The sequence below is a fragment of the Camelimonas lactis genome, assembly GCF_004342915.1.
GTDB lineage: Bacteria > Pseudomonadota > Alphaproteobacteria > Rhizobiales > Beijerinckiaceae > Camelimonas > Camelimonas lactis.
In genome coordinates this window covers 1-108199 of the sequence record NZ_SLWL01000009.1, presented here as the reverse complement: position 1 = coordinate 108199, position 108199 = coordinate 1, and the positions used below count along the sequence as shown (strand labels likewise).

The window sequence follows — 108199 nt, the reverse complement described above, 5'->3', positions numbered from 1 at the left end:
GAGCGCCGCGGCGACCACGCCGGCCAGAATGGCGGCGACGATCAGTGAAGGGAAGCCGGGCAGCAGGCGCAGGCGCGCATAAACCCGGTCGACCGATTCCTGGCTGGCCAGGACGCCAGTGACGCCGGTGTTGTGCTCGATGCGATCTTCCATGCGCAGGATCTGCGCCTCGGAGCGGGCCAGCTTCTCCTCGATGCGGGCGAGCTTGTCCTCAAGCCGGGCCAGCTGGTCGGCGGAAGGTGAAGCGGCGGCGTCGCCGGCGGCTTGCGCCGAAGCTTCCGGCTTCGATGCGGCCGCGGCCGAAACGGGGAAGGACGGAGCTTCCGGTTCGACGCGGCTGGAGGAGCTGGCGCTCATGGGGTGTCTCCTGGGTTCCTTGCGGCGGCGGATCAGACCACGCCAGCTGAGGCGTTCGCCAGCGGAGCGGATCGCCCGGCGCATGGCAACGCGTCAATTCAAAAGATAGCGCCCTCGCAGGGCGGGCCGACCGTCCAGCTGGTCCGGCCGTATCGGCCTGGCGGGCCTGGCCAGGGCGCCCGGTTGACCAGGCTGGGCTGGCTGGCTGGCTTCCTGGCGATCCCGTCGCTACCCCACGCCGGACCCTTCGCGCAGAAACCCCACGCCCCCGAAACATGTCTGGCGCGACCGGAGGGTCGCGCCAGATTGACTGCAGCGTCAGATCAGCTTCGCCATGGCGACAGCGGTGTCCGACATGCGGTTGGAGAAGCCCCACTCGTTGTCGTACCAGGACATCACGCGCACGAGGTTGCCTTCCAGCACCTTGGTCTGGTCGAGGTGGAAGATCGACGAGGCCGGATGGTGATTGAAGTCGATGGAGACGTTCGGCTCGTCGGTATAGGCCAGCACGCCCTTCAGGGCGCCGTTGGCGGCGGCCTTGATGGCCTCGTTGATCTCGGCGACCGAGGTGGCCTTCTTCGCGATGAACTTGAAGTCGACGACCGAGACGTTCGGGGTCGGCACGCGCACCGAGGTGCCGTCCAGCTTGCCGTTCAGCTCCGGCAGCACCAGGCCGACGGCCTTGGCGGCGCCGGTGGAGGTCGGGATCATCGACAGGGCCGCCGCGCGGGCGCGGTACAGGTCCTTGTGCATCTGGTCCAGCGACGGCTGGTCGTTGGTGTAGGCGTGGATCGTGGTCATGAAGCCCTTCTCGATGCCGACGAGGTCATGGAGGACCTTGGCGACAGGAGCGAGGCAGTTGGTGGTGCACGAGGCGTTCGAAACGACGATGTGGTCCTTCGTCAGCTTGTCATGGTTGACGCCGTAAACCACGGTGAGGTCGGCGCCGTCAGCCGGGGCCGAAACCAGCACGCGCTTGGCGCCAGCCTTCAGGTGCGCCGAAGCCTTGTCCTTCGAGGTGAAGATGCCGGTGCACTCGAAGGCAATGTCGACGTTGAGGGCGGCGTGCGGCAGCTCGGCCGGATCGCGCACGGCGGTGACCTTGATGGCCTTGCCGTTGATGACGATGTTGTCGCCGTCAACCTTCACGTCGGCGGGGAAGCGGCCGTGCACCGAGTCATAGCGCAGCAGGTGGGCGTTGGTCTCGACCGGGCCCAGGTCGTTGATGGCCACGACCTCAACGTCAGTGCGGCCGGACTCGACGATGGCGCGCAGCACGTTGCGGCCAATGCGTCCGAACCCGTTGATGGCAACCCGAACCGTCATCTTGAAACTCCTCGTCCTCTGGGCGCTCCGGAGCCCTGCTCCGGGCGGATCGGCGCGACACCCGGCGCAAGCCGCCGGAGCATCGCCATGTCATTATGATTTTTATACATTTCCCCGCATCGGCATGCCGGGAAATGCCCTCGCCTGCGCGGCGCCCCGGGGCGCATCACGACATATCTCGCCTGAACGGTCGCCGGCCAATGCCCCCAAAAGGCGGCGCCGGAAGCAGTACGGCCGCAAAGCGGCCGTACTGGGCAGATCAGGCGTTGCGGCGCTTCAACACGGCGTCCACGACGGCTTCAGCGGTGACGCCGAAGTTTTTGTAGACCTCCTTGTAAGGCGCGCTGGCGCCGAAGCTGGACATGCCGACGAAGCCGCCGTTCTCGCCGATGACGGCGTCCCAGCCGAAGCGCACGCCGGCCTCCACCGCCACGCGCACCGGCGCGTCGCCGATCACCGCCTTGCGCACGTCCTCGGGCTGCTCAAGGAAAACGTCGAGCGAGGGCACGGACACGACGCGGGCGGCGACGCCCTGGGCCTTGAGCTGCTCGCGGGCGGCCAGCGCCAGCTCCACTTCCGATCCGGAGGCGAAGATGGTGGCCTCGGCCTTGCCGCCGTCGGCCGGAGCCAGCTCATAGGCGCCGGCTGCGGAGAGGTTCTCCTGCACGTGGTCGTGACGCACCTGCGGCAGGTTCTGGCGCGACAGGGCCAGCAGGGTCGGGCCGCTGGTGCGGTTGATGGCGATTTGCCAGGCTTCCGCCGTTTCGACCGTATCCGCCGGGCGGAACACGGCCAGGTTCGGCATGGCGCGCAGGGAAGCCAGGTGCTCCACCGGCTGGTGGGTCGGACCGTCCTCGCCGAGGCCGATCGAGTCATGGGTCATGACGTAAATCGCCGGAATGCCGGAAAGGGCGGCGATGCGGATCGACGGACGGCAGTAGTCCGTGAAGACGAAGAAGGTGGCGCCGGCCGGGCGGAAGCCGCCGTGCAGGGCCATGCCGTTCATGGCCGCGGCCATGCCGTGCTCGCGGATGCCATAATGGATATAGCGGCCGGCGAAATCGCCGGGGCTGATTTCCTTCAGGTTCTTCGTCTTGGTGTTGTTGGACGGCGTCAGGTCGGCCGAGCCGAGGATCAGCTCGGGAACCGCGACCGTGATGGCGTCAAGCGCGATCTCGCTGGCCTTGCGGGTGGCGACGGTCTGCGGATTGGCGATGAGGTTACGCTTCAGGCCGTCGATGGCGGTGTCGAAGCCGGCCGGGACGATGTGGTTGACGCGACGCTCGAACTCGGCGCGGCGCGCCTCCGGCTGGGCGGCGAAGCGGGCGGTCCAGGCCTGGTGCACGGCGTTGTTGCGGGCGCCGGCGGCGCGCCAGGCGTTCAGGATGTCGTCCGGAACCTCGAAGGGGCCGTATTCCCAGCCGAGCTGCGCCTTGGCGGCGGCCAGCTCCGTTGCGCCCAGCGGCTCGCCGTGGGCCTTGGAGGTGCCGGCGCGGTTCGGCGAGCCAAAACCGATCACCGTGCGGCAGGCGATCAGGGTCGGGCGGTCGGACTTCTGCGCCTGGTCGATGGCGGCGGCGATCGCCTCCGGGTCATGGCCGTCGATGCGCATGGCGTTCCAGCCCGCCGCCTCGAAGCGCTTCACCTGGTCGACGGAATCGGCCAGCGACAGCGGACCATCGATGGAGATGCCGTTGTCGTCGTGGAAAACGATCAGCTTCGACAGCCTGAGGTGGCCGGCGAGGGCGATCGCCTCCTGGCTGACGCCCTCCATCAGGTCGCCGTCCGAGGCCAGCACATAGGTATGGTGGCTGACGAGGTCGTCGCCGTATTCGGCGGCCAGCATGCGCTCGGCCAGCGCCATGCCGACGGAGGTGGCGATGCCCTGACCGAGGGGGCCGGTCGTGGTCTCGACGCCGGCGGTGATGAAGTTCTCCGGGTGGCCCGGGGTCGTCGAATGCAGCTGGCGGAATTTCTTGATGTCGTCGAGCGAGACGCTGTCGTATCCGGTCAGATACAGCAGCGCGTACAGCAGCATCGAGCCATGGCCAGCGGACAGCACGAACCGGTCGCGGTCCGACCAGTTCGGGGCTTTCGGATCAAATTTCAGGTAGCGCGTGAACAGCACCGTGGCGATGTCGGCGGCGCCCATGGGCAGACCGGGGTGGCCGGAGTTCGCCTTGTCGACGGCGTCCATGGCAAGCGCGCGGATCGCGTTTGCGAGGCGGCGGTGTTCAACGGAATGGGTCATCTGGACGTCCGGTTGCGGCTGGATCTGGCTGGACGCGCCGCCTGCGGGAGACCGTACAGGACGCGCGCGGGCTAGATAGCACCTGCTGGACGCGAGTCAATGTAAGGGCTGGCCAATCACCCGCGACGCAGGCGCTCGCGCCTCATGGCGCTGGGACGCTTCATGGCGCAAAGACATGGCGAAATGCTGGCGGGGCCGCCCGCCTGGCCAAATCTTGCCTGGCCGGGAGGGTTTTGGCGCGCGGCGCGCGCATGCCTTTTGCATCCGCACCGGCTCAGGGGATATAAACGGGCGGCAGGCGAAGCAAAGCGCGGAGACCATGAATCTCAACGAGGCCCTGAAACGACTGGACGCGGCGCTGACGGCGCTGGAGGCGGCGGCGGCCCGCCGCGCCGAGGCGGACCGGCGCACCATCGACATTGAGACCGAACTGTCGCTGATGCAGGACGACAGGGCGCGGCTGGCCGTTGATCTGGACGGGGCCATGGCGCGGCTGGCCCGTCTGCAGGCCGCCGCCTCGGAGGTGGAGGAGCGGGTGGAGCGGGCGATCGGCGTGGTGACCGCGGTGCTGGCCGCCGATGAACACGGGGAGGCCTGACCATGGCGCAACTCAATGTTTCCATCGCCGGCAAGATCTATCGCATGGCCTGCGCCGACGGCGAGGAGGATCATCTCGCCGGGCTCGCCGCGGAATTCGACCGGCGCGTCAGCGACATGCAGCAGGCGTTTGGCCAGATCGGCGACCTGCGCCTGCATGTGATGGCGGCGCTGACCGTGCTTGACGAGTTGCAGGAGGTCCGCAAGCGGCTTTCCGAACATGATGCGGAAATGCGCGCCGTGCGCTCGGCGCTGGCGGGCGGCGACCAGCGGATCGCCGACGCGGAAGGCCAGGCGGCGGCGGCGCTGATCCGTGTCAGCGAGCGAATCGAAAGCCTGGCGCGGGATCTCAACCCCATGTCGGTTTCCGGCGGCGCCGTCGCCGCGACGCCGGCTTTCGCGGTGACGCCGCCTGGCGATTGAGGCCGGCGCCCCCGCCAGGCGTCCCCCCAGGCCATTGGACGCTGGGCCATGGCGTCGCAGCCGGCAGAATTGTGGGCGCCGGCGGGGCTGCGCTCTGGAAAAAACGCCGGGCGCGGCCTATTTTGCTGATGCGGGGCTGTGAGGCCCGACAGGAGCATTTCCCCGGGGCCTTAACGATCCCAAGGGAGCTGTACCTGCCCAGGTCCGTGGACCTGGGCATACGGCGCCCACCTACTTTGTAGGTTTCCCGGGATCGCACTCCATCGGCCATTGTGGCTCCGCACTTTCAATTCGCCCTTTCCGCGCAATTCGCCTTTTCCGCGCGGCCGTTCCAGCCGGCGGTGACCGCAGGCCCATGACCCAGCCGTCAGCAAATCCCGCGGCGCCCCAGGAGGCCGCCCTTACGTCGGCCACGCGCACGTCGGCCGCGAGCACGTCCGCCGACAGCACGCCCAAGGCCCTGCTGCGCGGGCGGGCGCGGGCGATCCGCGACGCCGTCGCCCCGGCTGAACGCGACGCGGCCTCGCGGGCCATCGCGGCGCGCTTCATGACCCATGTGGGTGATTTCCATATCGGCGGCGTCGTTTCCGCCTACTGGCCGATTCGCAGTGAAATCGATCCGCTGCCGCTGTTGCAGGCGCTGGCCGCCGCCGGTTTCGCCACCAGCCTGCCGGTTGTCGCCCATCCCACCCTGATTTTCCGGCTCTGGCGCCCGGGCGATCCGCTCGTTGACGCCGGCTTTGGCACGCGCGGCCCCGGCGCGGAAGCGCCGGAATGCTCGCCGTCGCTGGCGCTGGTTCCCTGCCTGGCGTTTGACCGGAGCGGCGGCCGGCTGGGCTATGGCGCCGGCCATTTCGACCGGGCGCTGGAGCGGCTGCGCGCCGCCGGTCCGGTCCAGGCGGTCGCCCTGGCCTTTGCCGCCCAGGAGGTCGCCAGCGCCTTCAGCGAGGCGCACGACCAGCCGCTGGACGCCATTGTCACCGAACGCGAGCTGATCCGGCCGTCGCGGGCCTGATCCCGCCCCGGCCGGTTCCGCCATGTGACGCGATCCACGGGGCGCCGCCGCCGCCGGCTTTCCTGAAGGGGCGCGCGTGTTATGGAATGAAGCACGGGAGCATGTTGCGCTTCCATGGTGCAGCGGTTTTGCGTCTGGCGTCGCCGCCGCGACTTCAGGCCAGACGCAACCGGATTGTGGAGGCGTCATGCGTTTGCTGTTTTTGGGCGATGTCTGCGGCCGGGCGGGCCGGCAGGTGGTGGCGGAGCGTCTGCCGGGGCTGCGCTCGCGCTGGTCGCTGGACTGCGTGGTGGTCAACGGCGAAAATTCCGCCGGCGGCTTTGGCATCACCGAGGCGATCTGTGACGGGCTGCTCGACGCGGGCGCCGACGTGGTGACCCTGGGCAACCACGCTTTCGACAACCGTGAGGCGCTGGTGTTCGCCGAGCGGCAGCCGCGCATGGTGCGCCCGGCCAATTTTCCGCCCGGAACGCCAGGGCGCGGCGCCACCATGATCGAGACCGGCTCCGGTCACCGGGTCATGGTGATGAATTTGATGGGCCGGATTTTCATGGAGGCGCTGGACGATCCGTTCGCGGCAGCGGAGCGGGAGCTGGCGTCCTGCCCGCTGGGCGAGGCCTGCGACGCCATCGTCATTGACTTCCACGCCGAGGCGACCAGCGAGAAACAGGCGTTTGGCTATTTCGTCGACGGTCGCGCCACCCTGGTGGTCGGCACCCACACCCACACGCCCACCGCCGATCATCGCATCCTGGCGGGCGGCACCGCCTATCTGTCGGACGCCGGCATGTGCGGCGACTATGACAGCGTCATCGGCATGCAGAAGGAAGAGCCTGTGCGTCGCTTCCTGCAAAAAACGCCCGGCAGCCGTTTCGAGCCGGCCGAGGGCGAGGCGACCCTGTGCGGCCTTGCCGTGGAAACCGATGACCGCACCGGCCTGGCGATCCGCGTCGCCCCGGTGCGGCTGGGACCGCATCTGGAAGAAGCAGTTCCGGCGTTCTGGGAGCGGTGACGCCAGAACAGACCGGGCCAGAAGGGCCCGGCTGGCTGGCGTATTGATTGCAGGCGAAGCGCACGTCGCTTCGCCTGAAGCTTTTCAGCGTCCGTCGCGATCGGGCGCGCGCGCCGCCTCGAACAGGAACCAGGTGCGGCGTTCGGCGGTGTCGATGAAGTTTTCCAGCAGGCTGGTGGTGGCGCAGTCGTCATGCTCGTCGGCCACCGCATGGGCCTTGCGCAGCGAGCGCGTCAGCGTCTTGTTGTCGTTGACCAGTTCGCGCAGCATGTCTTCAGGAGCGACATATTCGGCGTCGTTGTCCTTGATGGTGGACAGGCGGGCGATGTGGCCGATGGAGCGCAGGGTGGTTCCGCCGATCTTGCGGGCGCGCTCGGCCAGTTCGTCGGTGCTGGCGTAAATCTGCTCCGACTGCTCGTCGAGCATCAGGTGATAGTCGCGGAAATGCGCGCCACTCATGTGCCAGTGGAAATTCTTCGTTTTCAGGTAAAGCGCGAAAGTGTCGGCCAGCGCCACCTTCAGCGCGTCGCTGATGGCCAGCACGGCCTCCGGGGAAAAGTCCGACGGCGTATCGAGGCGGTTGGAGCCAGCGTCACGATCAGGCAGGGCGGGCTGGGCCCTGGCGGCGCCTCGGGCCGGGGCTTTGCTTCCTGCCCTGGAGCCGGACTTTGCTTCGGTGCGCGTGGTTGCGTTTCTGGCCATGACGCGTCCTTCTCCTTCTTCCTGTGATGGCGGCGCCCCGCATGTCCCGGGCGCCCACGCCGCGCGGACCGGGGGAGGCGCTTCCTCCACCAGCGCTGGCGCGATCAGGCTGACATACAAAAGAACCTGCGCCGCCAGTTGTTCCATGCTCCGGCGATCACATTCACGCGTTTCGCCTCGGCGCCTGCCGGCGCCGCAAGCGGCCGGTCGCGGCGTCGGATGCAGGATGGAGGCGGCATGACGCTTTTCATCAGGCGTCGCCTGGTCTTATAAGGGCGGCATCAGGCGCGCCGCTTCCGGCGACAGCGCCAATGCATGGTCGTGGGGTCGCCGCCGGGTTTGCGGCGACATGGCGCTCTCCAGGGGGCGGCGTCCGGTCAAGGGACCGGATTATCGCTCCACACCCTGACGTGACGCGTCATTCCTGACGCAGGCGGCGACCACGTCGCCGGAGAACGCACTGGCGTGAAAACGGCCGGACCGCCGGCCGGCGGTCCGCGCCCACGTTTGTTTTTGAGGACGTTTGGTCAGGCCTGGCGGCGCCCGCCGCGCCTGGCGATGATGCTGACAGATGGGCGCCGGCTGCGCCGGGCCCCGGAAGGGATGACGAGGTCACATGGCCGGACATTCGCAGTTCAAGAACATCATGCACCGCAAGGGCAAGGCGGATGCGGCGCGCTCCAAGCTGTTCTCCAAGCTGGCGCGTGAAATCACCGTTTCCGCCAAGCTCGGCATGCCGGATCCGGCGATGAACCCGCGCCTGCGCGCCGCGGTTCTGGCCGCCCGGGCCGAGAACATGCCCAAGGACAATATCGAGCGCGCCATCAAGAAGGCGCAGGGCGGCGATTCCGAAAACTATGAAGAGATCCGCTACGAGGGTTACGCCCCGGGCGGCGTCGCCGTCATTGTCGAGGCGCTGACCGACAACCGCAACCGCACCGCCTCCGACGTGCGCTCGATCTTCACCAAGGCTGGAGGCAGCCTGGCCGAAACCGGCGCCGTGTCGTTCATGTTCGATCGCGTTGGCGTCATCGAGTTCGACGCCAGGGTTGGCGACGCCGACGCGGTGCTCGAAGCCGCCATCGAGGCCGGCGCCGACGACGTGTCGTCCTCCGACGACGGCCACGAGATCATCACCTCGCAGGAGAGCCTGCATGAGGTGGCGAAGGCGCTGGAGGCGAGCTTCGGCGACGCCCGCAAGGCGGCGCTGACCTGGCGGCCGCAGAACACCGTCGCGGTGGACGACGAGGCCGGCGAGAAAATCCTCCGGCTCATTGACAACCTCGACGGCCATGACGACGTGCAGAACGTTTATGGCAATTTCGAACTGTCCGACGCGCTGATGGCGAAGATTTCCGGCGAGGACTGACCGGTTCGCCGGGCATCGCGGCGACATGGAAGGGCGGTCCGTTCAGGACCGCCCTTTTTTGCGGGCGTTGACTGGATGTTCATAGTTTGTTCGGTCTAAATACAGCATGACGTCCACACCGATTCGCATACTGGGCATTGACCCAGGCCTGCGCCGCACCGGCTGGGGCGTCATTGCCTCGGTCGGCACGCGGCTGAGCTTCGTCGCCTGTGGCTGCGTGCGCTCCACCGACAGCGCGGAACTGGCCCTGCGGCTGCGCGAACTGCACGATGGTCTTGCCGACGTGCTGGCGACGTGGGAGCCGGACGAGGTGGCGGTGGAGGAGACGTTCGTGAACAAGGATCCCCAGTCGACTCTCAAACTTGGCCAGGCCCGCGGCGTCGCCCTGCTGGCGCCGGCGCTGTATGGCGCGCCGGTGTCGGAATATTCGGCCAACAAGGTCAAGAAAACGGTGGTGGGCGTTGGCCACGCCGAGAAGCGGCAGGTCGAGGCCATGGTGCGGGTGCTGTTGCCGAAGGCGACGCCAGAGACCGCCGACGCCGCCGACGCGCTGGCGGTGGCGATCACCCACGCACAGCACCGGGGCGCGGCGCAGCGCGTCGCGCGCTTCGCCCTGCTGGCCGGGAGCGGGCGATGATCGGCAAGCTGAAGGGCATCGTCGACAGTTTCGGCGAGGATCACGTCATCCTCGACGTGCAGGGCGTCGGCTATGTGGCGCATTGTTCCGCCCGCACCTTGCAGACCATGCCGCGGGTCGGAGAGGCGGCGACCCTCTCCATTGAGACCCATGTGCGCGAGGACATGATCCGCCTCTATGGTTTCCGCTCCGATCAGGAGCGCGAGTGGTTCCGCCTGCTGCAGAACGTGCAGGGCGTCGGCGCCCGGGTGGCGCTCGGCGTGCTCTCGGTGCTGGAGCCGGCGGCGCTGACCACGGCGGTGGCCATGGGCGACAGGGCGGCGGTGGGTCGGGCCCCCGGCGTCGGGCCCAAGCTGGCGGCGCGCATCGTCGCGGAGCTGAAGGACAAGGCGCCGGTGTTTGGCCATGTGGACATGGGCGCGGCGCGCCTGGCGGGCAATGTGGCGGAGGGCGCCGCCCCCGGCGCGGCGGCGGACGCGGTTTCGGCGCTGGTCAATCTGGGTTATGCCCAGCCCCAGGCGGCGATCGCCGTGGCGGCGGCCATGCGCGAAGCCGGCGAGGACGCGGAGGCGCGCACGCTGATCCGCCTTGGCCTGAAGCAACTGGCGCAGGGCGCCTGACTGGCTTTATCCAGCAGGGGCGACGGGCTGTTTGACGCAACGCATTTTCCGGATGCAAGCGGAGGCGGTCCGCCCGGAAATGCGCAGGCCCGGTGGCGGCCGTGAAGTGGAAAAGCGATGAGTGGAACGGGCGGCAGGAGCGGCAGGGGCGCGCCACGCGGGCCAGGGGCTCCCAGGGGCAGGGGCGCGCCAGGTAAAGGCGCCGCGCGTGACGCCGACCTCCAGGACGCGCCAGACCGTCTTGTCTCGGCCGAGGCGCGCGATGAGGACGGCGAGGGCTCGATCCGGCCGCTGGCGCTGGAGGAGTTCATCGGCCAGGCCCAGGCCCGGGCCAATCTCGACGTGTTCATTCGCGCCGCCCGCGCCCGCAATGACGCGCTGGACCACGTGCTGTTCGTCGGCCCGCCGGGCCTTGGCAAGACCACGCTCGCCCAGATCGTCGCCCGCGAGCTGGGGGTCAATTTCCGCTCCACCTCCGGCCCGGTGATCGCCCGCGCCGGTGATCTGGCGGCGCAGCTGACCAATCTCGAAGAGCGCGACGTGCTGTTCATCGACGAGATCCACCGGCTCAACCCGGCGGTGGAGGAAATTCTCTATCCGGCGATGGAGGACTACCAGCTCGACCTGATCATTGGCGAGGGGCCGTCGGCGCGCTCGGTGAAGATCGACCTGCCAAAGTTCACCCTGGTCGGCGCCACGACGCGGCAGGGCCTGCTGACCACGCCGCTGCGCGACCGCTTCGGCATTCCGATCCGGTTGCAGTTCTACACGGTGGCGGAGCTGGAGCTGATCGTGAAGCGCGGCGCCCGGGTGATCGGCGTCGGCATGAGCGACGACGGCGCCAACGAGATCGCCCGCCGCGCCCGGGGCACGCCGCGCATCGCCGGGCGCTTGCTGCGGCGGGTGCGGGATTTCGCCGTGGTGGGCGGCGCGGACCAGGTGACGCGCGAAATCGCCGACCGGGCGCTCAGCCTGCTCGACGTCGACTCCATCGGCCTGGACCTGATGGATCGCAAGTATCTGCGGATGATCGCCCTGTCATTCGGCGGCGGACCGGTGGGCGTCGAGACCATCGCCGCCGCCCTGTCGGAGCCGCGCGACGCCATTGAGGAAATCATCGAGCCTTATCTGATCCAGCAGGGCTTCGTGCAGCGCACCCCGCGTGGTCGCCTGTTGACGCCGCATGCTTTCCGGCATCTGGGGCTTGCGGAGCCGGCCCCCGGCGCCGCCCAATACGCGCTGTTTCGTGACCAATCGGAAGAAGAGGCGTGAACCGATGAATTCGGCGGCGGAAAACAGCGGGCTGGAGCCGGCGAGCGGGGTGGTTGTTGATGGCCGGCACCTGCTGACGGTGCGGGTTTACTACGAGGACACCGATTTTTCCGGCATCGTCTATCACGCCAACTATCTCAGGTTCCTGGAGCGCGGCCGCACCGAATCACTGCGCGCCATCGGCGCCAACCAGTCGGTGATGCTGGCGGCGGGCGGCCTGTTCTTCGCCGTGCGCCGCATGACCATCGACTGGAAGCTGCCGGCGCTGATGGACGACGTGCTGACCATCGAAACCCGCACCCGCGAGATGCGCGGCGCCTCGATGATCATCGACCAGCGCATCCTGCGCGACGGGGTCGAGATCCTCACCGCCGAGGTGCGCGTCGCCGCCATCGTCGGCGGCAAGCCGGCGCGAATTCCGGATGAAATCCGCACGCTGCTTGGCGGCGATTGACGCCGCCGTATCCGGCCAGCCATGGCGCCGCTTGCCGGTGATATGCCGGGGCGGGCCCCGCCAGAAGATCAGAAAATTTGTCGCGGCGGCTGGCGGGCTCGCGCGGCCGTCCGTTGCGACGACCGCGCCGGCTTGCGGAAACGATGAAACGCGTTATGAGATTTCCCGGCAGACGCCGGAGACAGGCGGTCGGGGCGCGCCCTGACCGACGGTTCTCCAGAGCGTCGGTAAGGGAGAGAAATCGTGACGCGTTATTTGACCCGCGCGCTGGTCGCGGCGGCCCTGGCTTGTGCGCCGGCTTTCGCCATCGCCGCTGAAAAGAAATACGACCAGGGGGCCAGTGATACGGAAATCCGCCTCGGCCAGACCATGCCCTACAGCGGTCCCCTGTCCGCTCATGGCATCCAGGGCCGCACCGAGGTCGCCTATTTCCGCAAGCTCAATGAAGAGCAGGGCGGCATTAACGGCCGCAAGGTCAATCTGATCTCGCTGGACGATTCGTTCTCGCCGCCAAAGACGGTGGAGCAGACCCGCAAGCTCGTGGAGCAGGAGGGCGTGCTCGCCCTGTTCGGCTCCAGCGGCACCGCCGCCCAGTCGGCCGTGCAGAAATACCTCAACAGCAAGAAGATTCCGCAGCTGCTGGTCTCGACCGGCGCCAACAAGTGGAACCAGCCGAAGGCGTTCCCGTGGAGCACGCCGGCTTTCTTCCTCTATGGCACGGAAGGCGAGGTGTTCGGCCGCTACGTCGCCAAGACGAAGCCAGAGGGCAAGATCGCCATCCTTTACCAGAACGATGACTTCGGGAAGGACTATGTCGCCGGATTCAAGAAGGGCCTCGGCGACAAGGCGAAAAACATCATCAAGGAAGTGACCTACGAGCTGACCGATCCGACCATGGACAGTCAGGTGCTGGCGGCGAAGAATTCCGGCGCCGATGTGTTCTTCAACGTCAGCCTCGGCAAGGCGACGCCGCAGATCTTCAAGAAGGTGCACGAGCTGAACTGGCAGCCGATGCATCTGGTGGTCAGCCCGTCGACCGGTCGGGTTTTCCTTGAGGCCGCCGGTCTGGACACGGTGCAGGGAATCATCGGCGCCACCGCCTACAAGCAGATGACCAGCCCGCGCTGGGCCAACGACCCTGATGTCATCGCCTACAAGGCGTTCCTGGCGAAGTATCTGCCGAACGAGGACAAGACCAACGAGATCGGCTTCGTCACCTATTCCTTCGCCCACGTCATGGCGCATATCCTGCGCGAGGCCGGCGACAATCTGACCCGCGAGAACATCCTGCGGATCGCCACCAACCTGAAGAACGTGCACGGACCGGCGCTGCTGCCGGGCAGCACGTATAACACCACGCCGCAGGACTACGTGCCGTTCAAGCGGCTGGAGCTGCAGCAGTTCAAGGGCAACGACTGGGTCGTCCTGGAAGAGATGACCGCCGAATAAGTTGCATGCGCCGGCCTGCCGGCCGTTCCGCCGCGAAGCCTGCCCCCACGCCGGGGCAGGCTTTTTGCTGTTTCCGCCCCCAACAGGACCGCCCGTTCAGCCTGTCTTAACCATGTCCGGATTTGATGGCGCCAACATCGCCACAGCCGGCGCCCGGTTCCGCCCTGTCATGGCAACTCCCATATGTGGCCAAGCTTTCGACAGAATCCGGGGAGAGGACACAGGGTGGATAAAGCGCCGTGAAGCAACCGGCGCCGCAACCGGACAGGTCAGGCGCCCGCCACCGGAGCCGGCCGATGGAGGGCTCCACTGCTGGCGCGCCCCTGGCCGGACGGCCTTTTGCCTGTCTGGTTGATGTGACGCCTTTTCTTCTTCGCGGAATGCAGCGGCATCCCCGCGCGGAGCATGTTTCAGGCCGGAAGGAAGATTAATGAACCCCGTCGACGTAGCTCAGGTCGCCGCGCCGGTAACGGAAGTGTCGCTCTGGCACATGTTCTGGCAGGCTCACTTCGTGGTCAAGCTGGTGATGCTGGGGCTGGCCGGCGCATCGGTCTGGTGCTGGGCGATCATCATCGACAAGGCGCTGCTGTTCCGTCGCACCCGCGCGGACATGAACGCCTTCGAGGATAATTTCTGGTCTGGCCAGTCGCTTGAGGAGCTGTATCGCGCCGAAGCGCACGGGACGCCGACCGGCATGGCCGCGGTGTTCGTCGCCGCCATGCGCGAGTGGAAGCGTTCATTCGAGGGGGCCGGACGCTCCATCGCCTCGCTGCCGCAGCGCATCGACAAGGTGATGGACGTGTCGATCCAGCGCGAGATGGAGCGGCTGGAATCGCGGCTGCTGGTGCTCGCCACCATTGGCTCGTCGGCGCCGTTCATCGGCCTGTTCGGCACGGTATGGGGCATCATGACCTCGTTCCGCTCCATCGCCGCTTCCAAGAACACCTCGCTCGCCGTGGTGGCGCCGGGCATCGCCGAGGCGCTGTTCGCCACCGCCATCGGCCTGATCGCCGCCATTCCGGCGGTGATCGCCTACAATCGCTACCAGGCGGAGGCGGCGCGGGCGCAGACGCGCCTGGAGGGCTTCGCCGACGAGTTCTCATCCATCCTGTCGCGGCAGATCGACGAGCGGCACGCGGCCTGACCGCGACCGCCGGAAGGAGACAGGCATGGGTATGGGCATGGCTGGCGGAACGGGCGGCGCGCGGCGCCGGCGCGGGGCGCGCAAAAGCGCCGGGTTCGCCGACATCAACATGACGCCATTCATCGACGTGGTGCTGGTGCTGCTGATCGTCTTCATGGTCGCCGCGCCAATGATGGCGACCGGCGTGCCGCTGGATCTGCCGCAAAGCTCCGCCGCGCCGCTCAACATGGAGCAGAAGCCGGTAACGGTGTCGGTGGACGACCAGGGCCGCATCTACATTGAGGACCGGCAGCTGTCCGACGACACGCTGGTTCCGGCCCTGCGCGAGGCGGCGAAGGCTGGCCCGGAAGAGCGCATCTATCTGCGCGGCTCGAAAAAGGTGGATTACGGCCGCATCGCCCAGGTGATGGGGCTGATCACCGCCGGCGGTTTCAAGAAGGTCGCCCTCGTCACCGAGCCGGATCAGAAGGGCTGAGCGGACCGAAATGAAATTCCGTTGGTCCAGACAGGAACCAGGACTGCTGCTTTCGGCGCTCGGCCACGCCGGCCTGCTGGTCGCGGCGCTGATCGCGCTCGCCTCCGCGCCGCGTTTCGAGGAGCAGATGGAGGCGGTGCCTGTCGAGGTGATTACGGACAGCCAGTTGCGCGCCATGACGCGCGGCGAGAAGACCTCGAAGGAGGTTTCGGAAAAGCCGACGCTGCGCGCCGAGAAACAGGCGGAGGTGCGGGACGTGAAGCCGGATTCGGCCACGGACCGTCAGGACGCGCCCGCCCCGCCGTCGCGGCCGCGCGATCTGGCGCAGGCGCAGGAGAACACGCCGCCGCCCGCCGCCGCCGCGAAACCGGAACCCAGGCCGGAACCCAGGCCGGAACCGAAGCCCGAACCTAAACCGGAACCGAAGCCGGAGCCGGCGCCGCTGCCGCCGCAGCGTCCCGAGCCGACGCCCGAACCCAAACCAGAGCCGCAACCCGAGCCGAAACCTGAACCCCGGCCTGAACCAAAGCCTGAACCAAAGCCCAGGCCCGAACCGAAGCCTGAACCGAAGCCGAAACCCGAGCCAAAGCCACGGCCTGAACCGAAGCCGGAGGCGCCGGCGCGCCGTGATCTGGCGAAGCTGATCGAGGACAGCAAGCCGACGCCAAAGCCGGCCGGGAAGCCCGCGCAAAAACCGGCCGCCAAACCGGCGCCGGAGGGGGAGAGCTTCAACCCGACGGATATCCGCAAGCTGCTGGCCAGTCGCAACGCCAACCAGCGTTCCGCTTCCACCGGGCCGGAGCTGAACCAGCGTTCGACGGCGGGCACGCAAACCGGAACCGGGCCGAAGCTGTCGATGTCGCAGCGGGATGCGCTGGGGGCCATGCTGAAGGAGCAGCTGGCCAGATGCTGGTCGCCGCCGATGGGCTCCAACCCGGATCTGAAGCCGGATGTGCGCGTGGTGCTGGGACCGGACGGCGCGGTGATTGGCCAGCCGATGGTGGCGAACAGTTCGTCCGACCCGGGCTTCCGCGCCATGGCGGACAGCGCCGTGCGCGCCGTGCGCATGTGCGCGCCGTTCCGGGTGCCGCAGCAGTTCGCGCCATTTTACAATGACTGGCGCAATTTCAGGATCGTCTTCGACGCCCGGGAGTTTCTGGGATGAGATCTGGAGCAACGACGCCCGGCCGGAAGATTGCGCCCGACATGGTTTTGCCATCTGCGCCAGGCAAAACTTCGCTGGCATGGGAGCCGGCGTGGTTTATGGATCTGATGTTTTTGCATGCGGCGGTCACGCCCATGACGGAAATTCGGCTTCGTTGCGCCGGGCGGCAAGAATTGCCGCAAGAACTACACACGCCCGAAAATGACCACCTCAATGAACGCCGGAAGCACCATGGCCACTGATCATCTGTTTCACCGCGTCGCCAGGTCCGCAGGCCTCATCCTGCCGTCAGCCGGCGCCGGGGAGGGCCTTGTTGATCCTGGCCGGCGCGCCCTGCTCCGGGGCGGCGTCGCCGCCGGCGGCCTTGCGGCTGTGAGCGCCGTCACCACCTGGGCGCAGCCGGCGCGGGCTGAAATCTCCATCACCCTCGACAGGGCCAATTTCCAGCCGTTGCCTATCGCCATCGCCGATTTTGGCGGCGATCCGGACCTCGGCGCGCGCATTGCCGGCGTCGTCGCCGCCGACCTGAAGCGTTGCGGTTATTTCGCGCCGCTCGATCGCGGCGCCTTCCCGCCAGGGCCAATCGAGTTCGACGCGGTGCCGGCGTTCCAGGCCTGGCAGGCCATCAACGCCCAGGCGCTGGCCACCGGGCGCGTCAGCCGCGACGGCGGCCGGTTGCGCACGGCCTATCGCCTGTGGGACGTCAGCGCCGGCCAGCAGATGACCGGCCAGCAGTTCGTGACCGACGCCAACAACTGGCGCCGGGTCGGCCACATCATCGCCGACTCGATCCTGTCGCGGCTAACCGGCCTCAAGGGCATGTTCGACGCCCGCATCGTTTATGTGGACGAGAGCGGCCCGCGCGACCAGCGCCGCAAGCGCCTCGCCATCATGGACACCGACGGCGCCAACATGCGCTTCCTGACGCGCGGCGAGGAAAGCGTGGTGACGCCGCGCTTCGCGCCCAATTCGGCCGAAGTCACCTACATGTCCCAGGCGCGGGGTTCGCAGCCGCGCGTCCAGGTGCTGAACATCGACACCGGGCAGCGCCAGATGGTCGGCAATTTCCCCGACATGACCTCAAGCCCGCGCTTTTCGCCCAATGGCCAGAGCATCGTGCTGAGCCTGCAGCAGGGCGGCAACGCCAATATCTATCTGATGAACCTGGGCTCGCGCACCACCACGCGCCTGACCAGCGCCAGCGCCATCGACACCTCGCCGTCGTTCTCGCCGGACGGCGCCCGCATCGCCTTTGAGAGCGACCGCGGCGGCGGCCAGCAGATTTACGTGATGTCGGGCTCTGGCGGCGACGCCCAGCGCATTTCTTTCGGCGAGGGGCGCTACAGCCAGCCGGTGTGGTCGCCGCGCGGCGATTTCATCGCCTTCACCCGGCAGAAGGCGGGCATGTTCGCCATTGGCGTCATGAAGCCGGATGGCTCTGGCGAACGCATCCTGACGGAAGGCTTCCACAACGAGGGGCCGACCTGGGCGCCCAACGGCCAGTTTCTGATGTTCTTCCGCGACCCGGGCGGCGAGGGCGGCAGCAAGCTGTACATGACGGACATCACCGGCCGCGTGGAGGCGCCGATCCGCACCTCCGGCTTCGCGTCGGACCCGGGCTGGTCGCAGGTTCTTTCCGAAATGCGGTGAACCGCAGGCCGCGTGATCGACGATTAATCGGAATTTTACCACATCGCTGGCTTTTTGAGCGCTTGTATGACAGCGCGCGGCTGGCGCGGACATGTCGAGGCGAAAGCTTCCAGGAAGGATTGATGATGTCGGCAGCAGTTATCGGCAAGGCGGACAGGCGGATGGGCCGCCGCGCGGCGTTCGCGGTCGTGGCGATGGTTGCGGCGCTCTCCCTCGGCGCCTGCGCCAAGAACAACCAGGACGGCGTCAACGGCGGCGCTGGCGGGGCGGGCAGCCGTTACGGCATGGGCGGCGCCGGCACGCCGGGCAGCGCCCAGGACTTCGTGGTCAACGTGGGCGACCGTGTATTCTTTGAGGTCGACAGCACTTCGCTGACGCCGCAGGCCGTCGCCACCCTCGATCGCCAGGCAGCCTGGCTGGCGCGCTATCCGCATTACACCTTTGTCGTCGAGGGTCACGCCGACGAGCGCGGCACGCGCGAATACAACTACTCGCTTGGCGCCCGCCGCGCCCAGTCGGTGCGGGACTATCTGGCGTCGCGCGGCGTTGCTTCCTCGCGCATGCGCACCATCTCCTACGGCAAGGAACGCCCCGTCGCGGTCTGCAACGACATCTCGTGCTGGTCGCAGAACCGCCGCAGCGTGATCGTGCTGGACGGCGCCGGCTCCTGAGCGGCGTAAACCGCGCCGCTGCTTCTTTCGGGAAGGGGCGGCGGCGGCGCTGCATCCAGGTCGCCATTCCTTTCCGCAGGACAGCGAAACGACAGGCCGACATGACGTTGCAATTGCCAAAGTTAGCCGCTTTTTCACGGGTAACCGCGCTCTTCGGCGGGCTTGCCCTGGCGGCGGGGCTCGCCGTGCTGCCCGCGCCGGCGGCGCGGGCCCAGGACGCCGCCGACATTGTGGTGCGCATGGGCCAGCTGGAGGAGCAGGTGCGGACCATGTCGGGCCGCATCGAGCAGCTCCAGTTTGAAAACCGCCGGCTCAACGAACAGCTGCGCAAGTTCCAGCAGGACGTGGAGTTCCGTCTGCAGGAAAAATCTGGCGGCGGCGGCGCTTCGCCCGCGCCGTCGACATCGCCAGGACGTGAGCGGCGCGGCGACGCCGGCGCCGGCGTCTCCCCCGGCGGCTCGTCGCAGGTCGCCGGCCAGACCGGGGCGGCAGGCGCCGGCGGCGACGCTTTCGAGAATGCCCGCGGCCAGTTCCAGCAGCGCCAGTATGCGGCGGCGGAAATGGGCTTCCGCCAGTTCCTGCAGGCCAACCCCCGCGACCGGCGCGCGCCGGAGGCCATCTACTGGCTGGGCGAAAGTTATTTCCAGCGCCAGCAGTACAGCGAGGCGGCCGAGCAGTTCCTGAAGATCTCGACCGAATACGCCAAATCGGCCCGTGGCCCGGATGCGCTGGTCAAGCTCGGCATGTCGCTGTCGCGGCTCAACGCCAAACAGGAAGCCTGCGCCACTTTGGCTGAGGTGCTGCGCAAATATCCCAATGCCTCGGTGGACGTGCGCTCGGCCGTGGAGCGCGAACGCCGCCGTACGAAATGCTGAGGCTTCGATGAGGCGCGCCGGTCCATCGGAGGAGGCAGGCTCCCCGCAGGAGGAGGAAATCCGGCGACAGGCCGCTGGCCCGGATGGCCGACGCGTCTCCGACGACGCCCCCGTAACCGCCGGCGAGGCGGATTTTTTGTTTTCCGGCCTTGCGACCGCCGCCGGTCTGCTGCTGGCGGTTTCCGGCGGCCCCGATTCCCTGGCGCTGCTGTATCTGGCGGCGCGCTGGCGGGCGGAGGGGCTGGCCCGCGGGGAGCAGCGTCCGCCGCTCGCCGTCGCCGTCGTTGATCACCGCCTGCGCCCTGAAGCGGCCGGTGAAGCCCGCATGGTGATGGCGCGGGCGCGGGCGGTGGGGGCGCCAGGCGAGATCCTGATCTGGGAGGGCGACAAGCCGGTGAGCGGCGTGCAGGAGGCGGCGCGGACCGCGCGCTATGCGCTGCTGTTGGCCGAGGCCCGGCGCAGGGGCGCCTCGCATGTGCTGACGGCCCATCACGCCGACGATCTGGCGGAAACCGTTCTGATGCGCCTGTGCGCCGGCTCCGGCGTCGCTGGCCTCGCCGGCATCGCGCCCCTGGCGCAGCGGGAGGGCCTGTGGTTGGCGCGGCCCCTGCTATCCCTGCCAAAAAGCCGCCTGGTCGCAGTTTGCGCCGCCGCCGGGTGGGACTGGGCGGTCGATCCTGGCAACCGCGATCCACGCAAGGGGCGGGGCAGGCTGCGCCGCCTCGCCGGCGAACTGGCGGCGCTCGGGCTCAGCCGGGAGCGGCTGTTGCGCCTCGCCGCCCGCGCCGCCCGCGCTGACGCAGCGCTGGAGCATATGGTGGACCGCGCCCTGGCCGACGCCGGCGCGCTGGGTAGCGCTGGGGGCTTCAGCGTCGACATGCGCCGGCTGGGGGAACAACCGGCCGAGATCGCGGTGCGGGGGCTGGGGCGGCTGATGAGCGGCGCGCGCGGCGCCGGTGATGCGCCGCTGCGTCTGGAGCGTCTGGAGCGGGCGACGGAGCGGCTGGTCGCCGCCGCCGGCGCCGGCCGCCCTGAAACGCTGACATTGGGCGGACTGGCGTTGCGGCTTGATCGCCATGGCGTCTGCCGCGGCGCGGCGGAGCCACCCCGGAAACAACGCGCCGGCGCCTGATGGTCACCGCCTGGAATTCCGCGCGGCGATCACCCGCCCGGGCTGGCCGCCAGGTTGTCAGAGCGGTCGCCGGCCTGCGGCATAACCGCCGCGCCTGCCCCAAACAGGGCGCTTTTCGCAGGTAGAAGGCGCGCAGCCTCCATTCAGCCTCCGCTTCCCGCGGGCTCCGTTGATGGCGCGACCTTGGCAACAGGTCGCTTCAAGCCTAAATATGGGGCTGGTTGAGATCCTTATGGCGCGCGGCAGCCCGCTGGACCAGGACATATAATTCAAGATGAACCCCAATTTCAGGAACTTCGCCCTCTGGGTCATCATTTTTCTGCTGGTGCTGGCGCTGGTTTCCCTGTTCCAGAGCCCCGGCCAGCGCGGCGGTTCGTCTGATATTCCTTACTCGCAACTGCTGCAGGACGCCGATAATGGCCGCGTCACCAGCGTGTTGATCTCCGGGCAGGAAATCACCGGCGCCTACACGGACGGGCGCACGTTCAAGACGTATGCGCCGTTCGATCCCGGCCTCGTCACCAAGTTGCAGCAGAAGAACGTGACGATTTCCGCGCGTCCGCCGCAGTCGGACACGCCGTGGTTCATCGCGTTGCTGATCAACTGGCTGCCGATCCTCGTCTTCATTGGCGCGTGGATATTCCTGTCGCGCCAGATGCAGAGCGGGGCGGGGCGCGCCATGGGCTTCGGCAAGTCCAAGGCCAAGTTGCTGACGGAGGCGCATGGCCGCGTCACCTTCGAGGACGTGGCCGGCGTCGAGGAGGCCAAGGACGATTTGCAGGAGATCGTGGAATTCCTGCGCGATCCGCAGAAGTTCCAGCGCCTCGGCGGCCGTATTCCGCGCGGCGTGCTCCTGGTCGGCCCGCCCGGCACCGGCAAGACGCTGATCGCCCGCGCCGTCGCCGGCGAGGCCAATGTGCCGTTTTTCACCATCTCCGGCTCGGACTTCGTTGAAATGTTCGTGGGCGTCGGCGCCAGCCGGGTGCGCGACATGTTCGAACAGGCCAAGAAGAACTCGCCGTGCATCATCTTCATCGACGAGATCGACGCGGTCGGCCGCCATCGCGGCGCCGGGCTTGGCGGCGGCAATGACGAGCGCGAGCAGACCCTGAACCAGCTGCTGGTGGAGATGGACGGTTTTGAGGCCAACGAAGGCGTCATCATCATCGCCGCCACCAACCGTCCCGACGTGCTGGATCCGGCGCTGCTGCGCCCTGGCCGCTTCGACCGCCAGATCGTCGTGCCGAACCCGGATGTGGTTGGCCGCGAGCGCATCCTGCGCGTGCACGTGCGCAAGGTGCCGCTGGCGCCGGACGTGGACCTGCGCACCATGGCGCGGGGCACCCCGGGTTTTTCCGGCGCCGATCTGATGAATCTGGTCAATGAGGCGGCGCTGCTGGCGGCGCGGCGCGGCAAGCGCATTGTCACCATGCAGGAGTTCGAGGACGCCAAGGACAAGGTGATGATGGGCGCCGAGCGTCGCACCCTGGTGATGACCGAGGACGAAAAACGCCTGACCGCCTATCACGAGGCCGGCCACGCCATCGTCGCCCTCAACGTCCCCGCCACCGACCCGGTGCACAAGGCCACCATCATTCCGCGCGGCCGGGCGCTGGGCATGGTGATGCAGCTGCCGGAGCGCGACAAGCTCTCCATGAGCTACGAGCAGATGACCTCGCGCCTCGCCATCATGATGGGCGGTCGCGTCGCCGAGGAGCTGATCTTCGGCCCGGCCAAGGTTACCTCTGGCGCCGCGTCCGACATCCAGCAGGCGACCAAGCTGGCGCGGGCCATGGTCACCCAGTGGGGCTTCTCGGACGAGCTCGGCGCCGTGATGTACGGCGACGAGGGCGGCGAGGTGTTTCTCGGTTACTCCATGGGCAAGCAGCAGACCCTGTCCGAGGCGACGGCGCAGAAGATCGACGCGGAAATCCGCCGCCTGGTGGAGGAAGGTCTGTCCGAAGCCCGCCGCATCCTCACCGAGCGTCACGACGATCTGGAGGCGCTGGCCCGCGGGCTGCTGGAGTATGAGACCCTGTCGGGCGAGGAAATTCGCGGCCTGCTGGGCGGCAGGCCGCCGGTGCGCGACGCGGGCAACGAGCCGCCGCCCAGCCGCGGCGCCCTGGTGCCGTCCGCTGGCCGGCATACGCCGCGCGGCGGCTCCGACGCTGGCCTGGAGCCACAGCCTCAGGCCTGACGTCCCCAGGATCCGGCGGAAGAACATCTGACCGCCCTATCTGCAAGCATCGCCCCGGCCCCCCTGGACCGGGGCGATTTTCGTCAACCAGAAGTTGCTCCTGGTAGCGTTACCGGCCGCCGGCCGGGCGGCGGTGGCCGGTAACATCATGTTATGAATAGTGAATACCTAAAGCCCTTCCGTTGCTTGACGCAACAGGCGTTCACGGCGCACATGGAATAGTTGGGGCGGCGGATGATTTGGGACGGGACCCGGGCTCGCCCCGGGCTCCTGTTTTCGCAAGAGGGCTTCCGCAAGAGGGGCTGCCGCATGGGGAGCGTCCGCGTCCGGGAGCTTCTGGCGCGGGCGAAGCGCCCGCCGGAACAGTTTGGTCGCAGTGACGTGAAGCATCATCGCTTTTTCCGGAAACTGCCTGAGGCACAGGACATATGACAAGAAGCTACTTCGGCACGGATGGTATTCGCGGTCGCGCCAACACCGTCATCACGCCAGAGCTGGCGTTGAAGGTCGGGCAGGCCGCGGGTCTGGTGTTCCGCCGCGGCGATCACCGCAACAGGGTGATCATTGGCAAGGACACCCGGCTGTCGGGCTACATGATCGAAACCGCGATGATCGCCGGTTTCACCTCCGTCGGCATCGACGTCCTGCAACTGGGGCCGATGCCGACGCCGGCCGTGGCCATGCTGACGCGCTCCATGCGCTGCGACATGGGCGTGATGATCTCGGCCTCGCACAATCCTTACGAAGACAACGGCATCAAGCTGTTCGGGCCGGACGGCTACAAGCTGTCCGACGAGGTCGAGCGGCAGATTGAGGAACTGATCGACGGCGATCTGGCGCTGCGTCTGGCCAGCGCCTCCGATCTTGGCCGGGCGAAGCGCATTGACAGCGTTCATGCCCGTTACGTCGAATTCGCCAAGCGCACCTTGCCGCGCGACGTGGATTTCGACGGCATGCGCGTGGTGGTCGACTGCGCCAACGGCGCCGGTTATCGGGTGGCGCCGGAAGCACTGTGGGAGCTGGGCGCGGAGGTTATCTCTCTCGGCGTCGAGCCAGACGGCACCAATATCAACCGGGATGTGGGCTCCACCTCGCCGGAAGCGCTGATCCGCAAGGTGCACGAGGTGCGGGCTGACGTGGGCATCGCCCTCGACGGCGATGCTGACCGGGTGATCATTGTCGACGAGAAGGGCCAGGTGGTCGACGGCGATCAGCTGATGGCGGTGATCGGCCGCAGCTGGCAGGAGGCCGAACTGCTGAGCAAGCCGGCGATCGTCGCCACCATCATGTCCAATCTCGGCCTGGAAAAGTATCTTTCTGGCATTGGCCTTGGCCTGGAGCGCACGGCGGTCGGCGACCGCTATGTGCTCGAGCATATGCGTCGCAATGGCTACAATGTCGGCGGCGAGCAGTCGGGCCACATCATCCTGTCGGATTACGCCACCACCGGCGACGGCCTGCTGTCGGCGTTGCAGATCCTTTCCGTGGTTCAGCGGGCCGGCCGGCCGGTCAGCGAGGTCTGCCGGGCGTTCGAGCCGTTCCCCCAGGTGCTGAAGAACTACCGGTATGCGCGCGGCGCGGCTCCTTCCGCCGAGAGCGTTGACGCCATCGTCGACGCGGCGCGCGACCGGCTCGGCAAGAATGGCCGCCTGGTGGTGCGCCCCTCGGGCACCGAGCCGGTGATCCGCGTGATGGGCGAGGGCGACAATCTGGATGTGGTCACCCAGGTTGTGGACGACGTCATCGCCGAGATCGGCAAGATCGGCCGGGCGGCGGCCTGACGTTTTCGATGTCCGGGACAGGTTTGACGCAGGCGATCCGCACGGGTCGCCTGCGTTGTTTTTTTCAACCATATGGCCTGACAGATTTTCCAGACGCGAGGCGGCGTCCCCCTTGCCGGCACGTTGTCCTGGCGCGCCTGCGACCTTGCCGGGCGCGCCCGCGGTCTGCCCGGCGGCCGGACGGTCCTGTGGCCAAAATTCATTAACCATCTTCGTTAAGGTTAAGCGCGCGTTAACGGTTGGCTGCGAATTTGGCGCCAGGGCAGGGACGGCCGCGCAGCGAATCGCGGCGGCGCCTCGCCCACATCGAACTGGAATGTCGCGCCCGCGCGGCGCCGGAAGCTGGCTCCCGGCAGGCGCAACATTCTCCGGCACGTCCGCAGCCCGTGACGATGCGCGACGCGACAGGAATGCCTGACCATGCTCACTTCGGCGCTCACCCTGGGGTTCAACTGGCGGGCTTCGCGCCGCGCGCGCAGCCTGGCTTTTGGCCTCGCCGCCGGGTGCCTCGTCAGCGCGGCGCCGGCGGTTGCGGCGGACCTGCTGCCGGAGCTGCCGTCGATCGAGCCTGAGAAGCCGCTGGCCGCTGGCGGCGGCTGGTATCTGCGCGGCGACGTGGGCGTGGGGCTGGGCCTGCGCGGCGCCCGCAACGCGATTCCGCTGGCCTACGCCGCGCCCGGCGGCGTGACGCCGGTTGACGCGGCCATCGCCCGCGCCCGCATCGACCATGGCTGGTCGGCCGGCGGCGGCGTCGGCTACCGCGTCGGGCCTTCCCTCCGCGTTGATGTGACGGCCACGGCCCTGTCCGGCGTGCGGCTGCACGGCGTCGGCGTTGACAGCGCCTTTGCTGCCGGCGCCAGCCAGTCGGTGGGCTATTACAGCGCCGGAACCCGCTCGAACGTCGCCCTGGCCAACGTCTATTGGGACATCCTGAACTGGAACGGCCTGACGCCTTACGTTGGTGCGGGCGCGGGCGTGGCCTGGAACCGCGTCTACAGGGTCGGCCGCTTCGAGCAGGCGCAGCCGCTGGCCCCGGCGACGGAGATGCTCACCGCCCGCGACGGCTCGCACGCCAGCGCCGCCTTCGCGCTCTACGCGGGCGTTGCCTATGAGATCGCGCCGGGCGTCTCTGCCGATCTCGGCTACCGCTACATGCGGCTCGGCAACGCCAACAGCGGCCGCGCCGTCTGCGATGACGGCTTCGCCTGCGTCGCCGCGACGCCGCTACGCGTCAAGACGCTGGAGAGCCATGAGGTCACCCTTGGCGTGCGTTGGGAGCTGGGGGCGCTGTAACGTTGGCGCCCCGCGCGAAAAGCGGGATACGTTCACGGGAGCGGCGCGTCGTCAGCTTCTGACCGCGCTTCCGCCGGCGCCACGCCGGAAGTTTCGCGTCCTGTTCCTTCGCGTTTTGGTCCTTCGGCGTTTTGGCCCTTCGGCCTTCTGAAACCGCGATCTCATGGCGTGACGCCGCGTCGCAGCGGTCGCGCCCGTTGTAGCGCGAAAAACCAAATGGCAGTGCGCGAAAGATCAAATGGCAGCAAAGTGCGTTTTGAACCGCTGCTAAAGCGGCGTTGAAATCAGCACCTCGCTCACCCGCTTTGAGCCCCGGCCGCCGCCGGCCGTGTAGGAGAGCTCCACCGTCTCCACGGCCGCCCAGGCGAACAGCTCCCGCACCTCTGGCACGTCGTTGAGCGACAACAGGAAGCGCCCCTTGATGCCCTGGAGGACAGCGCTGAGCTTGCTGAACTGCTCCCGGCCGAACAGGTCCCGACCGTAGTAGTGCTCTGTGCCCCAATATGGCGGGTCCACATAAAACAATGTGTCCGGCCGGTCCCAGCGCGTGATGAACGCCTGCCATGGCAGGCACTCGATCCAGACGCCGGCGAGGCGCTCATGCACCGCCTCCAGCAGCGGCTCCAACCTGCGGATGTCGAAGCGCGCCGGCCCATAGGGATCGATGCCAAAGGTCCGGCCCGCCACCTTGCCGCCGAAGGACAGGCGCTGCAGGTAGAGGAACCGGGCGGAGCGCTCCAGATCGGTTAACGTATCCGGATCCTGATCACGAAGCCTCTCCCATTCGGTGCGGCTGGACAGCTGCCAGCGCAGCATGTCGAGAAAGGCCTGGTAGTGGCGCTGTAGAATGCGGAACAGCGTAGCCACATCGCGCGATGCGTCGTTGATGGCCTCGACCCTGGGCCGAAGGTCCCGGCGCAGGAACACGCCGCCCATGCCAACGAATGGCTCGGCGTAGCGGGCATGCTCGATCCCCGAAATCCGCTCAATGATCGTCCGGGCCAGCTGCCGCTTGCCGCCGATATAGCCCGCAACAGGGCTGATGGGACGCACTGCATCCATGGATTATTAACCCGCATCGGGTCACTTGCCCGTGCGGCCGCAAGGCCGTCGTGGCAGGCGACGATAACCCCTCATTTCGTAGGGCGGTCCGCGACGCCAATCTCAGGCCGCCGGAGCCTTGGGCTCCCCTGTCACGTCACCACGTCAGAACGGACCATAAGGGCTCGATGCGCCCGACGACCCGCTGTCCTGCTGCTGGCTTGCTCCCTTCTTTTTTGCCTTCTGCGGCTGTTTGTTTTTCTCCGACGATCCGTCCTCCTTGGCCTTGATCTCGATCTTGGTCCGGAAGCCGTTGTCGTCGAAGGTGTGCTCGACGGCCTCGGCCCGCCAGTTGCCTGCCACGCCGGTGCGGAAGCTGGAGCCCGCAGTCACATCAGCTTCGGCCTGCGCGTCCGGCCGGCCGAGCGCCAGCTCGAAATGTCCATCGCCTGTGTTTCGGGTCAGTCGCCGCGCCTCGGCCAGCGCGCCCTTTTCGGCCTGTTCCTTGCTGGGGAAGGGATCGCGAATCGTGAACTCTGGCCCCTCCATTCCGGTGTTGGCGGAGGTTATCTGGCGCTTGCCGGTGTCCTGGTCGATGTAGGCGCCCCGCACCTTGCCGTATTGCGGCCGACCCTTCGGCTCGATCCGCCACCGGTTGCAATCGCTTTTCTCGATCTGGATCGGAGGAAGGTTTTTGCCGGACGCGGCCTTCGCTTCGCCGCGCGGGGCCATCACCAGCTTGTCGCCCATCGGCTTGACCACGGCGCCGTACTGATCGGCCAGGGTAGTCAGGAAATCGATCTCCGACGCATCAACGCGCGCCCGGTATGGCACCTTGATATTGCGCAGCTGCTCGGAAACGCGGGCCTGCATGCCATTACGCTGGGCGATCGCGTCGACAATATCGCCGACCGTCTTGCCCTCGAAGGCCTCGCGGCCCTTGCCTTTGAGCTTGCGCTTGAGATCCGCGGCTGAAGCCTGCAGCACAATGATCTCCGGCTCGTCGGCGCCACCCTGGATGGAGATGGTCTGGAGCTCATAGGAGCCCATCAACGTGAGGCCGGTCTCTTTAAAGCCGCCCCACACCTCGATCAGCGCTTTCTCGCGTGGCAACTCGATCGCGTTGTCCGCATCATCGAGCGTGATGGTCAGAGAATCGGATTTCTGGCCGGCCTCGTCCCTGATCTTGAGGTCAATCAGACGGCCGTAGAAGCCGCCTGCGACCTCCTTGCCGTCGACGGTCACCTTGAGGATGGGCGTGAAACCACGCTGGTTGAGATCGAAAGCCCAGGCCATCAGTCCCATAGCCTCACGACCGGTCGCACCTGCTGCTCGACCGCGCCCACGTCCGGAATGTCGATCTCCGTCCCCAGCGGCAAGACCAGGGGCAGGTCAGCAAGGCCGCGATTGGAATCCAGCACCATCTCGACAATGCCGGTCATATCGTCTGGCCGGCTGAGCGCCTCCCAGATCGCCAGATCGAGCGCCATGCCATCCCTCTCGATCCGAATACGCATCAGAACAGGCCTCCTGGCATCTCATCGCCGAAGGCCCCGAGCTTGACGTCGAACGAGACGACGCGGCCGATGCCGGTGACGTCGATCCATTTATGGTCTGCGCCGACCTCCAGAATCACCACGGTCCCGAACACACTGGCTGCGAAGTCGCCGGCGGCGCGGCCGAGCAACTGCACGGGCTGGCCAGCGGCCTGGGTGCGCTTGAGCGCCAGATAGTCGTCGTGACCGCCCCACTCATGGTGGAAATAGAGGCCCTCGACCTCAAACTCGTGCTCGCCCATGCCGGTGAACTGACGGACCGGTCCCTTGCCGAAGCGGTTGGCGGCGGGCCAGTTGGCCACGGTGCGCTCACGAATCCTCTGCAGGGACAGCGGCAGGCTGGCGAAGACATGCGGGCCGATAGCAAGGATCGGAACCATCATTCCACCCCATCGTGCAGCGCGCCACCGATCCGGCCAGCTCCGCCGCCGGCCGCGGCGCCCCGAACCTGGGCGGCAATGCCGGCTGCGGCTGCTATAGCCTGCGCCCCACCGCTACGGATCCCAGCAGCCAGGCTGGCCATGATCTGGATGCCCGCGTTGCTGAGGTCGACGCCCGCGAAGGCGCCCTGCAGCTCGCCGCCAACGGCCGAGGCGGCGCCCGTGGCGGCCGCTCCACCGCTGCGGATCCCGGCGCCAAGCTTTTCCATCATCGTCATTCCGGCTGGGCCAAGATCGACGTCCAGATCTGACCGCAGGGCGCTGGCCCAATTGGCGCCGGAACCAGCAACTCCCTTGCCGCGAACGGATCTGGAGCCGGTCGAGGCAAGCCCACCACCGTTAAGTCCGAACGCCGTCAGACCGGACGAGCCAATGGCGCCGTCGCCGCCCTCGCCAACAGGAGCGCCCCACGCGCCTCCAAAACCCCAGCGCTGCACCGCAGCGAGCTGGGGAGCCAAATGCCGGCGAAGCTGATGTTCCGATGCCGCGATCTTGCGGCGCGTGTCCGTAGCGTCGGCCGCAAAGCCAGAAGCGTCCTCGGGCCGCTCCGCCGTCTCCGCAAGCCGCCCTTGCCGGGCAAGCCGCTCCCGCAGTCGCCTTTGCTCATCTTGGAGGCTCACCACGCGCGGATCGTCAGCGATGGTGGTTGGCTCGGCCTCAAGTGCGCCCATGCGACCGCGCTGGCCGCGCAGCATAGCCAGCCGGTCGCGTTGCGCACGATACATCGGGCTCGATCCGGTCGGATCACCAAGCGCCAGAGATCTGGCGACGCCCTCAATCTCCTTGTCCAGCTTGAGGCGGCCGAGGTTGCGCGCCCGCAGGCGCACCAGGTCGATTTTGCTGTTGTCGCCGAGATCGGCTGCAATTGCCTGCTCGCGTTTGCGGGCTTCGGCCCCAATCTGTCGCTGGACACGCTCTGAAGCTGCCTGACCAACCTGGTTGGCTCCGCTCTCGTCGTCCGCCATCGCCGCCCTTTGCGCGGGCGTCAGAGCCTGCCCTTCCGCTTGGCGTTTGGCGGCATCATCAAGCAGGGCGCCGCGTTTCATGATGGCGTCGAGCTTGTCCATAGCCTCGACGACCTTGTTCACGCCCGCATTGATCCCGGGGAGCATCCACCGCCCGAGATTGTCGCCAATTTTGCTGGTCAGCGCCTCAAGCCGTTTCAGGTGGTTATCTGTGGTCTCCAACTCGATGTTGAGCGATTTGCCCATCGAGCCCTGCCATTTGGATCTGTCGCCGAGAATCCCAAGATACTTTTGGATTTCAGGCATGGCCTGCACCATGCGTGCAAATTCGTCCCACCATCCTTGGCCGAAGATGAGCGTTGCCGCCCCAGCCTGATCCTTCGCTGCCTGAAAACGGGCGATGAAGTCGTGCAGCGTCTTCTTCGCGTCCTTTTTCATGCCTTGCTCGACCTGATCACCTGTGAGTCCGAGAAGTTTGAAACCCTCTTCCATGGCGTCCGTGCCGGCGGTGTTGGCGACACGCAGCTTGGACATCATCGCCGCATAGCCGCGCGCAGCGATCTCAGGCTGGATCCCCGCCGAGTTCATGCCGGCCAGGAAGGCCAGCGATGTGTCCATATCCAGACCAGAAATCTCACCGGATGCGCCCGCTCGCTGGTACATTTCGACGAGGTCGCTCTCCTTGGAGGCACCGGCGTCCGCGATCGCGTTGACCTTGTCCCCGAACTCTTCGAGTTGGGTCATCGTCAGGTTCTGCCCGGCGCGAATTTTGGCCATCGTGTTGCCGGTATCGCCGGCGGTCATGTCCCAGGCGACGGAGGCCTTGGTGTTGAGCTCAATCGCCTTGGACAGGTCCTCATAGGCAACGCCGGCCGCGCCGAGCTCGGCGACCAGGTTTGCGACTTCGGTCCGGCTCTTGCCAAACCGTATGGCGGCCTTGTTGATCCACTCCTCGATCTGCTCGAAGGAGCCGCCGTCAGGTAAATCGACCTTGCGTTTGACGTCAGCCATGGCCGCTTCAAACGAAATCGATTTGCCGACAGTATTGCGACTTACAGCCTTGACGCCTTGCCACCCCATGTACGCGCCGAACATAGGCGCGAGACCGCGACCAGCTGCCATCAGCGCAGCGCCGGAGGCCCCCTCCGGCGCCATCGCTGAAGCGCTGGATGCTGGCGCGCGCTGACGCCCGCGCGCGCCGGTGGCCGTCCCGCCAGAGGACAGGACGGCGCGGCGAGCCTGTTTCCGGTCAAGCCGTTCCATGATCTGTCGGCCGTGCGTGCGGAGCCGAGCCTCGCGGGCAAAGCTCGCACCGGGCGTCGCGCGCAGCTCGGTATTCAGGCGTTTGGCCGTTCGGCGCGCATGTTCCAGCTGGCGGGTGGTTTTTGCGACACCGCTATCGCGGCCAATCTGACGTTCGCGATGGCCAGCAATCGCCAGTTCCTTTGCCGCCTTGCGGGCGGCAGGCGTGAGCCGCTCCAGATCTTTGCGGAGCTTGTCAGGGCCTGCGCCGGCGCTGCCTTTCAGCGCCTTGGCGGCGTCCTTGACGCCTTTCAGGTCTTTTCGAGCCTTGTCCGCGCCCTTGCCGGTGTTGGCAATCAGGTCGAGGATCATTTTGACGCGCATGTTGCTCACGGCAGATCCTCAAGCACGATGGCGGCCTGTTCGTGCCGGCGCACGATCTCGTTGATCGACCAGCCCAGCACCACGTCGAGCGGCCGGCCGAACGCCTTGGCAACTTCGCTGGCGAGGCGGGGGATCGCCCGCAGGCCGCGCTTCAGAGGACGGCGGGCACCGGCGCCTGATCCGGGTCGGTATCCCAGTCGGTTCCATCGGCGGCGAGCAGAGACGAAGGTAAAAAAGGGCGGAGCCGCGTGCTCACCTCCTCGGCGTCATCAGCCGACAGCGCCTCCAGCACCGCCGGATGAACGCCGGCGGCACGCGCCCTGGCGCGCTGGGGCAAGGTGGCGTCGTCGCCATCCTCCATGATGAGTGTGACCACGTCCTCGCCGGTCAGGCGACGGATCGAAATCCGGTCGAGCAGCTTGCCGTCGACCATGAGCGGGTGCGCCAGCGGCACAACCGCGCCCCACTGCGCCGGGTTGGCCGGCCTGATCTCCGGCGCATCCGGATAGCCCTGCGGTGCGGCCGCCTCGCGACGGACCACGCCCAGCTGGTCGGGCGCGCCATCGTATGGCCTGACCGGGGTCATGTCGGGATCGTTGCTCATCCGCTGATCCCCAGCATCTGGTTGATCCGCGAGCGCTGGCCGGCGGCGTCGAACCACCCGCCCTGTTCAATGTTGAACCGGAGGACCTCCCGATTGCCGATCTGGAGCACGTATTTACTCACCGAGTGGATCGTGTACTCGACGCCGGTCAGGCCGGAGCCGCTGTGGCTGGCCATATCGGCGTTGAGGCGCCCATACATGGTCGCGACCACCTGGCGCAGTCGGTCCGCTTCCGTAGTGGCGTACTCGTTGACCAACGCGCCGTAAGCCGTGAACTTCCGGCGCACGCCCATGGGCGTCACAAACAGGCCCATGACTTCCGGCTGCAGGCCCGCCAGGGTGTACGGCACTTCGATCTCGGCCCGGTTGGTGGGCACCTTGATCGCGCCATTGCCCGCCGCCGGCGTGAAGGTTTCGCCTTCTTCGCTGAGCCCGGCGACGAGCTTGATTTCCTGCAGCGACAGGTGGGTGTTCAGGGTCTGGCCGCTGTCACCCTCGGCATAGAGGTTGACGCCGCGCAGGACGAGAAATTCCAGCGCCATAAGGGGCTCCTGTCAGGCTGCGATGTACTGACGATCGAGGGCGGTGAGGATGCCGTCACGCACCACGGCGTAGTAGGCGACGTTGCGGCGCGCCCCGAACTGCAGGTCCTGCAGCGGGGCGGCCGGCTCGCGGTCGTATTCGATGCGGAGCACGCCGGACGCCATGGAGAGGTCGGTGTTGAGGTCCACCTCGAACCACGCCCGGAAACCAAGCAACATGCCCTTTGCGACGGCCTCGTCCCCGAACTGGTCGAGGCTCTGCATGATGGCCACGCCGAGCGGAACGCTGAGATTTTTGTCCAGCGCCCACTTGTCGAAGGCCTTGATCACCGCGTCGTCGATGTAGTCTTCGGTGCGGACCACATTGATGAAGCGCTGCAGCGGGTCGGCGGCGCAGGTCTCGTTGCCCCACAGGATGTTGCCGGCCCGCAGGGTGGCGATGTGCAGGTTGTTGAGGTACTGCGCCTCGCTGTCCGGTTCCCCGGTGAAATAGCTGATCGGCCGCGACGGACCCGTGATGCCGCCCATCGTCTGGTTCGACGGACTTTCGTGCGGCCCGCCCACTTCTTTGTCGCGGCGAACGAACAGCCCGGCAACCCGGCCGGAAGCTGGCTGAACGACGGTCCCGGACGAGGTGAAAATCTTCACGGCCGGGTGGAAAAGATAGGCGCGCGGGTCGTCAGCAAAGTCGGACGCATACTCTTCGGCGGCCTCTTTGCTCGCGGCCGGCGTGTTGAAGACCTTGATGGCGCGCAGCCGCCGGGCGATGCCGTCGAGCTCTGCGGCAACCGGATTCTTGGCGTCGGCGAGGCGCTGGCTGTCGTAGCCGGGGCAGATGAAAATGCCGCCTGACGTGGGGGAGGTCTTGAACGCGTGCACGCCGCTGTTGTCGGCGCCAGAGCCGACGATGTTGGCGATCGTGCCCTCAAGCTTCTCGGCCTCGGTTTGGCCGGCGCCTTCTGCGACCCGCACCAGTTCAACCTCCGCGACGACGCCCTGATCTTCGATGGCGTCGAACACCTCGGCGACATTGCCGCCCACGCCCAGCGCGGCGCGCATCTCGGTGTCGTTGGAAAACATGGTGATGCGGGTGTCGATCGGGAATTTGGCCTCATCGGCGGCCGGGGCAACGACAACGGCCCGCACGGTCGACCAGTCGCTGGCCGAGATCGGGCGCGGCTCTTCGCCAGCACGAAAGACGCGCGTCCCGTGGAAAGGCACTGTGGTCGGCATTGCTGATCCCGCTTGACTGTCTGCACTTGCCGACGACAATTGCGGGTGAGCCGAACGAAAAAGCCCCTGACGCGCGTCAGGGGCTTTGCTGTTTCAAGAAGCGTTGACGGGCTCTTAAAGCAGCGCCGCATCCCTGAAAAACTGATCTATATCGTCAGCCGTTGCCGGACGCGGATCGCCGCCTGGGACCGGCACTGGCTGCCCTGTCATCATGAGCACCAGAAGCGGGTCGGCCCGGCTGTAGGTGTTCTTCGCAAATGCTGCCCGGGCGAAACTCTGATCCGGCTCCGCCATGGCTCCCAGCATGTTTTCGACCATCGCCGGGGGCGTACCTGACTGCGCCATCGCAACCATGTCCTCCGGACCGATCAGCCCCATCTGGCACATACGCATGGCGCACTGCTGGCGAGAGATATCTGCGATAGCTGGTGGTGCAGGAGGCGGCGGGGGCGTGAAGGAGCCCGTGGCTGGATCGAAGGTGTGCCCGAGGAACCCGGCGTAGTTCGCAATGTCTTGGGTCGGGGAGACACCGGGGACCTCCACTTCGTAGACGCGCTGTCCAACGGGAGGCGAGAAGCCGTCAGGCCCGAAGCCGACACAGCGGACCACGCTATCGGCGTCCACGCTCAAGATCAGGGAGCCAACCGTCCTGGCTGGGATGCCGGCATACCAATCTTCCCCGTTCTCGTTTCGATGGAAGATGGCTCCCTTGGCGCTCATCTCTCTGTATAATTCCGACGCATCACTGCTTGGGATGTATTTTTCAAAAATTCCGATGTATTTTGTCATGTGCCGAAGTTCCACCAATTTCCGTTATTGTAGTACTGAAGCTGAGCGTATCGAAGGGTGTTAATCCCCCATACTCCGGGTAACATTTGTCCACTGACTAGAACAGCAACGACAAGCTGAGCGTTTCCTGCGACGCCTCCGTGCCATCCGGGGCCGCCGATACCCTGTTCAGCGTAGGACACGAAACGGCACTGGCTAACCCTCGCTCTGAGTTGCGCATTAAGGTCGCCGACTCCCCCGGAAGTGATGATGTTTCCGTCAGGGGTGAACGTATGCGTCCACTGACCGCTGTCGGTGTTAATCATCGTGAGCCGCCCGTTGCTTTCGAGCGAAATGTGTTTCCGGTAGGTTCCGGGGTAGAGCCATTCGTATCGCGGGTTCGTCCCGTAGGTCCTGTAGAGGCCTGAGGTTTCCACGTTGCCGCTAAAGGATGCGCCGGAGAGTTGGGCGTATCTTTCATCGTGATAGTGGACGCTGGGAGGGTACGAGCCGGGCTTGCCGGTGATCGTCCCCCAATCCTGAGTGTGATCGGTCGCGGCGGCGTCAATGGCTGTCCGTGCCGCCGCCGCATTGGCGGCCGTCATCAGCGCAATGCCCGTTGCCGTGGAAATCGCGGTGCGCAGCGCAGATGCCGTAATCGCGCCCGTGAGACCCGCCACAGACAGCACCGCATCCGTGGGCGTGAGCAGCTCAGTCCATGAGGCCAGCAGCGCCGGGTTGGCCCCCGAGCAGACGAAAGACCGGTTGAGGTCAGTCCGGACAGCGATGTCACCCTTCTGGACGGCCAGGCCCAGCATCGCCGCCTGCGACGCCACCACGTAGGTGTCGGTGATGGCGATCGACGGCAGGCGCGCCGGGTCGATCGTGCCGGCCTTGATGTCGTCGGCCGACACCACGCCGGGAACCCATTTGCTGCCGTTCCAGCGCAGGTACTGGCCGACCGTGATGATGCTGACGTCAACGTCCGACAGCGCGGCCAGGGCGTGGACGTGGTCGTACGCCGCCTTCTGGGCGAGTACGTCGGTCAGCCCGGTGATCTCAGAAATCTGGTGGGCGTGACCAAGGAGCGAGCGGTCGCCGATATCGTCGTTGGCGGTCTTGATCAGCTGGTCAAAGGCAGTGATCGCCTGCGCCAGGCGGATCACGTCCTCCGACAGCCAGTTTTCCGCATTCGGCAACGGAATGTCATAGTTGAGCGTGCGGTTGTCGACGACTGCAGCCATCTCAGACCCCTCAGATAGACGCGGCCCGCAGGCGGGCGACAGATGGACGTGCGGCGGGGCCGCCGGTGAGCGTCAGACGGATGCGGCCCTGCGCGGCGGTGTGGGCGGCGCGGCGATACAGGGCGTCGGACCAGCCCCCGCCCAGCACCTCGCCGCCATCAGGATCGAGCGGGGACCAGACGCCGGCGCCGTTGTCGACCTCGACGGTCAGGGACGAGCCAGCTGGCAATAGTGTGGACATGACGCCGCGCACCTGGACAGGGTTGCCCATCGCGAACAGACGGGAGACGTAGTCGCCAGATGCGCGGATGCGGCCGCCAATGATGGCGGTGCCGGGATACAGCACCGGCGAAATCCGTTCGTTTCCCGTGAGCACCGCCCGCAACTTGACGTGCTCAGTGACGTATTCTCGGGCTTCCCACGTCTGGCCGGGCGCGAGCGGGATAACGTCGCCGTTGGCGCGCACCAGCTCGTAGCGGCAACCGGCGTCGGCTGTCGGGATCTCGATCGCTCCACGCACCAGCAGATCCGACACCTGGTCGAGGTCACCCTCCCACAGATCAATTGTCCTGCTGGTCGCGGTGAACTTCGCCGCCAGCAGTTCGAACCACGGATCTGCATCCTGGTGCACTGTCCATGTCTGACGGTTGGCCGACGAGAACAGAACGCCGACGGTATACGGCTGGGAGGCGACGCGCTGCTGGGTCGCGGCGTCGACCTCGCCAAGACGGGCGATGGATATGGCGTGCTCGGAATCGGTCGTCAGCGCCACCCAGCAATACTCACGGCCTGCCGCCACAAATACTGGCGCGGCGAACCAGGCAGTGATGACGTCGCCCGGCGCAACGCCGATCATCGAGACGAGCGTATCCGCCAACACCACGTTGGTCGGCCAGCCGTTCTCAACGGTCGCCAATTGAATGCGGACCGGCTTGTTCGGATCCCCGACCGCATCGGCCTTGAGCCGGACGCCAACCAGGCAGCGCGCCTCAACAAGCGTGAAACTGCAGGCGAGCGGGTCGATCCCGAACGGGAACGGAGCGACCACAGGCTGCGTCACGTTGATGACCTCGGTGATGTTGTTGATCACCGTGGTGTTGTTGATGACGTTGATGACCGGGATCGGCGCAGCCTGCGCCACCAGGGTGACGCGACGCATCACCGTGGTGTCGATGATGCCTTCGCCGACATAGATTGCCTCCGCGTAGCTGTCAGCCATGCCTTCAGCCCGCACCAGCCGGCGGCCCACCGGCATGCCGGCCGGGATCTGGTACGTCACGACGATGCGGCCGTTGGCGTCGGCCGTCTGCACACCCGGCGGCTTTATGTCGACGCCGTCCATGGTCAGCGTCTTGAGGTTTTCGCCTGCCGCGAAGCCGTCAATGGTGGCGGTGACGTTGATCTGGCGCATGACCTGCGCCGCCGTCTGGTTGCGAGAGGCCACCTCATCAAAGCCGGTGGAGCCCGGAGGCTGGTTGGGCGCCGCGCTAAACTCCATGGTCACCGGCGACGTCCACTGGGTGACGCTCTCGGTCCAGTAGTCGGTCGGCGGCTCCAGGCGCAGCGCGCCGGGCATGATCGCGTAGTTGTCGTACGGGTTGATCCGCATGGCCGAGGTGGCCTTGTCCTGGCGGATCACGACTTCCGGCGTCCACGGCAGGGTTTCGGTTGCGCTGCCGGCCCGCGCCACCAGCACGCTGTCGATCGCCAGCATCAGCACACCGCGATTGATCGCGGCCGTCTGCGGCTCGCCCTGGTCCCGATAGAAATCGTCCACGAACATGTCGGTGAAGATGCCGCGCGTGGCGACGCCGGCGCGGCTCTGGATATCGCGCTGGGCTTCGGACCGGTCGAAGGTATCGATGACGTCGAGCAGCTTGTTGGCAATGCGGTTCAGCATGTCCTGGCTGAGGGAGCGCGTGCCGTTGCTCCTGACGGTCGGCGTCGACACCCAGTTATTGGTGATTTCAGCCAGCTTGAGCAGCGTCGCCGGCGGCTGGGGCGCGAGGCCGCCCTGGCGGGCCGGAATGCCCTTGACGTAGACAGGCCGCCCCGATGCGTCGAGACACAGGATATCGATGCGCGGCATCTTGCTGGTGTAGGAGACCAGCGCCGCCCGGCCATTGACGCCGCCGGCCACCTTGACCGTGCTCGCGGTGACCTCGGTCGGCGCGACGAGGGCGTTGTAGAGATAGGTGACGCTGTAGGTTGACGATCCCACTGGCTCCGCGCCGGCTGGCGACCAGGAGACACTGTCGGCGACCAGCAGATAGTCCGTGCCGGCGACATAGGTGGTCGCGCCCTGTTTGACGCTCTCGATCTCGACCACGGCGGCATGCGGCAGGGCATCGGCGCCGCCAGCGATGACGCCCCGCGTCACCGTGGCGGTGGCCCGTCTCACCAGCACAACCTGTCCCACGGCGGCGATCGGCGGGCGCGACACGGTGATAATGGCCTCGCCGCCATCTGGCCCGCCGAACACATGCGGCTCGGCGGTGATGGCCTCCAGATCCGGTGTCTCCGGCTCGGTATGCCGGATCCCCGCCTCGCGGATGCGCTTATGCCCCTGGATGTTGGCGGTGCCGGCTGCGATCGAAAACGCCTGACCAGCCCCGGTATTGCCCAGCGCCAGCACCTGACAGCCGTCGACGATGTAGTTGCCGTTCACGTCGCGATCGTAGAGCGCGATGGTGTTGAGGACGCCGGACAGCGCCGGCGGCGGCGTCTGGTCGATCACCGCACCATGCAGAACGGTGTAGACCGGATAATATTCCCCCGGCTGACCGTCACCAGGCAGCGCCCAAGCGATATGTTCCACTTCGCGGGCGGAGCCGATTTCACCCTCGGCCTCTGTGCCCGGGTGCAGGCCGAGAAGGGACGGATCATCGGCGGCCGTCACGATGTCCCGCACCAGCCGCACGCCGACCGTGATTTCGCCAGCCAGCGCCACATCCACAAACGTTGCTGCAGCGACGTCCCGCACGTCGCCGGCGACATAGATGCGACCGGCCGCCAAGGCGAGGTCGCCGCGCATCGGCTCCACCAGCACCGGCGGATCTCCGGCAACGGCGAGTGTGATCTGGATGTCAGCGCCCGACAGCCGGTCGCCATCCTTGGCGACCATGTTGCCAACACGCTGGGTGCGCTGGCGCTGGATGGCGTGAGCGTCGTTGTGATCCGTGGCCTGGGCAAACTCGCCCTCGGCAAACACCACGGCCGTGTCGCTGGGCCGCGCCGCCGCCCGGCTGTATGCCCCGGGGATGCCTGACGGATGCTCGTAAGCCATGCTCAACCTCAGAAACGCAGGATGGCGCAGACGCGCTCACGCACGGTCCGGCCAAAGGGGATATTGACGGGCTGTGAGCCAACCTCCGGCGCGGCGGCGATGGCGCCGGCCGGGAGCCAGGGCGCGCCGGGCTTGTGCGGAGCAAGCGGAGTGGCAGCGAGAACGAAAGCGACAGTGGCGGCGGTCTGCCCGTCGCCGTCGCCGAAGTCGGTCATGGCCTCGACATAGATCTGGGTCGCCTGCGACGCCTGCAGGGCGTAGGGCGTGCCGCCAATCCGGTATGGGCCGGTCATTGCCGGCGCCACGGCATGCCGGGCGCGCAGGCGGCGATAGCCGATGATGTCGCCGGCGGCGTCCCGAAACACGGCCCAGCCCGGCGCGGCGTCCATCTGGGGACGCAGCGCATCAAGCATGGCGACCGATCGGGCGACGATGGCGCTGGACGTCCACGGCACATCGCCCCACGGCACGTCGCTCCACGTCAGCGGCTCATCGTCGACCGGCGCCAGCCAGACGCCCAGCGCCTGCAGTTCCGCGTCGGTCAGGGTGTGATCCGATTCATAGCGCCGGCCGAACGACCACTTGGCCTGGCCGCCGATACGGACCCCGGAGTGGCTGCTGTAGCGGCTCTGCGACCAGCGGTGGCGGCTGTATTCCATCGCGCGGACGTCGTAGCCGGAAAACCCGCGCCACATCACGGAGCGCAACGGCAGCGATAGCTGGGTGATGCCTTCGATCGCCGGCAGATCTGCCTCGCTATCCCGCACGCGCGTGAGCGCCAGATGGTTCCAGTTCCAGTGCGCCCGGTACCACGGGAAATGCTCGATGGCGGCCGCGTATCCGACCCAGCCAAGGCCCATGGCGACTGCCGCGGGCGTGCCCCGCAGACGCTGCCAGCGCGGCCCCTGCTCGATCAGGTCATAGAGGTTGGGGACGTAAGGCGTGAGCTCGCTAAGGCCGTAATCCAGCACCAGCCACGGCAACAGCGACGGCGGCTGGTTGATCAGCTTGACGCCGCGCAGGCGCGTAATCGCATCTTCAAGGGGCTGTTTATCGGGCCTTAAAGCCTGCTCAAGCGCCAGGTCGATCGGCGTGGAAATCTCGGGCGGAAGGAGGCTGTGCATCAGCGCCTCCGACCAGCGATCTCGATCTGGATCTGGCCCAGCGAGATCGCCTGTTCCTCGGGAGCTTCGATGTCGGCGGCCGGGGTGATCACCTCGACCGAATGCAGGCCGCCCAAGGCCATCAGGCGACCGTTGATCCACGAGCGGGTCAGGTCAAATCCGAGGCCAGTCTCGCGATCCCAGGCGTTGCGCAGCAGGGTTGCCGCTGCGTCGCCGATGGCGGCCGAGGTGTCGGGCAGCAGCCACAGGCGGGCGTGGATATCGCGCACCGTGAAGACGGCCGGGATGACCTCAATGGTGTCATTGACCATGATCACGTCGGGGGCATGCACGGCCTCGTGCACCAGCTGCAACAACGCCGCGTCGGCGACGCCGCCATTATCGGCGGCATAGACCGCGATGCGGATCAGCGGGCTCAAACCAACCCGCCACACAATGGCGTCGGCAACGCGCAGCGATGTCGCCAGGACCACCGACTTGTAGCGGGGCGCGGTGCCGCCGGTGGAGCGCCCCTGAATGGCGAGGATGATCCGCCAGCGGAAGCGATCGTCACCCTCGCCAGGCAAGCGCACGCTGTCATAAAACGCCGCCTGATGATCGAGGTCACTGCCCCTGGCGAACAGGATGAGGTTGGCGCGATATGTGTCGTTGATCCGCGCTCGCAGCCGGGTTTCCCGCGCCGCGTACGACTCGGAGAGGTAACGAAGCGGCTCGGCCTCATGGGTGATGATCCCGCGCAGATTTACGCCATTGGCGTCGGCGCGCGCGATAGCGTCGGCCGCGATCTCGGCGAGGATTGCTTCGGCGTCGAGCTCCTCGATCGTCTGGGGCGGCGGCAATGTCGAAATGTCGAAGCCAGCGATGCTCATGTCGCAACCACCCTGACGCCGCTGTTATTGTCATTGGCGCCCAGGGCGAGAGATTTCGCCTCGGAAACCGAATAATCGCCCAGGTGGCCGCGCGGGAAGAACAGGCCGCTCATCTCGAAAACGAACACGCCATCGGCCCCGCCGCGCGTCAGCTGGATCGTCTGCAGGCGGAAGCCCGGCTCCCAGCGGCGCAGCGCCTCGGCAATGGCCGCATAGGTCTGCATGATCGTCATCGGCGTGGCGTTGCGATCCTGCAGCTCGGGGACAAGCGAGCCAAAGTGCCGGCGCATGACGCGCCAGCCCACGCGGGTCAGCAGGATCACCTCAATGCACTGGACGCAGTGGTCCCAGCCGGTGATCCGCCCGCCCGTATGTCTGTTCATCCCCACCCGCATGACATCAGGCCCCGGCGGGGGCGTCCGGCTCGATGACGCCGGCAGCCAGCTCGTGTTTGGCCTCGTCTGCGGTCAGGTGCAGCACATAGCCGACGCGGGGCTTCGGGAGGTCGTCCTCTCCCTTGTCGGTCGGGATTTTCTGACCGGCGACCCAGAAGCCCGCCTTGTCGGTGACCTTGTAGGGTTTGCGTTCGATTGCGGACATAGTTGCTCCTCACTTCTTCGGCGGGTCGGTATTCGCGCCGCCGCGCATGACGCCGGGGTGGACATGGGTCGAACCGACGTCGACATCGTTGTTTTTCAGGGCTCCGGTGTTTTCGAGATTGCCGGTGATGGTGACGTTGGCCGTGATTTTGAGCGTGCCGGCGAGCAGCTCGGCGACATCGCCGACAACGCGGAGCTTCAGGGGGCCGATCGTGTGGACCTCGCCGTCTTCCTCCGCCTTGCCTGGCGATGGGTGCTCTTTCACCGGCCCCCAGGGAAGGATCCGCGAATGCTCGCCGAGCTCGCCCCCTGGGGAGATGACAACAACCGGCTCGCCCTGGCCCAGCTTGCGAAAGGTGGATGTGCCGCCGCCTTTCTGTCCGGACGGCGTGGCCTGCGACAGCAATGGCGAGCGGAAGGGCTGGCCATCCGCGCCCTGATCGTCGAAGAGCACGCGGCCCTTGCTGCCTTCCGTCTTGTCGACGGTGCCCGTCAGGAACATCGTCGCCACCTTGCGCTCCAGGGCGGCGACAAGCTTGCGCAGCTCGCGGACCTCGTCCCACAGGTTCATGGCTGGCTCCCGACCGGATATGCGACACCGTTGATGATCACGGTGTGGGGCTGGCCGCTGGAGGGGTTGAGGGCAACGGCGGCGGCCGCCGCCGGGCGCGGCTGGTAAACGTCATGCAGACGCCATTTCGCCTCCTGGAGGGCGATCGCCATTCCGCGGTCATTGGACTGCTCAGACATGGCCACCAGGGCGTCGCCGGGATCGACGTCGCTGATCTGCCCCAGGCTTACATTCGGGTTGAGCATCAGCGCCGTCGAGCAAAGGTCGATCAGCCGCAGCGCAGCCAGGTCGGCAGACGAAAACTCCGGATTGGCCCGGCCTTCGCGGCGGGCGACGACGATGATGCCGACAGACACGTCAAAGCCGATGCGGCCATCGGCGCCGCGCACCGGCTTGGCGCGCAGAAGACAGACGCGCGCGGTCGGCGCCCGCGTCGAATCCTTGAGCAGGTCGCTGAGGTCGTAGCGGTCGAGTTCGGCGCGGACCTCCGTGAATACCCGGGCGCCCTGATCGGAGAGCGCCCGCAGGACGCCGGCGACGGCGGTGAGCAGTTCTGCGACCCGGCTCATCCGAACAGCCTCCGGATGTAGCCAACGGCCGCGTCCACCAGCTCGGCGCGGTCAGAGCCGCTGAGGCCGAGGTAAGGGCGCGCCGGCATGGTTACCTTGCGGACGAACACGGGCTTGCCGCCGACGGTGAACGCCAGGCGTCTCGCGGATTTCGGCGTGATGACGCCGCCCTGCTGGTGGATGCGCGCATAGATCAGGCCGGAACCGACGATCGCCTGCATTCCGGAGACGGTGTAGTCGATCGACCGCGCCAGTGCGCCGCTGCGATGCAGGATCGGCGTGCGACCTTCGAGGTTCGGCTTCCAGGCCGATCCGTCCGGCGCCGGGCCGCCGGACGTGAGCCGGTCGACGGTCTGCTCGCGGATGAGGCGCGCCAGCGACTCCAGCAACGTGCCGGTCTGCAGCGGATTGAGCCGCGACAGCGCCGCCTCGACGCTGTCGATGCCGACGACGTTGACGTGGATGGTGACGCCGCTCATAGCAGGCCTCCGCCCGGCGGGTAGCGCCGATCCTCGACGAAAAATGCAGCGCCGGAAGCGGACTGGATGCTGCCGCTCCCGTCGCCGTTCGCCGGATAGCCCTCAAGCTCCTCGATGTCGGCCTTGCCTGCCGCGACGTCTTTCAGAAAATCCAGCCGCAGTTTCGCGCGCTTCTCGATCTCCTCGGACATGCGATCGGCGGCCGGCGCCAGCTGCCAGCAGGCGATGTCGATGGCGCACTGCTGGACGATGCCGGGGATGACGGGCAGCGGGACGAGGTAGCGCTTGCGCAGATAGGGATTGATCATCGCTTCGGCGGCGGCGATGGCGCGCGCGATGGCGACGTCCGCGTCGACGTCCAGGGGCAGCAGCGTCTCGACATGGCGCGCGCCGTAGATCTGCTCGATGTCTGATCTGGTGGCGTAAGGCACGGCGCGCGCTCCTGAATGGGATGGGCTTGTCCAGGACGGCGCCGCCGGAGCCGCGCCGCCCTAACCGGCCGAAGCCGGGGCCCCTTCGCTGGGGGTTATTCGGTGCCGATGGGCGGCCCTACACGCAGATGCGGGTCGGCCTGCAGGCTCTTCAGCGTGGCGTCCGGATCCGCGCCGAGCTCGGCGCGGGAAACGTTGACCGCCTCCGGTCCGAACTGCATGCCGGCGCGCCAGCGGGGACCGTTCGGCGCAGCGACGCTGCACACCGGTGCGGGTTCCGGATAGCGCGCCAGCTCCCGCAGCTCCGGAACCGTGAAGGAGACGTCGGATAGCAGGTGACGATGGCTGTCGAGAAACAGAGTGGCGCCCGTCAGCTGGGGGCGCCCGGAACCTTCATCCTCCGCCGCATCGTCGCCAGCATCCTGCGGGCCTTCGCTCGCGGCCGGGCCCACCACAGCAGTTTCGCCGCCAGCTGCCGCAACGGCTTCCTGGCTTACGGCTTCTCCGGCTGGACTGGAGCCGGTTTCGGTGGTTGACGCTTCACCGGCCGTTGCGGTGGATTCATCCGGCGCTGCCACCGGCGCGTCAGCCGGCGCTTTGGTTTTTGCGTCATTGCGGGGGGCTTTCGCGGCCATGGGATTCTCCGGTTGCAGCCCGGGCGCGAGCCCGGGCGTGTCAGGTCAGGCGGCGTGACAGGCCGGCGTCAGATCAGCCAGGGGGCGACGACGAGTTCCACGCGGCCGTAGTCCAGATTGGATTCGCCGCCAGCGAGGTTGGCCTTCTTGACGATGGCTTCGCCCGCCGCACGGTTGCTCGGGCCAACCAGCAAGACATCCGGCGTGATAGCCAGTGGCGCGCCGTAGTCCCGCCTCAAAGATGTCATGGCCGTGAACGCTGCGCCGAAGTTCGCCGCATCAAGCGCCGCCTTTGAGCCAAACGCCGTTTGCCAGAAGCCAAAACCGCCCGTGTTCCGTGCGTCGGCGCCGTAGATGAACTCCTTGCGCATGAACACATTCGGATCATCAGGGTTGTCGAGCGCATCGAACCTTGGGGCCTTGCGGTCCTGGAAGATGAACGGCTTGAGGCTCTTTGTGGTGTCGAGCAGGAACCACGGGTTTCCGGCGCCAGCCTGCATGTTCGACACGGTGGTCATCGTGCCGTCAGCCGCGATCACCGGATGGTCGGTGTCGAAGAAAAACTGGCCGTCGAAGCAGTTTGTGGTGAAGCCCTTCGGGATCAGGCCGAAGATCAGTTCGTCGGGCTGACGCCCGGCCGCATCGCCCAGCATGCCCATCAGCGGGGCGAAGACGCCGTATTTGTCGTCTTCGATTGCGTTGCGGCCAACAACGACCGTGTCTTCCCAGTCCTCGTTGATGAGGCGATAGGCGTCCGTTTTGACGTTGTTCAGCTGCCGCTCACCGACCCACTTGCGCATGCCCGGGATCTGGTTGAGCCAGGGATACAGTTCGTCGGACGTGGTGGAGGGCACGCGGGTGGCAAAGCGCTGCCACATGGGCGCAACAGCCCCGAGGCCTGCCGCAAAGTTCGCCTGGAACCCCGTCGTCAGGATCCGCAGATTGCTCGATGTGATGTCCATGTCGGGATCCTTGCTGCGCGTCAGACGATCTCGACCCAGACGCCGGTGACGTCCACATCGAGCACCTTGCCGGCGCGAGAACGGGTGTCGGCGGCGTGGGTTTTGGCCACCGTCGCGTCATCGACGATGTAGCAATCGTCAAGGATGCTGCTCTGATCGACAGCATCAGCGCCATGATTGCTGAAGCGGAACGCGCCACGCTTTACAGTCACGCTGACAGCGCCATCGGCGCCGCCGGTGTTGTCGATGCTGGCCTCGGCCCGGCCGGCAGCTTTCAGCGTCGCGGACAGCGCGCCAGGAACTGCAAAGCCGGCCGCGTTGAGCGCGACCAGTGCGCCCGCGTGGATCTTCGCGCCGGCGGCGACACGCAGCACCAGCAGATCGCGGCCGCGCTCAATGGTGTCTCGGGGGGCGTTCAACGGCATTTAAATGCCTCCTGATCAGGCCGCGCTGGCGCCGCGCGCCGCGAGGTAGGCCTCTACGGAAAGGCCCATGTTGCGGGCAACGGCGCGCTCGGCGTCGGTGAGCTGGCCGCCGAGCTGCGCCGGATCCGGATCGCCCGCCTGGCCTTCGCCGCTGGTCTTGGGCGCGATCACCGGCATGGCCTCAATTGCGGCCTTGGTGGCGTCGTAACTGGCGCTTGCGAGCGCCAGATACTGTTCCCGCGCCGCCGGGACGAGGCGGCCATCCTTGATGGCTCCATCAACCAGCGCCGTGCAGCGCGCCGTCAGCGCATCCGCGTCGCGTTGGGCAATGTCCGCCTGCGCAGCGCCCAGCGCGGCGACCGTCTGGTCATGCTGCGCCTTGGGGACATACTGGGTCAGGTCGACACGCTGGGCGGAGATGGCGGCTAGGGCCTCGGCTTCGGTTGCAGTCGGCGCGAGGCCAAGCGCTGCCAGCAGCGCAAGTGCATTCATGGTTTGCTCCGGGGGTTGGGTGGATGCCAGCGCCGGCATGCCCAGCGCCGGGGACTTGACCAGGGATGCGCCCTTGATCTGCCGCGCTCCGACACCGTCAGGATCGAGCCAGATGGTCGGAGAGATGTAGCGGTAGTGCCTGGCGCGCAGAGCCGAGGCTCCGTCATCGCCCCACTCGATCTTGCCAAACAGGCCTTCAGGTCGCGCCGCGAGCTCAATGATCCACGCCCGGGCCGGTCTGGAGCCAAGCGTCTGAACGTATTCGCCCTCATGCTCGAAATCGATCGACAGGCGTTTGACGACGTCACCCTGCCAGGCGTTGACCAGGCGCTCGGGATCAAAGGCAAAGGCGCGTCCATCGCGCGTGTTGACCCGGCCGCGCGGCGTCAGCTGTATCCACTCGGGCAGCACCGCCTCACCGTCGCCGGCGGCGGCAAGCGCAACCTCAAACGCCACGGCGCCCATGGAGACGCCGGACGAAGAGAGGCAGGCAATGATGGGGCGGGATTTGCTCATGGCCACACCATGCCTGGGCCCATAAACGCAAAAGCCCCTGACGCGTGTCAGGGGCATTTCAGTGAGGGCAGATATTGTGTTATCATGGCTGCAGCGGTCGAGCCACGCTAAGCCGTCTATATGACGCGAGGGACCGGCCTCCCTCCGACCGCTAATCCCCCCTTTTTCTCCCATCCTGCCGAAAATGGTAGCTGTTGAGCAGCAGCTCGCCGAGGGTCGTCAGCTTGATGATGGCGCGGCGCAGCTTGCCGGCGATGCGTCCCTCGACCATCAGCTTGCCGTTGTCGCCGATCTCGACGCGCTCCGGCGTCTCCAGCAGCGCATCGAGCTCCCCGAACTGCGCCGGCGTCAGGCCGTGCTTGGTTGCGATCTTCGCCGCGTCCGCGACTGTAAGGGACACGGTGCGGCTGTCCGTGCCGAGCTGCGCCGCCATGCGGTCGGGTAGCGTCGCCACGGGCCAGCGCAACCGCCCCAGATCCTGCTGGTCCGGATCGCGCGGTCGCGCCGGATCAAACCCGGCCTCGTTGCGCACCACGAAATCATGCACCGGATCCTTGCGCAGGCGCTTGACGGCTTCGGCGCGCGCCGGCGTCGACATGCGGTCCAGACGCTCGGCGAGGCGCTTGCCGGTCATCTGCTCGCGCACCATGCCCGGGTTGTGCTCCCAGCCCGGATCAATGCCGGCGGGGACCTGGCGCTTTTCGCCCGTCGCCTTGTTGACCACGGTGCGCAGATCCAGCGGCGGCCGCCTGGTGCTGGCGTCCTCGCGCGGCGCCGCCCGCGATCGCACCCGGCACTGGCAGCGCCAGCCGTTGGGTGGATAGTGCGTCGCCCACCAGCTGTCGTCGACGGGCAGCGTCGTGCCGACCCACGTCAGGTGCAACGGCCGCTTTCGCTCCGCCGTCGAGGTCATGTACTCCAGATAGGGCAGCACATCCTTGACACGCTGGATGCGGATCCAGTCGCCGGCCGCCTCGGCCGACCGGATGTTGGCGTCGTAGATCAGCTGCAGGCGGCCGGGCGATCCCAGCATGACCCGGCCGACCTCGCCGGTGCGCGGTTCCACAACCTCCTGGCGACCCCACCAGCCTTTGGCTCGCAGCGACGGCTCCAGCTGCCGGCGAAACTCTTCAAACGGGATGCGATCGACCACGGCGGCGCGGGTCGCTGCGCGCAGATCGTCGATGACGTCAAAGCCGGCGGTGCGTGCGGCCGTAAACGCCAGGGCGTGCTCGCGCGGCGCCAGCTCATCCCAGCGCGCGGAGGGGCGCGACGCACGGCGGTCGAAATAGTCGACCACCTCTTTCGGAGGGGTTTTGAACAGTTCGTCGGCCATCCTGTCCGCCCCGCCTTATAGCGCCGCCAGGCGGCCTGAAAGCCACCGGGCCAGTTCCGGTCGCGTCGTGACGCGCCCCCCGGCAGACGGCGTTAGAAACCCGTTTAATTTTGATCCTGTGGTCAATCCTGGCCTGCCTCGCCGCGAATGCGGCCGATCAGCTGCGTTGCGCCGAGATGATAGGCCAGGCGATCCATCGGCAGGTCGGCTGCGAGGCTGTCCAGCGCCGCCAGAAATTCCTCGTAGCTGGACGCCTGTTCGGAGGCGGCGCGGATCGCGGCGAACACCGGCTCCATGTCTTCCTGCCACTGGCCCGCAAACTCCTGGACGAGACGGTCCACCTCGTCCTCGTCACCGTCGCCGTCCGCCGCCAGCCGCGCCGGGCCGCACATTTGGCAAGCACGCGGGTCCAGCCGGTAGGGCATCGCCGCCAGCGCGGCGGCGCGCTCGGCCGGCGTCTGTGGCGGCGGGCGCGGCGCATCGGCGCCCCGGCTGGTGGTGATGCTCAGGAGCTTCGCGCCCTCGGCCGGCTCCTTGAGCCCGAAGGCATCGAACACCTGGCTTTGTTCGACTTCCAGGCCGCGATCCACCATCTTCGCCACGGCGTCGGACCAGACGGCCAGATCTTTGCGGTCTGGCACGGGCAGATGGACCTTCGGGTATTTTTTCTGCGGCCCGAAGTTGATGTCGATGACCGGCCGGATCAGCTGCTGGTTGAGCGTCAGCATCATGTCCCGGGCGTCGGACCGCTTGATGTCAATGCGGACCTTGTCCAGCACCTCCTCGCCGGCGCGGGACGACGCCACGCCGTCGCCAGGCTTGCCGATGATAAGCTTTGACGTCTGCTCATCAAAAAACTTGGCGTGACCTTCGAACGGGCGGTCGCTGAAACCCTTCGGCTCCAGCAGGTCGATGGTCATGCTCTCGGGGATCATGGCGCCGGCGTCGCGGCCCAGCTGGCGCACAGCCCGGAGCAACACCCTCTTGTCCTCCTCGCTGGCGCCGGGACCGAATTTGCCGACGCGCAGCGGGTGGCCGTAAACCTCCAGAAACTGCGCCCAGTCCCGCAGCGAAAACGATTTGAACATGAAGGCCCAGACGGCGACGCGGGCGAGGCCGTTGCGCGCCGGAATGCCCATCTTCAGCAGGGGCACGTGCACAAGCCATTTGAGCCACGTCAGCGGCCGTCCGTCCGGCTCGCCACGCACACGCAGGCGCAGCTCCTTGCGGGTGGCGCGGTCAAACTGGAAAAGGCGCGGGTCGCGCCAGACATACTCACGCGGCAACCATCGGGCGCCGATGTCCCATTCGATCTCGACGGCTGAAAATCCCTTGGCGAGACCATCGGCAAGCATGTCCTGCAGCGTCTGGAACTGGGGCGTCTCGACGATATCCCCACGGACGAAGTCGGCAATCTCCACATCGCGGCCGTCATCTGAGGCCGGATCGACGCGGACGTCGAGCGAGGTGACGCCGTTCTTTCTCGTCTCCAGCACATAGCGGTAGTGGAGCTCGCGCTCCTCCATCTCCTCGGCGAGCGTGAGAAAATCGTGCATGTCGCCCATGGCGGCGGCGCGCAGTGTCCGCGCCAGCGCGCCCGGCGTCAGGCCGGAGGCGATCGTCTCGTCAAAGGTGTGCGCGATGCCGGTGACGGCCGGGTCCGCCTCGGTGCGGGTCAGCGCCTGTTTGCGGATCCGCTGGCCGTCCGGACCGAGGATCGGGGAATAGTTATCAGCCATGATCCATCCTCACCACAGGCCATCGCCGCGCCGGGACGGCATCATTTCGTCACGATCGAAGGCCCACTCCTGGCGCCAGCCAACCCGGCCGGGATCTCGCACTGCCGGCGCCGCCGGGGTGTATTCGTACTGCTGAAACGGCTGGCGGCACGCCGAATAGGCCAGGGCGATGGCAACGCCGGCGTCGCCGTGGCGGACGCCGCCGGTCGACGTCTTGACCCGCAGGTCCGGAAGCGTGGCGATACCGCGCACCACCTTGAAGGCGCGCAGATCCGCGGCGACTTCGGCGTCCCGGGGAACCGAGATCGCATCGTCTTCGAACGCCGCCTTCAGCGGCGGCATTTCGGTGCGATACCACTCGGTCGAGAATTTCACCTCGACCATGACGTGGCCGAATTTCTGCGCGCCGGTCTCGGCCAGGGACGCGCCGATGCCGGTGGCGTCGGTCCGGCCGCCAATGAAACGCGGCAGGCGTGACACCAGGGCGTCGCGGATCTGCTCCTGCTGCTGGAACGGCACGCGCTCCAGCTCCACCATGAAGGGGACCACGCGACGCATCATGCGGGTGATCTGCATCGGGCACATCACGGTCAGGTCGCGCTTGCGGCCGACGTCCATGCCGAAGCCGCTCATCAGGTTGCGATCGAGCGTCGCCTCCATGACCGGGATCAGTTCGGTTTCGATCCAGCGATCGACCTCGCCGCGCCGCTGCGCCTCTGGCAGCATCGAGAAGCTTTCAGGGAACGACAGGCGCAGCATCGGCGCGGCCACCATACGCGCCTCGATCAGCGGAGCCGGCAACCATGCGCCGGAGCCCTGCGACGGGATGCAATAGAGCTCCTCGTCGGCGGCGTCGCGATAGTCGTTGATCAACTTATCGCGCCAGTCCGCCTCTTTCTCCGGCGTCCATTCGCCATGCTTGTGCGCATTGACCATGCACATGCGTTCGAACAGGCCCTGGCGCAGCGCTTCGTCCAGGTCGAAGCGGATCAGGCCGTACTTGGCCCGGCCGGCGCGGATGTCCACGATCGTCTGGTTAAACGGATTGTCGACGCCGTTGTGCGTCGAAATCACCAGCACCTTGCCGCCCCACATCAAAAACGCCAGCGCCGCCTTGAGCAGCTCGGCCAAGCTGTCGACGAAGGCTGCCTCGTCAAGAATCGCGAAGCCCTGACGGCCGCGCAGCGAGCGCGGTTTGGATGACAAGGCGACGATCGAATAGCCGGACGCGAAGTCGATCTTCAGGGCCTTGATCCCCTCGTCGGAACCGTCGTCGAACAGGGTCTCGCCGACCTCCGAACAGGCATGCTCCAGCAGCCGGGCCCAGCCGGCCGCCGCGTCGATGAACTCTTTGGCCATGTCATGGGAGGTGCCCATGTACAGCGTATCCATGCCGCCTTCGCCGCGCGCGCTGGCCGAGCGCAGCACGGCGTCGGCCGCCGCGCCCCAGGTGGCGCCGGTGCGGCGGGATTTCTCCACGAAAACGACGTCGTGGATCTGGCACTGCGCCGCGATCTCGCGCTGGTACTCCAGCAGCGCCGGCGTTTCGCGCCAGTTGGCGGAGGTGGCGCGGCCCTCTGCGCGGCGCAGTTCGACCCATTGATCCCGCGTCGGCCGGTCGACGGCGATAACATCAGCCATCGCCGCGCACTCCCAGCAGGTCGCGCATGAACATTTCGCGGGTCTCCTGGGTGATGCCCTTCACGTTCGACAGCTTGTCGACGGCGGCTGCGGCTTTCCGCCGGAACTCGTCTTCCAGCTTGCGCTTGCGATCGGCCGATATCGTCTGGCCCTGGATGGCGCGCACGTAGGCGCTGGCCAGCTCGGCAGCGCCTTTTGGACTGAAGGTCGAGGCGTCCGCATCGAGCATTTCGGTGATCAGGATCTTGATCAACTCGCCGATGACGACGTTGGTTTCGTCGACTTTCTCCGGCGTGAACTGCGGCGCGATCCCCTCGAATAGGGCGCGCGATTCCGAGATCCGGCGCGCGGCGTTGGCGGCGCGCATCGAAGCGCGGTTAAACGCCGATCTGGAGAGCGGCTCGATCCCTTTGACCGCGAGCCGGTCATTGAGCTCAAACAGGATGTCCGCCTGGGTTCGCTGGCGCTGGTTGAGCTCCGCCATCGCCCAGACGATATCGTCCTGACCCTCATCAGGGATCAGGTCGAGAGAGGAGAGCCGGCCGCGCGACATGGTTCACACCGCCGCCGGGCTAGGCTTCTTGACGCCGGGGATCACTGCGCGACGCTCGACGTGATCAAGGCCGCGTGTGGTCAGTTCGGCAATCACGACGGTCTCAATGCGCGTCGCTTTCACGGCGCCCATCTCGGCCAGCTGGTCGATCTGCAGATGGACCCAGTCACGGGACTTGTTGATAGCCCAGCGATTGGCAAGATCGTCGCGAAGCAGCGAGCTGTTCAGGCGGTTGTCCGGCTGGTCCGCGAGCGTGCGCAGGATGATCAGCCGGGCTTCCTCTTCAATCATTGCGGCGAAGCTCATTCCCCTGTCCCCGTGAGAAAGTTCTGGACGCGGTTGATGGCCGCGACGAGCGGCGCGGTACGCTCTGACAGCACCTTCAACTCGCCGCCCATGTCGGAGAGCTTCAGACGGATGTCGTTAACCTGACCGCTGGTCGGAAAGTGGCGAATTTCGCCTTCGACCATGGTCAGGCGCGTTTGCAGGGCGGCATGGGACGCCTCCATCTTCGCGGCCCACTCCGCCGTGGCGGCGGAGCGGCGCGAATAGATCGAGTGCAGGAGCGCCGCCAACGAGATGACCACGTTGGCGGCGAGCATGTAGTGGTGAGGCTCCATGCCGGTGCGCTCCTGTCAGAACGCCCGGATCTGGCGCAGCCCTTCGGCGGATACGTCCTCGGCGACATCGAGGCGGGCGAGCACCTTTTGCTTCAGGAGGTCTGTGCCGCCGAGCGTTTTGACCAGCCCCGGCGCGTGCGCCACGGCATACTCGGCCGCCGCCTCAAGCACTTGGGACGTCACCCTGATGTCGAGTGACTTGCCCTGTGTGGCGCCGGCCGTGGCCGACAGGGCGTAGTCAACCGCGCGCTGCACGAGCTGCTCCGCCCGCGCCATCTGCAGATACAGGTAGATCGACGCTGGTAATCGCCGGAGCATCCACATTACGATGGCGATGGCCAGCGCGCCAAGCGGCTCCAGCATGCTCGCCAGCCAGTCGCCCCACGGGATGGTGACAATGCCGTCACCCACCACGGCCGGCGTGGCGGCGGCGGCAACGGTGGCTGAGATCGTGACGCCGGTCCAGGCGACGACCAGTGCGGCCGCAATCGCGACGACAAAGGCCGCCAGATACAGAAACACCGTAAAGCCATGACTGGCCATGAGGCGGTCGCAGCCTCCACGGAAAGAAAGAGACGGCATCAAGCACTCCGAAGGTTGTTGAGGTGAACGGCGACGTCAGCGCGCAACAGGTCGCCCACGGCGCGCGCCGATCTGACGGACGGGTCCCAGGGGAGCCGGGAGATGTCCCACTTGCCGCGCTGCTGGATGCCCAGCGTCGGTTGCACCTCGGCATGGCTGAGGACAGTGCGCGGCGTGACGGCGATGCTGTAACGATGGCAGAGCTCGGCCACGACGACGCCCAGCGCCGTCCACTGGACAAGGCGGATGGGGCTTGGACCGGCGTTAAACGGCTGTTCAACTGCCTGGCGCATTCCGCACAGGGCAACGCCGATCCAACCCGTGTTGCAGTTGAGGGTGTGCGCCGCGTAGTCAGGGGCGCGGCCGCGCGCGTCGTTCGCCGAGATGGCATGTCGGCAACGATGCACCTTCGACTCGCCATCGATCGCAAAGTGGTAGTGCTCGTTGTCGGCGTCAGAAAAGCTGTTTGTGCCAGCCGTCCAGTGGACGATGACGCCCTTCATGACGGCGTCAGGGAGCCATTCCGACTTGAGCTCGCGGAACACGGGCGGCCGCAAATCATCATCGGCTGGACGCGGCGCGCGGGCTTCGATCTCACGTCGCAGAAGGGACTGTGTGACGGGTCCGGCAATGCCATCGACGGTGATTCCGGTAGCGTACTGATATGCGCGGATGGCTTCGCGGGAGATTGGGCCTATGACGCCGTCAATCGCGCCCTTGTAATAACCGAGGGTTGCGAGCGCCTGCTGGATTTCGCGGTTCGTCACATCGGTCGCTCCTGTCGGCGACCGGCTTGACATCAGCTGGCGGGTCGCGAGAGAACTTGTCGTTCCCCGCAAATTTCGTTGATCGGCGCACAAAAAAGCCCCTGACGCGCGTCAGGGGCTTTGGTGGTCAGAACAGCGATCCCTGATCAGGATCGCCATTGTGTCTGGCCTTGAACCTGTAGGCCGACCGGTTGGTCACCCCGGCGCGCCGGGCAATCTCGTTGACCGATCCGCCGCGCTCCAGCGTCTCCGCCATCACCCGGGCCCGGCGCTTGCGCTCCGACACGTAGGAGCCATTGCCAAAGATCGGGATGTGGACCTTCACGCGGCCGCGCCCGGCCATGTGCCGGCTGATGAGCTCCGCTTTCTCGATGCCAACGCAACGGACCAGCCAGTTACCAGGGCGGAGGTTCGCGCAGATAAAAACCTCCTGACCGGCCTTTTCATCGGCGATGGTCATGGCTGCTTCGAGCCCCGCAACTTCTGCGATTTCCGCCAGCACGGCGGGCAGGTCTGGCCAGCTGTCGTTGGTCATGTCGCGCCTATGTTGAGGTCGGGGCGTGCTCGTAAAGCACGGTCACAAGAGTATTGTTGCGGATCACATAGCGGAGGCCGTCCGCCACCACGTAATACTCGCCCTCGCTGATCCGGGTGGCAGTATTATGGGCGCGCTGGAGTGATTGCGCCAGGACTGATCGCAGTGCTTCCACTTCTGCGGCCCCGGTACGCTCCAGGAACCGCAGCAACGCATGATCGGAGACCCGGATCATGCCCGCTCTCCGACGCTGACCGGCCGGCGCTGCCAGGCCTTCAGTTGCTCGATGGCGGCGCGGGTTTGATCCGCAGAGAGAAACTCCGGCGCTGACACCGCGAACTGGCGGTTTGTCCAATTGCGCAAACCGGAAGGATCGGGGCTCGCGATCTTGCCCGCCTTGGCCAGAGCGCCCCAAAGCGCATAGACCTTGCGCACATCGGCGCGGTGAGACGCCGGCCGCCGCGACGGCTTCGGCTTCCAGCCAAGGCGTTTCAATTCGGTGAGCACCTTATCCAGTTGCACGTCGCTGAGACCTTTGGCGCTGTCAGAGCCGGTGATCCGCGCCAGCAGCGCGCGGTATTCGCCTTCCTGCAGGCCCAGTTCTTTGCGGGCGATGTGAAGCTTGGCGAGCATGGCGGGATGGCTCATGACTCACCTCCGTTGGCGCGGGTTCTCTGGAACAGGCGGCGGTAGATCCGGGCGTCAAGCGCCCAGTCAATAATGCGACCTGTGATGCCGATCGCGCCGGCAATCATCGTCAAGGCTCCCACGCCGACAACAAAATTGGCGAACCCCGAAGCAAGTGCCTGGATCATGCCTGCGCTCCCTTCATGATTTCAAGAAGTGGCGCGGGCTGCAGCGCGCCGAAACGGACAGCGTCGTCTGGCCGGCTAAGCGCCTTGCGCTGGCCCGGCGGGATCCAGACAGGCGGGCGCGGGTCATGGCCGTGCCGCCAGCAAACCCACACGTAATCCGTGGCCGTTGATCCTTTCGGCTCCCAGCGCCCCTTGTGCATCGGGATGCGCTCGACCGGATAGGCCAGCAGATAGGGCGGGAAGTCCTGGAACAGGAAGAAGCGATCGTCGGTGTGCAGCCACTGTGTCCGGACCAGCATGACGCAACCGATGCGCGTCCGCTCCAGCGCGGTCCGGCAGAACCGGACGCCGGCGTTGAAGGGCGGGTTGGTCACGACCCAATCCGATTCCGGGCCGTCTGGCGCCAGGAAGTCAACGACGGCCCCATAGCCGTAAGGGAAGATGTCGCTGGCGGAGACAGTGTCAAAAGCTTCAGAAAGCACAGCAGCCATGTGGCCCTCGCCACAAGCAGGCTCCATCACGTGATTATGCGGCTGCGCTCCGAGCAGCGGCAGGAACACATGACGCACGAAGGCGCGCGTCGCCCATGGCGGCGTCGGGAAATAATCGAGCGAATCCGGCGGCTCCGTGCGACGGGCAACGACCGCAAGGTTGGGGCGAACGTGCTTCATGGACGAAATCCCGAGCGTTTCGCGGTGGCGTGGATATCAAGGATCACGTCCGCCGGGAGCTTGTCGTAAGGGATGACTGCGCCGCCGGCCTTGGCCTTGCGGCGCATGTCTTTCGGAGGGAGCTCCGGATAGATCATCGCCTGCGCGAGATAGGTGCTGGCGGCGATCGCCAGCATCAGAAGATGGGTGTATTCCGTGCGCAGGCGGGCGAGCTCCTCGGCGCTCGACATCACGCCATTCCCAGCGCCTGCAGATACAGTTCAAGGACGGCGTCTTCTTCCTGCCGTTCTGCAAAGTCCTTCTTGCGGATGGTGAGGATCCTGCGCACTGCCAGGGCGTCGAAGCCGCGTCCCTTCAGTTCGGCGAACACCTCCTTGATGTCGCCCGCAATGCCGGCTTTCTCTTCTTCGAGACGCTCAAGACGTTCGATGAACTGTTTCAGTTCGTCTGCGGCAACACCGCTATCGGCGACGCCCGCCATCGCTGGATTGCTCATGATTGCTGATCTCCGGTGGGTTTCTGCGCGGCAGGTAGCGCCTCCAGCGCAAGCCCAAGCCGTGTGATGATCCCGTCCACCTGAGGCCGTTTGCGGGAGTCGATCTCGTTGATCAGCTCCTGGAGCGCCCAGCCGGCTTCCCTGGCAGCTGCCTGCAGTTCGGTGTCGGTGTCGACAGTCCCCGCGAAGGTATCGGCAGATGGCGTCGCCGCGCGGACCGCGTCCGCCAGCAGCCGCACGTCGCCGGCGAGGATGTACATGCCCTCCGCTTTGCCGGCGCTGACGTAGCCGACAATCTGGTCATCGGTCACCGCCCGCCCGGTCTGGCGTTCGTAAGCGGCCAGATTATTCATGGCCAGCACCGCCCAGGTGGACGCAAAACGTAGCTTCGCAAGCGTACTGGTCTGCTCATTGTCGAATTGAGCTTTCTTCGCGTCACCAGTCATTGGAGGCTCTTTCTTCTGGTCGCTTCGGATCCAAGTTTGTCGCTCGCCGCCGCGAGCACTGAGGCAAGCTCCGCCAGCGTTATCTGACGCTCTTCGCCGGTAATTTTGCTGGTGAGGGTGGCAGTTGCGCGTTCCATGTCTACATGGGCCATCTTGCCGAGGATTTTGATTGCGCCGCTGGCGGCAAACAACAGTCCCGACATATTGGCCAAGTCCGCGATGTCTTCTTGCGCCATGTCAGTCTCCCTCACGTCAGAAGGCCGGACGGGGCAGAGCCACCGTCGACGCCATGGTTCAGCGGGACGTTGCCGCCAGCCATGTAGCCGGCGTCTGCGGCGCGCTCGAATCTCACCTGCTTTGCCGGGGGAGCCTTTCTGTCGGAAAAACGCCCACTGTACTTACGTTCCAGTGCTGCCCCGGCAAGGGCCAACCGATCCGTGTCACGGACGTCCCCGAATGCCTGCCACAGCCGGTTCTCCAAACGATCAACCATGCCCCTGATGAAATCGGTCGTAGCGTGATGCCGGGTTTTGGTGGTTCGGCGACGGCGGTAAAATTCACTGGCCTGAAACTGCTTTACTTCCCGTTCCACCGCGCGAATACAGATGTCGCGCAGGTAAGCGGCAATCTCCGGCCCCGGCGTTGCGCCAAAAAACTCGATGTGGTGCGGGTGCACAATGGCCGCCGTATTGGTGCAGTGGGCAATGACCGTCGCGAGACGATCACGCCATGTCGAACGTCGTGTGGCGCCCGCTGCTGTAGCGGATACCATTTCGATATCGTCACGGGACAGGCCATGCTCGTGCATCAGCCGCGCGGCCGCCTCAGCCGCTGCCATGGCCTCCGCTTCTGTGCAGCCGTTTCCGGTCGTTTTCGCCAGCAGGGCGGCGATCTTCCGATGGATATCTGACATTGCCGCCCCCCTCAGGCCCGGGCCAGATCGATGACGATCGGCTCCCATGCTGCGCCGGTCTCCGGGCGCCGATAGAAGCGCACATACCGCTTGGCGCCGACGATGCGGATGGCGTCGCGCAGCGCGTCCATGGCGCGCTTCCAGCGGTAATCATCAACTTCCATGTGCAGCAGCTGAAACAACCCAGAGCGGTTGATCTGGCCTTCCTTGTCAACGCTGAACACCGTGTTGATGATGGCCCGCAGTTCCGGCCGGCTTTCTGCGCCCCACTCCATCAGGCACTCGTCGATCAGGGCCTTGGCGGGCTGCAGCTCCGGTCCAAAGTCAAGAACATCGGCGATCTGCACCTGAACCTTCTTCAGGCCGTCGAAGCTTTGAAAAGTGACATTGCCTTTGGCTCCGCCTTTCGGAGCGGCGTACTCCTGTTCAAGCAACGTCTGCAGGGCGTTCAAGTCAGCGAAGACATGACCAAGGAAGCGCCGCACCTGTTCCGACTGCTCAGACGCATAATTGATGATCTTGCGGACCATCTCGTCTTGCAGGAGGTGCTGCGGCTTGATGGTGGCAACCGGGATCAGGTTGCCCTTGGCGTCGCGCATATACTCTTGGCCGCCGACCTCATACACGCCGTCTCTTTTCGCATCGGATTGCCCGGCGGCCAGCAAAGCGTCGATCGCTTTCAGATCAGCCGTAGCCTCGTCGTAGGCAAGGCGCGAAGCATCGCCCATGGTTTCGAGGAGTGGGGTGCCATCCTCAAGCTCGTCGCACGCTTCGAGTAGCGCGTCGATTTCGTTGACGATGTGCTTCCGGTTCTCCTTCAGCGCGTTTTCGAGCGCTGCAATGCGACCGGTCAGATGGGCGCGGGTTTCAAAGCCAGTTGCGTTCATGGTTTAGTCCTCAAAAATGGGCGTTAAATCAGGCGGCAGGCAGCGGTTGGCGCGGCATGATCGGGAACATGATGATGTTGCCGCCGATGGTGATGGCAGAGGCGGCAAGTGCGGCGCGCGCCGAAGACGCACGGGCGGAGGCAGCGGCCGTTTCAAGCTCAAGGGCGTAATCGGCCATTTCGCCGAAAGCCGAAGTAAGTCCGATGACGTCATCCTTGGTAAGAGTGACTTCCTGGCCGTCGAAACCGGCGAAATACTCGAAGAACATGTACATCGCGTCAGAGAGAACAACCTTGCTCATGAGCGACCTCCCTTCCGGCGGCGCCGGGGCATAACGGCATTGGTGCGGATGAGGCGGGCGCCCTGGATGGCGGTGGCGCCCAGCGGTGCGGCGAATATGAGCGTGGCGAATACGGTAAATCGCCAGTCAGCCACGACGATCCCGAGCGCGACACCGCCGGCGGCGGAGATTACGAAACAGACAACGAGATAGGTCTGGTCATGACGCATCGGTGACCTCCCGTTGCACGCGGTGCTCACACCGCTTGCAGGCGTGATAGAGCCGGGCGCGCGTGCTGTTGGTTGCCTCGAACGGCCGCTTCTGCTCAGACAGACAGCGGTCGCGGCCGATCTCGTCGAGGATCGGGCACAAGACCGTTTCGCCCATGAGCGCGCCACGGATGGCCGCAAACACCTTGGCGACGTCGCCCCGATACTTGTTGCCGAGGATCGTGCTCACGACCGCATTCGAGTAGCCGATGCGCTTTGCGACCGAGTTGGCAGACTGCGACGTGCATGCTTCCGCCAGTGTCACGACTTCATCCGGGATGTCGGCGCCCCAGGCCGTTTGTGCTCTGGTCAGTGGGTCAGCCTGGTTGATGGTCCCAGGCACAGGTCCGCGGTTCATGCTGCGCCCCCTTTCTTGACCGTTCGCATAAGGTTAACGTCGAAACATGCCTGCTCCTGCCGGAGCACGATCGGAGCGCGCGGGCCGGTGTTACGTCTCGGGAGCAATCGGTAGACGGTCTGCAAGCGATTTGACGGGGACCGCGCCCCAGACAATTCCGCCAGGTAGCCAGCGCGAAGCAGGTCGCGGATGTACGACGACGCAAGTTCACGGGTGACAGCAATATCGTCAGTGGACGCCGTCACCGATAACTCCAGCGGCGAGAACGCCGGGAGATTTCGCATTGCTGTCCAAAGCGCCTGCTGCTTTCGGCCAACTCCTATGCGCCCGACGACAGGTGGGGCCTCGCCAGCATGCACGATGCGATAGGCATTGCGCGATCCTTTCGCGCCGGTTCTGGGGATGGCCACCAGCTCGATAGCGCCCACCGCGAGCAAGTTTTCCGCGTACCTTTCAAGGGTCTTGCGATGGCGTTCCTCGAAAACAGCCGCCAGTACAGGCGTCGAGAAGTGACCGTATTCGTCATTCAGCGCCACCATAACGCGCCAGTAAAATGCGGCGTTGTATGCTCTGTTTCCGGTCATCACGCCACCGCCTTTCGCGAAGGGGACTTCCCGGTGAACAATTCGCCGGCATAATTGTCGATGTTCAGGTCAGTGACCCCGCTGAGACGGGAATACTCAGCCATGCGGCTGCAGTTCGAGACGATACGTCGTGCGCGACCTTCGGAAACACGCCGGATGCGCTCCAGCAGATCCGCGCTGACTGTCAGCCCAGGGCAAAACAGGCGGAACAGCTTGGCGGTGTCGTCGGTATCGCATGGCTGGGCTGTGGCCCAATCCAGCACGCGGTTGTGGACCCGCTCAATTCGCTCCAGTTTTTGCGGCAGCATTTCTTCGCCGATCAGAATGATCGGAACCTGCGATCCTTCCTGAATCTCACGAACAAGCTCGATCATGCCCTTGTCGACAAGCTTGTCCGCCTCGTCGATAAACAGCGGCGGATGGTCAGGCTCTGCGAGGCGGCAAATCAGCTGCTCGGTCATGTCGGCGACGGTGCCGCGCGGTTCCCGCACCCCAAGCTCGCGCAGGATCGCCCGCACCAACGTTTTCTTGGTCCAGCTGTCGCCGACTTCAACACGCGGACCGCGCGTCTTGTTCTGCGCGAAGATGGCAGCGTAGGTTTTGCCGTACCCAGAATACCCGTGCATCACGCCAAATCCCGGCATATGGGCGCCGCGATCCATCAGGCGATTAACCAGCTTCATCATGGCCGCCACATTTTTCAGCGGCGCGAGTGAGCCAGGGCGGCCAAATCCGCCCTCAAGGCCCTTGTGCTGCATCAATGTTTCTGACATGGTTCACTCACTTGTTTATGTTTCTGCTTCAAAAGGGTCTCGTTGGCGCGAGGCCCTTTTGCTTTGGCGTTAGCCCAATGCTTCATCGCCAAAGACCTCAACCATGTCGTCCAGAGCTTTTTTCTCGGCGCTCTGGACGTACCCTCCATAAAACGCCGCTTCCGCCGGCGTGATTGGCTCCTCTGCTTCCAGTCGTTTGTGGATGTCCAAGAAGCGGCGATACCGCTGGACCTCGGTTTCCGTGTCGCGCAGCTTCACAACTTTGCTGGCCCGCGTTGGTTTGGGCGCTGGCGGTGCTTCCGCCTGATGCTCATGCTCAAGCTGCGCGAGAATTGCTGCGACCTCGTCTGTGACCGGCGCAGCTTTGGGCGCATCGCCCCGGCGCCGCGCTGCGACCTCAAGTCCGGCGTCCAGTGCCGGCGTGGTGACCGCTTCGGAGCGCTTGGGAAACTGCACGAGGTTGGCGTTACGGCGCGCCGCCAGCTCCATGCGGCTCTCCAGCACGGTGCGCGAGGTAATCTTGCGCCGCGCCGCCTTGATCTCTGCGGTGCGCTCCTCCACCAGCTGCTTTTGCGCAGCGGCGACAGCGGCGCGCAGCGCAGCTGGGTCCTCGCCCAATAGTTCCGGACAACGCGCCTCCGCGATAAACGTGGCGCTGTCTTCCTCGGCAAAGCACCACGCGCGCCCAGCGTCCTCCGGATCCATACGCACGAACACGCGCTGGCCGACCAACAGGCCCGGCGCCATGTAGTGGTGGCCGGCGATACGCACCCCTTGCTTGCCAACGGTACGATAGCCGTTGCTGTCTGGCGCCGGCATCAGCAGGACGTTGAGCGCCTCAGGGTCGACCCGTTCGATCTGACCGGACCACGAGGCGGCTTTGGCGAACGGGCTCATGCCGAGTGCGCTATGGCGCTGATGAGCATAAATGTCGCCGGCCCACCGATCCGCGTGCGCGGCCAGTTCCGGCGCCGTCATCTCGACCGCAAACGCCTTATTGTCGTCGACGCCGAGGCGCGCGGCGAACGCTTTGCGGGTTTCGATGACCTTGCGGTCGGAAACGCTGTGGCCAATAAAGCCCGGCAGCATGCGTCCGCAGTCAGTTTGAAAGGTCCTTACGGCCCGTTCGACCACGCCCTTTTGCCATGGCGAAAACGCCGTGGACGTGATGGTCTCGATGCTGACGCCGGCCAGCAGCCGCCGCGTCGCCTTGGCGACAAAATCCGAGCCGTTGTCGGTTTTGACGGCCTTCGGGCGCCCCCACAGCAGAATTGCCTTGCGCAGCAGCATCTGCACGGCGTCGGAACGCGGCGTCCGCGACACCAGCAGCACCATCCGCCGCGACCACACGTCGATGCAGATGTAGACCGAGTGGCGACCGTCGAGACAAAGTGCGTCCACCGGCGATGCGTCGATCTGCCAGAGCTCGTTGAGCCCCTGCACGAGGTGAGCGTAGGAGCCAGCGACGCGGGTGCGCGAGACAAAAGCATCGGGGTTGGTGAGCGCCAGCAGTTCGGTGTTGTGCTCGCTCTTCCAGCGCTTGAGCGTCATCTCAACGAGACGCTGGCTGGGGACAGGCCGCAGGGCGCCGTCTACCTCGATCCCGTTCGGATATTTGCTTTGGATCGTCTCGTGGATCTGGCGCGTCGTGTAGAGCGGGTTTTGCACCACGAGGGCCAGGATGAACGCCTTGACCCGACCGCTGTCACCCGCGTCGAGAATACCCCGACCGCGTCGGGTCCCGCCGCGATCCACCGCCAGGCGGTCAATCTCACCGTTACGGCCGGCGGAGTGCCAGCGGAACAGCGTGCGGGCGGACAGGCGCGGCACGGCCTGGCGCACCCAATCGGCAACGTCAACGCGGCCTTGTGTATACAGGTCCGCGAAGTAGCTAATGCCGACTGTCAGGCTAACGCCCGACTGGCGCCGGAACATTGCGAGGGCATCGAGCAGTGCGATGCGCGCGTCCAGTTCGATGCCAGCGCGACCGCCGGGCGCATCAAGCGGCGCGGGCGCAGCCGTCTCTGGTTGCTGCGCAGTTTGCCCATGGCGGCCGAGGTAATCCCACCGCGCGGCGACCGGCAACAGGGCGATGTGATATTCCACACCGCCGCCGCGACCTTCACGCTTGCGGCAAAGCGCGCCAAAGCGGGCCCAATCCTCGCGCTCGGCGAGCAGAATGATGTTCTGTCGCGTCGTCGGCAGGCCAGACAGGGCAAGCTCTGCGATTTCGGAGGATGTGAGCCAGACTTTCATTCCGCGCCGCCTTCCTTCGCCACGATGCGGCGGTCGACAAGTTCGCGGAGGGCGCGCAGTTGCTGGAGCGACAGGCGCATGATCTGCGCCTCCAGCTTGACCAGTGGCCCGTCTTCCTCGCGCACGGCTCCGCCGGCCGGGACGAGACCGGCAACGACGCGGGCTTTCGCCACGTTCGGGGCTTTGCCCTCAGCGACGGCGCGGGCAACGGTGAGCTGTTCTTGAGCAGGGAGATCAGCAAGCGCCTGCAGCTGGCTCTGGTTGTCGGCCAGAGGCGTGCCCCGGATAATGTCGATGGCGTCGCGGGAGAGCTTGGCTGCGAGGTCGCGCGCCCGGTATATGGTCCGCGCAGATACACCGGTCCGCCGGGAGGCCTCCTTCGAAAACTCCGACCAGTTTGCCAAGTTGGCAAACTGATTTTTCTCGATGTATTTCCGTGACTTTCTGTCGCCACCGTTGCGCGCGCCGGGGTTCTCGCGCTCAAAAATCTCGCCCAAACGACCCAAGAATATGGCGCGGTCGAGAGGGTTCAGTTCATTCTGGATGATATTGGCGTGGATTTCGTTCTTTTCGCGCTCTGCTGGCGTCAGATCACGCTCATAGACGCGTACGGTATCCCAGCCGAGACGACGGGCGGCCTCAAGGCGGTGTTCGCCATCGACGAGGATGACGCCTTCGCCTGGCGAATTGCGCGCCACGGCGATGGCATTGATCTGCCCGACCTCGGACAGCGACGCCATGATCATCGCTACGTGCGGCTCCGAGACCACGCGCAAACGTTCGGCCACGATGATATCGTCGAGCGCAATGCTGTATTCATTTGATTGCATGATTATTTGACCGCCGGGCGTGCTGTGATAAGTCCAAGACGTTCGCCGTTCGGCCCGTAAAACTGGGGCCAAATCGCCTGTTTTTTCACGCCTATTGCATCCGCTATCAGCGAATTGACCTTTGGGTACGGCCGATCCATCCCCCCATAGAGGGTGGAACGTTTAATTTTTGCTCGCTCGGCTACTTTGGCTGCGCTCAGGCCCTGTTCGCGCAGCGCGCACAGGATCTGATGCCTGGTCCAGTTTCGCGCCATGGACACCTCCGTCTCGTCACAAGCAGGGCTGTCGTGTTAACCATGCTTATGTTTGGGCACTTGTGCTGAATATAGACGTATGCGTCTTATTCGGTCAAGCGAATAGGACGCATGAGGCGCTGATGGCAGCGGACAATGACGACAAGGTCTCAAACCGACTGCCTGACCTTTTGGCGGCGCACCCAAATTTGTCTGCATTATCAAGGGATATCGGAATTAGCCGTCGCATGCTCGACCGGTATAAGGCCGGCGTCGCAGAGCCGACTTTGGGCACTGCCGCGCTGATCGCGCGCGCGTTGAGTTTGCCGATGGACGCGCTTGTCTCGGACGTTTCCGTCCATCACGGGTCCGATGTGGACGCATCCGTTGCAATCGATTCGAAGATCGCGCGCGTGCCCCTGCTGGACGTCGTCGCATCGGCCGGGCCGGGCGCCGAGAACAGCCACCCCTATGAGCTTGACTTGCTGCCTTTCCCGCGCGTGTGGCTCGATCGAATTGGCGTGCCGGAAAGGTATGCGCGCTTCGTCGACGCTAGGGGCGACAGCATGGAGCCGACTATCAAGGACGGCTCCATCTGCCTCGTGGACACGCGATCGGGGCACGCCAGGCGGGACGGCATATATGTGCTGGTGGACGGCAATAGCGTCCGCATCAAACGCATTGCCATCGGCTGGCAAGGAGCGCTTACTCTTATCAGCGACAACGAGTTGTACGCGCCGGAAACGCTCGCGGCGCCCGATGCAGAGGCGCTCAAGATCGCCGGCCGCGTGGTTTGGGCTGGGGGAGAGATATGAGGTTGCTTGAGGGGCTTGCCGCGACGATTGCCGTCGCCGGTTTCGTCACAGCCGCCGCTGCTTGGGAGTATCGCGTTTCAACCGACGACTGGCTTCGGTCGCTCGGTCAAAACCACCGCGAGGTCATGCAGGGCATCAAATACGGGAACGCTGATACGTTGCAGCGCGCCAGCCATGCGCTAACGCGCCTGGTAGCTGAGGTGCGCGCGTGGCCGCAGGCCGATGGTCCATGGACCGTGGCCCGCATTAATTGCGGCCTGGCGGCCCAGTCCTTGTCCAATTTCGCAGATGACGTGCGAAGGGGAGGCCAGCGCGGCGCGGCGGCAGCCGATGGCTCGTTACGAGATTACAACGGCTATCTCGCCACCTGCAGATCGGCTGCAGCAAAAATCAAAAAAGGCGCGTCTTGAGACGCGCCCATAAGCCTCCGGCAGGCCATTACTATGCTGCCGCCACACGCATATCATCGACCTCGGCTGGCAGCACCCCGTAACGGGCCAGGATGACAGCGTCATCCCACTCTCCTGTCGCTGGGTCTCCGGTGCGCCGGAAAGCCACGACACCGGCCCGGCTGTCGCGGTATCGTTCGACAAGTCGCATCGCATGCGCCTCATCACGTGCGGGCATTGGTTCGTCAGCCGAGATTTTCCCTCGGGCTCCCTTTACGGCTCTGTACGTCTGGACGACGTAGTAAGTCAGATGCTTGACCGTTTCATGGGTGGTCACCATGGCAATCTCCCTCTCAGCCCTTAGGTAACGGTTACAAGGTGGATTGTTGCGGCTGATTTGGAACAAAACAAGAACCAATTTAACGAACGGTTAACGTTGTTCATTGCGGGGATTGTCTGCCCGGGAGGCTGCGGCGGGGCGATGAAAAATAATCCGCCGCCACGGTCTTTCCGGTTGCAATTAGGGCAAATTGCCCTAGTCTGTGTTTATCGACAGGGCAATGGTGCCTAGCGATGGAGAGCACAAATGGCCAAGTACACTGCGAAATTCTCTTGCGGACACGCCGAGACGGTTGATCTGGTCGGCCCGGAAAAGGATCGCACCCGCAAGCTGGCGTGGATGGAGCAGAAGACCTGCGGCGCCTGCAACAAGGCCGCGAAGGCGGCCAAGGTCGCTGAGGCCGTTGAGGCGGTTGGCGACGCCCCAGCCCTGGAGGGCTCGGAAAAGCAGATCGCCTGGGCCACCAAGATCCGCGCTGAGATCATCGCCGATCTGCGGGCCCAGCGCGCCGCCATCGCAACCATCGCTCTCAAAGTCGCCGGCAATGCCCAGGCCGAGGCTGGTATCGCGGCCGCCTACGCCGCTATTGACGCCGCCGGCGCCAAGACCTCGGCGGCCTGGTGGATCGACAACCGGACGGCCGGTCGCGCCGCCGCGGCCGCTCTGACGGAAGACGTCGGCGCCAAGGCTCTGATCACCCGCACCATCAAGGCATGAGGACTGACGGGGCCGGCAACGGCCCCGCAACCCGCTGGGGTTGGCTATGGCCAGACAGCATGATGTCGAGCGCGAGATCGACGCGGGACTATGGGAGGATTGGTCCGAATGGGCCAGCCTCGACGCCGATGATCCGGCCTCACGGTATGCGCTCATTATGCCCGGCAAGACGCGCGGCGGCGGCGTTGGAGCCTATTACCTGTTTATCCCGAGCAGCCATACGGTGACGCAGCTCGTTTGCGCGATCCCGCGCAAGGTCTACACGAGCGACGCCGACATGGACCTGCTTGACGTCGCGGTCACATCGCGGCGCCACCGGGTCGATTGCTACCCGGTGGCGCCGCAGCACTGGCAGCAGCTGCGCGCCCGCCTCCCTGCCATCAAGGCCGCAGTGACCGCGTACGAGCGCAAGGGACGCGGCGACAGTGCGCGTGTGGGTGAGACGCTGGAGAGGCAGCGCCGCGATGCCATTGCGGCGGTGGAGCCGCGCATTGTTCGGGCATGCGACAACGTCGAGACTATCCAGGCGATCATTTCCGCCCGGCGCGGCAAGCGCGTCTACGAGCTGAGCGCCTGGGAACAGTCGTTTGCCGATTCCGTCGCCGAGCGCATCGAGCGCTATGGCTACAGGACGCGCCTTAGCGACAAGCAAATCGCCATGATCGATGCGATCTACCGCAAGATCGCCCACAGGCCTACCGTTTGAGGGGAAAAAGAATGCAGGTAATGCAGTATCATATCGCCGAGGATGGCCCGAAATTGCGGGATATTACCCGCGACAAGGGCGGCATCGAATGCCATCTGGTGCGGCCGGACCAGCCAGTCGTCGCGGGTTTCTCTTTCACCGAGCGCGCCGTGAGCCTCTGGACCTACACGCGCAAAACGAATGGACAGCAGGTCTGGTTGATTGAGATGACGGTTTTCAGCCCGCCGGACGCGCAATGGTATGAGAGTTGGGTTGTCGACGCCGAACCCACGGATGAGCAGATCATGACGATCATCACCAACAGCGTCGAGGCGGGTTCGGTGCTATGACGCCGGCCGAGCTGAAGGCCATCCGCCATAGCCTCGGCATGAGCGCCGAGGCCTTTGCAAGGCTGGTTCGGGTCGCCAACGGGCGCACTGTGCGCAGGTGGGAAGCGGCGGAGAAGGATATACCTGGCCCGATCACCCTCATCGCCGAGGGCATACGCGACAACGCGGCCGTCCGGGCCTGGCTCGGCGTCACATTTAAGGAGCCGCCTTCGGACGGCTGTTAAACGGGCGTTTTCGCGCCTTTTGCCGTGACAGTTCCACCCTTGGCGTTTTGTGCTCGCATTCTCTGCAATGCCTTAACCAGCCAAGGTTTTCGATAACTGTCATGGCAGGCGTGGTGGGCGGCAGGAATCGTGACAGTTCCTTGGGGTGCAGTCGTTGTTTTCCTTGGTATTCCGGCTCCGTGGCGCCGCCCGCCGCTTTGCGCTGCGCGCCAGCAACTGCCATTCGGTCTTTCGCAGAGCGTTTGTCCATCTGGCCCGCCAGCGCCCGCCGCAACCCTTATGCTGCAACGATTTCCCGGCTGATCCCGCTTAATCCCGGTTGATCCCGTCCTCTCCCTCCTACTGCCATCTGATCTTTCGTTTCACACCCGTCTGGTTTCCCCGGCAATTTCCCTTGCGCCCGGTCGTCAACAGGCGTACCGCCGTTTGCGGGACACTTCCCCCCAACGGGAAGCGCCCATCTGAGAGGATGGATGACATGACGACAAAGCCCGTTACCCGGCCCGCGCGGCCGGAGTTTTCGTCTGGCCCCTGCGCCAAGCGCCCCGGCTGGAGCCTTGAAGGGCTCGCTGATACGCCGCTCGGCCGCTCGCACCGCGCCAAGGTTGGCAAGGACAAGCTGAAGCTTGCCATCGACCTCACCCGCGAGGTGCTCCAGGTTCCCGCCGACTATCGCATTGGCATTGTGCCGGCGTCCGACACCGGCGCCGTCGAGATGGCGCTGTGGTCGCTGCTGGGCGCCCGCCCGGTCGAGATGCTGGCCTGGGAAAGCTTCGGCGAAGGCTGGGTTACTGACGTCGTCAAGCAGCTGAAGCTCGACGCGCGCATTTTCAACGCTCCTTACGGTGAACTGCCCGACTTCACCCAGGTCGACGCCGCCAACCGCGACGTGGTTTTCACCTGGAATGGCACCACCTCCGGCGTGCGCGTCGCCAATGCGGACTGGATTCCGGCCGACCGTCAGGGCCTGACCATCTGCGACGCCACCTCGGCCGCCTTCGCCCAGCGCCTCGATTTCAGCAAGCTCGACGTCGTCACCTTCTCCTGGCAGAAGGTGCTGGGCGGTGAGGGCGCGCACGGCATGCTGATCCTGTCGCCGCGCGCCGTGGCGCGGCTGGAGAGCTATGCGCCGGCTTGGCCGCTGCCGAAAATCTTCCGCCTGACCTCGAAGGGCAAGATTTCCGAAGGCATCTTCAAGGGCGAAACCATCAACACGCCGTCGATGCTGTGCGTCGAAGATTATATCGACGCCTTGCAGTGGGCGAAGACGGTGGGCGGCCTCGATGGTCTGGTCGGCCGCGCCGACGCCAATGCGAAGACCCTGAATGACTGGGTCGACAGCCGCGACTGGATCGCCAATCTGGCGGTGAAGCCGGAAACCCGCTCCAACACCAGCGTCTGCCTGGTGATCGCCGACGCGGATGTGCTGGCGAAAGGCGCCGAAGCTGGCGCCGCCGTGGCCAAGGGCATCGCCGCCCGGCTCGAGGCCGAAGGCGTCGCCTATGACATCGGCTCCTATCGCGACGCTCCTCCTGGCCTGCGCATCTGGTGCGGCGCCACGGTGGACGCGGCCGATGTGGCGGCCCTGACCCAGTGGCTCGACTGGGCCTTCGCCGAGGAAAAAGCGAAGCTCGGCTGACGCGCCTTCTTCCCGAAAAGTGAACCCCACTTTTCCCTGGGATGCTCCAGGGCAGATATCCCGTCCGGATTTTGCCCTGGAGAGCGCTTTTCACAACGCGGGAGCCGCTCCCGCGTCGCCATGGTCGCCGCAACCCGAACGGCGGCCGCTTCCCCCGATATGACCGCGCCGCTGCCGGCAGCGTTTGACCCGGCCGTTGCGCGACGATGATCCCGGAAGGTGATCTCATGACCGCCAAAGCGCCCCGCGTCCTGATTTCGGACGCCCTTTCCCCCGCCGCCGTGCAGATTTTCCGCGATCGCGGCGTGGACGTGGACTTCCAGCCCGACCTTGGCAAGGACAAGGACAGGCTCGCCGCCATCATCGGCGATTACGACGGCCTCGCCATCCGCTCCGCCACCAAGGTGACGGCGAAAATCCTTGAGAACGCGAAGAACCTCAAGGTGATCGGCCGGGCCGGCATCGGCGTCGACAATGTTGACATACCGGCTGCGTCGTCGCGCGGCGTCATCGTGATGAACACGCCGTTTGGCAATTCCATCACCACCGCCGAGCACGCCATCGCCCTGATGTTCGCGCTGGCGCGCGAAATCCCCGCCGCCGACGCCTCCACCCAGGCCGGCAAGTGGGAGAAGAACCGCTTCATGGGCGTGGAGATCACCGGCAAGACGCTGGGCGTGATCGGCTGCGGCAATATCGGCGCCATCGTCGCTGAACGCGGCGTCGGCCTGCGCATGAAGGTGATCGCCTACGATCCGTTCCTGTCGCCGGAGCGGGCGCTGGATCTTGGCGTGGAGAAGGTGGAGCTGGACGAACTGCTGCAGCGGGCCGACTTCATCACCCTGCACACGCCGCTCACCGACAAGACCCGCAACATCCTCTCCGCCGAGGCCCTCGCGAAGGCAAAGAAGGGCGTGCGCATCATCAACTGCGCCCGCGGCGGCCTGGTGGACGAGGCGGCCCTGCGCGCCGCCCTCGACAGCGGCCATGTCGCCGGCGCCGCCTTCGACGTGTTTGTCGAAGAGCCGGCAAAGGACAACGTGCTGTTTGGTCATCCGAACGTGGTGTGCACGCCGCACCTGGGCGCCGCCACCACCGAAGCCCAGGAAAACGTCGCCCTGCAGGTGGCCGAGCAGATGTCGGACTACCTGCTGCGCGGCGCCATCCAGAACGCCGTCAACTTCCCGTCGATCACCGCCGAGGAAGCGCCGAAGCTGAAGCCGTTCATCGAGCTGGCCGAAAAGCTGGGCTCCTTCGCCGGCCAGCTTACCGAAACCGGGCTGAAAAGCGTGCACATCACCTATGAAGGCGCGGTGGCCGGGCTGAAGGTGAAGGCGCTCACCGCGTCCGCCATCGCCGGCCTGCTGCGGCCGATGCTGCAGGACGTGAATGTGGTGTCCGCGCCCTCCATCGCCCGCGAGCGCGGCGTGGTGATCGAGGAGACGATCCGTGAGGCGGAAGGTGAGTACGACGCCCTGATCACCCTCTCGGTGACCACGGACACCCAGACCCGGTCCGTCGCCGGCACGGTGTTCGCTGGTGGCCGTCCGCGCATCGTCGCCATCAAGGAAATCAAGGTGGACGCCGAGCTGGCGCCGTCGATGCTTTACGTGTCCAATGAGGACAAGCCAGGCTTCATTGGCCGGTTCGCCAGCATCCTTGGCGAGGCCGGCGTCAATATCGCCACCTTCGCCCTGGGGCGCGACCGGCCTGGCGGTTCGGCCATTGCCTTGGTCGAAGTCGATGGCGTCGTGCCGGAGAAGGCGATCGCGGCGGTTAAGGACATTGCCGGGGTCAAGCAGGTGAAGTCGCTCAGCTTCGCCTGACGGGGCAGGCGGCGTCGCCGGACACCCCCTGAAACATTGGCGTTCACATGAAGTCATCGCAGCCCGGCTGCGATGACTTTTTTGTTTTCTTGCCTGGCCGGCAGTGGATGAGCGGCGTCTTCGGGACGGACGGGGCCAGATGGCGCGGAAAAACGTGACCGTCCCCGCGCCAGGGCGCCCGTGACGCCTTTTCCGTATTGCCCCCTGAATGGGAAACTGGTTATGAAATGTTATACAGTGTCAGTATAATTCTACGTGTTTACAATGATTATTGTCAAATTTTCCTATATTTTCGCTTTGTTTATTGTAACAATTATTGCGCTGAACTGGCTGCCCGTTGCGGATGGGCGGGCCGGGACCCTGGCCGGGGCGCCCCTCGCGGCCATGGCTTCGTGTGGCAATGCGATCCGTCAGGGGCTGTCCGGCGCGTTGGCGGCAGGGGGCGAGCATATTTCCAGGGCAGGAAAAAGCTTTGGCGTCGCCCCCGCCTGCCGGATCGACCTGAATCATGCCCGTTAGTCTGGCCGGCTGTCACGGGCAGGCGCGCTTTCACCCCGGACGTGTTGGGGGCGGCGGGCGATATTGCGCCGGGCGTGGCTCGCCCATGCGGCGGGCGTCACGTTATGCCTGGTCGGCAGAATGCGGAATGTGAAGGGGCAGGGACCCGTGATCAGGCCCCTGTCCAATGGCCTGTGACGCAGATTGCGCTCTGGTGTGGCGCGCTACGCCCTGACGACAGCCACGACGCTGGCCAGGGCGACCGGGCCCCGCCTTTGCGTCAAGGCTGGCGCCGGGAGGCCACCGCGCGTATCCCGCCGGCCTGGTGGATCACTTCGGCGATCAGTCGCGATAGCCGGGGTTGTGGCGGTCGAGCTTGCGCAGCAGCGCCGGCCAGGCGAGGCGATCAGCCACCTTCATCAGGCCGTTGGGGGAGGAGCCGACTTCGGCGTTCTTCTCGATGACCTGTTCTTCGGTCGGATAAATGGCGCTGCCCATGGCGAAGGTGCGCACCTGCATGGAGCAGGCCCGCTCCAGGTAGTACATGCGCATGAAGGCGGTCGCCACGGTTTTGCCGACGGTGAGGGTGCCATGGTTGCGCAGCAGCATCAGGTTCTTGCCGCCAAGATCGCGTTGCAGGCGCGGACGCTCGTCGAGATCGAGGGCGACGCCTTCGTAATCGTGATAGGCGAGGTCGTCGGAGATCAGCTGCGCCGTCTGGTTCAGCGGCTGCAGGCCAAGCGAGGTGGAGGCGACCGCCGTGCCGTCGAGGGTGTGCAGGTGCATGACGCACTGGGCGTCCTCGCGCACCTCGTGCACGGCCGAATGAATGGTGAAGCCGGCCGGGTTGACCTTGTAGGGCGTCTCGCCAACCGGATTGCCGTCCAGATCGATCTTCACCAGGCTCGACGCGGTGATCTCGTCGAACATCATGCCATAGGGATTGATCAGGAAGTGATGCTCCGGCCCGGGCACGCGGGCGGACAGGTGGGTGAACACCATGTCGTCCCACCCATACATGGCGACAAGCCGGTAGGCAGCGGCGAGGTCGATGCGGACCTGGCGCTCGGCTTCATTCATCTTGTCGAGGCTGACGACGTTCGCGGCTGTCATGGCGTTCTCCCTGAGCGGTCCGCCGACGCGGTTGATGGCTTTCCAGGCGGCGGCGAAGTTTTTTTACGGCGCCCCGATTTATGAACGCAAACGAAAGCCGGCGCCACCCACATGTGAGCGACGCCGGCTGGCGTGAACCGCCGCGACAACGCGACGCCGGCGAACAGGATTAACGGGCTGGCGCCCGCACGCCGACGACCGGCGGCTGCCGGGCCAAGGCAAGGCCTGGCGACGACAGCCCCTGTTCCTGGCCGCTATTCCAGGCCGCCGCGCGTTACCTGCGGCACATCATGCCGAGCACGAAACCGGCGGCGCCGACGGCCAGCAGGGTTCCGAGCGGATTGCTCCGGGTCTGGCGGGTGACCGCTGCGGCGCCGTCACGGGCGGCGTCTTTGGCCTGGCCGAAAGCGCGCTGGGCGGCGCCCGTGGCCTCATCCACAACACCGCTGGCCTGCAGCTTGCCGTCATTGGTCAGGTCGCCGACAAACTGGCGGGCCTTGCCGAGGGCCTCATTTCCCGCGCCCTTGATCCGGTCAGTGTCCATCGCGTGTCTCCTTCCATCGTCCGACGCGGGGAGCAGACGCGGGCAACGCCCACATCCCGCGGACGCGACAACTGGTTGGGTCGCCGGCCGCCGTTCCCATCGCGTTTGCTGATTTCAGGAGGTCAACGCGCCTGGGGGGCAGATTGTTCACTGGGCCAGGGAGAGGACCTGACGAACCGGCGGCCTCACGCCAGCCAGCCGCCAAGGCCGAGCAGCCCGCCAGCGCCGCCGAGAACGATGGCGGCGCGCCAGGGCCAGCGGCGCGGCCGGGCGATGATGGAGATGGTGGCGACGGCGATGGCGATCTGCACCAGCATCACCGCCCAGGTGAGGATTTCGTGGCGGGCGCCGCGCCGCTCCGCTTCCCGGAGGCTGGCGAGCGACAGGTTTTCCTGGGCGCGGGCATGGGCGGCGAGGGCGGCGTCGTCCTTGTCGCTGAAGCGCGCCTGCGCGTCCCTCCCGCGGTCCAGCGCCTGCCGCACCATGCGGGCGTCCAGCGCTGACCAGGCGTCGGTGGCCCGGTTCTGGTAGATCAGCGCCTGGGAGGCAGCGTTGGCGGCGGCGGCGCTTTGCATGGATTCGATGCTGCCAAGAATGACGCCGGCCACGGCGAGAATCGCCATGGTGACGGAAACCCGCGTCACCAGCGGGTCTTCCAGCAGCGGCGGCCGGCCGCTGTCCCGCGCCGTTTCCAGCGCCTCGTGCTCGCTCTTCAGCTCTTCCGCCGTCTGCGCCGCCAGCCTGGCCATAGCTTCGCTCTCCTGTTGCAGCAACGCCGCGCGGCGCAAGGCATTTCGGGAAGCGTCCCGCCCTGATGCGCCTTCTGCAGGCGGGCAGCCGCGTCAGCATCCGCGCGGCCGGGGATCAGTCCAGGGGCGTCAGGCGCTGTTCCACGCGGGCGCGTTCAGCGTCGGACAGGGCGACGGCGCGACGGCTGTTATGGTCGAGAATGGCGACGATCACCTCGGACGCGGCGATGCGCCGGCCGGTGGCCGCATTGTACATGCCGTGCGAGAAGCGCATGGTCTTGCCGAGAAATTCGACGACCTGGCTGTGCGAGACGATGAGTTCGCCGGGGCCGGGCATGTCATTGTAAGTGAGACGGTTCTCGACGACAACACTGCCGCGGTGGCTCGCCAGCAGGTCGGCGACGTCAATGCCCATGTGCGCGAACAGGTTGCCGACGCCATCGGAGAACCGGCCCATGACCTGTTCGGTGGCCATGCGGCCCGAGACGTCGCAATCCCACGGCTGCACCATGCCGCGATAGACCTCGACCAGGCCGCGGGCCCGGGCCTCGCCGAGATCGAGCGGCCGGCGCGGCTCCTCGAAGGCGACGCTGCGCGGGGCGTCATGCTCCGGCAGGGCGCCGGCGAAGCCCGCCATCAACTCGCGCTGTCTTGCGCTCCAGGGAACAGACGCGCCGGTCGTGCGGTCGATCTGCCGGTCGATGCTGATGAAACTCGTTGCGATCTCGCCCGCGCAGCGCAACTCGTGATGCAGCACGACGCTGCTGTCGCGGACCTCGATCACCCGGGTGCGGAAATCAGCCATGTCGCCGGTGTTGAGTTCGCGGCGGTAACGGATGTGGTGGGTCGCGGGAGAAAGGGCGCAGCCGGCGGGAACCTCAAGGGCGTGGGCGACGAAGCCCATCGTCTGCGCCAGACGCGTCATGTAGAAGCGCACGTTGAGATGGTTGTTCTCGTCGCATTCCCAGGCGTTGACGCCATTGCGGCAGCCGCTGATCCACTTGTCCGTCACGGGTTGTTTCCACCTGTCGCATCATGTCGCCGCGATCCAGCGGCGTTTGCAAAACAATCCGGCCAGACATCGCCTGGCCGGAGCGTATCTTCATATGCCTGCAACATTCTGACGGAAGGCGGCTGGCGACGTCCGTCAGAATGTCCTGACCTCAGACGGCGCGCTCGAAGACCGCCGCGATGCCCTGGCCGCCGCCAATGCACATGGTTTCAAGGCCATAGCGGCCGTCCCGACGCTTCAGCTCGTGCATCAGGTTGGCGAGGATGCGGCCGCCGGTGGCGCCGATCGGGTGGCCAAGCGAGATGCCCGAGCCGTTGACGTTGAGAATGTCGTGACGGCTGTCGTCGTCCGACCAGCCCCAGCCCTTGAGCACGGCCAGCACCTGGGCGGCGAAGGCTTCGTTCAGTTCGACCAGGTCGATGTCGCTCCAGCTGATGCCGGCGCGGGCGAACAGGCGCTCCACGGCCGGCACCGGGCCGATGCCCATGCGCGACGGTTCGCAGCCGGCGGCGGCCCAGCCGACGAACCAGCCCATCGGCTCCAGGCCCAGCTCTTCCAGCTTGTCCTCGGCGACGATCAGGCAGGCGGCGGCGGCGTCGTTCTGCTGGCTGGCGTTGCCGGCGGTGGTGACGCCGCCCTTCTCGATCGCCCGCAGCTGGGCGAGGCTCTCGGGGGTGGCGTTGGCGCGGATGCCCTCGTCCTGGGCGAAGATCACCGGATCGCCCTTGCGTTGCGGCACGGCGACCTTCACCAGCTCATCCTCGAACTTGCCTTCCGCCCAGGCGGACGCGGCGCGCTGGTGGCTGCGGGCGGCGTAGGCGTCGCAGGCCTCGCGCGAGATATTGTAGTCGCGGGCCAGGTTGTCGGCGGTCTCGATCATGCCGGAGATGACGCCGAACCGGCTGATCGGCTGGCTCATGACGCGGCCGCGGGTCAGGCGGTCGTGCAGGGTGACCGAGCCGGAGCGGGCGCCGTTGCGCATGTCGGTGGAGTAATACTCCACATTGCTCATGCTCTCGACGCCGCCGGCGACGACCACGTCGGCGACGCCGGTCTGGATCAGCATGGAGGCGTCGATGATCGCCTGCAGGCCCGAGCCGCAGCGGCGGTCAAGCTGATAGCCTGGAACCGAGATCGGCAGGCCGGCGGCCAGCAGCGACCAGCGGGCGATGCACGGCGCCTCGCCGTTGCCGTAGCCCTGGGCGAAGACCACGTCGTCGATGCGCTCGGGGTCGATCTTCGTGCGCTCGACCAGTTCCTTGATGACAATGGCGCCGAGATCGCCGGCGGCGATGCTGGACAGGCTGCCCTGGAACTTGCCGACGGCGGTGCGGATGGGAGAGACGATGGCGGCGCGGCGCAGCCCCGGGGTTTTGGTGCTCATCCTGTCGTTTCCATATGGACGCGTCCCGCGCGGGACGCTGTCGGTTGGTCCGCGCTGACGGGGGCCGGCGCAGGGAAGTGAATGCAAGGCAGCGCCGTGACCGGCGCTGGACGTCGCCAGACATGACCGGAGGCGCCAGGCCCTTCCGACCCCGCGTTTCCGGCCAGAGTTCCTGGCTCCCGGCCTTCTTATATCCCCGCGGCCGCCGCGCCAACAATTGCCGGCGCGGCATGCCTGGCCAGCCCGGGCCCCAGGCGTCCCCGCCCGGCGGGCGCCTACTGGACCAGGTCGCCCGACACCTCCCAGTCGTCGCCGTTGAACACGCCCATGTAGAATTTGGTCACGGGCGCGTAATCGTCCGGCGAAATGTTCAGGGTAATGCCGGGCAGCAGGATCGGGCTTGTCTGGCCCTTCAGGTTGGTGGCGTGCTTCAGCACGTTGGCGCGGGTCAGGTTGTCGCCGCAGGCTTCCAGGATACGCTTCATCAGGAGCGCGCTGGAGTAGGCGTAGAAGCCGACGTCGTCGTCGGCAGGCGTGTCTGGCGACCACTTCGCCCGGAACGCCTCATAGGTCTTCACGTCCGGGTCGTTTTTCCATTTCGGACTGGCGACGTGCTTCACGCTCTGCACCGTCATCAGGCCTTTGGCGTTCTGCAGCCCCGCGCCCTCCAGCAGCATGCGGGTGGCGGAGGCGCTCATCAGGTAGTGCAGGGCGGGCCAGTTCAGTTCCTTCACCTTGCGAATCGACTGGGTGACGAACTTGCCGGTGCTGGCGTTGAAGAACACGTTGGCGCCGGAACGGGACAGGGTGAGGATCTGGGAATCGACGGTCGGCTCCGTCAGGTCGTACATCTGCTCCGAAACGATCAGCTTGCTGGCCTTCTCGCCAAGCCCCTCGCGCAGCCCCTTGATGAAGTCGCGGCCGAGGTCGTCGTTCTGGGCCAGCACGCCTATCTTCGCGTCGGGCCGGTTCTTCAGAATCCAGCGGCCAAAAATCTTGCCCTCGGTGACATAGAGCGACAGGGCCCCCGTCGACCAGGGGAAGTGCTGTGGATCGCTCCAGCGCGATGAGCCGGAGCCGATCATCAACTGGGGGATGCCCTTGCTGTTGAGGTATTTTTGCACGGCGGCCTGGGTCACCGTGCCGTTGGACGACATGGTGGCCAGCACCCCGTCGCCTTCGACCAGGCGGCGCGTCGCCTCGACGGTCTTGGCCGGATTGTAGGCGTCATCCAGCGAAATCAGCGTCACCTTGCGGCCGTTGATCCCGCCCTGGGCGTTGATCATGCGGAAGTAGGCCGTCTGGGTGCGGCCGACGATGCCCACATAAGAGGCCGGACCGCTGTACGGCATGGTCTGGCCGAGCCTGATCTCCGTGTCCGACGCGCCCTGGTCGTATTTCTTTTCCGCCGATATGGCTGGAAAACACAGGGCCACGGTCGCGAGCGTGGCTGCAACAAGCCTGCGTATCATGCGCTTCCTCCAGGTTCGCGCTTCCATGTCCGCTCTTCCGGCGGTCCATGGAGGTTATGCGATCCTGAGGCGCCGTCCATGAATTTTTGAACGTCGTTATAAAAATAAATACATCAATTCGTTGATCATTCTGCCGCCGACCCGGCCCGGCGCGCGGGTTTTCCGCGCCTGGGGCGGGGGGTCAGACCAGAACCATGTCGGCGTATTGCGGGTGTTTTTTCAGCATGGCCTGGACGAACGGGCAGCGCGGAATGATCTTGCGGCCGCGGGCGCGGATGTCATCGAGCACGCCCAGCACGAAGCGGGCGCCGACGCCCTTGCCGGCCGCGCCTTCGGGAACCCCGGTGTGATCAAGGCTGATGGCGTCGAGGGTGTCGTGATAGTCGAGAACGGCGAGGCCCCATTCGGTCTGCATCTCGAAGCGCGAAGCGGATGTGTTGTCGCGAATGCCCGTCACTGGTCGTCTCCCGCACTGTTGCGGCCCAGGGACAAAAATCCGTTCACACGGCGACCCCGGCCCGCTTTCTTCACGCGAAGCCTGATTGCTTCGCCGGAAAACCCGCAGGCCAGGCGCATCTGGTGAAAACATCGGCGCCGGCCAGCAGCTGGAATGGCAATGACCTGAGAATGGGACGGGCGGCCTAAGCTTGCAACCGGGCGGTTCACCAGACCCAGAACAGCATCACCCAGTGGATGAGCCCGCAGCCGACGGCCAGCGCGCCCGCCGCGAGACAGGCGAGGCGGGGAAGGGGCGCGCGGGCGTAGCGGCCGGAGATCGACCAGATCAGCCACAGGCTCCAGAGGCAGGCGCCGGCCAGCAGCAGGGCGCGGACGTCGGAAACCCAGCGCAGCCCCAGCCCTTCCACCCGCAACTGCGTGACGGTGATGGCGGACAGGCCAAGGAACACGCCGCAGCCGGCGATGGGAATCAGCCCCTGCGCCAGATGATGGAAGCGGCGGCTGTCGAACGCGCCCAGCGCCCGCGTCGCCAGCGCCAGGCAGCCGTAAACCGCCGCGCCGGTGATGGCCGCGGCGGCGAGCACGTAAGCGATCATCAGGCCGCCGTCCAGCGGCGTCATCATGTCGTTCTGGTCAGGGTAATTGGTGAGGATCCACCAGGGCAGATGTGGGCTCAGCGGCCAGAGCAGGCCATGGCCAACCAGCCACTCCGCCAGCCACTGTTTCGCGGCCACGTAAAGCGGGCTCTGCGTCCACTCGAACGCCCCGGCGGCCAGCCCCATCAGGCCGAAAGCGATCAGCGCCGTTTCCCAGGGTTTCGCGTCATCGCCGGCCACGGCGACCACCTCATGGTTCGGCGCGCGCGGCGCCATGGCCACGGCGTCGCGAAAACCGGCGCAGCGCCCGCACATGTGGCAGGCGGAGCCGCCGCGCATGGTGCGGATCGGCACCAGCGGCGCGCAGTTGACGGCGGGCGGGGGGGCATCATGATCGCGCCGCCACTGATCCCATTTCAGGCGGTCGACGGCGAAATGCACCGGCGCCAGCTTGGCCAGCAGGCCGAAGACGCCGTTGACCGGGCACAGATAGCGGCACCAGACGCGCTTGTCCCGGCCGTACAGGAAGCCGATGACCATGGCGGCCAGGGTGGAGCCGCCGAGCACGATGATGACCGGCTTCGGATACTGGTAGACGCTGACCATCTGGCCGTAGATGGTAGTGCCGGCGAACGCGACGAACGGCCAGCCCTTCCAGCGGATCCAGCGCGGCGTGGCGCGGCCGAGGCCGCGATGGCTGGTGAATTCGGCGAGAGCGCCCTCCGGGCAGAACACGCCGCACCAGGCGCGCCCCATCAGCACCATGGAGAGCAGCACGAACGGCCACCAGATGCCCCAGAAGGCGAACTGGGCGAACAGGGTGGCGTTGGTCCAGATGTGCGACAGGCGCGTGGGAACCGGCGTCAGCAGCGGCAGGAACAGCAGCGCGGCGTAAGCGGCGATGATGAACCACTGCAGTCGCCGCAGGCCGCGCTGGTGGTCGCGCAGCCACTCACCGGCGCCCCGGGCCAGCCTGGACAGGCGGGCCAGTGGGGGCGCGGCGGTCAGGCCGAGCGTGGTTCCGGACGTTTGAGCAGCCATGTCATACATATCCAGAACGCGGCGAGCGCCAGCACCTCGACCAGCACCGGGCGGGCCCGGTAACCGGTCAGGCTGGAAACCAGGCCGCCGAAGGCGCCGCTGTCCGGCAGCAGCGCCGAGGTGTCCCACAGTTTCGACGACAGCTGCGGAATAACGCCAAGAGAGATCAGGTGGTCAAGTCCGTTGATCACCAGACCGCCCGCCAGCAGCAGCAGCATGACCTCCGTCACCCGGAAAAACAGCCGCCACGACAGCAGCCGCCCGCCGGCCTGCAGGGCCATATAGGTCAGCGCCGCGGCGGCGAAACCGAGCGCGGCCGAAAACGCGCCGCTCCACCATGAGGCGCTGGCCGAGGCCATGGTTCCATACAGGAACACCGCGGCCTCCGCGCCCTCGCGCAGCACGGCGAGGGCGGCGAGCACGAACACGCCAAGCCAGTGCGAGCGGGTTGCGGCGTCGTCGAGCGAGGCGTGTAGTTCGGTTTTGAGGGTGCGGCCGTGGCGGCGCATCCAGAACACCATCTGCACGATCAGGGCGGCGGCGATGAACATGATCGCCATCTGGAAATATTCCTGGCCCTCGTCGCCCAGCGCCTCGCCGGCGAACAGCAGCGTCGCCGCCAGGGCGACCGCGCCAGCAAGACCAGCAGCCACGCCCGCCCACAGCCACGCCCGGCCCCGGGCCCGCTCTTCCGGCGGACGGGCGGACAGCCAGGCGTTGAGAATGCCAACGACGAGCAGCGCCTCGATGCTCTCGCGCCACATGACGAAAGCGACGTTGAAATCGGGAGACAACATCGGTCAGGACCTATTTCGCCACCAGCACGGCGGGCGGCGAACCGGGATGAAAATCATCGAAGAAACTGTATTCGCCCGGATCGAGCGTGCGGATCACCATGACGGTCTCGACGCCCGGGGCCAGCACCTTTTCCTTGCGCAGCTCCAGGCTTTCGAATTCGGCGGCGCTGGTTCCGTGATTGACCAGCTCAAGCCTGAAGCGGGTTTTCGCCGGAACCTCCAGGCGCAGCGGCGTGATGGCGCCGTCGCGGAATTCGATGCGGAAGGTCGGCTCGCCGGCGGCGCGGGCGGGGACGGCGGCCGCAAGCAGCCCGGGGAGAACGGCGGAGAGAACGAGGGCGGGGAGCAGATCGCGCCGCCGCATCAGTAGCCGCCCTTCTTGCCGGTTCCCGCATAGACGAATTCATAGTCGACGCTGAACGGGGCGAACCATGCCCCGACGCCGGTTTCCTTGTCGATGTGCCGGCCAAAGTGGGCGTGCGGGTTGGCCGACGGCGGCGAGATGGTCAGTTTCAGGCGATACTTGCCCGGGCCATCCAGTTTGATGTTGTCGCCATAGTGCGGTCCGTCATTGGCGACCATCGGCATGAAATCGCCCTGGACGGTCTTGCCGCCATCGAGCCTGGTCAGCTCATATTTCACGCCGAGGTAAGGGATCCAGTCGCCTTCGGCGAAACCGTTGGCGTTGTTTCTGGCGGCCTTGATGTCGGCCTCCATGTGCACGTCGGAATCCTTCGCGTCGCGCATCATCCCCGGCGGCTCCATCTCGATGGGCTGCAGGTAGACGGCGGCGATTTCCATGCCCGCGTGCTGTTGCGGCGTTCCGATCGGTGTTTCCCGGGCGACGGCGGCGCTGGCGACGACGGCAAATGCGGATGCAAGAACGATGGAGCGCATGGGAGCCTCGGAAAAGATCTGGGAACGGCGTCGCCTCTCGCGCCCGTTCCGGAATAACCCTGGACATGACGCAAGGTATTTCTGGCGTATTCCAGGTCAATATTTGTCCATGTTCACAATGCCGGCGTCGTGATGGGCCGGATCGCCGCCATTTCTCTGCTTTTTACGCTGAAATGGTCGTTTCCCGGCGCCAACAGGGCGTACGTCAGGCCCGAACCTGCGTTGCATGACAGTGACCGCGGCGCCGTGTCAATAAAATGTTGGGCTCCGAGCCGGGATGTGGGGTTGATTATAATTATTCCAAAGTAATATTTCCTGATTCCGGGCAGTCCATGCCTCTCGCGGTTCCTTGATTTGACCTTACGGCGCCCCTGGCATTCGCTGGCTGCCTGGCGATGTGTCTGGAGAGGCGTTGTGATGGGCAGGGGTTGGACAGCAGGGCTGGCGGCGGCTCTGGTTGTGGGCGGGATGTCGGCGGCGGGCGCGGCCGATGGTGATTTCGCCCTGGAGTACAGGGTGGAGCGGGCTGAAGCCTCCAGGCTCAGCCTTGACCAGTGCGCGCGGGTGGTTGAGCAGGCGGCGAGCCAGGCTGGTTACCGCGTCAGCATTGACCGCTACCCGGGCCAGCTGGCGGTGATCGCCGGCGGTCCGCAGCAGGGCGGCTGGTCCTATACGGTCTATTGCATCGCTGTTGACCAGAAGGTCGCCCATGTCACCCAGGGCGTCAGCTACCGGCCTGGCGGCGGGGCCGCCGGTTTCGTCGACCAGGTGCACGCCGCGCTGCTGAAGGCGGCCCGATCATGAATGTTTCCGGCGGCGCATGCGGTTCGCGCGCTGCTCCCCCGAAAAGTGGGCTCCCCTTTTGATGGAAATGCTCTAGCTTTCCTGCCTGACGCGTCAAAAGGCGCGCTGGCATAATATCCTGGGAGAGAAACGCTCATGGTTGATCCGCAGACGGCTGGACTGTTGCAGCTCATCGCCAACAGCGGCATGCCCGGCGTGCAAGAGCTTTCGCCTGTTGAAGCGCGCAAATGGTATCTGGAGCGTCGCTTCTTTTCGCAGCCGGAGCCGCCGGAGGTCGCCGAGGCGCGTGATCTCGACGCGGAAGGGCCGGCCGGGCCAGTCCCGCTGCGGCTGTATCGCCCGCTTGGCAGCCAGCCCGGGACTGTCCTGCCGGCGCTGATCTATGTGCACGGCGGCGGCTTCGTCATCGGCAACCGCGACACCCACGACGTGCTGTGCCGGCAACTGGCCAACGCCTCCGGTTGCGCGGTTGTTTCCGTGGATTACCGGCTGGCGCCCGAGGCGCCGTTCCCCGCCGCCGTTGAGGACAGCATGGCGGCGACGCGCTGGATTCACGCCAACGCCGCGTCGCTGGGCGTTGACCCCGACCGGCTGGCGATTGGCGGCGACAGCGCCGGCGGCAATCTCGCCGCCGTCGTTTCGATCCTGGCCCGCGATGCGGGCGGCCCGCCGCTACGCTGCCAGCTGCTGATCTATCCTGGCGTTGACCTGGAAAGCGACCGCCCGTCGCACGCCGCCAACGGCCAGGGCTACATGCTGACCCGCGACAGCATCGATTATTTCCATAACCATTATATTCAGGATCGCGCCCATCACGCCGACTGGCGCGCCTCGCCCATGCTGTGCGAGGACCTGGCCAATTTGCCGCCGGCGTTGGTGCTGACGGCCGGTTTCGACCCGCTGCGCGACGATGGCCTCGCCTACGCCCAGCGCCTGAGCGAAGCCGGCAACCGGGTTTCCTACATCTGCTTCGACCGGCAGATCCACGGCTTCATCACCATGGGCAGGGTCATCGACGAGGCCAATACGGCGGTGCACATCTGCGCCGACGCGGTGCGCCGGGCGCTGGCCTGACTGTCCGGCGGCGCGCCTGCATGGCCGCGCCGCCAACCGGGCCATGGCGCCGCATCGCCGGGTTTGCCGGCGTCGGCAGACCCCGATGGCAGACCCGGATGTCAGGTTTGGGGCGGCGGCCGGCCAGGCGCCTGTCCGGGGGGCGCGCATCGCCGGGTCAGCACGGCCGCGATGGACAGGCATAACAGGGAAATCAGACCCGCGAATACCTGTGCGTGACCGCTCATGCCGTTTCTCCACGATGGATGCCGCCATGACCTTGCGGCAGGGCGCGGCCGCTGGCGAGACCATGAATATGGCGGGCCAAGGGTGGCGCAGGGGTGGCGGGCAGGGGGCCGGGTCGCCGCCGGGAACGGCTCCGGCCTTGCGGTCACGCCAGCGGGCTGTCGCTCGCGCCGGCTGATGTAACTGGCGACGCTGGCGCGGGGCGCTGGAGCGGCGGGCGCGCGCCGTCCGGGGCGGTTTCCGGCCCCAGCCCGCCCAGCAGGGCCCTGGCCGCCAGGTCGCCGCCGCCGTCACCGGTGACCAGCACGGTGCGGCCGCCGTGGGAAGCCGCGTCCCGCAGGGCTTCCAGACGGTTGATCTCCATCATGAAGGCCATGGCGTCGGCGTCGGTCAGGGTGGTGTCGGCGCGGAAGGCGGCGAGCGCCCGGGCGTTGCCTTCGGCGATGATGCTGCGGCTTTCGGCGATGCCGCGCGCGGTGATGGCCATGGCCGCAGCAGAGGCCTCGGCGCTTTTTGTGCGTTTGATCTTTTCGGCTTCGCCGTCGTTCTGGGCGGCTTCCAGCCGTCGCTGCGACGCCAGCACCTCGTTGAACGCCGCGATCATTTCCGTGGTAGGGCGGGGGTCGTCGATCAGCACCGCCCTGATTTCATAGCCATAGGCGTTCATGGCCTCATCCAGGGATTCCCGCACGGTCTGGGTGAATTCGTCCCGGTCCGTGTACAGCTGATCGAAAGTTTTCGTCGCGGCGACGGCGCGCGCTTCCGTCGCCACATAGGATTCAATCTGTCCCTCCGGGTTGTGCAGCTCATAAAATGCGGCTTTGACCGCCAAGGGGATCACCCGGTATTGCAGGCTGATCGGCATGGTGACGAAGGCGTTGTCCCGCGACTTGACGCCGAGCTGGAGCGCGATCTGCCGGGTTTGCAGCGAAAACGGCTGGCGCGCCTTCTGGAGCGGCCAGGGCAGCTTGAGGGACAGGCCGGCGGCGCGGTAGCCGCTGTAGCGCCCGAAGGTCTCGATAACGCGCACATGCTGCTGGGGGGTGGCGACGAAAAATGTCCGCAACCAGCGCACCGCCACCAGCAGGCCGAGAAGAAAGGCGAATTGCCACGCCAGGGTGGACAGGGCTGGCAAGCCGGACATGCGTCTCCTTCCATTTTTGTTTCGCTGTTGATTTCACGCAATGGCGTGTCCGGGGATTCCGGACCTGCCCTAACGTATTCCGGGCATTTTTACCGGATATGTCAATCTGGCGCGTCGATGGGCGAAACAGTTCCAATATACACCACATCATGTAACCATACGGCTGGCTATAGCGTCGCTGCGGCATGAGCATAATACTGAAACATGCGCTGGCGTTGGGGGCGGAAGTCAGGCTGACCCGGAATTTTTTCCCGGTTGTTCAATATGTTCCGCTGTATCTGCCGCGAGATCACGGTGGCAGACGGCCCGCACGCGGGGTGGGCGGCTGACACTGGTCAGGATGCACAGATGAAGGGAAATGGCGTGATATCCGTTCTCGCGCGTTGCCTCGCGGGGCTGACCACGCTGGCGGCCGCATTGCTGGGTTCGCCGGCCGCGCGCGCCTTTGCGCTTCCCGCCGCCACGCCGGCGCGCGCCAGCGGCCTGTGGCTGATCGATGAGAACATCCCGCCCTCCGCGCGTGGCCCGGCGGTCAGGACGCGAAAAGTCTGGCGCGTTTGCCTCGACCGCAAGGCGGACCGGGCGCTGCACGAGCTGGATGTCCGGGAGGATCGGGCCCGGGTCGCGGTTGATGGTTTGCGCTGTGATGATCCGGTTTACGCGCTGACGGACAGGACCCTGACGTCAACCATGCGATGCAGGGGCGCATTGCCGGCCGCCGGCGCGGACATCACCACGACCCTGACGCGCATGACGCATTTCGCCAGCAACCAGGAAGCCCGCTCGGAAACCGTGATGGACGGGGGCGGCCATGGGCGCGGCCGCATGGTTTCCACGATGCGCCGCACGGGTCCATGCCCCGGCAGCATGAAGCCGGGCGCGCGGCTGTTGCTGCACTGGACGGTGAACGGCGAGGAAACCCTGAAAGGGCAGGTGCGCGGGAATATCTTTCGGCAGGCTGGCGAACACAGACGTTTGACGGCGCATTGAGGGCGCGGCCTGCCGACGGGGCGTTGCACGATCCGGCCCTGGCCGGATCGTTTTCTCGCGGTCAAATGACGGCGGGCTCAGAACCCGTGCATCTGGCCCCATTCGGCGAACGGCGCGCGCGGCGCTTGCAGCGCGTTGATGGGGGCGTTTTCATCGCGATAACCCAGCGCCACGCCACAGAACAGCATCCGGTCTTCCGGGGCATTGACGAAGCGTTCGATGGAGCCGGCGAAGCGCGCCCAGTATTCCTGCGGGCAGGTGTCGAGGCCACGCTCGGTCGCCAGCAGCATCAGCGTCTGCAGATACATGCCAAGGTCGGACCACTGCGGCGGGCCCATCTTGCGGTCGATGAAGACAAACACGCCGACGGGCGCGCCGAACAGCAGGCCGTTGCGCGCCAGCTGGCGCAGGCGGCCCGCCTTGTCCTCGCGCGGAATGCCGATGCTGGCGTAGAGCGCCTCGCCGATCTGGAAACGGCGTGTGCGGTAGGGCTCCCAGAGATTGTGCGGATAGACGTCGTAGGCAGGCTCAGGGTCAGCGCCGTTTTCATTGGCAAGGGCGATCAGCTCCGCCAGCGGCGCGCCGGTGAGGGCGTGCACGTGCCATGGCTGCACATTGCCGCCGCTGGGCGCGCGGGCGGAAAGCTCCAGCAGTTCGCGGACGACGTCGGCGGGCACCGGGTCCGGACGGAAAGCCCGGACGGACATGCGGCGCCTGACCGCTTCAGATACATGCATGATGTCGATCCTGTATGACCGGTTGACTGATGGCGGGACCATATACGCCCATCCGGGAAGGCGCTTCCCATGCGGCGGGGATTTCATATATCAGTTTTCCCGATGAATGAGCCGAACCTGCAAAATGTGGCGACGTTCCTCCGGGTCATTGAAGCCGGCGGTTTCGCCGCGGCGGCGCGGGAGCTGGGCGTGACCCAGTCCACGGTGAGCCGGCGCGTCGCCGAACTCGAGCGCAAGCTGGGCCGCCGGCTGCTCGAGCGCACGACGCGGCGCGTGCTGCTGACCGAGGCCGGGGAGCGCTACGCCGACGCCGTGCGCCTGCTGGTCGCCGGTCTTGCCGACGCCGAGGCGGATTTCAACGATGACGGCGCCCGTCTGCACGGGCCGTTGCGCATCACCATGCCGTCCGGTTTCGGCCGGCTGCGGGTGCTGCCGGCGCTCGCGGCTTTCGCGGCCCGCTACCCGCTGGTGCGCCTCGACGTCGACCTGTCCGACCGCTACGTCGATCTGCTGTCCGAGGGATATGACCTCGCCGTGCGCCTCGCCGAACCGGAAACCTCCGGCCTTGACGTACAGTTTCTGAAGAAAATTTCGGTGCACATCTGCGCCGCGCCGGCGTGGCTGCGGGCTAATCCGGTGCGTTCCTACGCGGACTTGGAAAACGGACGCTGCCTGGTGCAAAAAACCTATGCGCCGAAAAATGTCTGGCGCATGCAGGCGGGCGGCGTCATGCGCCAGATCACCATCCGGCCATTGATGACCCTGAGCGACACCGAAGCGGTGCGCGTCATGGCGCTTGCCGGCCTCGGCGTGGCGCGGCTGCCGGATTACCAGGTGGACGACGACCTGCGTAACGGGCGACTGCAACTGGTGTCGCCGGATCTGGTGTCTCCCGACGCCTCGGCATGGCTGGTCTGGCCGCGCCACAAGGGGGCCTTGCCCCGGGTCCAGGCGTTGCGCGAACATCTGGCGGCGGAACTGGGAGAGGGGGCCAGCTCCCCCTGACGGCGGACGAGGGACCATGGCGCGGCGCCAGCCTGCGGCGCGCAGCCAGGCAGTGCTTTTCGTGATCCCCCCGTCAGGAACCGCGATCGTGGTGACCAGGGCGACGTCTGAACCTGTGATCGCCGCGTACGGCCACGCGCCACCTGCCGACGCCGCGACCGGGAGCAGCGGTTCGTGTACAATTGTGATAAACCATAATATATTAATATATGATCATATAATATTCATAAGAATATATGATGTGTTTTCCTGTATAATCCGGGCGTCGCTGTTGTGATCTGGAGAGGTGGGTTTCAACCGGGCGTTGTTAACGTCGCAAGCAGGGTTGCAGAATTAATTCCCAAGTTTTAGCTTGGCGGCCTTGCAGATCCTGTGCGGCCAGTGCGGCTGTCCGGGAGGGCGTCCGACGTTTTCGCCTGACATGGGAGACGTAAGCATGTGTATCGCCTGTAATCCCGGGCAACTGGCCATCATTCGCAATGCGGCTTCGCGGCGCGATTTCCTCAAGTATATGAGTGTCGCGGCGACATCGGCCTTCGTGGCGTCCGCCGCAGGCCCGGCCATGGCGAAGCCCGGTCACGACAAGGCGGGACCTCCCGACGTCATTTTTTATGGCGGGCCGATCCTGACAATGAACGCCCGGGCGCCGCAGGCGGAGGCGGTGGCTGTTCGTGGCGGCCGCATCGTCGCCGTGGGAAGCGCGGACATCAAGGGGCTCGCGGGACCAAAGACCCGCATGGTGGACCTGAAGGGCCGGACCATGTCGCCCGGCTTCGTGGAGCCCCACGCCCATTTCGTGTTCGTGGCCTTTGACGGCTGGACCAATGTCAGCCCGATCACGACCCCGGATTTTGACGCCGTGATTGCGAAAATACGGGAGGGCGTCAGCAGGGTCAGGCCAGGCGAATGGGTTCAGGTCCAGCAGTTCGATCCGAGCATTACCCGTGGAGCCCGGCCGCTAACCCTGGCGGTGCTGGACGCGCTGGCGCCAGATAACCCCCTGTTCATTCAGGAAAGCAATGGCCACATTGCTTACGTTAACAGCGCCGCCCTGAAACTTGCCGGCGTCACGCGCGACACGGCCAATCCTCCGGGAGCCCGGTTCATCAGGGACGCCAATGGCGATCTGACCGGCAAACTGGAGGAGATGGCGGCGCAGGCGATCTTCATCCACAAGATGCCACAGCCCTCGGCTGTGGAGTTCCAGCGGCGTGTTCGCCGCCTGTTCGATCTCAGCGCGTCGGTTGGCTGCACCACCTTCCATGATTGCGGCATCGGGCTTCTCGCTGGCCCGAAGGATCTGGCGTTGTTGGAAGCGGTCGTGGCTGGCGATGCGCCGGTGCGCTACCAGGGCATGCTGATCTCCACCCTTTTTGACCAATGGGAAAAAATGGGCCTGAAGCCGGGACATGGCAATGACCGCTTCCGCCTCACCGGCATGAAGGCCTGGGCCGACGGCTCGAACCAGGCCAAGACCGGTTATCAGCGCGAGAACTATCTCAATTCCGACAAGCGGGGTTCGCTCAACTTTTCAGTGGAGCAGATGACGGAAACAATCCGGCGCGCCCATCACGGCGGCTGGCAGGTCGGCGTTCACGCCAACGGCGACGCGGCCATCGACGCCACCATTGACGCTTATGCGGCGGCGTTGGGGGGCAAACCTGCCGGCGACCTGCGCCATCGCATCGAGCATTGCAGCATGCTGCACCCGGAGCAGATGACACGAATGAAGGAACTGGGCCTTTCGCCGTCGTTCCTGATTGGTCACGTTCACTGGTGGGGCAAGGCTTTCCAGGAGCGGATTTTTGGCCCTGAACGCGCGCGTTTCTATGACCCTTGCGCCTCGGCCCTGGCGGCTGGCCTGCGGATTTCGCTGCATTCGGACTGGAACGTGACGCCCATCGAGCCGCTGCGCTACATGGAGAACGCCGTAACGCGAATCATGAATGAAGGCGGCGGCGTCTTTTTCCCGGATGAGCGAATTCCGGTTGAGGCTGCCCTGCGCGCCGTCACCATCGACGCGGCCTGGCAGTGCCATATGGATGACAGGGCAGGCAGCATCGAGCCCGGCAAATTCGCCGATCTGACCATTCTCGAAGACAATCCCATGACCACCAAGGCCCCGTTGAGCAAGATAAAAGTCAGTGAAACCTGGATGGATGGGAAACAGCGTCACCCGAGTTAGGCCTCTTCAGCGTAATTTCAGGCGCAGGAACTGCCAGGCTCCCTGATTTGACCAGGTTCTGCATGGGAGGTGGATTTTTCTTCCAGAAAAGTCCACCGGGGGCTCACTCGGGGATATCGGGTAGCCCCGCCGGTATCCAGCCGGCGCTGGCCTTGAAGGTCGCGCGGCGCGTTTTTGTGACGTAACGAAAAATGCCGCGCCAGAATGCGGCCGAATCCATTGGTCTTGCGACGCCAGACCGTCAAAATGCAGGGCCGGGGCGGGGGCTGCTATCGGGCGCGCGCTCTTTCCGGGCGTGTCGCCCGTTTTGCCCGGCCATAATTACCTCCCCCCGTCTCTCTTGCCGTGAACGCCATTTCCCGGCGTGGTAGCCTCATCCGGTTGCCGTCGTTAGCGTTCCGCCCGAGTGACGTCGCGCTTATCAACACCCTGACGTCAACAACCGGCAGCAGCGAACACAGCGATTGCGGAAGGGCCAAGCCTCGGATAATGTCCGCACCGTTAGCGCCCGTAGCTCAGCTGGATAGAGCGTTGCCCTCCGAAGGCAAAGGTCACACGTTCGAATCGTGTCGGGCGCGCCAACAATTTCAATCACTTAACTGAAATCGCGGGATGGGCGGCAAGGCGTGAATCGCCACCGAGTCGCCACCGTGATGGGCAAGCCAGTCCAATAGAATCAAGGTAGGCAGGCTCAGCGCCCAGAAGCTCAAGCGCTCTTTCGCAGGGCAGGCGCGTGCCCCTTTTTCCTGAGACCCTGTAAGATAGTCCTTGCGTCTTTCATCGCCTGCTCAGGTGACCTGGGCGATATCGCATCCGCTCGCCATCTCTCCGCAGGAAGGGCTTGCGGCCTGACCTGGCACTTCTCCATCATCTCTGAAATGGCGGCTAGCGTCGTGAAATCCTTGTTCGCGATGCGCCACATTCTCAGGTTGCCCCTCTGTGCCTCACGCCGCAAGCCGGCGACGGACATTCCGCCATGCGGAAATCCAATGCGCACGGCGTCTGCGAGGCGAAGAGGGGTGTCGCGGTCGTGGTCGGACATAGAATGCTCCATCCTGGCCCCCTTGCTGGAAAGTCATCGGGGGCAGGGATGTTCCACCATCCGGCGGGGCGCATGTGTGATCTCCTCGCCCCGCCGCGTCTGGCCTGGTGGTGTCAGGCAAGTGGTTGATGGAAGCTAGCGCTTGCGCGCATTGTCAGCTTCCCATTGTTCGAATGGGTCAAGATTGCTGTTGGGTTTCTCGCCGCATATTGCCGCCTCGATGGCGGCACGGCTCCATCGCCGAGTCCCTCTGATGGCCGGCGGCACGATGCCCTTGCGGACCCAGACATCGAACCCCTGCGGAGTGAGGCCGCACATTGCCGCAGCTTCGCTGCGGGTGATGGCCAACGGGACAACATCGTTGCTGCTCATATCCTGACTTCCTGATGCTCTGAGCCCAGGGATCGCTGGGCAGTGTTCAGGTTAAGCAACTATTGCCATGGCGCTATGTCGATTGGTGTCAGGCGCCTTCAACAAGGGCGTAGAACGCCGCATGAAGCTCGCGCGCTCGGTCGCGCACCTCGAACACGGCGTAGACAGCAATATCGTCAAGGATGCGTTCAGAGACCGACAGGACAGCCAGTTCCGCGGCCATCAGGTTGGCGCAGACGAGGTCCTCAAGGTCGCTGGCGGTTTCGGTTTTGAGGTCACGCGTCTGGCGGAGAACCCGGCCGGTATCAGGCGCGCGGCGCGCCGCTGGGGCGCGGGGTCTTAATCTGGTGACGGTCGAAGGCGTGATGGAGGCGGCGTGGGGCATGTGTGGTTCTCCTTGCTCTTCAAATCATCTAACGTTATTCAAAATGTCAGAAGCCACGAGGGCTGTCAAGCATTTTGAGCAAGGTTATTCAATTTGTCGATAACACCCGATCAATGTCGTGCGGCAAGGGCCATCCTGAACTGGTCTCAAGGTGCGCTTTCTGAAGCTGCTGGCGTTGCCCGTGCGACCATCGCGGAGTTTGAAGGTGGTCGCCGCGCGCCAATCTCAAACAACCTATTGGCCATCCGTACCGCCCTCGAGCAGGCCGGCGTTATCTTCCTGGACGCTGGCGCCACGGTCGACGGCGGCCCAGGCGTAAGGCTGGCGACGAAGGAATAGTTGGCATGGCCGCTGACATCGCACTGAGAGCAAAACTTATCCGCACCGACATCGGCATGGACTCGGCTTCGGCGATGTCAAAGCTGCTGGGTATGAGCCCGAACGCATGGAAGGCTATTGAGGACGGCCGCAACCTTCCTAGCAGCGAGACGCTCCTGAAGCTTGTTGATCGCGGATACGACGCGACGTGGCTGCTGGCTGGCCGCGGCTCCATGCGGTTGGATGTGGCGGGCCGGGCGTCCGCTTGAAAGGGAATAGCGGTGGGCACGCGCGCGAGGAGCGACAAAGTGGTGAAATTTTCGCCACTTTCCCTCGCCCAGCGCCCTGCCTGCGGAGAAGGCGGCGTCTGCGCGGGCGGCGGCTGAGAGGATCCGGGGGAGGATGCAGCTGGCAGCCGAGAGCATCATCGAGGTTGGCCGCGAACTGATCCAGCAGAAGAAGGACCTAGGCCACGGTAATTTCTTGCCGTGGATCGAGGCTGAGTTTGGGATGTCTGGCGTTAGTGCCAGCCGATTTATGAACGTCGCTGAACAGTTTGGCTCCAAATCTTTCACCGTGAAAGATTTACCCCCAACCGCCCTCTACGCCCTCGCCGCACCCAGCACCCCAGAACCAGTCCGCACTGAAGTACTCGAACGTGCCGCATCCGGCGAGAAGGTGACGGCCTCAAGTAGGGCTGAACCATTGTTATCAAGGCCAAGGTCGCGCGCCGCCTGCTTTACTGGCTCAGGCAGGCTGGCGACCTGCACGGCGCGATGGGCAGCCATGCGGTTGATGCCAAGTTCGCGGGCTGCTGCGCGGATGCCTGACTCCATGTTCTGCGGTGGTGCGCGCCTACCGTCTGACAGGGTGGCTGTCACAACTTGTGCCAGCCGCTGCTTCCCCTGCTCTTCCGTAAGCCTGATCCATTCAGCCGCCTGCTCATCCCGCTCCAGCTTCGGCATGGTGCGGACGGCGAGTGAAAGGCCGCCTTCGTTGCCGCGTCCACCCTTCGGCGAAACCTGGTCAACTTGACCAGGTTTATCGACCACCTCGCCCTTTTCATCCACGATCCCCATCAACCGCATCCACGCGGCCCGCACGCTCCGTAGGTGTAGGAAATTCCGACACCAACGATTTACGCAAGGATGGACGCCGGAAGGGGCCTCAACACCAGAAGCAATTCGCCACCGAAACCGCTGAACTGACGGGTGCCATGGCCTGGAGCCATAACCTGGCCGACCGGCACGTTTTAATGCCGGAAATCCCGGCATTATGGGAAAAGCCCATACCCATCAACGTCGGCGCAAAATTGCGCCCACGGCGCATTCCTGCGCCATGGCTGGAATGTCAGCCGCGGGCCACTGGCTTGAAAATCAGGGCAGCACCACTGAGCGCAATAATCCGCTAAGCCAAACCGGACACATGTGTCCGATTTCCAACCCGCTGACTTTTCAGCGCTTCCCGTCAGCTGAATTTTCAGCCCACGGGCAACCAACGAATTTTTGCGCTCGTTGGCCGAGGGTTCTAGATCATGGCGCGCCCTTCTTTTCGTGCTGCCCGCCATTCGCGAATGAATGACAGCACAAGGACAGATAAAACCACTGCGACCAGCGCAGGCCAGACTAGGACATAGGCGGTCATCCAGTAAGACATCATATCAACGGCCTCCAGCATCAGTTCGTGGTGATATCGAAACGACCTGTCGCGCGGGCAAGCAGGCCGAAGTCAAAATTGTCGGGGCGCAGCAGGCTGATGCCAATGCACAGGATTGCGCTCACGGCGTAGGCCAGCAATGAGGCGGTCAGCACGGGGTAGGTGTGCAGGAAGCCAATTCCAAATGGCGCGCTCACGACGGTCGCGATGACGCCAGTCAGGACGCCAACACGTGCGCCCCAGAAGCCGAACGCCATCAGGCCGGCGATCACGCCTACGCCGATGACTGAAAGTATATCCGTCAGCAGGGCCGTATCGCCGGTTAGGGCGACGAACCCGAAACGCACAGCGAAAAAAGACACCAGCGCGCCGAGGACAGCAACGGAGAAGGCAGTGTTTGACACCTTCCGCCAGTAAAAGCTTGCAATCACCGGAAACACCAGCGCGCCCCAGATAGCGCCAACCAGCACCAGCAATTCGAGAATATTGAGCCGGTTGCTTGCAATGTAAACCGCCAGCGCCGTCGAGGCCACCATGGTCAGGCGACCCAGGAGGAGCATCAGGCGTGGATTGGCCTTGCCAGGACGAGCGATATTACGGCCGTAAATGTCGGTCATGACTATTGACGACAAGGCCGACAGGTCGCTGTCGGCGGTGGACGCCATGGCGCCGATGATCAGAATGAAGAACAGGCTGAGCAGCCCCGCGCCCAGGTAAGACGCCGCCAACTGCGGCACCAGATTGTTGACGTCGCCGTCGATCGGCTTGATGCCCAGATAGAGCGCCAGAACACCGAGCATGCCGATGCCAATCACCGTGGCGCCGTAACCCACCGTTGCTGTGACGAACGTCGCCTTGATCTTGTCTGGCCGCACAGCGAACAGGCGCTGCGCGATGGTCTGGTTGCCGATTGCGTAAGCCAGCACCGCCGCTATGTAAGGCGCGCCCTGATTGAAGAAGGCGTCGGACGAGAAGAAGCTGAGCTGCTGCTGGTTCAGATTGCCCTGGCCTTCGCGGAAAATGTCGGGGCCGCCCGCCAGGTGAAAAATCGTCGGCACCAGGATCACCACAGCCAGAAGCATGGCGCAGACCTGGATGAAATCGGTCAGGATCGATGCCCGCAGGCCAGACCAGAGCGTGTACAACAAGACGCCCGCGGCGATAACCAGGATGCCTGTCGAAAAATTCAGCGGCGTGAGCATGGCGATCAGCACGCCGCCAGCGATATAATTGGAGACGAGACTGAGAATGCTGCCGATAATATTGGAACCGGCGAGGATCAGCTGGCTGGAAGAGCCATGACGGGCGTGCAATATTTCCGCGAGGCTATGTGCGTCTGGAGCCAGCGATCTTATGCGCTTCCCGAAGGGATATATGAACAGGATCATCAGGGCGCCCCACAATCCATAGTGCAGGGGGCCGGAGACGCCAAAGGTGTACCCAGAGGTCGCCGCGGCATACAAAGAAGCGGCCCAGATCCACGTCGCGGTCATGGAAGCGGCGGAGATGCCGAATCCAACCTTGCTGCCAGCATTCATATAACTGTCAGCGTTCTCACGTTTTCGACCGATTTGAAGGGAAACGAAAAATGTTCCGCCGAAGAAGACAGCCAATAGACAAATTGTCAGCGGCAAACTCAGCTGTTGTAAATCCATAATACCCGTTTGAACCTTACCTTTTGGTCATGCTCGCAAGCAGCTTTGCAACTCCTTTCATATGCGGGGCCAACCCCCGACATCTTGCTGACAGTGACACCTTGAACCAGTGGGCCCGCGCCTCACGCATGCAGGCCTTTTCGACAAATTGCCGTCAAGCAACTGGCGCAATATAGCCACATTGGAGCCGAGGGCAAATCAGCGCCTCAAGACCTTTCGACATGCGCTCGTCATGTCGAAGTGACGGACTGAACGGCGCGAAGTGCCTATCTCTTTGATTTCGCACGTTTCCACAAAATTATGGGAACGGAAATCGTCACTGCAGTCCAAATCGTAAATCGACCGCAGAACACTGTCGTGCCGCTTCCCGAACACCTCCGCAACATGCCGGCTGTTGGCCAGGACGGAAACTGCCCCGACGGCGCCTCTCTGAGTGTGTGGGCAGACCCTGCGTGACGTTGACAGAAGAATCACGACGGCGTGAACTGCCCCCTGCAAACGCAATAATCTCAGACTATTGGCGCAGGAGGCGGACATGGAGAAAATGACATCGAAGAGACGGCGCGGATTTGCTGCAATGGATCCGGAGCGCCGCAAGGAGATCGCCAGCAAGGGTGGCCGGAGCGTACCCGCTTCAAAGCGGGCTTTCTCGACCAGCCGCGATCTGGCGGCCGAGGCCGGACGCAACGGTGGTCAGAACATCAAACCTGAAGGCCGGAGCTTCTCCCTGAATCGGGCGCTCGCGTCATCAGCCGGGAAGCGCTCACGTAAGGCTGTGTAAAACTGGCGCGAGCCTACTGAACAGCGTGAGAGCACCGGGACTAAACTCCGCATGTGTTCGTCAGTCATTGCTCTGCGTCCCGGTATTGTGTCGGTTGCCCCAACGTGACGTTGACCAGCCGGGACCGGTCATGCCCCAATGAATGCAGGGGGCACTGATATGAAGTTCGTGAGGGTTGGCCTTGCTTTGGCTGGCATGATCGCACTGATAGCGCCAGCGCACGCGCGCAGCTGCAAGGCGGCGTCATCGTGCCGCGAGGCCGTGGAGATGTGGTGCAATGGGTATTCCGGCGCCGACAGAGACAACGATGGAATACCGTGCGAGAACGTGTGCAGGACCAAAGCGCAGGTCGATCGCATCAAAGCGGAAATCGGCTGCGATCATCGCTAGAAGATTTGGAAGTCCAAAAAATGCGCCCGGCAAATTACCTTGTGATTTTTGGACTAGCATCGCTGCTTGCCGCTGGCGCCGCTCATGCGCGGGAGTTCGGCGGGTACGAATGCACTGATGACTGCTCAGGCCACAAGGCGGGTTACGACTGGGCAGAACGCAGGAGCATCCGTAGTCTCGGCCAGTGTGGCGACATCCTGCACACGTCGCCGAACAGCACGTCCTTCTATGAAGGCTGCAAGGTTTACGTTGAAGACTCAAGCCGTGGTTCGGATGAGGACGACGATGGTGACGCTATCGATTGAGCCATTGTAGTCCGTAGCCTACCGCCCCTTCTCCAGCGCCCGCCACTCCCACGGCGGAAGGAAGTCATAGGCCCACATGCCGGCCTTGGCGGCCCTGGCAGCGTCCTCTGCCATCACGTAGCGAGTGCTGTAACGCCGATAAGCGAGCGCATGTCCTGAGCGGACCATTGCGTCGCCGATGTCTTTGCCGCCGACCTCACACTCGGCCAGAACGCGCCTGTAGCGATCAGTGCCAGTCTGGCTGCAATAGACCGTCTGGCGGCCGATTATGTCTGCCAGAAACCAGGCAGCATCGCGCCCGCAAGCCACGTCGCGCTTGCCCTTGGCCTCGCACACCTGGTTGCTTTCTGGGGCGTCGATGCCCTCCAGCCTGATCCTCTGGCCATGGATCTCGATCGTGTCGCCATCAATAACGCTGGCCTGACCGACCACGAGGCCAGGGATATCGGCAGCGCTGGCAAGGGTCGGGAGGAGGCAGAGGGCCGCGGCGAGGATTTTCATCAGAATTGCGATGTTGTGTGAAAGGCTGGCAGTCACCCAACCACCAGCCCGTCAGGTCAGTATGTTATGCAAGAAGCACTGTTGCCAGAGCGGTTGCACTGCGTGATGGACGGCGGCGTGTAGTCGCGCCCTCTCTGTGGAAACTGCGGGAAGACGCCGTTCGACGGCCCGCACTGATAAGTCATGTAGTACCAAGTCACAGGGCCGGGAGCGATATCGGCGAGCAACCCGCCCGCCTTGGAGTAGCTGTCTACGACCGAGTACGGCCCCCTGCACGTTGCATTTGCAACAGCGAAACACTGTGTTGAGGACTGGCTACACTTCGTTGTGTGAACTTGGGTGCCTGTGGGGCCGATGACGCTCTCTGTCTTTCCCGTATTGCAGGCAGCCACACCAATTGAGATGCCGATTAAAACCAATGCCTTGCGCACGCTTCCCCCCTCCGTTGTTACCGGTCAACATCGCTCATTGTTGGATGAGAATCAATTGCTTGTGACGGCCCTTTGAGGTTGTAATCTGGCTCAAGAGCAAACAGCGATTTACCTCACACGGTATTGGCGGACGACACCATGCAGGATCGTTACGCAGGGGATATTGGCGACTACGTGAAGCTGGCGCTGTTGCGGACTCTGTCTTCCGGACGCGCCCTTGGAGTCGCTTGGTATCTTTATCCCGACGAAGGCCACAACGGTGATGGCCGACATACCAGGTACCTGCAACAGCCAGAGAAATGGCGGGCTCTCGACCCCGAACTATTTGATGCCCTGGCGAGGGTGGTCGACGCGGGTCGCTCTGTGAAGGCCATTGAGGCGTCCGGACTGATGTCAGCCACCTACCATGGCGCTCCTCTGACGTCGGGAAGCCTGCCTTGGCAGCGCCGGTCAGGGTGGCGCGCCGCTTGGTTCGAGAGCCTGCAAAGCGCAATGCAAAGCGCAGACATCGTATTCGCCGATCCTGACAACGGGCTGGTCGACGACGATCCCCGGCGCCGCGGCAAGTCAAAATTTGGGAAACAGATTCCTGTGGCAGAAGCCCTAGCGCTGGCCCACGGCCGATCAGCCGTAATTTACCATCACAACACGCGTCGGGCTGGCGGGCATGACGCCGAAGTGGATCACTGGCTACAGCAACTGGGGCCCCACACATTGGCGGTCCGTGCCACATCTCACAGCTGCAGGACATTCTTCGTGCTCAATCCAGACGCCGAGATCCAGGAGAGGGCCTCAAGGTTCTGCAATCAGTGGTCGAAGCATGGTGTCAGACTCCACTGTTGATGCCGACAAGGCGGCGTCTGCGCGGGCGGCTGCTGAGAGGATACGAGTCCGCATGGCGCGGGCCGCTGAGGACATTTTTTTAGTCGGTAGGGAGCTTACCGAACAGAAGCAGTCACTCGGACACGGGCAATTCCTCAAGTGGCTTCGAATAGAGTTCGACATGAGCGAGTGGACGGCGAGAAATTTCATGAACGTCTACGGTACATTCAATAAATCGGGAACGGTTCCCGATTTACCGCCAACCGCCCTATACGCCCTAGCCGCGCCCAGCACCCCAGAACCCGTCCGTGCCCAAGTGCTCGAACGCGCCGCCTCTGGAGAAAAGGTGACGGCCAGTGCATGGATATCCCAAAACAAACCCGCCGGCTGGCGTGGGCGGGCAACTGGAGCGCCCTGGGCAGCTGGTGCCAAAGTGTGCCCGTTGGGATGGCACACCTACCGCGGGTGGTGCGTCCGTCCGTAGCCGCCTGTAGCCGTCTGTAGGGGTCTGTAGCCCCCCACACGAGCGAACCACCGGCTTTGCTACACTGTCTCTGCCTCAGCACGCTTCTGGATGTTGATCCAAGTTGCAAAAGATAGAGTCGGCAACCGGTATCTCCCAGGGCGCGACTCATCCGAAACAATAATATCTTTAGCCTTTAGCGCACGAATCGCATTGTCAACCGTAGTTCCTTTGAGTTTGCTTTTCGCGATGATGTCAGAACGCGATATCCAAACGTCAACACCGTCCGCCATGACGTGCAATACTTTGCGATAATCATCAGAGGCAGGCGTATTGTACGCTTTATCAAAATACTTGGCTCCGAGTTGGTCAAACGCCCCATTCTCGGTAAATAAACTTGATAAAAAGTCAGATTTATCAATATTGTTGTCGGAGTCATGCTCAAATGCGCAATATGCAAATTCCTGCAGAAAATGCGGGTAACCTTCGGAGAAGCTGCCGATCAGATCCTCAGCGTCAGGCGCAATCGTCACAGGGGATGTGTTTTTTTTGTTCGCATCCTCTAACCCCATGCGCAACACTTGGCTTCTTTCATTTGGTTCGAGCGGCTTCAGATTCAATATATGAAACAGACGAAGCGACGATTCGTGGCTTTCTCTAAGTCTGCTGCTCAGATTTGGTAGACCAGCGAGCCCTATACAAACCTTCTCGCACTGACGCGACGTCATCTCTTCAGTGAGCAGTTTACAAAATAGCCCCAAATTTGCCGTCGCAGGTGGGGCATCTGCTTCGTCAAGTAAAAGCAGTATGCCATCAAACGCATCTCCCATTCGCAAGATTGCGAGTTCAAAGTCATCGATAAGCGCAGAAAATGCCTCATCGACTTGACTGGTTGAAGGATGGATCCTCACGCCAGCTATTTCTAGTCGCGATAAAACTGCAATAGAACTTAAAACTAAACTGCCAAGCTGAGACATTTTTGATGTCTCACGCTTCAGTTCCTTAGCGACCCTTTCCACTATGGTATAAAAATCATCATCTTTTCTAAGTTTTAGGCTGACAACAATAAAATTAAATCTTTGCTTATTAAGAGTAATCTTGCCCCGCGCAGATAGCTGCTCAAGATGCACGAGCGAGGATTTGCCGATTCCACGTTCACCGGTTATAGCAAAGTGCTTTGGGTTGCCATTCTGAGTTTGCCGAAGGCAGCCCTGAATATATTCAATTTCATCAACCCTCCCAGCAAACATGCCTGGAGGAGCCGCCTTATCCGGCCTGAATGGATTGTATTTGTCGCCCATATTTCTCTCTATTGAACTATAGCAGTGATCGTCAAGTGCACATCATAGTCCAGCCGCCCGCTTGGGGATATACAGTGGCGATCAGATTATCACTTTGCCCACCACGCCCCCCCCAACCCAAAAATCCCCGCCCTACAGCCCATTTCCCCGCCGCGCCGCCGTATAGGGGTGCTGCCCACTGCGAAACGGCCACAGCGCGCATTTCGCCGCCTGACAGGCCTTTATTTCCCCTACCTGCCCACCGCAACAGTCCCGGCACTTCTCACGGATCGCCGACATCGGCGATCGCGGCTCGTGACCAGCCAGTGCTGCGCCGGCCGCAGTCGGCGGCCAGACGGCCGCCATTTGTTCGCGGTTCATACCTTGAGCATCCTTCCCAGCTCATGCTCCAGCCGTTTGGTGAGCACCGAATCGACCATGTCTTCGACGATGGTTTCGGTGCGCTTGCGAACCATCTCCCGCGGTATCGCTGGCCCCCATAGCTTGCGGATCGGATGCCGTGCATCGCTGGTCCGGGCGAATATGTGTCCCGCGCCAGCGCCTTTGGTCAGACCTGCCTGGCCACGGGCGATGAATGCGCCTTCATATGTCTCGTTGACACCCCATGCGCCAGCGGAGACGATCTGCGCTCGTGTTACGCCACCGAACCTGCCGTCGGCGCGCGGAACCAAGCGGGTGGCGACTTTCACGCCCTTCGAGTCAATCAGCGAGAAATGCCGGCCCGTTCCGGTGATCTCATAGATCAGGCTGTCCTTGTTGGCCTTCTTCGTGACGACAGCCTTATGAATGTTGAGATTCTTGACGCCCATGCCCGTCGACAGGACACGTTTGACGCGTGTGTTTGCCATATCGCCTGTGCGGTTGAGGGCCCTGGCCATGACGGGGCGCGCCTTGCCCTCGCCGATGGCCTGCAGTGCGGTCTGAAAATCCGCAAGATGCCGATCAGCGACTGTGATTTTGACTGACATCCTGCGCCTCCCTGGCTCGCTGCTGCTCAATGTCGTGCCGGTCTTCGTCTGTTGGTCCGATGTGCGGCGCCTCCAATTTGGTTGCGGCTCGACGGCGCAGGTCTTGAATTTGGGCCACAAGGGTGGTGGTCGCCGGGCCAGGGTTGTTGGTCATGTCGTGCTCCATGGTTGAGAATGGCCGGCGACCATCCGCCGGCCATTGGTTAGATCACGTCCGCGAACGTGCCGTCACGCGTGCGGCGCATCTGGTTGCCGAGTTCGCGGGTAACCTGATCTGCAATTTCGCGGGCGCTGGTGTTGGTGGTTGCGGTTACCGTCACGTGGTTCGTGATGGTAACATTCGCCGGTTGCGCCATCGCCGGCGCAGCCATCGGCCCAGCCACTGCACCGGCGACGGTTGCTGCACGCAACGCTCTCGTGATGCCAGACGATTCAACTCGCCCAGACTGGCGCGGCACAAACAACTCTGGCCCGCGTTCACCCACCAGATACGGTGATCCAGCCGATACCGGGCCGCCATTTGCGCGCGTTCCTGCCGGTGCTGGGGCGGCGGGTGTCGAGCCGAAGCTGGGCAGCTTGATCAGATTTGAAAGATCGATGCTACCGATCGCTGCGCGGATCCTGCCGGGGATGCCTTTGACCCACTCGATAAAGGCGTTGAACTTGGCGACAGCGCCATCCCACAAGGATTGCACCATTGCCTGGCCGGCGGCATACATTTGGCTGGCGCTGCTGGAGATTGCAGATGCCGTCTCGGACACCCAAGTCGCCGCCCGTTGGACAAACTGGGTCATCGCAAGAACGGCCGCGCCAACGGCTTCACCAGCCGCTGTGCCCCACGCCTCCCATTTCTTGCCGCTGGCGTCGACCTCGCCAGTCAGTTTTGAGAACCAGCCCCAGACGGTCGACACGGCGGAGATCACCGGCCTCAACAGTGGCTCCACTGGCGCAACAGCTTTCTGAAACGCAGCGCCGAACGCCTCGGCTGCCTGGCCCATGCCGCGCCAGTTGTTCGCGATGAACACCGCAGCCGCGCCGATGGCCACCAATATCGCGCCAATGCCAGTCGATATGAGCGCCAGTTTCATCACGCGCAGCGCACCTGTAACCAGCCCAATGGCCCCCGCCGCCAGCTTGGCCGGGTTCAGCAAGCCCAGCAGCATCATGCGCAGCGCCGCACCATGGCCAGCCACGGCGGCGGCTGCGGCGTAGCCGACGACTGCAGCGCGCAATCCGCGGAACGCCGCCGATACAGCGCCCACGACCGGAGCGATGAGCATGGCCTTGACCAGCTTGCCGCACGCCAACGCTGACGTCAGGGCGATCGCAGCCATCTGCAGAAGCGCTCCCTTGAACTGGAGGGCTGCAAACTGCGCAGCAAGGGCGGCAACCCTGAAGCTGACCAGCGCGGCGGCCGTCAGTGACAGTGCGCGAACCAGGCCGGGGTTCTTGTCGGCAAACCGGCCAAAAGCGTCGATCACCGGCTCCAGAATATCCATACCTTTCTTTAAGGCCGGGATGAGCGCGGTGCCGATGATTACAGCGACGCGGTTTAATCTGTTTCGCAACAGCTGCAGGTCGTTCGAGAATGTGGCAGCGCGGGCTTCGTATTCCTTCTGGGAACTTCCAAGGTATTTGGTCTCCTTGTCGACCATGCCCAGCACCTTGCGGAGCATGTCGAGGTTGGTCAGAAGCGGACCCAGGGCGCGAGCTTCCGAGCCAAACAGAGCGTTTGATACTTCAGCCTGCTGCCATTTCGGCAACTTGTTGATGCGATCCAGGACATCGAGCGTCTGCCCTACGGCGTCTTTTTGCATACGTTGGGCGACTTTGACACTATCAAGGCCAAGCGTGGCATACGCTCCTCGCTGGCCCTTGGTCGCGCCGCCGCCCTTGGTCAAGGCAAGGCCCATGTTTCTGAAGCTGGTAGCGGCCACTTCCGATTCAGCGCCAGCCGCGACCATAGCTGCAGCAAAACCTGCGACCTGCGGCGCCTGGAAACCGAATTGCTTCCCCATCGCGCCAACCCGGCGAACCACATCAAGCACGTCCTTGGCCGATGCGGCGCTGTTGTTGCTCAAGTGATTCATCGAGTCGGCAAGAGCGCCGACCTGCGGGATAGTCAGCCCCAGACCGGTAGACAGTTTTGCAAGGGCAGTGCCCGCCTCGCCAGCGCTGATGTCAAACGCAACGCCAACCTTGGCTGCCAGTTCGGTGAATTCCAGCAATACGGATTTGTCGAAACCCGACTGGCCGGCTGCCGCAACAATTGCCGACAGGTCTTTTGCCGCCATCGGGATACGCGTCGACATCTCTAGGACGTCGGCCTGGAATTTCTTGAACTCTGCCGGCGTCGAAAAATCCACGACCTTGCGGACGTCGGCCATCGAGTCTTCGAAGTCCATTGCCGCCTTGATGGGCGACGCGAACGACTTGGCAAAGACGTAGGCACCTGCGGCGGCGGACACGAGCTTCTGCTGTACCGCGGCAATCGCCAGGTCGTTGCGCCGGGCCGCCTTGTTGATGATGTCGAGTGCGCCAGCCATCGCCCTGGCCGGTGCGGTCACGCGGTCTACCAAGCTGGCTATTAATCTAGTTTCTCTGGTTGCCACCGGGGCACCTCATACAAAAAGAGCGCCCGACTGGGGCGCTCACCCGAAACCAAGCTCGCGCGCGACGCGATCGGCTTCTGTCTGGTTAAATGTTGCTGGCGGCTGGGTTTCGGCTTCGCCGGCTTTGGCGCGGAGCACATAGGTTGCCTCGTCAAACCAGGCCTCAACCTCATCGGGCGACTGCTCCAGCAGCCAGCCCGGCGAGGCGTGCAGGACGTGCGCGATTATGGCGATGCGTCGGCGCCAGCTGGTGGTTGGCCGTTTCCCATGGCTGCAGCGAAGGCTTCAGAGACTGATTGAAGGTCGGGAAGGCTGAGCTCTTCGATCACCGCCAACTCGACGTCGCAGAGCGAGGCCATCAGCGCATACGACTTGCGGGTTTCGCCCTGGACGGCATCACCGGCCAGCAGGTCGCGGGCTTTCGGTTCGCGCAAGGTCAGCGTGGTGTAGGTCTGTCCCGAAACGGTGACGGGCTTGGAAAGAGTGACAGAGTTCATGGTGACTCCAGAAAAAGAAGCGCCGCCCATGCGGGGCGGCGTGAGAGAGGAAGTTGTGAGGGTCAAAAACCATTGGCGCGGTTGAGATCCGCGACAATCTTGCGCCAGCCATTTGGATCAGGCGGTTCTGGTAGGGCAGCGGCTTGCACGGGGTCAGGCACCGCGAACCCTGCATGCTTGTTGGCTTCCGCTACCGCCGTCGCCCAGCTTCCCGTTGAGCGCATAACTGGCCGGCCTTCCGGCTGCGCGGTTACCGCAAGGGCTGCGGCCCAACTACCTTTTGCCGGCGAGACCCGCTCGTTCACCTCGGCAATCACTTTCGACCATCCGGGGTCCGCGCTGGCTCTGCGTTCGCCGAGGCCAGCCGCCGCGTTCACATCTGCAATGGCGATTTTCCAGCCAGCCGTTGGGTCAGGTTCTGGCGCAGCCACCACCGGGGGCATCACCGCAACGGGCGTCGGCTGTCGGCCCCATGCGTTCGCACTGGCCAACGCCTTCAGCGTGTCCGGAGCGTTCTGGTAGAGGCGGTAGTCAAAAGCCGTGACGGTCAGCGCCTCGGCGTCTTCTGTGGAAGTGGCAAAGCCCATCGCAACCGCGATGGCGCCGTCCATCCACGTCTCTGCGCGCATTGCATCGCGCATTTCACTCACGCCATTGCCGGTGCGGGCCGAGTAAATCCCGGCCATCTTGTCACCCAGCATGTCGAGAAAATCAGCACCACGCTTCAGGTCCGCAGCATTGCCAACTGACCATGTCGCCGGCTCGTGGATCATCAGCAATGCGCCCTCGCGCATGGTGATGCTGTCGCCAGCCATGGCAATAACTGAGGCCGCAGACGCCGCGATGCCGTCAATAACAACGTCTACGCCGCCCTTGTGTGCCTTCAGGCTGTTGTAAATCGCCAGGCCATCAAACGCGCTGCCACCGCCGCTGTTAATTCGGACGGTGGCGCGTCGGTTGCCGAGGCCCGCGAGGGCCTCAACGACCTGGCGGGCGGTGAAGTAGTCGTCGCTGAAATCATCGAAGTCAGCGCCGACCATCCCATACAGCGTGATGTCGCCGTTGATTAGGACGCTCATATGCCGAAATCATCCAGAAGCGGGATAAGGTCAGTCTGGAGCTCCCGCTCTTTCTCAGCGGGCTTTACATATTCGCCGCCCTTCCGAATTAGACTCTTCATGGTCGCAAGGGCATAGGATCCACTCGTGCCATTGCTGTTCCAGATGTCCGGAGCGTGCGTATTCAGATCAGGCAAAACAGTCACCGCCAACGGGGACTTCGCCCGATCCGGGGACCGGTGCGGATAATAGACCTCCTTGCGGAACTTACGGAGGGTCACATTCAAATTTGGGTCGCCGCCAGGCCACGCGTATAGTGCGCGATTGCCCTCAATACGTCTTACCTTTTTTTGCTGGTCATCAGGTAGAACACGGCTGCGGTCGCCGTCGACGCACCACAATTCAATCTCTTCTGAGCTGATGTCTTCCCGCTCGTACCCAGGCGCCAGAATGAGCTGCGTTTCTGGGCCATGCAGTCTTTCTGCTCCTTCCGGAAGATCCTCGTTTGCAGCCTGCACATCCACCTCGGCTTGGGCTACCGCAAGTAGGACGTCCCTGATCTGGATCGCCGCCTTCGGATAAATGCGCACCAGATCGGCGCTGGCTTTCGCGCTGGCTGCTTTCGCAGCGTCGTAAGCTGCCCGCTTGGCAGCCTGCGCTTCGCGGGCGATTGCATCGGCCAGCCTGGATTCTATCAGCTCCACCAGCGCCACTGCGCGATCAGCGCTACGGCGCGCGGCAGAGCGCGCGTCATCGGCTCTGGCGCTGGCGGCTTCGTCCAGATCGGTCAGGCTGGCCAGGTAGGCAGCTTCAGCCGACTCGAGGTCGGCCTGTGTCGCCTCGGCGTCAGCTTTTGCCGACTCCAGCGCCGACTGAAGTTCAGCAGCAGTCGACGTGCTTTTCTTGGCCAAACCGAGTAAGTCGGCGACCTTTTTCGTGAGGCCCATTCTGGGCTCCTTTCAGGTTGATCTGGAGTTTGGGCGTTCCGCCTGGCGCTCGGCGCCATTTCGCTCATTGCCGCGGCAAACCGTAACGGTGGCGCAATTCTGAGAGAAAAACGAAACGGAAGGCCCTTGCAAAAAATTGCACAGAGCGAGAGGCCGGGCGTCACACGCCCGCAATGAAGGAAGGGCCAAACACGGTCCCTACGCCCTGGGGGGGGCGCCCTGCCGTGAAACATCGCCGTTGCCCGTGTTTCACGGGGTTGGGTGACGTTGCGTCAGGCGGTGGGCGGTGGTTCAGCCGGCCACCAGCGCCATGTCGGCCTGCGCCACCAGTGGTGCCAGTTCCACCACCACGCATCCGCGCGGCACGCGGCCATCGCCCGCGGCGCGCGCGATACTGGCGAAGCTGGCGTCGACCGGGCCGTTTACGACGCGGGCGCTGTCAGCGGTGGCCACCAGCCATGTACTGCCGGACGGGAACAGGTGACCAGGCTGCCGCTCCATTGGCTGGCCATCAAGATTTACGCCGCCGGCCAGGTCGCTGGCCGCGTACGCTGCTCGGGCGGCGGCGCGCGCTGGTAGCCCCAAGCGGGTCAACTCGGCAGCTACAGCAATCTGGACGGCGCGGTTGCGAGAGAGCCGGATCGGGTCGCCATTGTGGGCGGCCGGACGATCGCCCGCGCGCAACTCGATAATGCGCCTGTCGAGCCAGGCGTTGATGGCTGGCCGCGCTGTGTCGGTCGCGGCCGCGACGGTCTGTACGGTCGCGTGCATCGCGGCCTCCTAAGATTTTGAATGGTCGGGTTGGGGGGCGAAAGAAAAACCGCGCCCGAACGGGGCGCGGCTCAGTGGTGAACATGAAAGCAGGGCGTGGAAGGACAGCAACGCACCCTGCTATATAACTTCCGAACCAGTTGCAGTTCAGGGCATCGTGTGCCGGATTTCTTCAAACTTTTTTGCGGCCTCGATCAGCGCGCGGCGGCCCGCGCGCTCCGCGGCCTTATCGTTGTTGCATCCAACAAGCCGACCAATGTCCGCGAAGCCGCGGGCCGATAGCGCCGCGTCGAGAATGTCGATTTCCAGCGGCGTCATCATCATCTGGACGTGACGCTCGCGCTCATCCCGGACGTGCGGCTCGTCGTCTGCGTGGTCATGACCGCGTGGCCGGTTTCGGTTCTGACCGCCTACAAACAGCTCCCAGAGATGCTTCGGCTCGCGTGGCAATGCAGCGGCGCCCGGCTTGTCAGCGCCTGCGTACCATTTGAAATGATCGTTGCGGCGCTCGGTTTCCTCGCGCTTAGCCTTTGCTCCACTAGCCCGCTCGGCGCGTTCGGTGGGTGTGAACCAGCGGCCGACGTTGTCAGGGTCGGCAGGGTCCAGATCCTCGGCAAGGTATCCAATGACAGCACCGGCCGGGATACGCATCATCACCGTGGCAAGCCTGCCTCTCTCATCATAAGCGATTGCCGGCTCGTAGCGCTCTCCATTCGATATGAGCACCCGGCCACGGCGGATCACTCGCCCCTTGTCGTCGCGTTCGATGTCATCACCGTCGGCGG

124 protein-coding genes, 1 tRNA gene, 1 other RNA gene and 2 pseudogenes (1 of these 128 cut by a window edge) are annotated in these 108199 nt (G+C 65.0%); 44 read left to right on the top strand and 84 right to left on the bottom strand.

All coding sequences use genetic code 11. The annotated features are described in order from the left end of the window. The 3 genes from EV666_RS11325 to tkt all read right to left on the bottom strand — a co-directional run. On the bottom strand, window positions 1-357 hold the 5' portion of the coding sequence (locus EV666_RS11325; protein ID WP_132007710.1) for a hypothetical protein. It extends 36 nt beyond the left edge of the window; only the first 357 of its 393 coding nucleotides appear in the window; its start codon is at window positions 355-357; the stop codon falls past the left edge of the window. A gap of 318 nt (window positions 358-675) precedes the next feature. Next, window positions 676-1683 (bottom strand): type I glyceraldehyde-3-phosphate dehydrogenase, encoded by a 1008-nt coding sequence (gap, locus tag EV666_RS11320; protein ID WP_132007707.1) that lies wholly within the window; start codon window positions 1681-1683, stop codon window positions 676-678. 259 nt (window positions 1684-1942) lie between these two features. Beyond that, window positions 1943-3958, bottom strand: coding sequence for a transketolase (gene tkt / locus EV666_RS11315; RefSeq protein ID WP_280990836.1), 2016 nt, complete (start codon window positions 3956-3958; stop codon window positions 1943-1945). A 295-nt stretch (window positions 3959-4253) separates the two neighbouring features. Between tkt and EV666_RS11310 the strand changes: the two genes are divergently transcribed. The 5 genes from EV666_RS11310 (at window position 4254) to EV666_RS11290 (ending at window position 6981) form a co-directional block, all read left to right on the top strand. Next, window positions 4254-4532, top strand: a complete 279-nt coding sequence (locus EV666_RS11310) for a DUF4164 family protein (protein WP_132007701.1) — start codon at window positions 4254-4256, stop codon at window positions 4530-4532. 2 nt (window positions 4533-4534) lie between these two features. Next, entirely contained in the window at window positions 4535-4954 is a 420-nt protein-coding gene (locus tag EV666_RS11305; protein WP_132007698.1) for a cell division protein ZapA, read from the top strand. Window positions 4955-5084: 130 nt separating this feature from the next. Continuing rightward, a non-coding RNA gene (gene ssrS / locus EV666_RS11300) (6S RNA) lies at window positions 5085-5237 on the top strand. Window positions 5238-5309: 72 nt separating this feature from the next. Further along, window positions 5310-5969, top strand: a complete 660-nt coding sequence (locus tag EV666_RS11295) for a 5-formyltetrahydrofolate cyclo-ligase (protein ID WP_132007695.1) — start codon at window positions 5310-5312, stop codon at window positions 5967-5969. Window positions 5970-6156: 187 nt separating this feature from the next. Further along, a complete protein-coding gene (locus EV666_RS11290; RefSeq protein WP_132007692.1) occupies window positions 6157-6981 on the top strand; it encodes a TIGR00282 family metallophosphoesterase in 825 nt (274 codons plus the stop codon). Window positions 6982-7065: 84 nt separating this feature from the next. Here the strand turns inward: EV666_RS11290 and EV666_RS11285 are convergent, their stop codons facing one another. Continuing rightward, a complete protein-coding gene (locus tag EV666_RS11285; protein WP_132007689.1) occupies window positions 7066-7683 on the bottom strand; it encodes a Dps family protein in 618 nt (205 codons plus the stop codon). Between the two features lie 616 nt (window positions 7684-8299). Between EV666_RS11285 and EV666_RS11280 the strand changes: the two genes are divergently transcribed. The 16 genes and pseudogenes from EV666_RS11280 to EV666_RS11200 all read left to right on the top strand — a co-directional run. Continuing rightward, a complete protein-coding gene (locus EV666_RS11280) occupies window positions 8300-9052 on the top strand; it encodes a YebC/PmpR family DNA-binding transcriptional regulator (protein WP_132007686.1) in 753 nt (250 codons plus the stop codon). A gap of 106 nt (window positions 9053-9158) precedes the next feature. Further along, window positions 9159-9689: a crossover junction endodeoxyribonuclease RuvC gene (gene ruvC / locus EV666_RS11275; protein ID WP_132007683.1), complete on the top strand. Its 531-nt coding sequence runs from the start codon at window positions 9159-9161 to the stop codon at window positions 9687-9689. After that, entirely contained in the window at window positions 9686-10309 is a 624-nt protein-coding gene (gene ruvA, locus EV666_RS11270) for a Holliday junction branch migration protein RuvA (RefSeq protein WP_132007680.1), read from the top strand. Before ruvC ends, ruvA begins: the two co-directional genes overlap by 4 nt. 117 nt (window positions 10310-10426) lie before the next feature. Next, window positions 10427-11581: a Holliday junction branch migration DNA helicase RuvB gene (gene ruvB / locus EV666_RS11265; RefSeq protein ID WP_132007677.1), complete on the top strand. Its 1155-nt coding sequence runs from the start codon at window positions 10427-10429 to the stop codon at window positions 11579-11581. A 4-nt stretch (window positions 11582-11585) separates the two neighbouring features. Beyond that, entirely contained in the window at window positions 11586-12035 is a 450-nt protein-coding gene (ybgC, locus tag EV666_RS11260) for a tol-pal system-associated acyl-CoA thioesterase (RefSeq protein WP_132007674.1), read from the top strand. 243 nt (window positions 12036-12278) lie between these two features. Next, entirely contained in the window at window positions 12279-13484 is a 1206-nt protein-coding gene (locus EV666_RS11255) for an ABC transporter substrate-binding protein (protein WP_207906398.1), read from the top strand. A 430-nt stretch (window positions 13485-13914) separates the two neighbouring features. Next, the gene (tolQ, locus tag EV666_RS11250; protein WP_132007668.1) at window positions 13915-14628 is read left to right on the top strand and encodes a protein TolQ; all 714 of its coding nucleotides are present in this window, start codon (window positions 13915-13917) and stop codon (window positions 14626-14628) included. A 25-nt stretch (window positions 14629-14653) separates the two neighbouring features. Continuing rightward, window positions 14654-15103 carry an ExbD/TolR family protein gene (locus EV666_RS11245; protein ID WP_132007665.1) on the top strand — a complete coding sequence of 150 codons (450 nt, stop codon included), beginning with the start codon at window positions 14654-14656 and terminating at the stop codon, window positions 15101-15103. A 10-nt stretch (window positions 15104-15113) separates the two neighbouring features. Then, a complete protein-coding gene (locus EV666_RS18235; protein ID WP_165909987.1) occupies window positions 15114-16268 on the top strand; it encodes a hypothetical protein in 1155 nt (384 codons plus the stop codon). A 231-nt stretch (window positions 16269-16499) separates the two neighbouring features. Next, complete coding sequence (gene tolB / locus EV666_RS11230; protein ID WP_132007659.1) at window positions 16500-17918, top strand: Tol-Pal system beta propeller repeat protein TolB; 1419 nt, start codon at window positions 16500-16502, stop codon at window positions 17916-17918. 161 nt (window positions 17919-18079) lie between these two features. Further along, window positions 18080-18589: a peptidoglycan-associated lipoprotein Pal gene (gene pal / locus EV666_RS11225; protein ID WP_132007881.1), complete on the top strand. Its 510-nt coding sequence runs from the start codon at window positions 18080-18082 to the stop codon at window positions 18587-18589. Window positions 18590-18690: 101 nt separating this feature from the next. Beyond that, complete coding sequence (gene ybgF, locus EV666_RS11220; RefSeq protein WP_132007656.1) at window positions 18691-19464, top strand: tol-pal system protein YbgF; 774 nt, start codon at window positions 18691-18693, stop codon at window positions 19462-19464. Between the two features lie 7 nt (window positions 19465-19471). After that, window positions 19472-20596: a tRNA lysidine(34) synthetase TilS gene (gene tilS, locus EV666_RS11215; RefSeq protein ID WP_132007653.1), complete on the top strand. Its 1125-nt coding sequence runs from the start codon at window positions 19472-19474 to the stop codon at window positions 20594-20596. A 274-nt stretch (window positions 20597-20870) separates the two neighbouring features. After that, window positions 20871-22793: an ATP-dependent zinc metalloprotease FtsH gene (gene ftsH / locus EV666_RS11210; protein WP_132007650.1), complete on the top strand. Its 1923-nt coding sequence runs from the start codon at window positions 20871-20873 to the stop codon at window positions 22791-22793. Between the two features lie 428 nt (window positions 22794-23221). Further along, window positions 23222-24574, top strand: a complete 1353-nt coding sequence (glmM, locus tag EV666_RS11205; protein ID WP_132007647.1) for a phosphoglucosamine mutase — start codon at window positions 23222-23224, stop codon at window positions 24572-24574. A 420-nt stretch (window positions 24575-24994) separates the two neighbouring features. Continuing rightward, a pseudogene (locus tag EV666_RS11200) lies at window positions 24995-25747 on the top strand (outer membrane protein); the annotation flags it as partial. A 387-nt stretch (window positions 25748-26134) separates the two neighbouring features. On the opposite strand, the gene EV666_RS11195 reads toward EV666_RS11200, so the two are convergent. From EV666_RS11195 to EV666_RS10955, 50 genes are all read right to left on the bottom strand, one after another. Then, window positions 26135-26929, bottom strand: a complete 795-nt coding sequence (locus EV666_RS11195; RefSeq protein ID WP_132007641.1) for a DNA adenine methylase — start codon at window positions 26927-26929, stop codon at window positions 26135-26137. 144 nt (window positions 26930-27073) lie between these two features. After that, window positions 27074-28204: a phage late control D family protein gene (locus EV666_RS11190; protein ID WP_165909986.1), complete on the bottom strand. Its 1131-nt coding sequence runs from the start codon at window positions 28202-28204 to the stop codon at window positions 27074-27076. Then, window positions 28204-28425 carry a tail protein X gene (locus tag EV666_RS11185; RefSeq protein WP_132007634.1) on the bottom strand — a complete coding sequence of 74 codons (222 nt, stop codon included), beginning with the start codon at window positions 28423-28425 and terminating at the stop codon, window positions 28204-28206. Before EV666_RS11185 ends, EV666_RS11190 begins: the two co-directional genes overlap by 1 nt. Continuing rightward, window positions 28425-28847, bottom strand: coding sequence for a phage tail protein (locus EV666_RS11180; protein WP_132007631.1), 423 nt, complete (start codon window positions 28845-28847; stop codon window positions 28425-28427). Before EV666_RS11180 ends, EV666_RS11185 begins: the two co-directional genes overlap by 1 nt. Beyond that, entirely contained in the window at window positions 28844-31495 is a 2652-nt protein-coding gene (locus tag EV666_RS11175) for a phage tail tape measure protein (protein WP_245514372.1), read from the bottom strand. The genes EV666_RS11180 and EV666_RS11175 overlap by 4 nt, the downstream gene beginning before the upstream one ends. A 151-nt stretch (window positions 31496-31646) precedes the next feature. Further along, window positions 31647-32099 (bottom strand): phage tail assembly protein, encoded by a 453-nt coding sequence (locus EV666_RS11170; RefSeq protein WP_132007625.1) that lies wholly within the window; start codon window positions 32097-32099, stop codon window positions 31647-31649. Further along, window positions 32096-32641 (bottom strand): phage major tail tube protein, encoded by a 546-nt coding sequence (locus EV666_RS11165; RefSeq protein WP_132007622.1) that lies wholly within the window; start codon window positions 32639-32641, stop codon window positions 32096-32098. Before EV666_RS11165 ends, EV666_RS11170 begins: the two co-directional genes overlap by 4 nt. Before the next feature lie 12 nt (window positions 32642-32653). Beyond that, window positions 32654-33874, bottom strand: coding sequence for a phage tail sheath family protein (locus tag EV666_RS11160; RefSeq protein ID WP_132007619.1), 1221 nt, complete (start codon window positions 33872-33874; stop codon window positions 32654-32656). Window positions 33875-33988: 114 nt separating this feature from the next. After that, window positions 33989-34663, bottom strand: a complete 675-nt coding sequence (locus tag EV666_RS11155) for a hypothetical protein (protein WP_132007616.1) — start codon at window positions 34661-34663, stop codon at window positions 33989-33991. After that, window positions 34660-35886, bottom strand: coding sequence for a hypothetical protein (locus tag EV666_RS11150; RefSeq protein WP_132007613.1), 1227 nt, complete (start codon window positions 35884-35886; stop codon window positions 34660-34662). Before EV666_RS11150 ends, EV666_RS11155 begins: the two co-directional genes overlap by 4 nt. A 10-nt stretch (window positions 35887-35896) precedes the next feature. Continuing rightward, window positions 35897-39172 (bottom strand): DUF4815 domain-containing protein, encoded by a 3276-nt coding sequence (locus EV666_RS11145; protein ID WP_132007610.1) that lies wholly within the window; start codon window positions 39170-39172, stop codon window positions 35897-35899. 8 nt (window positions 39173-39180) lie between these two features. Beyond that, window positions 39181-40296 (bottom strand): phage tail protein, encoded by a 1116-nt coding sequence (locus tag EV666_RS11140; protein ID WP_132007607.1) that lies wholly within the window; start codon window positions 40294-40296, stop codon window positions 39181-39183. Next, the gene (locus EV666_RS11135) at window positions 40296-41165 is read right to left on the bottom strand and encodes a baseplate J/gp47 family protein (RefSeq protein ID WP_132007604.1); all 870 of its coding nucleotides are present in this window, start codon (window positions 41163-41165) and stop codon (window positions 40296-40298) included. The genes EV666_RS11140 and EV666_RS11135 overlap by 1 nt, the downstream gene beginning before the upstream one ends. Continuing rightward, entirely contained in the window at window positions 41162-41548 is a 387-nt protein-coding gene (locus tag EV666_RS11130; RefSeq protein ID WP_245514363.1) for a GPW/gp25 family protein, read from the bottom strand. Before EV666_RS11130 ends, EV666_RS11135 begins: the two co-directional genes overlap by 4 nt. A 16-nt stretch (window positions 41549-41564) precedes the next feature. Further along, window positions 41565-41765, bottom strand: a complete 201-nt coding sequence (locus EV666_RS11125) for a hypothetical protein (RefSeq protein ID WP_132007598.1) — start codon at window positions 41763-41765, stop codon at window positions 41565-41567. A 9-nt stretch (window positions 41766-41774) separates the two neighbouring features. Further along, window positions 41775-42335, bottom strand: coding sequence for a hypothetical protein (locus tag EV666_RS11120; RefSeq protein WP_132007595.1), 561 nt, complete (start codon window positions 42333-42335; stop codon window positions 41775-41777). Then, window positions 42332-42904 carry a hypothetical protein gene (locus tag EV666_RS11115; protein WP_132007592.1) on the bottom strand — a complete coding sequence of 191 codons (573 nt, stop codon included), beginning with the start codon at window positions 42902-42904 and terminating at the stop codon, window positions 42332-42334. Before EV666_RS11115 ends, EV666_RS11120 begins: the two co-directional genes overlap by 4 nt. Then, entirely contained in the window at window positions 42901-43383 is a 483-nt protein-coding gene (locus EV666_RS11110; RefSeq protein WP_132007589.1) for a phage virion morphogenesis protein, read from the bottom strand. Before EV666_RS11110 ends, EV666_RS11115 begins: the two co-directional genes overlap by 4 nt. Continuing rightward, window positions 43380-43814, bottom strand: a complete 435-nt coding sequence (locus EV666_RS11105; RefSeq protein WP_132007586.1) for a phage protein Gp36 family protein — start codon at window positions 43812-43814, stop codon at window positions 43380-43382. Before EV666_RS11105 ends, EV666_RS11110 begins: the two co-directional genes overlap by 4 nt. Before the next feature lie 95 nt (window positions 43815-43909). Next, entirely contained in the window at window positions 43910-44449 is a 540-nt protein-coding gene (locus EV666_RS11100) for a hypothetical protein (RefSeq protein WP_132007583.1), read from the bottom strand. Between the two features lie 68 nt (window positions 44450-44517). Beyond that, the gene (locus tag EV666_RS11095) at window positions 44518-45411 is read right to left on the bottom strand and encodes a Mu-like prophage major head subunit gpT family protein (RefSeq protein WP_132007580.1); all 894 of its coding nucleotides are present in this window, start codon (window positions 45409-45411) and stop codon (window positions 44518-44520) included. Between the two features lie 20 nt (window positions 45412-45431). Next, complete coding sequence (locus EV666_RS11090) at window positions 45432-45836, bottom strand: hypothetical protein (RefSeq protein WP_132007577.1); 405 nt, start codon at window positions 45834-45836, stop codon at window positions 45432-45434. A 15-nt stretch (window positions 45837-45851) separates the two neighbouring features. After that, on the bottom strand, window positions 45852-46844 hold the full coding sequence (locus EV666_RS11085) for a phage protease (RefSeq protein ID WP_165909985.1): 993 nt from the start codon (window positions 46842-46844) through the stop codon (window positions 45852-45854). Between the two features lie 151 nt (window positions 46845-46995). Then, window positions 46996-48180, bottom strand: coding sequence for a phage head morphogenesis protein (locus tag EV666_RS11080; RefSeq protein WP_132007571.1), 1185 nt, complete (start codon window positions 48178-48180; stop codon window positions 46996-46998). 122 nt (window positions 48181-48302) lie between these two features. Then, window positions 48303-49919: a phage portal protein family protein gene (locus tag EV666_RS11075; protein ID WP_132007568.1), complete on the bottom strand. Its 1617-nt coding sequence runs from the start codon at window positions 49917-49919 to the stop codon at window positions 48303-48305. Window positions 49920-49928: 9 nt separating this feature from the next. Beyond that, window positions 49929-51560, bottom strand: coding sequence for a terminase large subunit domain-containing protein (locus tag EV666_RS11070; protein ID WP_132007565.1), 1632 nt, complete (start codon window positions 51558-51560; stop codon window positions 49929-49931). Further along, window positions 51553-52113 (bottom strand): phage protein Gp27 family protein, encoded by a 561-nt coding sequence (locus EV666_RS11065; protein ID WP_132007562.1) that lies wholly within the window; start codon window positions 52111-52113, stop codon window positions 51553-51555. Before EV666_RS11065 ends, EV666_RS11070 begins: the two co-directional genes overlap by 8 nt. A gap of 3 nt (window positions 52114-52116) precedes the next feature. Then, window positions 52117-52419 carry a VpaChn25_0724 family phage protein gene (locus tag EV666_RS11060; RefSeq protein WP_132007559.1) on the bottom strand — a complete coding sequence of 101 codons (303 nt, stop codon included), beginning with the start codon at window positions 52417-52419 and terminating at the stop codon, window positions 52117-52119. Further along, window positions 52416-52733, bottom strand: coding sequence for a DUF2730 family protein (locus EV666_RS11055; RefSeq protein WP_132007556.1), 318 nt, complete (start codon window positions 52731-52733; stop codon window positions 52416-52418). Before EV666_RS11055 ends, EV666_RS11060 begins: the two co-directional genes overlap by 4 nt. Window positions 52734-52748: 15 nt before the next feature. After that, window positions 52749-53315 carry a hypothetical protein gene (locus EV666_RS11050; RefSeq protein WP_132007553.1) on the bottom strand — a complete coding sequence of 189 codons (567 nt, stop codon included), beginning with the start codon at window positions 53313-53315 and terminating at the stop codon, window positions 52749-52751. Then, window positions 53315-54082 (bottom strand): peptidoglycan recognition protein family protein, encoded by a 768-nt coding sequence (locus EV666_RS11045; protein ID WP_245514362.1) that lies wholly within the window; start codon window positions 54080-54082, stop codon window positions 53315-53317. Before EV666_RS11045 ends, EV666_RS11050 begins: the two co-directional genes overlap by 1 nt. Before the next feature lie 127 nt (window positions 54083-54209). Then, on the bottom strand, window positions 54210-54617 hold the full coding sequence (locus EV666_RS11040) for a helix-turn-helix domain-containing protein (protein ID WP_132007547.1): 408 nt from the start codon (window positions 54615-54617) through the stop codon (window positions 54210-54212). A 7-nt stretch (window positions 54618-54624) separates the two neighbouring features. Next, the gene (locus EV666_RS11035; RefSeq protein ID WP_132007545.1) at window positions 54625-54852 is read right to left on the bottom strand and encodes a hypothetical protein; all 228 of its coding nucleotides are present in this window, start codon (window positions 54850-54852) and stop codon (window positions 54625-54627) included. Further along, window positions 54849-55265 carry a gp16 family protein gene (locus EV666_RS11030; RefSeq protein ID WP_132007542.1) on the bottom strand — a complete coding sequence of 139 codons (417 nt, stop codon included), beginning with the start codon at window positions 55263-55265 and terminating at the stop codon, window positions 54849-54851. The genes EV666_RS11035 and EV666_RS11030 overlap by 4 nt, the downstream gene beginning before the upstream one ends. After that, window positions 55262-55432, bottom strand: coding sequence for a hypothetical protein (locus EV666_RS18230; protein WP_165909984.1), 171 nt, complete (start codon window positions 55430-55432; stop codon window positions 55262-55264). The genes EV666_RS11030 and EV666_RS18230 overlap by 4 nt, the downstream gene beginning before the upstream one ends. Then, on the bottom strand, window positions 55429-56103 hold the full coding sequence (locus EV666_RS11025) for a hypothetical protein (protein ID WP_132007539.1): 675 nt from the start codon (window positions 56101-56103) through the stop codon (window positions 55429-55431). The genes EV666_RS18230 and EV666_RS11025 overlap by 4 nt, the downstream gene beginning before the upstream one ends. After that, window positions 56100-56333, bottom strand: a complete 234-nt coding sequence (locus EV666_RS11020; RefSeq protein ID WP_132007536.1) for a hypothetical protein — start codon at window positions 56331-56333, stop codon at window positions 56100-56102. The genes EV666_RS11025 and EV666_RS11020 overlap by 4 nt, the downstream gene beginning before the upstream one ends. Then, window positions 56333-56599 (bottom strand): DUF2312 domain-containing protein, encoded by a 267-nt coding sequence (locus tag EV666_RS11015; RefSeq protein ID WP_132007533.1) that lies wholly within the window; start codon window positions 56597-56599, stop codon window positions 56333-56335. The genes EV666_RS11020 and EV666_RS11015 overlap by 1 nt, the downstream gene beginning before the upstream one ends. Beyond that, window positions 56596-57045 carry a hypothetical protein gene (locus EV666_RS11010; RefSeq protein ID WP_132007530.1) on the bottom strand — a complete coding sequence of 150 codons (450 nt, stop codon included), beginning with the start codon at window positions 57043-57045 and terminating at the stop codon, window positions 56596-56598. Before EV666_RS11010 ends, EV666_RS11015 begins: the two co-directional genes overlap by 4 nt. Beyond that, a complete protein-coding gene (locus EV666_RS11005) occupies window positions 57042-57281 on the bottom strand; it encodes a hypothetical protein (protein ID WP_132007527.1) in 240 nt (79 codons plus the stop codon). Before EV666_RS11005 ends, EV666_RS11010 begins: the two co-directional genes overlap by 4 nt. An 11-nt stretch (window positions 57282-57292) precedes the next feature. Then, window positions 57293-57958 carry a DUF7168 domain-containing protein gene (locus EV666_RS11000; protein ID WP_165909983.1) on the bottom strand — a complete coding sequence of 222 codons (666 nt, stop codon included), beginning with the start codon at window positions 57956-57958 and terminating at the stop codon, window positions 57293-57295. Between the two features lie 11 nt (window positions 57959-57969). Then, window positions 57970-58845 (bottom strand): DUF3164 family protein, encoded by an 876-nt coding sequence (locus tag EV666_RS10995; protein ID WP_342635661.1) that lies wholly within the window; start codon window positions 58843-58845, stop codon window positions 57970-57972. A gap of 28 nt (window positions 58846-58873) precedes the next feature. Beyond that, window positions 58874-59146 (bottom strand): hypothetical protein, encoded by a 273-nt coding sequence (locus EV666_RS10990; RefSeq protein WP_132007521.1) that lies wholly within the window; start codon window positions 59144-59146, stop codon window positions 58874-58876. Beyond that, window positions 59143-59355: a hypothetical protein gene (locus EV666_RS10985; protein ID WP_132007518.1), complete on the bottom strand. Its 213-nt coding sequence runs from the start codon at window positions 59353-59355 to the stop codon at window positions 59143-59145. Before EV666_RS10985 ends, EV666_RS10990 begins: the two co-directional genes overlap by 4 nt. Continuing rightward, window positions 59345-59752, bottom strand: a complete 408-nt coding sequence (locus tag EV666_RS10980) for a transcriptional regulator (protein WP_245514361.1) — start codon at window positions 59750-59752, stop codon at window positions 59345-59347. Before EV666_RS10980 ends, EV666_RS10985 begins: the two co-directional genes overlap by 11 nt. Beyond that, the gene (locus EV666_RS10975; protein ID WP_132007515.1) at window positions 59749-60336 is read right to left on the bottom strand and encodes a hypothetical protein; all 588 of its coding nucleotides are present in this window, start codon (window positions 60334-60336) and stop codon (window positions 59749-59751) included. Before EV666_RS10975 ends, EV666_RS10980 begins: the two co-directional genes overlap by 4 nt. After that, the gene (locus EV666_RS10970; RefSeq protein ID WP_245514360.1) at window positions 60336-61109 is read right to left on the bottom strand and encodes an AAA family ATPase; all 774 of its coding nucleotides are present in this window, start codon (window positions 61107-61109) and stop codon (window positions 60336-60338) included. Before EV666_RS10970 ends, EV666_RS10975 begins: the two co-directional genes overlap by 1 nt. A 69-nt stretch (window positions 61110-61178) precedes the next feature. Continuing rightward, window positions 61179-63365: a Mu transposase C-terminal domain-containing protein gene (locus tag EV666_RS10965; protein ID WP_132007512.1), complete on the bottom strand. Its 2187-nt coding sequence runs from the start codon at window positions 63363-63365 to the stop codon at window positions 61179-61181. After that, on the bottom strand, window positions 63362-64195 hold the full coding sequence (locus EV666_RS10960; RefSeq protein ID WP_132007509.1) for a ParB/RepB/Spo0J family partition protein: 834 nt from the start codon (window positions 64193-64195) through the stop codon (window positions 63362-63364). Before EV666_RS10960 ends, EV666_RS10965 begins: the two co-directional genes overlap by 4 nt. 2 nt (window positions 64196-64197) lie before the next feature. Then, window positions 64198-64449: a helix-turn-helix domain-containing protein gene (locus EV666_RS10955; protein ID WP_132007506.1), complete on the bottom strand. Its 252-nt coding sequence runs from the start codon at window positions 64447-64449 to the stop codon at window positions 64198-64200. Window positions 64450-64571: 122 nt separating this feature from the next. Here EV666_RS10955 and EV666_RS10950 point away from each other — a divergent pair, with 122 nt between their 5' ends. Both EV666_RS10950 and EV666_RS10945 read left to right on the top strand, forming a co-directional pair. Further along, window positions 64572-65243, top strand: coding sequence for a S24 family peptidase (locus EV666_RS10950; protein ID WP_132007503.1), 672 nt, complete (start codon window positions 64572-64574; stop codon window positions 65241-65243). Then, window positions 65240-65653, top strand: coding sequence for a hypothetical protein (locus EV666_RS10945; RefSeq protein WP_132007500.1), 414 nt, complete (start codon window positions 65240-65242; stop codon window positions 65651-65653). The genes EV666_RS10950 and EV666_RS10945 overlap by 4 nt, the downstream gene beginning before the upstream one ends. Window positions 65654-65684: 31 nt before the next feature. Here the strand turns inward: EV666_RS10945 and EV666_RS10940 are convergent, their stop codons facing one another. After that, window positions 65685-65972 (bottom strand): hypothetical protein, encoded by a 288-nt coding sequence (locus EV666_RS10940; RefSeq protein ID WP_132007497.1) that lies wholly within the window; start codon window positions 65970-65972, stop codon window positions 65685-65687. 246 nt (window positions 65973-66218) lie between these two features. On the opposite strand from EV666_RS10940, the gene EV666_RS10935 reads away from it, so the two are divergent. The 7 genes from EV666_RS10935 to EV666_RS10905 all read left to right on the top strand — a co-directional run bounded on the left by EV666_RS10935 (window position 66219) and on the right by EV666_RS10905 (window position 71932). Further along, window positions 66219-66689 carry a hypothetical protein gene (locus tag EV666_RS10935; RefSeq protein WP_132007494.1) on the top strand — a complete coding sequence of 157 codons (471 nt, stop codon included), beginning with the start codon at window positions 66219-66221 and terminating at the stop codon, window positions 66687-66689. A gap of 46 nt (window positions 66690-66735) precedes the next feature. Continuing rightward, entirely contained in the window at window positions 66736-67395 is a 660-nt protein-coding gene (locus EV666_RS10930; RefSeq protein ID WP_132007491.1) for a hypothetical protein, read from the top strand. Between the two features lie 11 nt (window positions 67396-67406). Next, a complete protein-coding gene (locus EV666_RS10925; RefSeq protein ID WP_132007488.1) occupies window positions 67407-67724 on the top strand; it encodes a hypothetical protein in 318 nt (105 codons plus the stop codon). Further along, window positions 67721-67948, top strand: coding sequence for a helix-turn-helix domain-containing protein (locus tag EV666_RS10920; protein ID WP_132007485.1), 228 nt, complete (start codon window positions 67721-67723; stop codon window positions 67946-67948). The genes EV666_RS10925 and EV666_RS10920 overlap by 4 nt, the downstream gene beginning before the upstream one ends. Window positions 67949-68426: 478 nt before the next feature. Further along, complete coding sequence (locus EV666_RS10915; protein WP_132007482.1) at window positions 68427-69587, top strand: phosphoserine transaminase; 1161 nt, start codon at window positions 68427-68429, stop codon at window positions 69585-69587. A gap of 227 nt (window positions 69588-69814) precedes the next feature. Then, window positions 69815-71413: a phosphoglycerate dehydrogenase gene (gene serA, locus EV666_RS10910; RefSeq protein ID WP_132007479.1), complete on the top strand. Its 1599-nt coding sequence runs from the start codon at window positions 69815-69817 to the stop codon at window positions 71411-71413. A gap of 264 nt (window positions 71414-71677) precedes the next feature. Next, complete coding sequence (locus EV666_RS10905; RefSeq protein ID WP_132007476.1) at window positions 71678-71932, top strand: hypothetical protein; 255 nt, start codon at window positions 71678-71680, stop codon at window positions 71930-71932. Between the two features lie 321 nt (window positions 71933-72253). Here the strand turns inward: EV666_RS10905 and EV666_RS10900 are convergent, their stop codons facing one another. The 11 genes from EV666_RS10900 to EV666_RS10850 form a co-directional block, all read right to left on the bottom strand. Further along, a complete protein-coding gene (locus tag EV666_RS10900; protein WP_132007473.1) occupies window positions 72254-73024 on the bottom strand; it encodes a class II aldolase/adducin family protein in 771 nt (256 codons plus the stop codon). Window positions 73025-73298: 274 nt separating this feature from the next. After that, window positions 73299-73568: a CsbD family protein gene (locus tag EV666_RS10895; RefSeq protein WP_132007470.1), complete on the bottom strand. Its 270-nt coding sequence runs from the start codon at window positions 73566-73568 to the stop codon at window positions 73299-73301. A gap of 185 nt (window positions 73569-73753) precedes the next feature. Further along, complete coding sequence (locus EV666_RS10890) at window positions 73754-74317, bottom strand: DUF4337 family protein (RefSeq protein ID WP_132007467.1); 564 nt, start codon at window positions 74315-74317, stop codon at window positions 73754-73756. 115 nt (window positions 74318-74432) lie between these two features. Next, entirely contained in the window at window positions 74433-75329 is an 897-nt protein-coding gene (locus EV666_RS10885) for an acyl-CoA thioesterase (protein WP_132007464.1), read from the bottom strand. Window positions 75330-75480: 151 nt separating this feature from the next. Then, window positions 75481-76713: an acetyl-CoA C-acetyltransferase gene (locus EV666_RS10880; RefSeq protein WP_245514359.1), complete on the bottom strand. Its 1233-nt coding sequence runs from the start codon at window positions 76711-76713 to the stop codon at window positions 75481-75483. A 275-nt stretch (window positions 76714-76988) separates the two neighbouring features. Beyond that, window positions 76989-78185, bottom strand: coding sequence for an ABC transporter substrate-binding protein (locus EV666_RS10875; RefSeq protein WP_132007461.1), 1197 nt, complete (start codon window positions 78183-78185; stop codon window positions 76989-76991). 181 nt (window positions 78186-78366) lie between these two features. Continuing rightward, a complete protein-coding gene (locus EV666_RS10870; RefSeq protein ID WP_165909982.1) occupies window positions 78367-78642 on the bottom strand; it encodes a GNAT family N-acetyltransferase in 276 nt (91 codons plus the stop codon). A 205-nt stretch (window positions 78643-78847) separates the two neighbouring features. Next, window positions 78848-80281 carry a 4Fe-4S binding protein gene (locus EV666_RS10865; protein WP_132007455.1) on the bottom strand — a complete coding sequence of 478 codons (1434 nt, stop codon included), beginning with the start codon at window positions 80279-80281 and terminating at the stop codon, window positions 78848-78850. Beyond that, window positions 80245-81078 (bottom strand): FTR1 family iron permease, encoded by an 834-nt coding sequence (locus tag EV666_RS10860; RefSeq protein WP_132007452.1) that lies wholly within the window; start codon window positions 81076-81078, stop codon window positions 80245-80247. Before EV666_RS10860 ends, EV666_RS10865 begins: the two co-directional genes overlap by 37 nt. Window positions 81079-81088: 10 nt before the next feature. Further along, window positions 81089-81442 (bottom strand): cupredoxin domain-containing protein, encoded by a 354-nt coding sequence (locus EV666_RS10855; RefSeq protein WP_132007449.1) that lies wholly within the window; start codon window positions 81440-81442, stop codon window positions 81089-81091. After that, window positions 81442-81975, bottom strand: a complete 534-nt coding sequence (locus EV666_RS10850; RefSeq protein ID WP_132007446.1) for an iron transporter — start codon at window positions 81973-81975, stop codon at window positions 81442-81444. Before EV666_RS10850 ends, EV666_RS10855 begins: the two co-directional genes overlap by 1 nt. A 417-nt stretch (window positions 81976-82392) precedes the next feature. On the opposite strand from EV666_RS10850, the gene EV666_RS10845 reads away from it, so the two are divergent. Continuing rightward, complete coding sequence (locus tag EV666_RS10845; protein ID WP_245514370.1) at window positions 82393-82779, top strand: DUF6180 family protein; 387 nt, start codon at window positions 82393-82395, stop codon at window positions 82777-82779. Between the two features lie 135 nt (window positions 82780-82914). Then, the gene (locus EV666_RS10840; RefSeq protein ID WP_132007440.1) at window positions 82915-83853 is read left to right on the top strand and encodes an alpha/beta hydrolase; all 939 of its coding nucleotides are present in this window, start codon (window positions 82915-82917) and stop codon (window positions 83851-83853) included. A 370-nt stretch (window positions 83854-84223) separates the two neighbouring features. Here EV666_RS10840 and EV666_RS10835 read toward each other — a convergent pair whose 3' ends face one another. Continuing rightward, window positions 84224-85222 carry an SPFH domain-containing protein gene (locus EV666_RS10835; protein ID WP_132007437.1) on the bottom strand — a complete coding sequence of 333 codons (999 nt, stop codon included), beginning with the start codon at window positions 85220-85222 and terminating at the stop codon, window positions 84224-84226. A 363-nt stretch (window positions 85223-85585) separates the two neighbouring features. Between EV666_RS10835 and EV666_RS10830 the strand changes: the two genes are divergently transcribed. Next, complete coding sequence (locus EV666_RS10830) at window positions 85586-86212, top strand: DUF3617 domain-containing protein (protein ID WP_132007434.1); 627 nt, start codon at window positions 85586-85588, stop codon at window positions 86210-86212. 77 nt (window positions 86213-86289) lie between these two features. On the opposite strand, the gene EV666_RS10825 is transcribed toward EV666_RS10830, so the two are convergent. Then, complete coding sequence (locus tag EV666_RS10825; RefSeq protein ID WP_132007431.1) at window positions 86290-86949, bottom strand: nitroreductase; 660 nt, start codon at window positions 86947-86949, stop codon at window positions 86290-86292. Window positions 86950-87051: 102 nt separating this feature from the next. On the opposite strand from EV666_RS10825, the gene EV666_RS10820 reads away from it, so the two are divergent. The 3 genes from EV666_RS10820 to EV666_RS10810 all read left to right on the top strand — a co-directional run bounded on the left by EV666_RS10820 (window position 87052) and on the right by EV666_RS10810 (window position 90720). After that, a complete protein-coding gene (locus EV666_RS10820; protein WP_165909981.1) occupies window positions 87052-87954 on the top strand; it encodes a LysR family transcriptional regulator in 903 nt (300 codons plus the stop codon). A 436-nt stretch (window positions 87955-88390) separates the two neighbouring features. After that, window positions 88391-90139 (top strand): amidohydrolase, encoded by a 1749-nt coding sequence (locus tag EV666_RS10815; RefSeq protein ID WP_132007425.1) that lies wholly within the window; start codon window positions 88391-88393, stop codon window positions 90137-90139. A 504-nt stretch (window positions 90140-90643) separates the two neighbouring features. Then, a tRNA-Arg gene (locus EV666_RS10810) sits at window positions 90644-90720 on the top strand. 596 nt (window positions 90721-91316) lie between these two features. On the opposite strand, the gene EV666_RS10805 is transcribed toward EV666_RS10810, so the two are convergent. Further along, a complete protein-coding gene (locus tag EV666_RS10805) occupies window positions 91317-91553 on the bottom strand; it encodes a MerR family transcriptional regulator (RefSeq protein WP_132007422.1) in 237 nt (78 codons plus the stop codon). A gap of 88 nt (window positions 91554-91641) precedes the next feature. Next, window positions 91642-91938 (bottom strand): hypothetical protein, encoded by a 297-nt coding sequence (locus EV666_RS10800; RefSeq protein WP_132007419.1) that lies wholly within the window; start codon window positions 91936-91938, stop codon window positions 91642-91644. A gap of 93 nt (window positions 91939-92031) precedes the next feature. Between EV666_RS10800 and EV666_RS18660 the strand changes: the two genes are divergently transcribed. From EV666_RS18660 to EV666_RS18900, 3 genes and pseudogenes are all read left to right on the top strand, one after another. Further along, on the top strand, window positions 92032-92277 hold the full coding sequence (locus tag EV666_RS18660; protein ID WP_132007416.1) for a helix-turn-helix domain-containing protein: 246 nt from the start codon (window positions 92032-92034) through the stop codon (window positions 92275-92277). Window positions 92278-92282: 5 nt separating this feature from the next. Next, entirely contained in the window at window positions 92283-92525 is a 243-nt protein-coding gene (locus EV666_RS10790) for a helix-turn-helix domain-containing protein (RefSeq protein ID WP_132007413.1), read from the top strand. 133 nt (window positions 92526-92658) lie between these two features. Next, window positions 92659-92820 (top strand): annotated as a pseudogene (locus EV666_RS18900) (DUF3102 domain-containing protein); the annotation flags it as partial. Window positions 92821-92858: 38 nt separating this feature from the next. On the opposite strand, the gene EV666_RS18655 reads toward EV666_RS18900, so the two are convergent. The 4 genes from EV666_RS18655 to EV666_RS18890 all read right to left on the bottom strand — a co-directional run bounded on the left by EV666_RS18655 (window position 92859) and on the right by EV666_RS18890 (window position 96104). Continuing rightward, the gene (locus EV666_RS18655; RefSeq protein ID WP_245514358.1) at window positions 92859-93335 is read right to left on the bottom strand and encodes a hypothetical protein; all 477 of its coding nucleotides are present in this window, start codon (window positions 93333-93335) and stop codon (window positions 92859-92861) included. A 448-nt stretch (window positions 93336-93783) separates the two neighbouring features. Beyond that, the gene (locus EV666_RS18895; protein WP_245514369.1) at window positions 93784-93900 is read right to left on the bottom strand and encodes a putative transporter small subunit; all 117 of its coding nucleotides are present in this window, start codon (window positions 93898-93900) and stop codon (window positions 93784-93786) included. A gap of 32 nt (window positions 93901-93932) precedes the next feature. Further along, window positions 93933-95567, bottom strand: coding sequence for a sodium:solute symporter family protein (locus tag EV666_RS10780; protein WP_132007407.1), 1635 nt, complete (start codon window positions 95565-95567; stop codon window positions 93933-93935). 198 nt (window positions 95568-95765) lie between these two features. Further along, window positions 95766-96104 carry a Rha family transcriptional regulator gene (locus tag EV666_RS18890; protein WP_132007404.1) on the bottom strand — a complete coding sequence of 113 codons (339 nt, stop codon included), beginning with the start codon at window positions 96102-96104 and terminating at the stop codon, window positions 95766-95768. On the opposite strand from EV666_RS18890, the gene EV666_RS10770 reads away from it, so the two are divergent. The 3 genes from EV666_RS10770 (at window position 96103) to EV666_RS10760 (ending at window position 97043) form a co-directional block, all read left to right on the top strand. Next, window positions 96103-96348, top strand: a complete 246-nt coding sequence (locus tag EV666_RS10770; RefSeq protein ID WP_132007401.1) for a con-10 family general stress protein — start codon at window positions 96103-96105, stop codon at window positions 96346-96348. The genes EV666_RS18890 and EV666_RS10770 overlap by 2 nt on opposite strands. Before the next feature lie 138 nt (window positions 96349-96486). Further along, window positions 96487-96738, top strand: a complete 252-nt coding sequence (locus EV666_RS18825; protein ID WP_132007398.1) for an excalibur calcium-binding domain-containing protein — start codon at window positions 96487-96489, stop codon at window positions 96736-96738. Then, complete coding sequence (locus tag EV666_RS10760; protein WP_245514376.1) at window positions 96666-97043, top strand: hypothetical protein; 378 nt, start codon at window positions 96666-96668, stop codon at window positions 97041-97043. The genes EV666_RS18825 and EV666_RS10760 overlap by 73 nt, the downstream gene beginning before the upstream one ends. An 18-nt stretch (window positions 97044-97061) precedes the next feature. Here EV666_RS10760 and EV666_RS10755 read toward each other — a convergent pair whose 3' ends face one another. After that, on the bottom strand, window positions 97062-97580 hold the full coding sequence (locus EV666_RS10755) for a thermonuclease family protein (protein ID WP_245514357.1): 519 nt from the start codon (window positions 97578-97580) through the stop codon (window positions 97062-97064). A 533-nt stretch (window positions 97581-98113) separates the two neighbouring features. Here EV666_RS10755 and EV666_RS18225 point away from each other — a divergent pair. Together EV666_RS18225 and EV666_RS18885 are read left to right on the top strand one after the other, a co-directional pair. Beyond that, a complete protein-coding gene (locus EV666_RS18225; protein WP_165909980.1) occupies window positions 98114-98818 on the top strand; it encodes a hypothetical protein in 705 nt (234 codons plus the stop codon). Beyond that, window positions 98796-99281 carry a DUF3102 domain-containing protein gene (locus tag EV666_RS18885; protein ID WP_376884530.1) on the top strand — a complete coding sequence of 162 codons (486 nt, stop codon included), beginning with the start codon at window positions 98796-98798 and terminating at the stop codon, window positions 99279-99281. The genes EV666_RS18225 and EV666_RS18885 overlap by 23 nt, the downstream gene beginning before the upstream one ends. A gap of 59 nt (window positions 99282-99340) precedes the next feature. On the opposite strand, the gene EV666_RS10745 is transcribed toward EV666_RS18885, so the two are convergent. The 9 genes from EV666_RS10745 to EV666_RS18215 form a co-directional block, all read right to left on the bottom strand. Next, window positions 99341-100561 carry an ATP-binding protein gene (locus EV666_RS10745; protein WP_132007389.1) on the bottom strand — a complete coding sequence of 407 codons (1221 nt, stop codon included), beginning with the start codon at window positions 100559-100561 and terminating at the stop codon, window positions 99341-99343. Window positions 100562-100917: 356 nt separating this feature from the next. Continuing rightward, a complete protein-coding gene (locus EV666_RS10740; RefSeq protein WP_132007386.1) occupies window positions 100918-101529 on the bottom strand; it encodes a phage tail protein in 612 nt (203 codons plus the stop codon). Next, window positions 101504-101683 (bottom strand): hypothetical protein, encoded by a 180-nt coding sequence (locus EV666_RS10735; RefSeq protein WP_132007383.1) that lies wholly within the window; start codon window positions 101681-101683, stop codon window positions 101504-101506. The genes EV666_RS10740 and EV666_RS10735 overlap by 26 nt, the downstream gene beginning before the upstream one ends. A gap of 49 nt (window positions 101684-101732) precedes the next feature. After that, on the bottom strand, window positions 101733-104096 hold the full coding sequence (locus EV666_RS10730; protein WP_132007380.1) for a phage tail tape measure protein: 2364 nt from the start codon (window positions 104094-104096) through the stop codon (window positions 101733-101735). 269 nt (window positions 104097-104365) lie between these two features. Continuing rightward, window positions 104366-104638 (bottom strand): phage tail assembly protein, encoded by a 273-nt coding sequence (locus EV666_RS10725; protein WP_165909978.1) that lies wholly within the window; start codon window positions 104636-104638, stop codon window positions 104366-104368. 62 nt (window positions 104639-104700) lie between these two features. Beyond that, window positions 104701-105717: a head maturation protease, ClpP-related gene (locus EV666_RS10720; protein WP_132007374.1), complete on the bottom strand. Its 1017-nt coding sequence runs from the start codon at window positions 105715-105717 to the stop codon at window positions 104701-104703. Beyond that, complete coding sequence (locus EV666_RS10715) at window positions 105714-106643, bottom strand: hypothetical protein (protein ID WP_132007371.1); 930 nt, start codon at window positions 106641-106643, stop codon at window positions 105714-105716. The genes EV666_RS10720 and EV666_RS10715 overlap by 4 nt, the downstream gene beginning before the upstream one ends. Window positions 106644-106934: 291 nt before the next feature. Next, on the bottom strand, window positions 106935-107414 hold the full coding sequence (locus tag EV666_RS10710; RefSeq protein WP_132007368.1) for a hypothetical protein: 480 nt from the start codon (window positions 107412-107414) through the stop codon (window positions 106935-106937). Between the two features lie 147 nt (window positions 107415-107561). Then, window positions 107562-108199 (bottom strand): hypothetical protein (locus EV666_RS18215; RefSeq protein WP_165909977.1); only part of this gene is annotated, 638 nt, incomplete at its 5' end.

What these genes read in the sequence shown, in the direction of transcription:
- gap (WP_132007707.1), bottom strand. Translation starts at nt 1,683, where the DNA reads ATGACGGTTCGGGTTGCCATCAACGGGTTCGGACGCATTGGCCGCAAC.
- EV666_RS11310 (WP_132007701.1), top strand. Translation starts at nt 4,254, where the DNA reads ATGAATCTCAACGAGGCCCTGAAACGACTGGACGCGGCGCTGACGGCG.
- EV666_RS11305 (WP_132007698.1), top strand. Translation starts at nt 4,535, where the DNA reads ATGGCGCAACTCAATGTTTCCATCGCCGGCAAGATCTATCGCATGGCC.
- EV666_RS11295 (WP_132007695.1), top strand. Translation starts at nt 5,310, where the DNA reads ATGACCCAGCCGTCAGCAAATCCCGCGGCGCCCCAGGAGGCCGCCCTT.
- EV666_RS11290 (WP_132007692.1), top strand. Translation starts at nt 6,157, where the DNA reads ATGCGTTTGCTGTTTTTGGGCGATGTCTGCGGCCGGGCGGGCCGGCAG.
- EV666_RS11285 (WP_132007689.1), bottom strand. Translation starts at nt 7,683, where the DNA reads ATGGCCAGAAACGCAACCACGCGCACCGAAGCAAAGTCCGGCTCCAGG.
- EV666_RS11280 (WP_132007686.1), top strand. Translation starts at nt 8,300, where the DNA reads ATGGCCGGACATTCGCAGTTCAAGAACATCATGCACCGCAAGGGCAAG.
- ruvC (WP_132007683.1), top strand. Translation starts at nt 9,159, where the DNA reads ATGACGTCCACACCGATTCGCATACTGGGCATTGACCCAGGCCTGCGC.
- ruvA (WP_132007680.1), top strand. Translation starts at nt 9,686, where the DNA reads ATGATCGGCAAGCTGAAGGGCATCGTCGACAGTTTCGGCGAGGATCAC.
- ruvB (WP_132007677.1), top strand. Translation starts at nt 10,427, where the DNA reads ATGAGTGGAACGGGCGGCAGGAGCGGCAGGGGCGCGCCACGCGGGCCA.
- ybgC (WP_132007674.1), top strand. Translation starts at nt 11,586, where the DNA reads ATGAATTCGGCGGCGGAAAACAGCGGGCTGGAGCCGGCGAGCGGGGTG.
- tolQ (WP_132007668.1), top strand. Translation starts at nt 13,915, where the DNA reads ATGAACCCCGTCGACGTAGCTCAGGTCGCCGCGCCGGTAACGGAAGTG.
- EV666_RS11245 (WP_132007665.1), top strand. Translation starts at nt 14,654, where the DNA reads ATGGGTATGGGCATGGCTGGCGGAACGGGCGGCGCGCGGCGCCGGCGC.
- EV666_RS18235 (WP_165909987.1), top strand. Translation starts at nt 15,114, where the DNA reads ATGAAATTCCGTTGGTCCAGACAGGAACCAGGACTGCTGCTTTCGGCG.
- tolB (WP_132007659.1), top strand. Translation starts at nt 16,500, where the DNA reads ATGGCCACTGATCATCTGTTTCACCGCGTCGCCAGGTCCGCAGGCCTC.
- pal (WP_132007881.1), top strand. Translation starts at nt 18,080, where the DNA reads ATGGGCCGCCGCGCGGCGTTCGCGGTCGTGGCGATGGTTGCGGCGCTC.
- ybgF (WP_132007656.1), top strand. Translation starts at nt 18,691, where the DNA reads ATGACGTTGCAATTGCCAAAGTTAGCCGCTTTTTCACGGGTAACCGCG.
- tilS (WP_132007653.1), top strand. Translation starts at nt 19,472, where the DNA reads ATGAGGCGCGCCGGTCCATCGGAGGAGGCAGGCTCCCCGCAGGAGGAG.
- ftsH (WP_132007650.1), top strand. Translation starts at nt 20,871, where the DNA reads ATGAACCCCAATTTCAGGAACTTCGCCCTCTGGGTCATCATTTTTCTG.
- glmM (WP_132007647.1), top strand. Translation starts at nt 23,222, where the DNA reads ATGACAAGAAGCTACTTCGGCACGGATGGTATTCGCGGTCGCGCCAAC.
- EV666_RS11195 (WP_132007641.1), bottom strand. Translation starts at nt 26,929, where the DNA reads ATGGATGCAGTGCGTCCCATCAGCCCTGTTGCGGGCTATATCGGCGGC.
- EV666_RS11190 (WP_165909986.1), bottom strand. Translation starts at nt 28,204, where the DNA reads ATGGCCTGGGCTTTCGATCTCAACCAGCGTGGTTTCACGCCCATCCTC.
- EV666_RS11185 (WP_132007634.1), bottom strand. Translation starts at nt 28,425, where the DNA reads ATGCGTATTCGGATCGAGAGGGATGGCATGGCGCTCGATCTGGCGATC.
- EV666_RS11180 (WP_132007631.1), bottom strand. Translation starts at nt 28,847, where the DNA reads ATGATGGTTCCGATCCTTGCTATCGGCCCGCATGTCTTCGCCAGCCTG.
- EV666_RS11175 (WP_245514372.1), bottom strand. Translation starts at nt 31,495, where the DNA reads ATGCGCGTCAAAATGATCCTCGACCTGATTGCCAACACCGGCAAGGGC.
- EV666_RS11170 (WP_132007625.1), bottom strand. Translation starts at nt 32,099, where the DNA reads ATGAGCAACGATCCCGACATGACCCCGGTCAGGCCATACGATGGCGCG.
- EV666_RS11165 (WP_132007622.1), bottom strand. Translation starts at nt 32,641, where the DNA reads ATGGCGCTGGAATTTCTCGTCCTGCGCGGCGTCAACCTCTATGCCGAG.
- EV666_RS11160 (WP_132007619.1), bottom strand. Translation starts at nt 33,874, where the DNA reads ATGCCGACCACAGTGCCTTTCCACGGGACGCGCGTCTTTCGTGCTGGC.
- EV666_RS11155 (WP_132007616.1), bottom strand. Translation starts at nt 34,663, where the DNA reads ATGACAAAATACATCGGAATTTTTGAAAAATACATCCCAAGCAGTGAT.
- EV666_RS11150 (WP_132007613.1), bottom strand. Translation starts at nt 35,886, where the DNA reads ATGGCTGCAGTCGTCGACAACCGCACGCTCAACTATGACATTCCGTTG.
- EV666_RS11145 (WP_132007610.1), bottom strand. Translation starts at nt 39,172, where the DNA reads ATGGCTTACGAGCATCCGTCAGGCATCCCCGGGGCATACAGCCGGGCG.
- EV666_RS11140 (WP_132007607.1), bottom strand. Translation starts at nt 40,296, where the DNA reads ATGCACAGCCTCCTTCCGCCCGAGATTTCCACGCCGATCGACCTGGCG.
- EV666_RS11135 (WP_132007604.1), bottom strand. Translation starts at nt 41,165, where the DNA reads ATGAGCATCGCTGGCTTCGACATTTCGACATTGCCGCCGCCCCAGACG.
- EV666_RS11130 (WP_245514363.1), bottom strand. Translation starts at nt 41,548, where the DNA reads ATGAACAGACATACGGGCGGGCGGATCACCGGCTGGGACCACTGCGTC.
- EV666_RS11125 (WP_132007598.1), bottom strand. Translation starts at nt 41,765, where the DNA reads ATGTCCGCAATCGAACGCAAACCCTACAAGGTCACCGACAAGGCGGGC.
- EV666_RS11120 (WP_132007595.1), bottom strand. Translation starts at nt 42,335, where the DNA reads ATGAACCTGTGGGACGAGGTCCGCGAGCTGCGCAAGCTTGTCGCCGCC.
- EV666_RS11115 (WP_132007592.1), bottom strand. Translation starts at nt 42,904, where the DNA reads ATGAGCCGGGTCGCAGAACTGCTCACCGCCGTCGCCGGCGTCCTGCGG.
- EV666_RS11110 (WP_132007589.1), bottom strand. Translation starts at nt 43,383, where the DNA reads ATGAGCGGCGTCACCATCCACGTCAACGTCGTCGGCATCGACAGCGTC.
- EV666_RS11100 (WP_132007583.1), bottom strand. Translation starts at nt 44,449, where the DNA reads ATGGCCGCGAAAGCCCCCCGCAATGACGCAAAAACCAAAGCGCCGGCT.
- EV666_RS11095 (WP_132007580.1), bottom strand. Translation starts at nt 45,411, where the DNA reads ATGGACATCACATCGAGCAATCTGCGGATCCTGACGACGGGGTTCCAG.
- EV666_RS11090 (WP_132007577.1), bottom strand. Translation starts at nt 45,836, where the DNA reads ATGCCGTTGAACGCCCCCCGAGACACCATTGAGCGCGGCCGCGATCTG.
- EV666_RS11085 (WP_165909985.1), bottom strand. Translation starts at nt 46,844, where the DNA reads ATGAGCAAATCCCGCCCCATCATTGCCTGCCTCTCTTCGTCCGGCGTC.
- EV666_RS11080 (WP_132007571.1), bottom strand. Translation starts at nt 48,180, where the DNA reads ATGGCCGACGAACTGTTCAAAACCCCTCCGAAAGAGGTGGTCGACTAT.
- EV666_RS11075 (WP_132007568.1), bottom strand. Translation starts at nt 49,919, where the DNA reads ATGGCTGATAACTATTCCCCGATCCTCGGTCCGGACGGCCAGCGGATC.
- EV666_RS11070 (WP_132007565.1), bottom strand. Translation starts at nt 51,560, where the DNA reads ATGGCTGATGTTATCGCCGTCGACCGGCCGACGCGGGATCAATGGGTC.
- EV666_RS11065 (WP_132007562.1), bottom strand. Translation starts at nt 52,113, where the DNA reads ATGTCGCGCGGCCGGCTCTCCTCTCTCGACCTGATCCCTGATGAGGGT.
- EV666_RS11060 (WP_132007559.1), bottom strand. Translation starts at nt 52,419, where the DNA reads ATGAGCTTCGCCGCAATGATTGAAGAGGAAGCCCGGCTGATCATCCTG.
- EV666_RS11055 (WP_132007556.1), bottom strand. Translation starts at nt 52,733, where the DNA reads ATGGAGCCTCACCACTACATGCTCGCCGCCAACGTGGTCATCTCGTTG.
- EV666_RS11050 (WP_132007553.1), bottom strand. Translation starts at nt 53,315, where the DNA reads ATGCCGTCTCTTTCTTTCCGTGGAGGCTGCGACCGCCTCATGGCCAGT.
- EV666_RS11040 (WP_132007547.1), bottom strand. Translation starts at nt 54,617, where the DNA reads ATGACCAACGACAGCTGGCCAGACCTGCCCGCCGTGCTGGCGGAAATC.
- EV666_RS11035 (WP_132007545.1), bottom strand. Translation starts at nt 54,852, where the DNA reads ATGATCCGGGTCTCCGATCATGCGTTGCTGCGGTTCCTGGAGCGTACC.
- EV666_RS11030 (WP_132007542.1), bottom strand. Translation starts at nt 55,265, where the DNA reads ATGAGCCATCCCGCCATGCTCGCCAAGCTTCACATCGCCCGCAAAGAA.
- EV666_RS18230 (WP_165909984.1), bottom strand. Translation starts at nt 55,432, where the DNA reads ATGATCCAGGCACTTGCTTCGGGGTTCGCCAATTTTGTTGTCGGCGTG.
- EV666_RS11025 (WP_132007539.1), bottom strand. Translation starts at nt 56,103, where the DNA reads ATGAAGCACGTTCGCCCCAACCTTGCGGTCGTTGCCCGTCGCACGGAG.
- EV666_RS11020 (WP_132007536.1), bottom strand. Translation starts at nt 56,333, where the DNA reads ATGTCGAGCGCCGAGGAGCTCGCCCGCCTGCGCACGGAATACACCCAT.
- EV666_RS11015 (WP_132007533.1), bottom strand. Translation starts at nt 56,599, where the DNA reads ATGAGCAATCCAGCGATGGCGGGCGTCGCCGATAGCGGTGTTGCCGCA.
- EV666_RS11010 (WP_132007530.1), bottom strand. Translation starts at nt 57,045, where the DNA reads ATGACTGGTGACGCGAAGAAAGCTCAATTCGACAATGAGCAGACCAGT.
- EV666_RS11005 (WP_132007527.1), bottom strand. Translation starts at nt 57,281, where the DNA reads ATGGCGCAAGAAGACATCGCGGACTTGGCCAATATGTCGGGACTGTTG.
- EV666_RS11000 (WP_165909983.1), bottom strand. Translation starts at nt 57,958, where the DNA reads ATGTCAGATATCCATCGGAAGATCGCCGCCCTGCTGGCGAAAACGACC.
- EV666_RS10995 (WP_342635661.1), bottom strand. Translation starts at nt 58,845, where the DNA reads ATGAACGCAACTGGCTTTGAAACCCGCGCCCATCTGACCGGTCGCATT.
- EV666_RS10990 (WP_132007521.1), bottom strand. Translation starts at nt 59,146, where the DNA reads ATGAGCAAGGTTGTTCTCTCTGACGCGATGTACATGTTCTTCGAGTAT.
- EV666_RS10985 (WP_132007518.1), bottom strand. Translation starts at nt 59,355, where the DNA reads ATGCGTCATGACCAGACCTATCTCGTTGTCTGTTTCGTAATCTCCGCC.
- EV666_RS10980 (WP_245514361.1), bottom strand. Translation starts at nt 59,752, where the DNA reads ATGAACCGCGGACCTGTGCCTGGGACCATCAACCAGGCTGACCCACTG.
- EV666_RS10975 (WP_132007515.1), bottom strand. Translation starts at nt 60,336, where the DNA reads ATGACCGGAAACAGAGCATACAACGCCGCATTTTACTGGCGCGTTATG.
- EV666_RS10970 (WP_245514360.1), bottom strand. Translation starts at nt 61,109, where the DNA reads ATGTCAGAAACATTGATGCAGCACAAGGGCCTTGAGGGCGGATTTGGC.
- EV666_RS10965 (WP_132007512.1), bottom strand. Translation starts at nt 63,365, where the DNA reads ATGAAAGTCTGGCTCACATCCTCCGAAATCGCAGAGCTTGCCCTGTCT.
- EV666_RS10960 (WP_132007509.1), bottom strand. Translation starts at nt 64,195, where the DNA reads ATGCAATCAAATGAATACAGCATTGCGCTCGACGATATCATCGTGGCC.
- EV666_RS10955 (WP_132007506.1), bottom strand. Translation starts at nt 64,449, where the DNA reads ATGGCGCGAAACTGGACCAGGCATCAGATCCTGTGCGCGCTGCGCGAA.
- EV666_RS10950 (WP_132007503.1), top strand. Translation starts at nt 64,572, where the DNA reads ATGGCAGCGGACAATGACGACAAGGTCTCAAACCGACTGCCTGACCTT.
- EV666_RS10945 (WP_132007500.1), top strand. Translation starts at nt 65,240, where the DNA reads ATGAGGTTGCTTGAGGGGCTTGCCGCGACGATTGCCGTCGCCGGTTTC.
- EV666_RS10940 (WP_132007497.1), bottom strand. Translation starts at nt 65,972, where the DNA reads ATGGTGACCACCCATGAAACGGTCAAGCATCTGACTTACTACGTCGTC.
- EV666_RS10935 (WP_132007494.1), top strand. Translation starts at nt 66,219, where the DNA reads ATGGCCAAGTACACTGCGAAATTCTCTTGCGGACACGCCGAGACGGTT.
- EV666_RS10930 (WP_132007491.1), top strand. Translation starts at nt 66,736, where the DNA reads ATGGCCAGACAGCATGATGTCGAGCGCGAGATCGACGCGGGACTATGG.
- EV666_RS10925 (WP_132007488.1), top strand. Translation starts at nt 67,407, where the DNA reads ATGCAGGTAATGCAGTATCATATCGCCGAGGATGGCCCGAAATTGCGG.
- EV666_RS10920 (WP_132007485.1), top strand. Translation starts at nt 67,721, where the DNA reads ATGACGCCGGCCGAGCTGAAGGCCATCCGCCATAGCCTCGGCATGAGC.
- EV666_RS10915 (WP_132007482.1), top strand. Translation starts at nt 68,427, where the DNA reads ATGACGACAAAGCCCGTTACCCGGCCCGCGCGGCCGGAGTTTTCGTCT.
- serA (WP_132007479.1), top strand. Translation starts at nt 69,815, where the DNA reads ATGACCGCCAAAGCGCCCCGCGTCCTGATTTCGGACGCCCTTTCCCCC.
- EV666_RS10905 (WP_132007476.1), top strand. Translation starts at nt 71,678, where the DNA reads ATGATTATTGTCAAATTTTCCTATATTTTCGCTTTGTTTATTGTAACA.
- EV666_RS10900 (WP_132007473.1), bottom strand. Translation starts at nt 73,024, where the DNA reads ATGACAGCCGCGAACGTCGTCAGCCTCGACAAGATGAATGAAGCCGAG.
- EV666_RS10895 (WP_132007470.1), bottom strand. Translation starts at nt 73,568, where the DNA reads ATGGACACTGACCGGATCAAGGGCGCGGGAAATGAGGCCCTCGGCAAG.
- EV666_RS10890 (WP_132007467.1), bottom strand. Translation starts at nt 74,317, where the DNA reads ATGGCCAGGCTGGCGGCGCAGACGGCGGAAGAGCTGAAGAGCGAGCAC.
- EV666_RS10880 (WP_245514359.1), bottom strand. Translation starts at nt 76,713, where the DNA reads ATGAGCACCAAAACCCCGGGGCTGCGCCGCGCCGCCATCGTCTCTCCC.
- EV666_RS10875 (WP_132007461.1), bottom strand. Translation starts at nt 78,185, where the DNA reads ATGATACGCAGGCTTGTTGCAGCCACGCTCGCGACCGTGGCCCTGTGT.
- EV666_RS10865 (WP_132007455.1), bottom strand. Translation starts at nt 80,281, where the DNA reads ATGGCTGCTCAAACGTCCGGAACCACGCTCGGCCTGACCGCCGCGCCC.
- EV666_RS10860 (WP_132007452.1), bottom strand. Translation starts at nt 81,078, where the DNA reads ATGTTGTCTCCCGATTTCAACGTCGCTTTCGTCATGTGGCGCGAGAGC.
- EV666_RS10855 (WP_132007449.1), bottom strand. Translation starts at nt 81,442, where the DNA reads ATGCGGCGGCGCGATCTGCTCCCCGCCCTCGTTCTCTCCGCCGTTCTC.
- EV666_RS10850 (WP_132007446.1), bottom strand. Translation starts at nt 81,975, where the DNA reads ATGCGCTCCATCGTTCTTGCATCCGCATTTGCCGTCGTCGCCAGCGCC.
- EV666_RS10845 (WP_245514370.1), top strand. Translation starts at nt 82,393, where the DNA reads ATGGGCAGGGGTTGGACAGCAGGGCTGGCGGCGGCTCTGGTTGTGGGC.
- EV666_RS10840 (WP_132007440.1), top strand. Translation starts at nt 82,915, where the DNA reads ATGGTTGATCCGCAGACGGCTGGACTGTTGCAGCTCATCGCCAACAGC.
- EV666_RS10835 (WP_132007437.1), bottom strand. Translation starts at nt 85,222, where the DNA reads ATGTCCGGCTTGCCAGCCCTGTCCACCCTGGCGTGGCAATTCGCCTTT.
- EV666_RS10825 (WP_132007431.1), bottom strand. Translation starts at nt 86,949, where the DNA reads ATGCATGTATCTGAAGCGGTCAGGCGCCGCATGTCCGTCCGGGCTTTC.
- EV666_RS10820 (WP_165909981.1), top strand. Translation starts at nt 87,052, where the DNA reads ATGAATGAGCCGAACCTGCAAAATGTGGCGACGTTCCTCCGGGTCATT.
- EV666_RS10815 (WP_132007425.1), top strand. Translation starts at nt 88,391, where the DNA reads ATGTGTATCGCCTGTAATCCCGGGCAACTGGCCATCATTCGCAATGCG.
- EV666_RS10805 (WP_132007422.1), bottom strand. Translation starts at nt 91,553, where the DNA reads ATGAGCAGCAACGATGTTGTCCCGTTGGCCATCACCCGCAGCGAAGCT.
- EV666_RS10800 (WP_132007419.1), bottom strand. Translation starts at nt 91,938, where the DNA reads ATGCCCCACGCCGCCTCCATCACGCCTTCGACCGTCACCAGATTAAGA.
- EV666_RS10790 (WP_132007413.1), top strand. Translation starts at nt 92,283, where the DNA reads ATGGCCGCTGACATCGCACTGAGAGCAAAACTTATCCGCACCGACATC.
- EV666_RS18655 (WP_245514358.1), bottom strand. Translation starts at nt 93,335, where the DNA reads ATGGGGATCGTGGATGAAAAGGGCGAGGTGGTCGATAAACCTGGTCAA.
- EV666_RS18895 (WP_245514369.1), bottom strand. Translation starts at nt 93,900, where the DNA reads ATGACCGCCTATGTCCTAGTCTGGCCTGCGCTGGTCGCAGTGGTTTTA.
- EV666_RS10780 (WP_132007407.1), bottom strand. Translation starts at nt 95,567, where the DNA reads ATGGATTTACAACAGCTGAGTTTGCCGCTGACAATTTGTCTATTGGCT.
- EV666_RS10770 (WP_132007401.1), top strand. Translation starts at nt 96,103, where the DNA reads ATGGAGAAAATGACATCGAAGAGACGGCGCGGATTTGCTGCAATGGAT.
- EV666_RS18890 (WP_132007404.1), bottom strand. Translation starts at nt 96,104, where the DNA reads ATGTCCGCCTCCTGCGCCAATAGTCTGAGATTATTGCGTTTGCAGGGG.
- EV666_RS18825 (WP_132007398.1), top strand. Translation starts at nt 96,487, where the DNA reads ATGAATGCAGGGGGCACTGATATGAAGTTCGTGAGGGTTGGCCTTGCT.
- EV666_RS18225 (WP_165909980.1), top strand. Translation starts at nt 98,114, where the DNA reads ATGCAGGATCGTTACGCAGGGGATATTGGCGACTACGTGAAGCTGGCG.
- EV666_RS18885 (WP_376884530.1), top strand. Translation starts at nt 98,796, where the DNA reads ATGGTGTCAGACTCCACTGTTGATGCCGACAAGGCGGCGTCTGCGCGG.
- EV666_RS10745 (WP_132007389.1), bottom strand. Translation starts at nt 100,561, where the DNA reads ATGGGCGACAAATACAATCCATTCAGGCCGGATAAGGCGGCTCCTCCA.
- EV666_RS10740 (WP_132007386.1), bottom strand. Translation starts at nt 101,529, where the DNA reads ATGTCAGTCAAAATCACAGTCGCTGATCGGCATCTTGCGGATTTTCAG.
- EV666_RS10735 (WP_132007383.1), bottom strand. Translation starts at nt 101,683, where the DNA reads ATGACCAACAACCCTGGCCCGGCGACCACCACCCTTGTGGCCCAAATT.
- EV666_RS10725 (WP_165909978.1), bottom strand. Translation starts at nt 104,638, where the DNA reads ATGAACTCTGTCACTCTTTCCAAGCCCGTCACCGTTTCGGGACAGACC.
- EV666_RS10720 (WP_132007374.1), bottom strand. Translation starts at nt 105,717, where the DNA reads ATGAGCGTCCTAATCAACGGCGACATCACGCTGTATGGGATGGTCGGC.
- EV666_RS10715 (WP_132007371.1), bottom strand. Translation starts at nt 106,643, where the DNA reads ATGGGCCTCACGAAAAAGGTCGCCGACTTACTCGGTTTGGCCAAGAAA.
- EV666_RS10710 (WP_132007368.1), bottom strand. Translation starts at nt 107,414, where the DNA reads ATGCACGCGACCGTACAGACCGTCGCGGCCGCGACCGACACAGCGCGG.